A 115,343-nucleotide genomic window follows, 5' to 3' on the forward strand; every position below is an offset into this window, starting at 1 on the left:
CCCTTCACACCGGTGCTGGTAACGGTGCCACTGTTACCGCCGTTGCCGCCCGGCCCGCCCGCAGCGCCGGTGCCGCCCATGCCGCCGTCGCCGCCGGCGCCACCAGGCATTCCGGCCGCCCCTGCCCCGCCGTTACCGCCGTTGCCGCCTTGGCTGGCCGCTACGGCTCCGCCCGTGCTGGTCGCGGCGCTGGCGTTGCCGCCGTTACCGCCCGCGGCTCCGGTCCCGCCGTTACCGCCGTCGCCGGCTCGGCTTGCGGCCAAGGCAGCGGCCGTCACGGCGCCGGCGTTGCCGCCGTTGCCGCCCGCGGCCCCCGGCGTACCGTTGCCGCCTCTGCCGCCGTCGGATGCCGCCACACCGCCGGTGCTCGTCGCGGAGCCGGCATTGCCGCCTCTGCCACCGGGGTTGCCGTCACCGCCAGCGCCGCCACCGCTCGCCGTCGGGCCGGCGCCGGTGTGGTCGCCGTCGTCACTTCCCGCGGTGCCGGGGCCTCCGGTGGGCGTCGGGTTGACCCCGTCCGCGCCGCGGGCACCGGCGCCGCCCGCGGTGCCGGTCGCGCCGGTCGCGCCTGCGATGCCGGACGTGCCCGTCGCGCCCGCGGCGCCGTCGCCGCCGCGGCCACCCGCGCCGCCGTTACCGAAGAGCAGTCCGGCGTTGCCCCCGTTGCCGCCGGCCTGGCCGGCGTAAACGGCGTTGCCGCCGGCACCTCCGCTGCCGATGAGGTACGCGCTTCCCCCGTTACCACCGTTAGCTCCATTGCCGCCGTTGCCGAACAACAAGCCACCGTTGCCGCCGTTGCACGCCGCACCCACGCAGTCGGCGGCGGCGTCGACGCCGTTGCCGAACAACCCGAACAGCGGGCCCACCGACGCACCGACCCGGACGACTTGGGTAGACGAAGTCACGGTGTGCTCGCCCGAGGTGGGGCACAGCGGTGCAGCCAGCGTGCACGACGGGGTCCCCCCGGCGAGCGGGGTGGCGTGTGCGGACCCGGCTCCGCCGAGCACCGCCGCACCCAGTCCCACTGTGAGCGCCCCGGCGTACAACCAACTCGACACCGGCATCACCCGGCGAGCGGTCCGATCGGTGACGTGGGTAGCGGCGGCGCGGTGTCGTCCCGTCATCGGGGCTCCTTCGATTTGGTGCGAACCCCAACTAGCACGACGAGCCGTACTGCCGATGAATCGCAGAGGAATACGCGGCCACGCACCCGGTGACCGATGCACTCACGACAGGAGGTCAGAGCTTGTCGCAGGCGAGGCGTGAACGCAGGTGGCGCCCCGTTGCTGGAACGACTGCCCGCAAAGTAGCGCACCGCTGTCCCCGCACCCCCGCGAAATCGCCTCCACGCCCGCATTTGCAGTAGCCGCGCGCCCACATTGCAGTAGTGCCCGCCGCCGCCCGATCATCGCGGCAGCAGTACTCGCCACCCCAGTGCGCTCCAGCTCCGGCGAAGGGATCAGGGCGGGGTGTCAGATGTCGTCGATCAGCCCGCCCAAACCGGCGCGTCCGGTGACACCGGCCTTGATGCTGGCGCGGTAGATGTGGCTTTCCACGGTGCGGACCGACAGCGATTCGATCTCGGCGATCTGGCGGTTGGTCAGTCCTCGGGCCACCAAGACGACGATCTCGCGCTCGCGATTGCTCAACGGCGCGGCGAATTCGGTGGTCGCGATGGCGGGGCTGGTCGCCCCACCGCAGGCTGCGGCCAGCTGCCTCGCGCGGGCTGCGGCAGTGGCGGCGCTGCCCCGACGGCCGGCCCGGCGATGCGACGTCGCCGCCTGGGCCGCAGCATCGGCGGCGGTCAGCCGATCGCCCATCGACTCCCATAGCGCCGACGCAGCGTCAAGACCGTGCGCGTCGTCGCCTCTGAACGCCGCGCCATGGCGCGCGGCCACTGCGGCGCGTGCGGTCCCCACCTGTTCGGCGAGTACGGCCAAGCGGTCGGCGGCGTTCGCGTCGTCGAGCTGCACCGCCGTCTGCAGGCACCACACTTCCCGCGCCTTCTGGTGATGATCGCGGGCGAAGTCGGCCGCAGCTTGCGCCAGGGCCCGGGCCTCGCCGAATCGTGATCGTGCTGCCGCGATCCAGGCTTCGGCGATCAGGTCCGCCGAATCGTAGTAGTGGTAGGCCGGTGGTCGACACTCGCGCGCCACCTCCAGTGCCCACATGGCAGCATCCGCCTCGCCGACCCGCGCCAGCGTTTGAGCGCGGAGCACCGCAAAACGGGGAAAACTGTTGGCGGCGTGGAACCCTCGTCCGATCCAGCAGCTCGGATCCGGGGCGGCCGGCAGATGTTCCAGGGCCGCGCGCAGGTCCCCGGCGGCCAGCTCAGTCATTCCCACGATCTGCTGAGCCACCTGCCGCATCGCGGCCGCGCGACCGTGCCTGCTGCGGGCGAACCGTCGGGCTACCTCCACAGCCTCGGCGATGCGCCCCGAGATCGCCAGCGCACTGGCATGAACCTCGGCGAGGGGACCGGAGAGGTGCGCGCCCTCAACGGTGGACTCCAACGCTTGTGCGGACACCGCGACGGCGGAGGCCACCTGATCCAGGTGGCCCAGCTCGCCATGGGCCATGCACGCTGCGATGCAAGCCATCGCCGTGCCGTACGGCTCGAGCTCATGGTCGTCGACCTGTTCCAAGGTGCGCAGCACCTCCAGGGTTCGCCCGGCCAGGGCCAGCTGATTGGCCCGGAACACCAGGATCTGCGCGCGCCGTTCACCGGTCTCGGCCCTGAGGGCTTCTTCCACGATCTGCCACGCCCGCTGGGGATCGCGCTGAGCCCACAGCGCCGTGGACGCAGCCAACACCACCTCGTTGCGGAAACCCGGACCGACCTCGCCGTGGTGCGGCGCCGCGGCAAGGACGTCACCGGCGGAGTCACCATCACCCATCATGAACAGCGTCCACGCCCGCGACACGTGCGCGCGCGGGCCCACCCCGGCCTCCGCCGCCGCGGCGAAAAGTCTTTCGGCCAGGTCGAAGTCGAGCAGGGAATTCGCCGCGCTACCCGCGGCCACCAGCACCTCGGGCCGCACGGTCAGGTCGGACTCCAGCCACAGCAGCCCTCGCTTGACCACGACCGCAGCGCCACCGCCGTCACCCATCGCCGTCGCGACCTGCCCCCGTAGCCGTGCCAGACGCGCCGACCCGCACCGCGCGCGCCGGATCTCGGCGAAGAGGGGATGGCCAACGCAGACCTCGTCACCGGTGATCCGGATCAGCCCACGATCTTCGGCCTCTTCGATGGCGTCCGGCCCGGCCAACAGCGCCAACGAGCGCCGGTCAAGCGGCTCGGCGACCGCAATCGTGTCGACCACCTCCAGCACCGGCCCCCGCAGCGCACCGACCTGAACTTCGACGACCTCGGCCAACGACGCCGACACCGCGACGTCTCCGCTCCACCGAAGCGCGTCGCCGTGCACGGCCAACCGTCCGGCGCGGGCCTCCTGCTCGGCGAGCTGCCGCACGTACAGCACGTTCCCGCCGGTCATCCTCCAGAATCGGTCGTGGCAGTTGGGATCCGGCGGCGCGCCGAACGCCGCTGCAAGTACTGCGCCCGTTTGCTCGCGTGACAGCGCCATCACCTCGCGCCACACGACCTCGCCGTCCCTGACCCACGCGCTCAGCGCCGCCGGCATGGGTTCCCCCATCCGGATCGTCATCACCACCGTTGCGGCCCCGGACCCCACCAGGTGCTGCACCACCAGAACGGACAGATCGTCAAGCAGATGGGCATCGTCGACAACGAGCAGCAGCCGGCCCGCGTTGGTACCCGCGATCATCGCTTCGCCCACCCGGCGGACCAACGCCGCCTCGCCGCCCCCGATATCGTCGGTCCACTGGGCGCACGCGCCCAGCGGGATGTGCTGACTGTTGGTCGTCGCCGTGATGGTTCGAACGGACCACCGTGTGGCGGTGGCGCGGGCGGCCGCCTCCCACGCCACCCGGGACTTGCCGACCCCCGCCTGTCCGGCGAGGACGAACCCTCGCCCGCCGCGCCCCTCGATCACCGCCATCACCTCGCCGATGAGGTCGTCACGACCGGCCATCGGCCACATCCGGGTCACAGCCGAACATTAACTGGACGCGCCTACCAATGAGACACATCCACATCGTTGTTGCGTCTGAACACCTCGCGGCCTGGGCTAGGACACTGCACCGCAATGCAAGAAACCGCCCCGACCGGGTGGTCAGGGCGGTTCAATGTCAAGTGGAGCTAAGGGGATTCGAACCCCTGACCCCCACACTGCCAGTGTGGTGCGCTACCAACTGCGCCATAGCCCCTGATTGTTGTGCTCATCGAAGCTACACCACGACCAGGTGTCGCTCAAAATCGCAGGTCACGGGCATTCCCCGCCGGCCTCCGGGCCCAGTGGGCGCACCTCCGTCCGCTCGCTGGGCACCTGGGGCCGGGTTTCCGGGGCGAACACCCAGCCGATGCATGCCACCCCGAGGATGACGCCGCTGACCAGGAACGCCAGCCCATATGACGTGTACTGCGCGATCAGCCCCACCAGCAGCGAACCGCCGATCGATCCGAAGTCGGCCATCATCTGGAACGTCGCGATCGCCGTCCCGCCCCGCGACTTGCTCCCGACCACGTCGGCGACGGCGGCCTGCTGCGGCGAGACGAATATCCCGGTGGCCGCCCCGGCGACGTAGGCCGCCACGAGGAACACCGGTAGCGATGTGGTGAACCCAACCACCGCCGTCGAGACCGCCGCCAGGCTCAGCCCGAAGATCAGCAGCTTGCGCCGCCCCAGCCGATCCGACAGATACCCGCTCGGGATGACCACCGAGATGTTGCCCACCGCGAACGCCGTCAACGCCACCCCGGCTGCACCCGGTCCGCGACCGAGCACCTCCACGACGAACAGCGGCACCAGCGCGATCCGCAGGCCGAACGATGCCCAGCCCGTCGCGAAATTCGACAACAGCGCCGCCCGGTAGGCGCGGTGCCGGAACACCGTCCGGAACGGCACGGGCTCCTCCACGTCCTCGTCGGATCGGGTGATCACCGTGGAGTTGCGCAGGCTGACGAACACCACCGTCGCCGCCACCAGCAGCGCCGCCCCGTAGATCAGGAACGGCGCCGACAACCCCAGTCCCGCAGTCAAACTGCCCAGGATCGGCCCGCCCACCGAGCCCACCATGAAGCCCGACGAGAACAGTCCGGCAACCCGACCGCGCGCGTCCGGCGGCGAGATGCGGATCATCAACCCCAGCGAGGACACCGTGAACATCGCCGATCCCACGCCACCGAGAGCCCGGAAAACCAAGAGCTGCCAATAGGTTCCGGCGAATGCACAGGCTGCCGTGGACACCGCGACGATCAGCAGTCCGCTGATGTAGACACGCCGCTCCCCCAGCCGTTGCACCAACATCCCGGCCGGCGGCGCGCCCACCAGCCGCATCACCGCGAACGCGGTGATGACGAACGTCGCAGCGCTGATGCTCACGCCGAAGTGCCGGGCGTACTGCGGCAGCACCGGAGCGACGACGCCGTACCCCAGCGCCACCACCACGTTGGCGACGACGAGCACCCAGACTTCGCGCGGCAGCCGCGCCTTGGTCGCGTCCCGACAGTCGCCGTCGGCGACGGAACTCACGAAATGACCGCCGACACCACTTCTCGCGCCGCCTCCTGCACCTCGGCGAGATGCTCGGGGCCGCGGAACGATTCGGCGTAGATCTTGTACACGTCCTCGGTTCCCGACGGCCGCGCCGCGAACCATGCGTTCTCCGTCGTCACCTTCAGCCCGCCCAGCGGTGCCCCGTTGCCGGGCGCACTCGTCAGCTTCGCTGTGATCGGCTCACCCGCCAATTCGGTGGCACTCACCTGCTCGGGCGACAGCTTGCCCAACCTCGCCTTCTGCTCCCGGTTGGCCGGGGCGTCGATGCGCGCATACGTTGGGGCGCCGTACTTCTCGGCGAGGTCAGCGTAACGCTGCGACGGCGTCGACCCGGTGACCGCGAGCATCTCCGAGGCCAGCAGCGCCAGGATGATGCCGTCCTTGTCGGTGGTCCACACCGAACCGTCCTTGCGCAGGAACGACGCTCCCGCGCTCTCCTCGCCGCCGAAGCCGATCGTCCCGCCGACGAGCCCGTCGACGAACCACTTGAACCCGACCGGCACCTCGACCAGCGTGCGGCCCAACCCGGCGACCACGCGGTCGATGATCGACGAACTCACCGCGGTCTTGCCGATCGCCGTGCCTGCCGCCCACTCCGACCGGTGCGTGAACAGGTAGTCGATCGCCACTGCGAGGTAGTGGTTCGGGTTGAGCAGCCCGCCGTCGGGGGTGACGATGCCGTGCCGGTCGGAGTCGGCGTCGTTGCCGGTGGCGATCTGATACGCATCGCGATTGGCGATGAGCGACGCCATGGCATTCGGCGAGCTGCAATCCATCCGGATCTTGCCGTCGGTATCGAGCGTCATGAACCGCCACGTCGCGTCGACCAGCGGGTTGACCACGGTGAGAGCAAGGTTGTGCCGCTCGGCGATCGCACCCCAGTAGTCGACGCTGGCCCCGCCGAGCGGGTCGGCGCCGATGCGGATGCCCTCGGCGGAGATGGCGTGCAGGTCGACGACGTTGGGCAGGTCGGCCACGTAGGCCTCGAGATAGTCGTGGCGCTGCACGGTGGTCAGCGCCCGTGCCAACGGTATGCGCTTGACCCCCTTCAACCCGTCGCGCAGCAGCTCGTTGGCGCGCGCGGCGATCACCTTCGTCGCGTCGGTGTCGGCCGGCCCGCCGTTGGGCGGGTTGTACTTGAAACCACCGTCGCGCGGCGGATTGTGCGACGGCGTCACCACGATGCCGTCGGCCAGCGCGGTGTCGCGGCCCCGGTTGTAGGACAGGATCGCATGGCTCACCGCCGGTGTCGGGGTGTAGCGATCGGCCGAATCGATCATCGTCACAACGTCATTGGCAGCCAGCACTTCCAGCGCAGACACCCAGGCGGGCTCCGACAGCGCATGGGTGTCACGCCCGATGAACAACGGGCCGGTGGTGCCCTGGGCCGCGCGGTACTCGACGATCGCCTGAGTCGTCGCCAGGATGTGCGCTTCGTTGAAAGCCGCGTCCAGACTCGAGCCGCGGTGCCCCGACGTGCCGAAGGCGACCTGCTGGTCGACGTCGTCGGGATCGGGCACGACCGAGTAGTAGGCCGTCACCACCGCAGCGATGTCGATGAGGTCCTCAGATTGCGCCGGCTGGCCGGCACGTGGGTTCGCAGCCATGGAACCGATTCTGCTACGCCGCGCGCCCCCGCAACACCGGGGACTGCATACTGTGCGCCATGGCCACAGACCGGCGTGAGTTGGCGGCGGTGTTCGCCGGCGGCGCCGTCGGCACGCTGGCCCGCGCCGGCCTCGAAGAGCTCGCGGCCGGTGATCCGGCGAGCTGGCCGTGGCCGACCTTCACCGTCAACATCGTGGGCGCGTTTCTGCTCGGACTGTTCGTCACCCGTCTGCTGGAACGTCTGCCCGTGTCGAGCTACCGCCGCCCGTTCCTGGGCACCGGCGTGTGCGGAGGTCTCACGACCTTCTCCACGATGCAGGTGGAGACGATCAAGATGCTCGAGCACGGCCATTACGGTCTGGCCCTCTCCTACACCGCGGCCAGCGTGGCCGCGGGCCTGGTGGCGGTCTACCTCGCGACGGCGCTGGTGCGACGGGTTCGGACCCGGCGATGACGGTGCTGGTGTGGTTCGGCGTCGTGGTCCTCGGCGGTCTGGGCGCGGTCACCCGCCTCACCGTCGACAAGGCCGTGTCGCGACGTATCGGCCGGCCGTTTCCGTTCGGCACGCTCGTCGTCAACATCAGTGGGGCCTTCCTGCTCGGTGCGCTCGCCGGAGCGGCACTGCGCCCGCACCTGGCGCTGCTGATCGGGACGGGCTTCGTCGGCTCGTATACGACCTTCTCGACGTGGATGCTGGAGACACAGCGGCTGGCCGAGGAACGCCAACTGATCTCGGCGCTGGCCAACATCGGCGTCAGTGTGGTCTGCGGCCTGTTCGCCGCCTGGCTCGGGCAGCGCCTGGGAGCCGCACTGTGACCGAAATACACACGCTCACAGCCTATTTCGCTGAACGCCAACGCAGTGGGGGCCAGTTCCTGGCCGACGTACTGTTGGAACACTGCGCGCGCGAACAGGTGGCCGCGAGCATCTGCCTGCGGGGCATCGCCGGCTTCGGTACCACGCACGTGCTGCGTACCGATCGCTCGCTGACGCTGTCGGAGGACCCGCCGGTCACCGTGACGGCCGCCGACCGGCCCGAACGGATCCGCGCACTCGCCGACGCGGTGATCGACTCCACCGAGCGCGGACTGATCACTCTCGAACGGTCGTGGGTGGCACCTGACGCACCGACCGGCGACGGACCTGTGCGACTCTCACTGCTGCTGGGGCGAAAGCAGCCGGTCGACGGCACGCCGGGATTCGTCGCGGTCTGCGAGGTGCTGCACCGGCGCGGATTCGTCACCGCCGACGTGTTTCTCGGCGTCGACGGCACCGTGGCCGGGCAGCGGCGCCGGGCGCGCTTCCTCAGCCGCAACACCGACGTGCCGGTGCTCGTCACCGGTGTGGGTCCGCGTGCGGAGGCGGTGGCCGCGCTCGACGAGCTCACCGCCCTGCTGGACACCGCGCTGATCAGCATTGCCCCGGTCGTGGTGTGCAAGGTCGAAGGCCGGGCCATCGCCGAGCCGCCCGGCAGCTGGCGCTCACACAAGCTCACGGTGCACACGAACGAGGACTCCAGACACGGGGGCCGACCCGTGCACCGCGACCTCATGGCGCGCCTGCGTGCGAGCGATCACGCCGGCGGCGCCACCACGCTGCGCGGGCTCTGGGGTTTCCGCGGCGGTCAGCGCCCGCACGGCGACCGCATCCTGCAGATCGGCCGTCATGTTCCGGTGACGACCACCGTGCTCAGCACCGACGCCACGGCGGCGGCCGACTACGCCGTCATCGACGAGGTGACCGCGGAGCACGGCGTGGTCACCTGCGAGCCGGTGGCCGCGTTGATCGCGGTGCACGACGGCCGTCGGCGCGGGACGCCGGCACTCGACTGATCAGCCGGCCAACACCAGCACGCCACCCACCGCCAGCGCGATCACCTTGACCACTTCCAAACCGACATAGGCCAGGTGAGCCCGCGACCGCGGCCCGTCCTCGCCGGCTTGGACGCGATCGGAGCGACTCGTCAGCGCCGGGCGCACCAGCAGCACCTGCACGGCAAGCACGACGACGGCCAGCACGACGACGCACATCGCCGCGCCCGACGCACCGCCACTCTTCTGCGCGGTGAACCCACCCGCGAGCACCGCAACGGCGAGGACTGCTTCGCAGACATTGAGCGCCCGGAACACCAGACGTCCGATACCGAGCCCGATCGGCAGGGTGACCCCTGGCGCCCGGAATTTCAGCGGCGCTTCCAGGAACGAGATCGCGAGCACCATGCCGAGCCAGATGAACGTCGCGGCCACCGCGACCGCCGAACCAGCGTGCACATGGGCGAGCTTATGAGGTGGCACGCTGAGGTGATGGACCGTGTCGCCGAACTCCAGCGCTGGGCCGATGCGGGCGCCGTCTGGCAGGTGATCACGCGGTCGGCGGGCACCGTCACCGTGGCGCTGCTGCGCTGTGACGGCGGTGAGGAAGCGGCCCGCTTCACGAGTTCCGATCCGGAACTGCTGGCCTTCGTCGCCGACCGGGACAGCAGCGAGGACTGACTTCGCCGATCAGGCGTGGGATTTCTTCTTCTTGCCGAACGGCAGGACAGACACGATTCCGACGACCAGAGCGCCGACGACGAGACCGATCACCGCCGATGCGGCAGTGTTAACCAGCCAGGCGAGCACGGCGCCGACACCGCCGACGTGGTGGACGTATTCCTCGGCGTGGTGCACGAGGGAGTAGGGGCCGTGCCAGCCGAGTGTGTCGGTGCCGACGAGCAGGATGTGCCCGCCCACCCACAGCATCGCCGCCGTTCCGACGACGGACAGGAAGCTCAGAAGCTTCGGCATACCGGCCACCAGCCCACGTCCGATGCGCTGCACGAAGGAGCTGGATCGCTGGGTGAAGTGGAGCCCGACGTCGTCCATCTTGACGATGCCGGCGACCACGCCGTAGACCGCCGCGGTGATCACCACGGCGACGACGAGCAGGATCAGCAACCGCGGCCAGAACGATTCTGCGGCAACCTCGTTCAGCGCGATCACCATGATCTCGGCGGAGAGGATGAAGTCCGTGCGGATCGCGCCCGCAACCATCTGCTTCTCGGCGTCCGGGCCTCGGGCGGCGGCGGTCTCGTGATGCGCGCCGTGGCCGAGGAACTTGCCGAACACCTTCTCGGCGCCCTCGTAGCACAGGTACGTCGCGCCGAGCATCAGGATCGGCGTGAGCAGCCATGGCGCGAACTGACTGAGCAGCAGCGCCGCAGGCAGGATGAAGACGATCTTGTTGCGCAGCGAGCCGATGGCGATCCGTTTGATGATCGGCAGCTCACGCTCGGCAGTGACCCCGTGCACGTACTGCGGGGTGACCGCCGTGTCGTCGATGACGACCCCGGCAGCCTTGGCAGTCGCCCGCCCCGCGGCCGCGCCCACATCGTCGACGGATGCGGCCGCCATCCTGGCCAGCGCCGCCACATCGTCGAGGAGGGCGAACAGTCCGCCGCTCACCCGACACCTCTGATCGCACATGCGGTCATGGCGGGAAGGGTACCCGCAGCGGCCTGCCAGGACTCTGCCAGCTCCGAACTGCCGGATAAGCGCTCAGCGGTTGTCGGGACACCGTGTTACTTTGCGCTGGGATCGCTCGGGGGCAGCGTGACGGGGTCCCCGACAGAGGGGGTGGAGCATGCCGAAGGTCGTCCGCCCGTGGCTGACGGTGGGGGTCGCCGCCCTCGGCATCGGCGCCATCGTCGCCGCACCCTCATCTGCCCCCAAAGGCGAAGTGCGCATCGAGAACTCGGCCATCGTCCAGAACGAGACGCAGGGTCCGCTGCAGTACTACCCCGACGTGCTGTCGCGGTCGCTGGCCAATGCGCGGCGTCTCGTCGCCGAATACCTCGAGGACCCGCTTCCCGTCGTCCGAGCGGTCGCCGACAACCAGCACCGCGCCGTCACCGAGGTGCTGCGGGCCGCCGCCGAACTGGACCCCGAGGCGTTCGCGCAGGCCGTCCTCTCCGCGGCGAACCAACCGGTCGTAAGTCTCGGCCGCGTGGTCGCCCGCGGCGAACCGGTCCGGACCGCGAACAGCCTGCTGGTCAGGTTGGCGTTGCCCGCAGCCAGTGGCGTGCTGGCCGGCGGAGCCGGGGTGGCCGACGTCGTCGATGCGGCGACCGACCTCGATCCCGTTCGTGTCGCCGGTGGGCTGGTCAATCTCCCGGCCCGGACCATGGACGGACTGCTCAACGGTCGCGTGGACGGTGAGCGCGACGAGTACTTCGGTCTTCTCGGGGCCGTCGTGGAAGCCCCTGTGAGCGACCAGATCTCGGGCCCTGTCGACTATCTCATCGATTCCCTGCAGGACATCGGCGACACGATCGCGGCATCTTCCTCCGACGCCGACGCCGACGCCCTGGCCCACGCGGCTGCGCCCCCCGGGGTGGCGTCTGCGGCGCCGGCCGCTGACGAGGAAGCTCCCGCACCACGGCCGCGGAGCACACGGACACAGCGCCGCGACACTGGTGTCGTAGCGGAGGACGGGGACACGCCGGCGCGCGACCGCTCCGCGGAGAACGGCGCCTCGCTGAGCTCCGATGACCCAGACCACGCAGATGCCTCCGACCCGTCGGGCACCGAGTCCACCTCGCGCCATCCACACCGAAAACATTCGCCGGCCGACACCGACGGCCCGTCGGCGTAGCTCGAGGGAGTTTCGAGCCGCGGCGGCTCGGGTATCTGCGGGGCACCCTGCGACAGATTGGTGGCCCATGAAATCCCATCCGAGGACCCGACTGGCCGTGTTCGGCGGCGCGACGCTTCTCGTGTTCGCCGTCGGCTGCGGCGGTGGCGACGGCGGCGACTCGAGCAGCACGTCGTCGACCACGGAGAGCAGCACCACCAGCACCACCAGCACATCGGTACCGGCCAGCACCGCACCGTCGATGAGCACGAGTCCCGCCCCCGGTGGCGCGACAGGCGGCGGCGACGCCAACGGTGGCGGCGGGTCGATCCCGGGTGGTCCCACGGGTGGCGGTGACGCCAACGGTGGCGGTGGCTCCATCCCCGGCGGTCCCACGGGTGGCGGTGACGCCAACGGTGGCGGCGGCGCAATCCCCGGCGGTCCCACCGGTAGCGGCGGGCCCGGCGGAGGCGGCGGCTCCATCCCCGGCGGCCCGACCGGTAGCGGCGGACCCGGCGGAGGCAGCGGCTGCGTGCCCGGCGTCGGCTGCATCTCGGTGCCCTGAGCCAGCCGATGACACAGCCGGCTGTCCTGTTCGACGTTGACGGCACCCTGGTGGATTCGAACTATCTGCACGTCTACGCCTGGGTCCGCGCGTTCGAAGCCGAAGGCGTGCCCGTCGCGGCGTGGCGCATCCATCGGTGCATCGGGATGGACGGCACGACGTTGGTGAAGACCCTGGCCGGCGAGGATGCCGGCCAGGGTCAGCTCGATCAGCTCAAGGATCGGCACAGCGAGTTCTACCAGGAGAGCACGCACCTGCTGACTCCGCTGCCGGGTGCGCGCGACCTGCTGCGCCGGGTCGCCGGCCTCGGCCTGCAGGTGGTGCTGGCCACCTCGGCCCCCGACGACGAGTTGCGCACGCTGCGTGAGGTTCTCGACTGCGACGACGTGGTGTCCGAGGTCACGTCGTCCGCGGATGTCGACACGGCCAAGCCGCAACCCGACATCGTCGAGGTGGCGTTGGCACGGGCCGGCGTCACGGCAGCTCAGGCGGTGTTCGTCGGTGACGCGGTGTGGGACTGCGAGGCCGCCCGGCGGGCGAAGGTGACCTCTGTCGGCGTGCTGTCCGGCGGAGTGTCACGCGCGGAGCTGTCCGAGGCCGGTGCGGCCGCCGTGTTCGAAGACGCCGCCGAGCTGTTGGCTCATCTCGACACCTCGCCGATCGGCGAGCTCGCCGCTAACTCCTGAGCGCGGCCAGTCTGCGCTGAGACGCAGGACTGGGCACGTGTTGGGGCCACCAGAACCAGCGGCCCAGTATGGTGGCCATCGCCGGCGTCATGAACGACCGCACGATCAGTGTGTCGAACAGAAGGCCCAGCGCGATGGTGGTCCCGACCTGGGCCATCACCGCCAAGTCGCTGAACGCGAACGACGCCATCGTGAACGCGAACACCAGCCCCGCCGAGGTCACCACCGATCCGGTGCCCGCCATCGAGCGGATGATGCCGGTCTTCAAGCCGCCGACCTTCTCTTCCTTCAACCGCGACACGAGCAGAAGGTTGTAGTCGGACCCGACGGCGAGCAGCAGGATCACCGACATCGGCAACACCATCCAGTGCAGCTCGAGCCCGATCAGGTGCTGCCACAGCAGAATGGACAACCCGAACGACGCACCGAGGGACAACAGCACGGTGCCGACGATCACCGCGGCGGCGATCGCAGCCCGCGTGATGATCAACATGATGACGAAAACCAGGGTGACAGCGGCGATCACGGCGATCAACAGGTCGTAGTGCGAACCGTCCTTCATGTCTTTGTAGGTGGGTGCGGTGCCGGCGAGGAAGACCGTGGAACCCTCCAACGGCGTGCCTTTGATCGCCTCCTTGGCCGCAGTCTTGATCGGGTCCACCGTGTCGAGGCCCTCGAGGGTCGCCGGATCGCCCTCGTGACTGATGATGAACCGCACCGACTTTCCGTCAGGTGAGATGAACTGCTGGATACCGCGCTGAAAAGCTTTGTTGGTGAACACTTCTGGAGGCAGATAGAACGTATCGTCGTTGCGCGAGTCGTCGAATGCATCACCCATGGCCGACGCATTGTCCTGTTGCGCCGCGATCTGGTCCTGCATGCCCTTCTGCGTCTGGTACATCGTCAACATCATCGATTTCATCGACCGCATGGTGTCGATCTGACTGGGCAGCATTGCTACCAGCTGGGGCATCAGCGTGTCGAGGCGTTCCAGGTCGGGAACGATGTTGCCGATGTCCTCGCTCATCGTGTTGATGCCGTCGAGGGTGTCGAACACCGAGCGGATCGCCCAGCACACCGGGATGTTGTAGCAGTGCGGTTCCCAGTAGAAGTAGCTGCGCAGCGGACGGATGAAATCGTCGAAGGTGGCGATGTTGTCGCGCAGCGTGGCGACGTCGACGGCGGTGTCCTTGGTCTTGAGGACCAGCTGATGCGTGGTGTCGCGCATCTGCTGCGTGACGCTGTACATCTTCTGCATCGTCTCGATGCTCTTCTGCATCTCGTCGGCCTGGCGGAGCATGTCGGCCATCCGGTCCTGCTGGTACTTCTGGTTCAACTGCGAGAGCGTGCCCTGCACACTCATCCGGAATGGAATCGTGCTGTGCTTGATCGGCTTCCCGTCAGGCCGCGTGATCGTCTGCACGCGCGCGACACCCGGCACGCGGAACAGGGCCTTGGCGATCTTGTCGATGACCAGGAAGTCCGCGGGATTGCGCAGGTCGTGGTCGCTCTGCACCATCAGCAGGGTGGGGTTCATCCGCGCCGTGCCGAAGTGACGCTCAGCAGCGGCGTAACCGACGTTGGCCGGGATGTCCGACGGTAGGTAGTTGCGGGCGTCGTAGTTGGTCTTGTAGCCGGGCAACGTCACGAGTCCGACGAGCGCCAGAGCCAACGTTCCGGCCAGCACCGGAACGGGCCAGCGCACGACCAGCGTGCCGATGCGCCGCCAACCCCTGGAGCTGATCGCGCGTTTGGGAGCGAACGCGCCGAAGCGGCCCGCCACCACGACGACTGCCGGCCCGAGCGTCAGGGCGGCCAGCACCGCCACCAGGGTGCCCACCGCGCATGGCACGCCGAGCGAACTGAAGTACGGAAGCCGGGTGAAGCTGAGGCAGGACATGGCGCCCGCGATCGTCAGCCCCGACCCGAGGATGACGTGCGCGGTGCCGTTGAACATCGTGTAGAAGGCCGTCACCCGGTCCTGCCCGGCGCCGAGTGCCTCCTGATACCGCCCGATGGCGAAGATCGCGTAGTCCGTTCCCGCCGCGATGACCATCAGCACCAGCAGGTTCACCGCGAACGTGGACAGGCCGATGACGTCGTTGATCGCCAGGAACGACACGATGCCGCGGGCCGCGCCGAGTTCGATGAACACCATGAACAGGATCAGCAGCATCGTGACGACGGACCGGTAGACCAGCAGCAGCATGAGCGCGATGACGCCGATGGTGATCAGTGTGACCTTGAAGATGCTTCGGTCACCGGCGTGCGCCTGGTCGGCGATCAGCGGCGCCGGTCCCGTCACGTAGGCCGTCATGCCCGGCGGCGCGGGTGTGGAGTCGACGATCTCGCGGACCGCTTCGACTGACTGGTTCGCCAGCGGCTCACCCTGATTGCCGTGCAGATTGAGCTGGACGTATGCGGCTTTGCCGTCCGCGCTCTGCGCGCCGGCGGCCGTCAGTGGGTCCCCCCAGAAGTCGGCGACGTGCTGGACGTGGGTGGTGTCGGCCTCGAGCTTGTCGACGAGTGAGTCGTAGTAGCGGTGCGCGTCGTCGCCGAGCGGGTGATCGCCCTCGATGACGATCATCGCGGTGCTGTCGGAGTCGAACTCCTCGAAGTTCTCCCCGATCTGCTTCATCGAGATCCAGGCGGGGCCGTCCTTGGCGGCCAGGCCCACGGTCCGGTCCGCACCGACCTCCTCGAGCGATGGAAGCAGGACGTTGGTCGCGACGGTCAGCAGGATCCAGCCCAGCAGAATGGGCACGGCGAGAGCGCGGACGACCCGCGCCACTCCCGAGTGCTCACTCGCCATCGTGCCCCGTCCCCATCAAGCCTGACCTCGCCCTTTTCCAGGCCCTTTGCAGACCCACATTCTGGAGCCGCTCGCGCTTCACCCGGCGCGTCGAAGATACATACAACTAGCTCATCAAATCTTTCGCTGTTGATCCGGGCAGACGTTACCGGTTCGCCACCGTGCGCTCGCCGCGCCCGGCGAAACGGACTCGGGAACGTCACTGTTGCGTCCGTAAGCTGAGACTCGTGCCTGGGCAGCAGCGTCACGGGGTCGATCTCAGCAATCTCGACCAGCCCCTCGGGGCGGACGCCGAAGCGACCAAGGGCGATCTCGTCGACTATCTCGACGCTGTCGCAGACCGAATACTGCCCGTGCTCGCGCACCGTCCGCTGACCGTCCTGCGAGTGCTCCGCGGCCGTGCCCCGTTCATGCAGAAGAACCTGCCGGCGTACACACCCGAGTGGGTGCCGACGGTGCACCTGTGGGCCGAGGCCTCGCATCGCGACGTCCGCTACGCACTGTGCAACGACAGGCGCACGCTGATGTGGCTGGCCAATCAGCGTGCCGTCGAATACCACCCGGCACTGGGCCTGGCCGACGACATCTACCGGCCCACCCACCTGATCCTCGATCTCGACCCGCCGGACGGCGCGGAGTTCGCGACGGTCGTCGCGGTCGCGGAGCTGGTCCGCAGGGCGCTGGCGGACGTCGGGCTGACGGGTGCGGTGAAGACCAGCGGCTCACGAGGGGTGCACGTCTTCGTTCCCGTCGACCTCGACGGGCTGGCGACACCGGGTGAGGACGTGGCCGCGGCGACACGCGCGCTCGCCGCTCGTGCCGAGGCGCTCGATCCCACGATCGCGACCACGGCGTTCATCGTCTCCGATCGCGCCGGCAAAGTGTTCATCGACGCCACCCGATCGGGCGGGGCCACTGTGGCGGCGGCGTACAGCCCGCGCCTGCGGCCCGGAACCCCGGTGTCGTTCCCGGTCGCGTGGTCGGATCTGGCCAGCGTGCGTCCGGCGGACTTCACCATCACCACGGCGCTGACGCATCTGGGCGGACGGGACCCGTGGGCGGAGGCGATGCCGGCGCCGCAGCGGCTGCCCGGGGAGCTGATCACGCACGGCAGGACCATCCCGGTTGCGCGTGTCGCGGCGATGCACGAAGGGAAGCGACGGGCCCGCGCCCGCAGACAGGCGGGCGGGTGACTCACGGCTTCTGTTACTGCGGGGGCGGCGCCGCCACCGTGGTCACCTTGTCGAGGCCGCTCACCGTCAGGACCGACATCAGGATGGGGTTGACGAGCACGTTGATGGCATCGGCATGCTCGAACAGGACGCTGATGGCGCCGCTGTCCAGGTACTCGATCCGGGTCAGGTCGACACGCACCGGGGTGGCATCCGTGACGTCACGGCCGGTGCGCACCGCCGCCCCGAGGGCTTCGGAGAACTCGGCGACGTTGCTCAGGTCGAGTTCGCCGGCAGCCATCACCACGGTGGTGCCGTCATCGCGGCGGTCGGTGTGCACCTGCAGCGGCGTCGCCATCATCCGATCCTCGTCTGCATGTGCACCGTGGTGCCGGTGGTCTGGGGGTCGATGGAGACATCCTGCATCAGAGCCTGCATCAGCCCAAGTCCGCGTCCCCGGTGGATGGCCGGCGTCGCTGCCGGTGGCTTCCAGCGGCCGGTGTCGCGGACGGTGACGCGGAGATGATCGGCGAACGCGCTCGCGGACAGGCTGACCGTTCCGCCGGGATCGTCACGGTGGCCGTGTTCGACCGCGTTCGCCATCGCCTCACCGACCGCGATGAGCACGTCGAGCGTCTGCTCTTTGCTGACGCCGGCGCTGCCCAGCCATGTCCGCAGCGCGGCTCTGCTCGGCGCCAGTTCGCCGACGTCCGCGGTGATGTCGAGTTCCAGGGGTGCGGGCTGCCGGTAGAGCAGCAGGGCCACGTCGTCTTCGTATCCCCTGTCGGGCGCGAGCCCGGCCATGATCACGTCGGCGAGTTCGTCCAGTGCGGTGCCGCGATGGGAACCCACCACGTCGGTGGCCCTGGCGATACCGTCGTCGATCGATTCCCGGCGCCGCTCGACCAGGCCGTCGGTGTAGAGCAGCAAGGTGGCGCGCGGCGGCATCGTGACCACCGCTTCGGGCCGCGACTGTGAATACCGCACGCCCAGCGGTGTCGAGCGAGCACCGTCGATGAGCTCGGTCGCCTGGTCTGCCAGCACGAGGATGGGTGGCGGGTGCCCCGCACAGGAGTAGGTCAGCTCACCGGTGCCCGGGGTCAGCACCGCACAGAATGCAGTGGTGCAGCGGGCACCGGGCAGCCGAGCGGCGAACCGGTCGAGCGCCGAGAGCGTCGCCGCCGGGCTGGGATGCTCGAGCAGTAGCGCCCGGCACGCGCTGCGCAGCTGACCCATCACCGTCGCCGCGGCCAATCCGTGCCCGACACAGTCCCCGACGATCAGCCCGATCCGTCCGTCGTCGAGGTCGACGACGTCATACCAGTCCCCCCCGACCTGCAGCGGGCGCGTGGCGGGTTGATAGCGCACGGCGAACCCCGTCGACAGAGCGGGCCCGAGGATCGCGTGCTGCAACGCCAGGGCCGTCTCGCGCTGCTGGTCGATCTGGTGCACCCGCTGCAGGCCCTGACCGAGCCGGCCGGCCAACACGGTGAGCAGCGTGCGGTCTTCGGCGGTGAACCGGCGCTGCTCGAACAGCTCGATGTAGATCACCAGGATTCCACGGGGATGTTGCAGCGCCACACCGGCCGATCCCGGCTCCGGTGTCGCCGGATCGAGGAGGTCGCCATCGCGGAGGGCCGAGATCGCGTGTCGAGCGCGTTCCGACAACCCGTCCCAGCCTGCGACACTCTCGCCTGCACAGACGACATCCGTTGCGACCGTCGATGATTCGCCATCCCGAGGGGAAAGCGTGGCGGCGACGACCCGGCGGGCCTGCCAGACCGCGCGCAGCTGTTCGGCAGCGGCACTCACCGCATCATCGAGCGTATCCGCCTGTGCCAGAGCCTCGTTCAGCGACGCCAGGGCCGACTCCCGCTGCACGAGGTAATGCTCGGCGGTTACGTCACGCATCGTGCCGACCACCACCTTGCGGCCGGTGTCGGGGTCTTCGGCATGGCTGAACGTCGCGGTCACCCAGAGCCGATGCCCGTCGCGGTGGGTGACGGGCACCTCGTTGATCGTGCCGTGCGGCTCGTCCATCAGGTCGCCGAACGCCTCGGCGACTTCGCGATGGGCATCGGCGTCGGTGTCGGCCGATGGCCACCAGGGATAGATCGGCGCGTAGGGCAGTCCGGACGCGTCGAACCCGAGGATGTCGGTGAAGGCACCGTTGATCTCGATGACCGAGCCGTCTTCGTCGCACACGAAGAACGCGTCCTGCAACGAGTCGACCAGCGCTGTGCGCCACCGCGCGTGGTGATCACGCAGCCGGGCCAGTTCGACATTCGTGCGCACCCGTGCCAGCAGCTCGGCCGCGGCGAAGGGCTTGACCATGTAGTCGTCGGCACCGGCCTGCAGACCGCTGATCGACGCCTCCTGCCCCGCACGTGCGGACAGCAGCAGCACCGGTAACGCAGCAGTACGCCGATCGGCGCGCAACGCCCTCACCAGAGCGAGCCCGTCGAGCCCCGGCATCATCACGTCGCTGATCAGCATGTCCGGCGGGTCGGCGCGCACCGATTCGAGTGCGCGTAGACCGTCGGCGACCGCGTCGACGGTGTATCCGTCGGATCGCAGCAACCGGGTCAGGTACTCCCGCATGTCTGCGTTGTCATCGGCGACCAGCACGCGAACCGGGCCACCGGACAGCGGAGCAGGAACCGACCCGGGTGTCGAACGTGCTGCGGCGGAACCACTCTCGAGCCCCTCGTCACCCTGCCAGCGCATCGCTTCCTCGACGTATGCGTTCGCCGAAGCACCCAGCGGCCGGACCGACGCCGCGGCGATCGCGTCAGCGGGCAGGTGAGCGGCGCCGAAGGGCAGTCGGATGTCGAAGGTGGTGCCCACGCCGTGTGTGCTGTCCACATCGATGGTGCCGCCGTGCAGTTCGACGAGTTCCTTGACCAGTGCCAGCCCGATGCCGCTTCCCTCGTGCGAGCGCGCGGCGACGTTCTCGATGCGGTGGAACCGCTCGAACAGGCGCGGAACCTCGTCCGGCGGGACCCCGGTGCCGGTGTCGGACACGGTGATCGATGCCCGGTCGCCGTTGCGGCGGACGGTGACCGAGATCGTGCCCTGGAACGTGAATTTCAGTGCATTCGACAGCAGGTTGAAGACGATCTTCTCCCACATGTCCGTGTCGAGATACACCGGCTCGTCGAGCGTCGGGCAATCCACCGTGTAGGTCAGACCCGCGCGTTCCACGGCGGACCGGAACACACTCGCGAGTTCCGCGGTCGCCGCGCCGATGTCGACGGGCACATAGGTCGCCTGCGCGCGACCGGCCTCGATGCGCGAGAAGTCGAGCAGCGTGTTCACCAGCTTGGTCAGCCGTAACCCGTTGCGCCACACCACGTCGAGCTCTTCGCGGGCGGCGGCGTCGATGTCCTCGCGGCGGCGGAGCTCGGCGACGGGATCGAGGATCAGGGTCAGCGGGGTGCGGAACTCATGGCTGATGTTGGAGAAGAACGTGGTCTTCGCCCGGTCGAGTTCGGCGAGCTCTTCGGCTCTGCGTTGCTGCGCGCGGTAACTGCGGGCCAGGCTGACACCGGCAGCGAGGTGGCCGGCCACCAGCGTGACGAAGCCGCGGTAGCCCTCGTCGAGCGGTCGATAGCGGTTGAGTCCGGCCACCAGGAAACCCACCGGCGCACCGCCACCCTGCTGCAGCAGCGGCGTGACCAACGCCTGAACGGGCGGGTCTTTCCAGTCCCCGGTCGGCATGGGCGGGAAGTCCTCGAGATCGACGACGACCGTGTCGCCGGCCGCGGTCCGTGCGGCCGGCCAGATCCCGCCGCCCGGCTCGGCGACCGCAGGTGCCGCGGGATGATCGACCCCGATCCCGCTCATCCCCGCGAGATGCGCCGTTCCGTCGGCATCGAAGAGATACGTCAGCGTGAAGGGCAGATCCCGCAGGTTCTGGCTCAACTGCCGATCGGCGAACGCCAGGATCTCCGTCTCGGTGCGGGCGACGCTGGGATCGGAACCCAGATCGCGCAGCGTGGTCATCCGGCGTTCGCCGATGACCTGCACTGTGTCCTCACTGACCACGCACAGCATGCCGACCACGGCACCGACATCGTCGCGCAGCGGACTGTAGGAGAACGTGTGATACGACTCCTCCAGATAACCCGACCGTTCGAGGAACAGCAGTAGCGCGGTGTCCCAGGTCGCGTCTCCGCTGGACATGACGTGTTCGATGCGGGGATAGATGTCGTCCCAGATCTCCGCCCAGACTTCCCCGCAGGGCCGGCCGAGCGCCCAGGGATACTTGCGGCCCAACGTGTCCCGACGATAGGCCTCGTTGCAGAAAAAGGTCAGCTCGGGACCCCACGCCATCCACATCGAGAACCGCGAGGACAGCAGGATGCTGACCGCGGTCTGCAAGCTCTGCGCCCAGCCCTGCGGGTCTCCCAACGGAGTGGCGGCCCAGTCCACCCGCGCCATCTCCCGGCCGACTTCGCCGCCTTCGGTGAACAGGCCGGGGGTCGTCACAGTGGTCCGGCGTCCGCGGCCAGTGCCGCCGAGACGGACGGATGGGGGCGCAGCACGTTGTCCAGCTTGGTCACCTCGATCGGCCGGATCACCTCCGGGTTGTCGGCGACCACGCGCACCGCGACGCCGGCGTCGCGGCCGCGTTCGTAACAGCTCAGTACTGCGTTCAGCCCTGCGCTGCCGAAATACGACACCTGTGTCAGGTCGATGATCAGCGCCTTCGCCGGCGCAGCCGTGCCGGCTGACAATCCCTTGTCGAGCGCATCGGCGAGTGTGTCAACGGAGTTCGAATCGACTTCGCCGCGGACACGCACCACCACCGCGCCACCGTCAGCATCCTGTTCGACGTCCAGCTGCCCCACACACCTTCGTCTTCGCCGTCACCGGCTCCATCACCGACCACAAGGTCTCGATCATCGACGCTCGACCTACGATCCCACTCGCTCGTGCACCGTCAGCATCAGATGGTCGACCTGGCGACGCAACGCCGCGCCGTCGACCAGCGCCAGCTCTGAAACCAATTGTGCCGCCAGTGCCCGCAATTTGGTGTTGGTCTGCTGCGATCGCCACAGCAACAGCTTGAAGGCCTGGTCGGCGTCGACGCCGTAGGTCACCATCAGCGCGCCCTTGGCCTGCTCGATCGCGGCTCGGGCTTCGAAGAGATCGGGCAGCGATTCATCGAGCACCGCGCGGCGCTCCCTGTCCAGGGCTTCGGTCAGGTCGACGTAATACCCCTCGGTGCCGACCACTGCGCCCGCGTCGTCGTACATCCGATCGGCGATGACGATGACGTTGTGCTCCACGCCGCCGGCGTCGATGAAGCGGTGCTTGCTGTTGAACGAACCACCGAAGTGCAGGGCGTGATCGAGCAACTCCTGGACGTGTCGCCGGTCCTCGGGGTGCTTGTGGGAGAGCAACAGTTCGGTCGTGGGCTCGACGGTGCCGGGTTCGTAGCCGTGCATGCGCGCGACCTCGTCGGACCACTCCCAGCGCTGCCCGACGAACCAGAATCGGAATGCCCCTGCGGCGAGCTGACCCGCCGACGAACCCAGCCCAGATGAGGAGGCGGACGCGCGGGCGGATTCGGACATTTCGCCATTATCCATCACGCGCCCGCGGTGTTCGGCCGTCTATCCAGATCTCAAGACCCCGCAACGCATGTCGACGCGGTGTCGGCGCTCTGCGGCCCGAATTCGTGCGCGACCGTCACCACCACATCGGCCGGGAAACCGCCACGGCGGGCGTGCTCCCGGATGGTCTCCTCGTCATCGGCCTCGTGCAGGCAGTAGATCTTGTCCCCGGCGACATAGCTGGTCACCCAGCGGTACGGGACGCCGAGGGAATCGACGGCGGCATTGGAGGTGCAGGCAATGGCCGCCAACTGTTCCTCGGTCAGCTCCGAGGCTCCGGGGATGTTCCGTTCGATGAGAAATCTCTTCATGGCTCTCTCCTTCTCGAGGTCTGTCGTTCAGTGGAGCGCCCGACCCGCGCCGGACGTCCCCGACTCTTCTCGCCGGCGCCTCCGCCGTCATCGGGAGAACCTCCCTATTTCCCCACTCGACCGGCGGGGTGTTGTCGATACGATCAGCCGGTGACCCTCACCGGGCGCGAGCGGCAGTGTGACCAGCTCGCGGCCCTGCAGGCCAGCGCGCGTGCCGGACAGGGCGGCGCGGTGCTGGTGTGTGGGGAGTCCGGGGCGGGCAAGACGACGTTCGTCGAGCAGTTCATCTCCCGCGTCGACGACCACACGCGGGTTCTGTGGGGCGCGTGCGACCCTCTGACCACTCCGCGGCCGCTCGGGCCACTGCATGACGTCGCCCACGACCTCGGTCCGGCCACGCGGCGCCAACTCGCCGACGGTCAGCAGCCCTACGACATCTTCGCGTCGGTGTTCGACGACCTCCGGGGGACGCCGGCGATCCTCGTGATCGACGATCTCCAGTGGGCCGACCAGGCGACCCTCGACCTGTTCCGGTTCCTGCTCCGCCGGGCCGCGCACTCGTCGCTGCTGATCATCGGAATCCTTCGCGATGACGAGGTCGACATGGCCCACCCGCTGCGCGGACTCCTCGGAGACGTCGCCCGCTCCGCACACGGTCACGCACTGAGCGTTCCTCCGCTCGACGTGGACGCGATCGCCGCGCTCGTCGGCGATCGTGACGTCGACCCCGCCCGGCTGCACCGGATCACCGGCGGCAACGCGTTCTTCGTGTGCGAGATGCTGGATCAGGATTGCGCCGAGGGCGCCGAACTCCCCACCACGGTGCGCGACGCGATCCTGGCCCGCACCACCGCCCTCGACGCCGATGCGTGGGATCTCCTCGCGCTGTTGACCTGCGCCTCCGGCGCGATCGGTGATCGCCTGCTCGTCGGACTCGGTGTCACGTTGCCTGCGCTGCGGGCCGCAGACCGGGCGAAGCTCATCAGACGGGACGCCCGCGGCGTGACATTCCGGCACGACCTCTGTCGGCGCGCGGTCGCCGCCGTACTGCCGCCGGGCGCGGAACCCGGCCTGCACCGCAGATTCGTCGAGGCGTTGCGCACGGTCGCTGCGCCGGACCCCGCGGTTCTCACCCACCATGCGCTCGGCGCCGGTGACACGGCGCTGGCCGCCGCGACCGCGGTCGACGCCGGCCGAGCAGCGACCCGGGCCGGCGCGCACACCCAGGCGTGCCGGTTCTTCGAACTGGCTCTGCAGCACAGCAGCGTGCTGGACGGTGCCGTCGAGGCCGAGATACTCGAGTTGCTGGCAGCGGAGTGCTACCTGACCGACCGGCTCACCGACGCGATCGCGGCGAGCCGGCGGGCTCTGCTGGTGCGCCGCACGCTGGGCGACGCGGTGGCGGTGAGCGCCAACCACCACGCGCTGTCGGTTTACGAGTGGTACAGCGGCAATCGCGCCGCGGCCGTTGCGCACGCCGACGCGGCGGTTGCGGCGCTCGAAACCGTTGGAAACGTGCATAATTCGTCATATCTCTGCCAGCTGGGCCATGGTGTGGCGATGCAGGCCTATCTCTTGGTGCAGGCCAACCGGATCACCGAGGCCGAGGGCGTCCTGGACCGCGCCCGCGAGATCGCCGCCGCCGTCTCCGACACCGATCTGGCGGCGCGCGTGGAGTTGATCGGGCAGTACTGCGGCGTCCTGTCCGGGACGGCGGGGTCGCGGGACCGCGTGTTGGCGGTGCTGTCGGGGGCACCGCGGCACATCGACGAGATCTACTCGAGTGGATACACAAACCTGACCCACTTCGACGTGGAGCAGCGCCGCCTCGGTGCGGCCGCCGACCTGCTGGGCCGCAGCATCCCGCTCATGGTCGAACACGATCTGCCGATCTGCCGAATGGTGCAGATCGGTTCGCGCAGCAGACTTCTCCTGCTGTCCGGCGATTGGGACGCAGCGCTGCCCGATGCCGATTCGGTGCTGGGAAACCCGAGCGCCCCGCTGGCCCGGATGTGGCCGCTGCTGATCCGGGGGCTGATCGCGCTGCGCCGCAGCGGTAACGACGGCGAACTGATCGACCAGGCCGCCGAGCTCGCCGATCGCTTCGGCGAGCCGATCCGGCTGTTGCCCGTTGCATCGGCGTTTGCAGAGCGTCACTGGCTGACCGGACGCCCCGAACCTCATCTCGCGCAATGCCTGGAACTGTTGCGCGACAGCAGTTCTCACATCGGTTTGGAATGGGCCAGGGGCGAACTCGCGGTGTGGTTGCATCGGTTGCGGATGCCGGTCGCCGACACCGCCGACATCGCAGAGCCCTACACGATGCTTCTCGGTAACCGCTTCGACGAGGCTGCCGAGGCGTTCGACGCGCTGTCGTGTCCCTACGATGCGGCGCTTGCGCGCATCGAGGCCGCGGAGCCCGAGTCGTGCCGCCGCGCGCTGGACACCCTGGATCGCTTGGGCGCGGACGCGGTGGCGGCGAAGCTACGCGCGGATCTGCGCGCGAGGGGACTCTCCGCCGTGCCCGGGCCGCGGCGCACCAGCACATTGGCCAACCCGGCGGGGCTGACGAGCCGGCAGCTCGACGTGCTGCGCCTGCTCGCCGACGGTCTCACCAACGCCGAACTGGCCGAGCGGTTGTTCCTGTCGGTGAAGACCGTCGATCACCATGTGTCGGCGATCCTCGGCAAGTTAGGGGCCACGAGTCGGCGTGACGCCGTCCGCCGGGCCCACGAGACAGGTCTGCTCACCCGCCCGGCCGCGCCACTCTAGGAGCTCCCCCGCCGCGTCACCCCGCGCGCGACGAGGTACAGGACGACGCCGACCGCCAGCAGGATTGCCGCGAACAGCCACACCTGCGCGCTCTGCTGCGTCAGAAGCAGGACACACGAGGCGACGCCGAGTACCGGCACGAACGTCCACACCCGGAAGTGCCGGTGGGCGACCTCGTCACGGCGCAGGACCAGCACCGCGATGTTGGTCGACAGGAACACGAAGAGCAGCAGCAACACCACGGTCTCGGCCAGTGTCGAAAGATCCCCGACCACGGTGAGCAGCATCGCCACCGCAGTGGTCGCGACGATCGCGACCCACGGGGTGCGGCGACGCGGCAACACCCGGGTCAGCACCGCGGGCAGCAGACCCTGCTCGGCCATGCCATAGGTGAGGCGGCTGGACATGATCATCGTCAACAGTGCGCCGTTGGCCACGGCGATCAACGCGATCAGGCTGAACACCCAGTCGGGCACCCCGACACCGGACGCGGCGACGACGGCCAGCAGCGGGCCGGAGGACTCGGACAGTTCGCTCGCCGGCAGCGCGATCGAACTGGCGATGCCGACCAGCGCGTACATCACTCCGGCGGTGATCAGGGCACCGAAGAGCGCCTTCGGGTACACGCGGCTCGGATCCTTGATCTCTTCAACGACATTGGCCGAGGTCTCGAATCCGACGAAGGAGTAGTAGGCGATGATCGCGCCGCCCAGGATCGCCAGCGCCGGTGTCGATCCGTCCGGGAAGTCGACGACGCGGCCGACGTCGCCCTGACCTCGGCCCAGCATCACCGCCACCACGGCGATGACGATCAGCAGACCGGACAGCTCGATGACCGTCATCACCACATTGGTCTTCAGCGATTCGCTGATACCCCGCGCGTTCAGACAGGCCACGAGCAGAAGGAACACCAGTGCAGCCGGCACCGCGGGCACGTCGACGAACGTCGCGAGGTAGTCGCCGGAGAACGCCAGCGCCAGGCCGGCGGCACTGGTCACGCCGGCGGCCAGCATCGAGAAGCCGACCAGAAACGACAGCAGGGGCTTGCCGAAGGCGCGCTCGGCGAAGACGGCAGCCCCACCGGCTCTGGGGTACTTGGTCACCAGCTCGGCGTACGAGCCTGCCGTCAGCAGTGCCAAGACCAGCGCGATCACCAACGGCGCCCACAGCACGCCACCCACCTCTTCGGACAGCACGCCCATCAACGCGTAGATCCCCGCGCCGAGGACGTCGCCGAGGATGAACAGGAACAGCAGCGGACCCGTGATCCGCCGGGCCAGCTTCGTCGGCGCCGCATCGGCCCCCTGCGCGGTATCGGCCTCCGATGACATGGGTGGTCCTTTCCGGGCCGGTTCCGGGCCGGCCGCCGGCGAATCAGTACCCGCTGCGTCGCCATCTAGGCCCGGCACATCCGCAGAAGTCGCAGAATGGGCGGATGCGCTTTGGAAACTTCATGGCACCGTTCCACCCCACCGGGCAGAATCCGACGCTCGCGATCGAACGCGACCTCGACCTGATCGTGGCGATGGACCGCCTGGGCTTCCACGAGGCGTGGATCGGGGAGCACCATTCGGCGGGGTTCGAGATCATCGCCTCACCGGAGGTCATGATCGGCGTCGCCGCCGAGCGGACGAAGCACATCAAGCTCGGGACCGGCGTCAGCTCGCTGCCCTACCACCATCCGCTGATGCTCGCCGACCGCATGGTGCTTCTCGACCACCTGACCCGTGGCCGGGTGATGCTCGGTTGCGGCCCCGGCCAGCTCACCTCCGATGCGCACATGCTCGGCATCCCGGCCGACGAGCAGCGCCCTCGGATGGAGCAGTGCCTCGAAGCGATCATGCGGTTGCTGCGCGGCGAAACCGTCACGATGCGCACCGACGGCTTCACCCTGCAGGACGCGCGCCTGCAGCTGGCGCCCTACAGCGATCCGTGTTTCGACGTCGCGGTCGCGGCCTCGTTCTCCCCCACCGGGCCGCGCGGAGCGGGCAAGCACGGCATCGGGATGCTGTCAATCGCGGCGACCGCCCGGCAGGGGATGGATCTGCTGGCCCAGCACTGGAAGACGTGGGAGGAGGTGGCGCTGGAGCACGGTCACGTCGCGGACCGATCCAAGTGGCGCCTCGTCGGCCCGATGCACCTGGCCGAGACACGCGAGCAGGCCGAGCGCGACGTCGCGTACGGAATCGCCGAATTCTCACGGTATTTCAGCCACATCCTGCCCGCCGGCCCGGTGCAGGGCGACACCGTCTCCGAGATCGTGGCCAACAACCGGGAGTCGGGCTTCGCGGTGATCGGCACACCCGACGACGCTGTCGCCAAGATCGAGGAACTCATCGAGGCCAGCGACGGCGGATTCGGGGCCTTCCTGCTGTTCGATCACGATTGGGCGCCCCCGGCCGCCAAGCTGCGCAGCTACGAATTGTTCGCCCAGTACGTGATCCCGCATTTCACCGGTCACCTCACGCCGCCGAGGGCATCACAGGGGTGGGTGACCGCAAGCGGACGCGAGTTCGTCGACCGCGCCGCGCATGCCATCGGTAAGGCGATCGAGGACCACGCCGCCGAGCAGCAGGCCAAACATTCCCCGGCCGCGCCGTAGTGCCCGATCGGGCTGCCCTGGCACAGCACCTGATCGAGCAGTGGCGGCTGCGCGCCGACGGAGTCGTCGGGGCTGGGCCCGAAGAGGATGCTGACGCGCTGACCCAACCGGTGCATACGTCCGACGGCGCACCGGCGCTGCTCAAGATCGGCTCGTCGGCGTTCACCGGTGAGCATCTGGTGCTGCGCCGGTGGGCCGGCGACGGCGCCGTTCGGCTTCTCCGCGCCGATCCGCACCGCCATGCCGTGCTGACCGAGCGCGCCGGTCCGACCACTCTGGCATCGCTCACCGACACCGACGCGTGCGCGGTGGTGGCCGGCCTGTACGCGCGGCTCCATGTGCCCGCGATGCCCCAACTACCCTCTGCCGCAGACGCATTGCGACGCTGGCTCGACGATGCCTCGCTCGACTCCCCCGCGGTGCCACGCCGGCTGGTCGAACAGGCGCGGACCCTCGCCAGTGACCTGCTCGCCGACGGCGCAGGCGCCGAGGTGGTGCTGCACGGCAATCTGCACTTTTCGTCGGTGTGCGCCGCCGAACGCGCACCGTGGTTGGCCGTCGACCCACGGCCCGTCAACGGTGACCGCAACGACGACGTGGCACCGATGCTTACCCACCACTGGGACGGGATCGCCGGGCGGGTGCGCGACGCGATCCGGCAGCGCTTCTGGACGCTGGTGGACGTCGCAGGCCTGGACGAGGATCGCGCCCGCGCCTGGGTGATCGTGCGCATGGTGGTCGCGTCGACGTCGGTGGCCATGCGGGCCGACCGCGCCGACGAGGTGACGCGCTTTCTGACGGTCGCCAAGGCGGTGCAGGACTGACCGGCTTCCGGTACCACTGCGCGGATGACGATTCGGTGAATACGCGCCGCCGGGCGCGCTGACCCGTCTGCGGACGGGTAAGCCGGACGGTATGGCTCTCGTCGACAGCACCGGGTTCGCGCATGTCCGCATCACCGTCAGTGACATCGCACGCTCCAAGAAGTTCTACGACACGGTGTTCGGCTGGCCGCTGGTGGTGGACACCTCCTCGATGGCCGACGACCCGGGTATCGCCCAGTCACCCGAGCGGTTCTTCGGCGGAGCGGTGTACCAGACACCGCAGGGCACGCTGTTCGGCCTGCGACCGGGCGGCAACGGCGCCTTCGATCCTCAACACATGGGCCTCGATCACGTCAGCTTCGCCGTCGCCGGGCGCGCCGAGTTGGCCGCTGCCCAGAGCGCGTTGGCCGATGCGGGGATTCCGCACGGCGCCATCTCGGTGCTCGAGGAGTCCGGTATCGCGATCCTGTCCTTCCAGGATCCCGACGACATCAACATCGAACTGACCGCTCCCCTCGACTGAGGGCCGTCAGGTCACCTGCGTCGGCGCCTCGGAGAGCTTCACCAGTTCGACTTCTGGCCGTGTGGGCACCCGGTCGGCGTGGAGCCACCGGAAAGCCAGGTTCCCCCTGGGGTAGTCGACCGTCGAGATCGCGTTCGGATGCGCGCCATGCTGTTCTGCAGGGTTCTTGGAGACGACCACCGTCACCGAGCCGTCGCTATTCGGTATCGCCGTCGCACCGTTGATCGAGACCCGGGCGTCGGTGACGATGTGGCCGCCCATGAACTGGTTCCACACCACGAGGTTCCAGAAGCGGCAGGACGGCGGGCGATGGGTGATGACGAGCGCCTCGTCGTCCTCGAGGACGAAGCTCGCATAGGCGTAACAGGCGTCGCGGGCCGACCAGCCGAAATTCGAATCCGGGACCTGGTACGGCTCGCCGAAAACGTTGGCGCGCTGGCCGGTCTCGTGGCCGAGCGCGTGCGAATCGTCGACCCGGACGCCGACCGTCAGCGGAACGATGGCGAACATCGTGCGCAGCCAGGCCGCGCAGGCACGCAGCGAGGCCGCGGTCTCGGCATCGGAATGCCGGATCGGGTCCGGCTCGTCGAGCGCCTCGATGCGCCAGCTGACCGGGCGCCCGGTCATCGGATCGGCCTGATAGTCGCGGGTCACCAACACCGCCACCCCGGGCAGCGGTCCGATCTCGAAGGAAAACTCACCGTCGGAGTCCATCCGTCCGCTGGCCTCCAGGTCGGAGTCGTTGACGATGCCGACCACCCGGTCCGACCAACTACCCGGCGCAGGCTCGTTGTAGGCGGTCACCGAAAAATACACGCTGTCACCGCGATTCCCGCTGATCCGGTATCGGCGGTGCTCGTCGATCGGGCACAGGTGATACCACGCATCGGTGTTGTCGCCTCCCCAGCGTCGATCGCGGCGGAACGGGGTGTTCAGTTCCACGAACTGCGGTCGACTGCGCTCGGGAAAGAGGTACGTGTCGAAGGCGACCCCGAGCGTGGTGGCCAGCATGCGGTACCCGTCGGCGAGGTGGCGGTCGTCGACGACGGCGCGCTCCCCCTCGGTGAAACCGCGGTCGAGCTCGCCCAGGGTCTGGATCAAATCCCGCCAGGCAGTGGTGGATTCGGCGCTCACGTGGCAATTCCTCTCGTGATCAGGGTGGCGGTGCGGTCGAGCCAGCCGTCATCGGGCGCATCCGGCCGGGTCACCAGCGAGAGCAGCGTGATGCCGGCGACGGCTTCGGCGAGTTCGGTGGCGTCGATGCCCGCGCGGACGTCGCCGCGCTGGACGGCATCGCGCAGGAAGTCGCCGAGCCCGCGGGTGATCACGTCGCCGAACCGCCTCAGCAGCGCGGTATGCAGGGTGGGGTCGGCGGCCATCTCGGCGATCAGTCCGGGGATCGCGGCGCGGGCAGCCGGGGCCGTCAGCAGGGCCGCGACGCGCCGCACCATCTCGCGGATGTCGTGGGCCAGTGACCCGGTCGACGGGATCTGAGTCGCCTCACCGATCGGGAAGACGGCCTCGTGCACGAGATGCGCCTTGCTGGGCCAGCGCCGATAGATCGCGGGCTTGCTGGTTCCCGCGCGCCGCGCGATCGCGCCGACTGACAGCTCGGCGTACGGCACCTTGCCGATCATCTCGGCGGTGGCCGCCAGCACGGCGTCATCGATGCGCCGGTCGCGGGGCCGGCCGAGCTCTGTCGTCATTACGTGACTCAGAGTAACATAACTGCCTGTGACGCACGACACACCGACCACCATCGACCTGACCGACCTGGAGCAGCCGCGTTACAGCGTTGCAGCACAACAGGTTCGGGACATGATCGCCTCGATGACGGGCAGCTGCGCACTGACGTCGGAGGCGTTGCACACGGCCGCCCGGGACGCCACCGGCCTCGACGACTTCGGCTCCGACGACTATCGGGAACGCCTCGACGTCTACCTCGCCGCGCTGGCCGGCCTCGACGACCTGCACGACTGCGGCCGGGTCAACTTCTTCAGCCAGCTCTCGCAGTGGTTGAAGAACCGGTTGCTGCTCACCGACCTCCTCCGCCGGCATCCCGAGATCCACGACCTCGAGCTGGTCCCGCCGGTCGTCATCGCGGGGCTTCCCCGCACCGGAACGACGCATCTGCACAACATGCTGGCCGCAGGCCCGACGTTCCGCACCATGCCCTATTGGGAGAGTGCCGAGCCGTTTCCCCTGCCGGCCGAGACGGGCGTCGCACCCGATCCCCGGGTGGCCCGCATGGAGACGGCGGTGTCGATGCTCGACCTGCTGCTCCCCCACTTCCGGGCCATGCACGAGATGACGAGCGAGCATGTGCACGAAGAGATCCAGCTGCTGGCCAACGACTTCTCCACGATGCTGATGGAGACACTGGCGCACGTACCGGCGTGGCGTGACTACTACCTCGCCCACGATCAGACGCCGCACTACGAGTACCTGCGCACACAGCTGAAGGCCATGCAGTTCCTCCGCGGTGGCCGCCGCTGGCTGCTCAAGTCTCCGCAGCACCTCGAGCAGCTCCCCGTGCTGCAGCGCGTCTTCCCCGGCGCCGTCGTCGTGTGCACGCACCGCGATCCGGTGCCCGTGGCGATATCGATGATCGCGATGGTGGTGTACACGGCCCGGATGTACAGCGCAGCACCGCCGGTGCGCGACATCGCGGCCGCCTGGGCGGCCCGTCTGGAGCTGATGCTCACGGCGCTGGTGCGCGATCGCGATGTGATCGGCCCCGACCAGTCGCTCGACGTCCACTTCGACGCCTTCATGGCCGACGAACGCTACGTCGCCGAACGGATCTACGCACTGGCCGACGAACCGATGACCGACGAAGCGCGTGCCGCGATCGACGGCTATCTGGCCGGGCACCAACGGAATCGGTTCGGCCGGGTGTCGTCCACCGCCGCGATGTTCGGGCTCGACGAACAGGAGCTGTCGGCCCGGTTCCGCTCCTACACCGACCGCTTCCTCAGCTGATCACTCCGGTTCGGGAGCCTCCACCAGCAGCGACATCCCGTGCAGCGGCGGCATCTCGGTCGCGAAGCTGTGCAGATCGTCCACGGTCGCGATCTCGTTGCCGCTGAACATGTCCGACACGACCGCCCCCGGTGGCAGGTGCTCCGAGCGAACAGTGCCTGCGATCTGCTCCTGGGCGAAGTTGAGCACCGTCAGCTGGAATCGTCCCTCACCCTCGAGCTCGTGCACCAGCACCAGCATGCCGCGGTGCGACACCTCGGGAATGTCGAGCTGGCGGCTGGTCGCGATCCCGTAGTGCGAGCGCACCTTCAAGATGGCCTGCAACTGGCGGATGAAGCTGGTCTCGTCGGCGAGCTGCTGCGGAATGGGGCCGTAGAGGTTGCGCCCCACCGGCATTCCCGCGATGGACTGGCGGGCATGGGGGTTGATCCCCATCAGATCGTGCGCACCGCGGTTGATCCACCGGGTGTCCCCCTCGGCCACCAATTCGGCCACCTGGGACACCGGCAGCGTCAACTCGCCGACCAGATCCCACCCCGAGAGCGCGAACACTCCGGGCTGCAGGGCATTGAACATGGCGAGTAGCAGATGCGCGCGGCGAATCGGGTCGACATCGCTGATGTCGTCGAAATCTTCCACACCGAGCGCCGCACACACGACGGAGGCTGTGGTGCAGGCGATTCCGTTGGTGGTGAAGGTCCGGTTGTACGGCGCGCCCGGCCCGGTGAGCTGCGCGATCAGGTCGCTGCGCACGCTGGCCGCGATCTGCTCCCCGGTGACCTCCCCGCCGCGGAAGGTGTAGACGTCGTCGCGGTGGCCGTTCTCCCAGTGCAGGAGTTCGTAGGTCAGCTCGTCGTGGTTCTGCAGCGCGTGCACCAGCGACGCGGGGTCCACCCCCAGCTCCAGCGTGGTGCGCAGCGTCAGCCGCAGGAACTCGGTGTCGCCCGTGGCCAGGGCGTGGTGATAGGCCGGGCGATTGACGAAGTCGTAGGACAGATCGGCGCCCGCCTCGCCGATCTGGCGGATGTCGTCGATGGTCAGGTTCAGCTCCTGGAACGTGAACCCGCCGACCTTGCGCACCATGCTGGCGATCAGGTGGTTGGCCGCCTCGGACAGCGGGTGCCCCTCCGACCACGCCGACGACCCCTCTGCTGCCGCCTTCTCGACACCGAGAAAACCGTTGGCGTCCAAGCGCAGTGCGCCGGTACCGAGGTCGGCGAGGGAGTGCAGGGCGTCGCCGATGACCAGCCGCATGCCCGCGAACGACGGGTCCAGCCAGTTGATCGACGGCTGACCGTCTTTGAAGTAGTGCAGGTAGACCCAGCGCCGCTCGACGCCGTCGACGCCGGTGACGGGCCGCGTGACGCTCCAGTTGGTCTCTTTGATGCCCTCGGCGTAGAAGATGACCCGTTGCAGCCGGCCGATGATGTAGCCGGCCTTGTCGAGCCACTCCTCCGTCGCTGCGTCGATGTTGACCGAGTCGGCGCCGGACGGGACGTCGGGCAGCTCGTGCCAGTCGCGCGGGTCGATCTCGACCATGTGATAGATGCCCGGGTAGTCCGCGTACTTCATCTCGGCCAACCGGAAATCGGCGCCCTTGCCGGTGTGGCCGGGCACGATGTCGTCGATGATCGTGCCGCCGTACCAGGCGGCCGTGGCACACATCTGCCGGAACTCGTCCTCGGTACCGAACGCCGGATCGATCTGCGTACCGATCCGGTCGAAGTGCCCGTCGACGCTCGGCGTGTACTGCCACCCGGAGATACCGCCCGCGCGCTTGACCGGGCCGGTGTGGACGGCCTCGATGCCGATCTCGGCGAACGCCTTCCACATGTCCTCGCTGGCCATCGCTTTGAGGAACGACTCGTCGGGGCGGGTGATCAGCGACAACGGGTAGGCGGTGAACCACACGGAGGCGGTGTCGACGGCGCCACGGGGATTCGGTGTGGCGAAGGGGTTCTGCCACATCGAACCCTGGCCCGAGAACTGGGCGCTGATCTCGTTGGCGTCGGCGAGCATCGATTGAGCGCGCAACCACTCCACGTAGGCGGGGTTGGTGCCGTTGGCCGGGCCGTCCTGGGCCACCGAGCGACGGACGAACGACGACTTGACGCGCGGCCGGAACCGCAGCGTGCGAGGGCGCGCCGGATGAAGGTGCTCGGCGTAGGTGGGCTCGACCGACTCGTGCCCCTCGTCGGTGACCTCCAACTCCGACATGCATCTCCTCCTCGTTGGCGCCCGTTGACGACGCTCGTGGTTGATATTCCTGGCCCCGTGTTGCCAGGCTGTATTGCCAGGGCACCGTGACCGGAAACCGCCAGACGCATACTGTGGCGCGATCGCCAGTGACGACGATACTGGCGGCCGGGGATAGCTTCGACGCCTGAGGGAGGGAGTGCGGCCTGAGCAGGAAAACGGCAGGTCAGATCGGAGCGACGCTCATCGCGTCCGCCGCGCTGCTGCTGCCCGGCTGTGCACCGGCAGCCGAGCCGCCCGCGACCGGGCCCTCACCCGCACCGCCGCCGGTCGCCGCGCCGGCACCCCGGGTCTTGGCGACGGAGCCCGTCGGGCTCGCCGATGGGATCGTCGCCGACGAACGGGCGCTGCGCGATGCCTCGTCGTCCGACGGGACCGTCGTGGCCGCCGCCCGGCGCCAGCAGGCGGCCTATCGTCTCCTCGCCCGCCACCCCGAGTGGGACGGGCTCGCGCGGCCGCGGGTGCCGGATGAGCTGCGCGGGGCCTACGACCTCAACATCGACGCGCGCCGTCAGCTCGGAGCCATGGCGCGGCCCCGGGCGACCCTGCCGGCGTGGCGCATCGTCGCGCCGCGGCCCGTCGCGGAATTGATGGGCTATTACCGCGAGGCGGAGTCGGCCTTCGGTGTCGACTGGCATGTGCTGGCGGCGGTGAACTTCGTCGAGACCGCGTTCGGGCGGGTGGCCGGGGTCAGTACGGCCGGCGCGCAGGGCCCGATGCAGTTCATGCCGTCGACGTTCGCGGCGTACGGCGCCGGCGGCGACATCCATGCCCCGCGCGACGCGATCATGGCCGCGGGCCGCTACCTCGCCGCCAATGGCTTCACCCGCGACCGCGACTATGCGCTGTACCGGTACAACAATTCGCGTCAGTACGTGCGGGCCGTCAACGACTACGCAACGGTGATCGCCGCCGACCCCGCCGGTCTGCGCGGCTACTTCCACTGGGGCGTTTACGTCAACACCACCGCCGGCGACGTGGTGCTGCCCGATGACTACGCGGCCGCCCGGCCGATCCCGGTACAGGATTATCTGGCATCGAAACCCGTTGCGGGGAGATGACTTTCCAGACCTCTCAGATGCCGCGTTCCACGGGCATCCTGCCCCGCTCGACGGCCGCCACCAGCGCGGCGTGATCGGCCTCGGTCTGGTCGGCGTAGCGGCGGGCGAAAGTGCACAGCGCCTTGTCCACCTTCTCGGAGCGGCCCAGATAGCCGGCGATCATCGAGGCGCCGCTGGTGCGCGCGTGCCCCTTGGCGAGCAGCTGACCGACCACCGCGGTGTAGTCGACGAGAGCATTGGAGTCCATCGCATCCAATGGGATGGTGCCCTTCATGTTGCGGAACTGACGCACGTAGTACTGAAGGCCGTCGACCGTGGTCCATCCCAGCAGCGGGTCACTGACCGTCTGCAGCGCCTTCTGGTACTCGACCACCCGCTGTCCCTGGTGGGCATGCCAGGCCGACTCACCGTGCACATAGCGCGCCAGGACCGACCGGCGCGCCTGTTTGAGCTGCAGGAAGACGACGTCCTCGGGTGAGGAGCCCTCGAGGAGCGCCACGTAGGCGCGCAGGCCGACGCTGCCCACGCCGACCACCTTGTGCGCGACGTCGATCAAGGTGTATCCCCCGAGCACCCGGCGCCAATGCGTGGACAGCGTCGGAAGGTAGTCGTCGAGCGCCTCGGCGAGGGCGTCGGCTTCCCACTCGGGTAGCCGCGTGATCAACGGAGGCTCTTCGACGATCTGGCGGACGCCGTCGACTTCCTCGGTGAACCGAGGCAGGGCACGGTCACTGGTGCGATGACGAGCCCGCTTGGCCGAGCGCCGCACCTCGTCTGCCAGCGGCCCGTGGGCCTCGCCGGCCAGCCTGTCGACGTCGAGGCGGGTGAAGGACCGCGAGAACAGCGGCTCGTCGGCCAGTCGGCACACCTCACTCCGGTAGGCGGCGACGCACGAGCGGACCGCGCACCCGCAGTCGTCCTCGGAGGCGCCGTTGTGGCGGCCCGCGACCCAGATGCTGGCCACCAGGCGCCGCAGGTCCCACTCCCACCCGCCGGGATGGGCCTCGTCGAAGTCGTTGAGGTCGATGACCAGATCGCGTTCGGGTGAGGCGTAGAAACCGAAGTTGCCGAGATGGGAGTCCCCGCAGACCACCGGTGTGATGCCCGTGGCCGGCAGATGCGCGACGTCCTCGGCCATCACGACGGCGCTGCCGCGCAGGAATCCGTACGGCGAGGCGACCATGCGTCCCACCCGGATGGGAACGAGACGGTCGACCCGCCCCCGATGGTTCTCCTCGATGAGCTGCACCGGATCCCTCCGGTCGGCGGGCGGAGTCCACTCGGCGAGTGATCGTCGCGGTACGCGTTGACGCAGGCTCTTGCCCAGCGCGTACCGCTCGGCACGCGTCACCGGTTGTTGCCGCAATGAGTGATATGCCGCGCTGTCGGTATCCGCGAGAACGGTGTGTCGTGTCGGCTCGGCAGTCGTCATCGGGTCCATAGTGCGCGCTAACCGACATCTTTCGTGAAATAGACCCGGTCGTATCCGTCGTCGACGCGCCGGTCGACCTCGACGTACCCGAGGCGGGGGTAGAACACGAGGTTCTCCGTCATCGCGGCGTTGGTGTAGAGCCTCACCTCGCCGCAGCCACGCTCACGTGCCCGCTGCTCGGCGAATGCGAGGAGCGTGCGCCCATGACCACGACCCCGCCGCTCGGTTGCCACCGCCACGCTGTCGACGAAGACATGGTCCGGTTCGTCGACGAGCACCACGACGCCCACGATCTGCCCTTCGGCCTCCTCGTCGGTGAGGACGTACACCTGGTCGGTGGTGCTGACCAGGTCGTGGTGGTCGGTGGCCATGGGTGCGGGGGCCCGGCCGATGCGGTCGATGTACGGGCTGTACGCCGCAGCGACGAGGCGCTCGATGGCAGGCACGTCCCCGAGGTGCGCGGCTCTGATGGCGCCGCTCATGGCGTGTCGTCCACGGAGCCCTCCCGCTTCCCGGTGTTCGGAACCAGAGTGACACAGGCCGGTTTGTAGGCTCTGTGCATGCCGCTGACCAAGGGCGAGCAATTCGCCGGCTACGTGATCGAGCGGCCGCTCGGTACCGGCGGGATGGGTGAGGTGTATCTCGCACAGCACCCCCGCCTCCCTCGTCACGACGCGCTCAAGATCCTCGCGCCCACCTCGACAGCGGACACGGAGTTCCGCGCCCGGTTCATCCGGGAGGCCGAGATGGCGGCGGCGCTGCGACACCCCAACATCGTCGGCGTGCTCGACCGGGGCGAGTTCGACGGCAGGCTGTGGATCTCGATGGACTACGTCGAGGGCACGGACGCCGGGCGGTTGATCGCCCAGGACTACCCGCATGGCCTGGGCGAGAACGAGGTCGTCGAGATCGTTACGGCGGTGGCCGATGCGCTCGACTTCGCCCACGAACGGCGACTGCTCCACCGCGACGTCAAGCCGGAGAACATCCTCGTCACCGCGTCGGACGGACGCCGGCGCCGCGTGCTGCTCACCGACTTCGGTATCGCCCGGCGCATCGACGACGTCAACAACCTCACCGACGACAACGTCGCGATCGGAACCGTCAGCTACATGGCCCCCGAGCAACTGCGCGGCCAGCCCCTCGACGGGCGCGCCGATCAATACGCGTTGGCGGCCACCGCCTTTCATCTCCTGACCGGCGCGCCACCGTTCGACGACGCCAACCGTGCCGTAGTGATCGGTCATCATCTGGGCACCCCGCCCCCACGCATCTCCGCGCGCCGGCCCGAACTCGCGCACCTCGACAGTGTCCTCGTCAAAGCCCTGTCCAAAGACCCCGATCAGCGCTACCCCAGCTGCCTGGATTTCGCCGAAGCCCTCTCGCGCCGGCCTCGGCACGCCGAGGCGACGCAACCCCACGCGACGGCACCGGCAGCAGATCCGGCCGTCAGTCCCGGCACGCAACGCCTCGAGCATCTGGCGCTGCGCGGGACCGCAGACCGGGTGCAGCACCGCACTGTCGACGCCGGTGGCGCGATGCAGGCGGTGTCGTTCCAGTTGAGGCCATCCGATCCACCCGCTCATCTGCCCACTCCCGTTCCCGTCGCGATCAACGTCCACCTCGCGACCGGTCAGCTGCGGGACGGCGCCGCGGTCGACGTGCACGGTGTCTGGGACGGCCGGACACTCGAGGCCGACGAGATCACCGTCTACCCGGCCCCGGTGTCCCCCGCGCCCCGGTCGTCCCGGTCGACGGCGGCGTTCGACACGCCACCTGACACGTCACGGACCCGCCGCCCCCACCGCCGGTTCGTCGTCCTCGCTGCGCTCGCCGCGGTGATCCTGGCGGCGGTGGGTGCCGTCGCGTGGTTCACCGACGGGTTCGGCCTCCGGACGCGGCCGGAGACGACCGTCACGCCGGCCGGTGTCACCGTGTTCGCGCCGGCGGGCGCCGCCGACAATCCGGACAAGGCAGACCTGGTACTCGACGGCAATCCCGAGACGTCGTGGTCCACGGTCACCTATACGGACCCCGTCCCGTTCCCGAACTTCGTCGAGGGAGAGGGACTGATGCTGCACCTGTCGCAACCGACGGCGTTGAGCGCGCTCACCATCGACCTGTCCAGCACTGGAACCGCGGTCCAGGTTCGATCGTCGCCCACCGAAGATCCCGCCACGCTGTCCGACACCACGCCGCTGACTCCGACCACGACACTGCAGCCAGGTCACAACCGCATCGACATCCCGGATCAGACGGCGACGTCCAACGTTCTGGTGTGGATCGCCACATTGGGCACCACCGACGGCAAGAGTCGCACCGCGATCTCCGAGATCACCCTGCACGCGGCCGGATAGTCAGGCGGACAGTCCCTCCACAACGGCCATCGCGGTGAGGTAGCGGACTTCCTCGGTGGCGGCGCGGTCGCTGAGGAACTGTCCGGAGGCGCCGGCCTGGGCGGCCATCAGCGCGCGGGTGAAAGCTTCCGGGGTGACGGTCAACGTCCGGCCGGTCTTGGCGATCAGGTCGACGAAGATCTCCTGCAGGCCTTCTCGAAGGCGCTCGACGCGCTCGTCCAGAGCCCTGGCGATGTCGGGCTGATGCGCGGCGCGTGCCACCAGGGCCGCGTGCAGCGCGATGCGGGGTTGATCGGTGACGCCGGCCTCGAGCAGGTGGCGCACCACGCGGTCGGTCGGGAGAACGCCCGTGGTGTCCAGCAGGGGTTCGGCGGTGCGCCGTAGCCGCTCGACGAGCGCGTCGTTCTGGTGCTCGTACACCTCGAAGAGCAGGTCTTCCATCGTGTCGTAGCTGGAGTAGAAGGCCCCGCGGGTGAAGCCGGCCGCGCGGCACACCTCTTCCACGCCGAACCACGTCCGCCCGCTGTCGCTTATCAGCGCATCGGTGGCCTGGATCAACCGTGCACGCGTGTTGCTGCGCCGGCGGGTTCTCGGCGTCTCTGTGACCTTCACGACAAAGGGCCCTTCTAACTCGATACATTCCGTATTGGATGCATATCGTATTGAAGCACCCCACTGTTCTCGACGGCAACCCAGGAGGCGAGCATGAGCAGCCAAGCTGCGCCACACGCGCCGCAGACTCGTCCCGACGCCGAGGGTGACGCGCTCATCGTGGCGCGGGGCTTGACGTTCGACGGCGAGCACGGCCCGCTGTTCAGCGACGTGGACCTCGACCTCGACCGGGGCCTGCACGCAGTGCAGATGCCCGGCGGTCACAGCCAGAAAGCGTTGCTGCTCACGCTGGCCGGCCGCCTCAAGCCGAGTGCCGGCACCGTGATGGTCTTCGGCGACGACTCACCGCGGGCAATCCGCCGGCATTGCGCGATCGCCGCGTTCGCCGACATCGATGATCTGGACGAGGCCGTCACCGTCGGAACGGTCCTGGCCGAGCAGCGCCGCTGGCTCGCTCCCCTGTTCCGCCGTCCGCGTGACGGGCATCGGGACGTCCTGGCGGAGGTGTTCGGGGATATCGACCGTCCCGCGCCGACCGATTACATCGGCGACCTGGGTGACCTGGAGACATTCCTCCTCCAGGTCGCGCTGGCGCAGTACTCGGACCGACCGGTTCTGGTGGTCGGAGATCTCGAGCAGGTGCGCGACAACGAGCAGCGAGCACGGGCCGTACAACGCCTCGGCGAGCTCGCGGCCGACCGCCTGGTCGTGGTGGGCGTGACGAATGCGCTCGGCGATCAGGCTCCCGAGCACATCGTGCACATCCCGAACATCGCAGAGAAGGACTGAGTAGATGCTGGGCGGACTTGCCTTCGGGTCGGAGATCAAACGCTTCGCCCGTAACCGGATGACGCGGATTGCCGTCGTCGTCCTGATGTTGATGCCGTTGACCTACGGCGCGCTGTACCTGTGGGCCTACTGGGATCCCTTCGGCCACGTGAACAAACTGCCTGTGGCGCTGGTCAATTCCGATCGCGGCACCGAGGTGTCCGGTCAGCACCTGAACGTCGGCGCAGAGATCGCCGACGGGCTCACCAGCGACAAGAGCCTGGACTGGCATCTGGTCGACGACGCCGAGGCGCGCGACGGAGTGGCGCACGGCAAGTACTACTTCATGCTGGAGTTACCGGCCGACTTCAGCGCGGCCATCGCCTCGCCCACCACCGGCAATCCCCGCAAGGCGCAACTGATCGCCGAGTACAACGACGCCAACAACTACATCTCGTCGAGCATCGGACGCACCGCTGTCGAGCAAGTGCTGAACGCCGTGTCGACCAGGATCTCGGGACAGGCCGTCAACCAGGTGCTGTCCGTGATCACCACGTCGGGGTCGGGGATCAAGCAGGCCGCCGACGGGGCGAATCGGCTTGCCGACGGCGCAGCCCAACTGGACAGCGGCGCACAGCAATTGACGACAGGTCTGGATACCGCCCGCTCCGGATCAGCGGAACTGGCGGCCGGGTCCCGAAAGCTGTCGGACGGCATCGACACCGCCACCGATCCGCTGCTGAAGATCACCGATCTGGTGGCTCGGGTCGGCACCCAGAGCGATCAGGTCAACGGCCAAGTCCAGGACAGCTCAACGGCACTGACGGACGCTTCCGACGAACTCGGCACCATCGTCGGAGCCCAGGACACCGCCGCCCAGTCGCTGACGTCGGTCATCGACAGCCTGTCGGCCAATCAGGATCCGGTGTCGGTGATAGCGACTCAGAAGTTGCGCGACACCCGCGATCAACTGCTGGCGCATCAGCGCACCGCCGACATCCAGGCCAAGCTCGCCAAGGCCCGCGCCACCGCCGCCGGGGGCGGGCCCGTGGGTTCCGCGCTCTCTGACATCTCCGCCTCGAGCAAGGAACTCAGCAGCAAGCTCACCCAGTTGCGCGAGGGTGCTCAGCAGGTGGCGTCCGGCAACGCGCAGCTCAGCGCCGGCATCACGAAACTCGACGACGGCGCCCGGCAATTGAGCTCCGGCACAGCGCAGGTGAGTTCCGGATCGAGAGAGCTGGCGACCAAGCTGACCGAAGGCGCCCAGCGCGTTCCGGACTGGACGCCCCAGCAGAAGGACGCCATCGCCGCGACGGTCGGCGGACCTGTTCAGCTGACGAGTTCACATGAGAATTCGGCGCCCAACTTCGGCACCGGCATGGCGCCGTTCTTCCTGACACTCGCGCTGTTCTTCGGCGCCATGCTGCTGTGGATGGCGTTCCGTCCGCTGCAGAACCGGGCGATCGCCGCAGAGATCAATCCGATCCGCGTGACCCTGGCGAGTTACCTACCCGCAGTCCTGATCGGAATACCACAGGCCATCATCTTGTACTGCGTCGTGCGGTTCGCTCTGCACGTCCACGCGGAACATCCGGTAGCCATGCTGGGCTTCATGATCCTGGCCTCCTGCGCGTTCATCGCGGTGGCGCAGGCGATCAGCGCCCTGCTCGGCCCCGTGCTGGGCAAGGTACTCCTGATGATGCTGCTCATGGTGCAGTTGGTCAGCGCCGGCGGGCTCTACCCCGTGGAAACCACCACCACGCCGTTCCAGGCTCTGCATCGACTCGACCCGATGACCTACGGCGTCAACGGGCTTCGACAGTTGATCCTCGGTGGCATCGACCATCGGCTGTGGCAGGCGCTGATCTTCATGGTCGCGCTGTGGCTGGGTTCGATCCTGGTGACATCGCTGGCGGCACGGCGCAACCAGCTGTGGAACCTCACCCGGCTGGTGCCGGTGGTCAAGATGTAGGGATACGAAACAGGCCGGGCCATGTGGCCCGGCCTGTGTCCGGTGGAGCTGCCGGGAATCGAACCCGGGTCCTACGGCATTCCCTCAAGGCTTCTCCGTGCGCAGTCCGCTACGTCTCTACTTGGATCTCCTGATCACGCGAACAAGTCAGGATGACGATCCCAGTCGCTGTTGGTGTCCCGATGAGTCCCGCGACCGAACTCATCGGTTGATCCCTCTAGATGACGCCAGGGTCCGGGTCGAGGGCTGTCCCGGTCTGACGGACTTGCTGTCGCTTAGGCAGCGAGAGCGAAGTCGCGCTGATTGGAATCGGCGCTTAATTGGTTGCAACGACGCTTACGGTGGTCTCTTGCCTGCACCGGCACGCTTCCCTTGATTCGATGCGCGAAGTCGAAACCGTTCAGCCCCTCGCACCCCCGCTGACTTCCAGCAGGAACGTTCATACTACCGGCCTGTCCAACACAATCCAGCCGATATTTAGTCCACAGGGCGCACAACGTCGTCACGGTGCGTCGCGCAGCGCGCCGTACTCGGCGACGATGTCGGCCAGCGGCGCCGGCCGACCGAACAGATAGCCCTGTGCAAGCCGGCAACCCGCCGCCAACACTGTCGCTGCCTGGTCGGCCGTCTCGATGCCTTCGGCGATGACGTCGAGTCCGAGGTCGGCGCACATCCCCACCACCGAGCGGTACAGCGTCAACTCCCGCACCGCCTGCGAGCCGACGGTCAGGCTGCGGTCCAGCTTGACGACGCCGACCGGCAGCGCGTGCAGGTACGCCAGCGAGTTGTAGCCGGCACCGAAGTCGTCCAGGGCGACACGCGCGCCCATCCCGTTGAGGCGGTCGATCTGTGCGGCCGCATCTGCCAGATCCACGATGGGCAGCGTCTCGGTGATCTCCAAGACGAGACTCCCCGGGTCGATCTCGCACTCCGACAGCGTCCGACGTACCTCGTCCTCGAACCCGGGGTGACCCAACCGCGAGGCACCGATGTTGACGTGGATGTCGACCTCGAGGCCGCAGCGGGCCACGTCCGTGCAGGCCAGCTGCAACACCATTCGGTCCAGCGCAGTCCCGAGACCGGCTGATTCGGCTGCCGCGACAAAGGTTTCCGGCGGGATCTGTAGACCGTTGGGCGCCGTCCACCGGGCCAGCGCCTCCACCGCGACCAGCGTCTCCTCCGGCAACGCGACGATGGGCTGGTACAGCAGCGTGAAGCCGGCCGGGACGTTGCCGGCGCCGGCACGCAGTGCGGACGGGAAGTCGGCGGGTAGCCCGGTCGCGGGCTGGTAGACCACCACGGTGTCCTTGCCGAGCCGTTTCCCCGCGTACATCGAGATGTCGGCCTGCCGCAGCAGGTCGTCGGAGCTCAGCGTGCTGGGGCCGGCACCGGAATGCACGAGCCCCATGCTCGCCCGCACCCGCAGCGACCAGCCGTGCAGCAGGAACGGATCCCGCAGCGCCACGCGCAGCCGATCGGCAACCAGGTCGGGATTCTGCGCATCGTCTGACTGGCCGGCGTCGATCAGGATCGCGAACTCGTCACCGCCGATCCGCGCGAGGATGTCGGCGTCGGAGAGGCACTTCTGCAGCCGCTCTCCGACCGCACGCAACAGCTCGTCACCTGCGGCGTGCCCGTACCGGTCGTTGACGTCCTTGAAGTCGTCGAGGTCGACGAAAATCAGGCTGAACTCGCCGTCGCGCATGGCGGATTCGAGTCGCTGAGCGAACATCAGCCGGTTCGGCAGCCCGGTCAGCGCGTCGTGCATGACCTGATGGGCGAGGCGCCGCTGCACCTCGTAGAGACGGCGGGTCAGAAGGCGCTGCTGCCCCATCGCCACCACCTGACGCGACGCGACGAGAACCACCATGATCACCGTGATGGCGACCACCACCGGTCCCAGCTCATTGCCTGTGAGGACGTGGAACGCCAACAGCACCGTGATACCGATGAACCCCGAGTACGGCAGGACCAGCTGCGCCCAGTCGATCAGGCGCGCGCGGCCAGACCCCGGCGAGGGCGCCGGGTCCCGCGGGCGCATCGACAGCGCGATGAACAGCGGCCCCAGCGCCAAGCCCATCTCGCCCCACGGCGCCGCACCGTGCAGGCCCATGGTCTCGAAGTAGGCGATCATGCGATCTGACGCCGCGATCAGCACGACGCCGCTGCCCAGCTGGAGATAGTTGACGCGGTAGGGGTGTTGTGGCCGATACACCATCCCGGCCACCGCCCCGACCACCACGACGACGAGCTCGACCAGCGCGAACGGAACGACGACTGCCGGATCGACCGACCGCGGAAACGCTGCCGTGGACATGGCGGCGAGCCCGAAGATCACCAGGATGGCGAATGAGGTGGCGGCCACCAGCCCGTCCAGCAGTGTCAAGATCGCAGCGTGGCGCAGCGATCCGTCCTCCGGCACCGCGACCTGACCTCCACGCAGCGCCAACACCAGCACCGAGGCCAACCCGAGTACGGGGAACAACCAGTACAGGCCCACCCAGACGGGCGCCGAACCGTCGCCGAGCAGCCACCAGGACGCCTGACCCGCCAGCAGAGCGCTGACCGCGCCGACGGCGAGTAATCGCCACCACCGCGATGCTCCCCGCATGCGCCGCGCGGTGACGAGCCCGTAGCCGACAGCGCAGAGGCTGCTCGCGCACATCGCCGCGGCGGCGATCCGGTGGGATACCTGATCGCCCCAGAGCGCGAACGCATTGACCGCCAACAGCACGGTGACGGCAACGACAAGCGAGACACGCACCCCGAACCCCGTGCGGCCACCTCCCTCGCCTGACGACACGCGCGTCGGCTACCCGCGCTGGAAGTAGCTAACCAGCGGCGATCAGCGCGACGGAGGCGAACGCGAGAATCATTCCGACCACCTGCGAGCGAGTGACGGACTCCCGCAGCACCGCCACCGCGAGCGCCACCGTCGCCGCCGGGTACAGCGCGACCAACACGCCCGTCAACGACAGCAGCGAGGAGTGCAACGCGAGCAGGGTCGCCACGTTGGCCACGGTGTCGAGGACCCCGGCGAGCACCGCCAACCGCAGCGGAACGCCGCGCACCAGCACGAAGTTGGCCGTGAGCAGCGCCGCGATGATGACGATCGCCGTCGCGGCCATCCGCCCGAACACCAGCGGCCAGAGCCCCGCCGACGGCGGCACCTGGTCCAGGATCACGAAATTCATGCCGAACGCGATCCCCGACCCGACGGTCAACCAGGCCACTTTCACGGTGAACCGGTGCGGGCTCGGATCGCCGTCGAGATCTTCCGCCTGCCGACTCACCATGACGACCGCGATCAGCGCGACCGCCACGCCGACGAGAGCGAGCGCACTCGGCCGCTCCCCCAGCGCGACCCCGAAGCCGACCGGCACGGCCGCGACGAGCACCGAGGTCAGGGGCGACACCACGGAGATGGGCCCGGAGCCGAGGGCGGCGTAGAACCACCACACCCCGAAGGCCTGGCCCACGCCCGCGAGCAGTCCCCACAGCACGGCAGCTCGGCTCAGCTCCCCGCCGTACGGCACGGCGAGGATGGTCAACAGGACCAGGGCCAGCGGGTAGGACAGGATCACCACCCGCAGGGCGGCGACGCGGCGCGAGGCGTAGCCGCCGACGAAGTCGCTGACGCCGTAGCCCAGCGCCGCGATCAGTGCGCTGAGGATCCCGGTCAGGAGGTCATGCCCTTGACGCGGCGCCCCAGCTCACGGGTGACTTCGCGCTCTGCGTCTCGGCGCGCCAGATCTTGGCGCTTGTCGTGGGCCTGCTTACCGCGGGCCAACGCCAGTTCCACCTTCACCTTGCCGCCGGTGAAGTACAGCGACAGCGGCACCAGGGTCAGGTTGCCGTCGCGGGTCTTGCCGACGAGCGTGTCGATCTCGTTGCGGTGCAGAAGCAACTTTCGATTGCGCCGCGGGGCGTGGTTGGTCCAGGTGCCGTGGTGATACTCCGGGATGTGCAGGTTGCGCAGCCAGATCTCGCCGTCGTCCACGGTGGCGAACGCGTCGGCCAGCGACGCCTGCCCCTCCCGCAGGCTCTTGACCTCGGTTCCCATCAGCGCCACTCCGGCCTCGAAGGTCTCGAGGATGGAGAAGTTGTGGCGGGCTTTGCGGTTCGTGGCCACCACCTGGTTGTTGGTGTCCTTGACGCCCTTGGCTTTCTTGGCCACTGCTACCTCCGCACGTAGAGGCGCAAGGTGACGTAGGAGGTGATCCCCGACATCGCCAGGCCGAGAAGCAACATCCAGGGCGCGCTGTAGTAGAGGACGTCGGCGTAGTCCACCCTGGCGATCAGGTTGGCTTGGTAGAACTGGTCGAGCGCGTTCTCGAGGAACAGCGCCCGCACCGCGATCAACCCCGCGATCGCGATCACCACGCCGACGAAGGCCGCCAGCATCGCCTCCAACAGGAATGGCAGCTGGGTGTACCAGCGCGTGGCGCCGACGAGTCGCATGATGCCGATCTCGGTGCGACGGGTGTAGGCCGCGACTTGGACCATGTTGGCGATCAACAGCACCGCGCCGATGGCCTGCACCAGCGCCACCGCGAACGCCACGTTGCTGATGCCGTCGAGAACCGCGAACAGCCGGTCGATCAGGTCCTTCTGGTTCAACACGTTGAGCACGCCGGGCTGGCCGATCATCGAGTCGTCGAAGTCCTTGTGCTGCTCGGGATCGTCGAGCTTGACGACGAAGGACGCCGGGAACGCGTCCTTGCCCGCGACGTCCTTGTACTGCGGGAACTTCCGGATCGCGTCGTCGTAGGCCTCGTCCCGGTTCAAGAAGCGCACCGAGCGCACGTCGTCGCGGTCCTCGATCGTCTTGCGCAGCGCCTTGCACGGGTCCGCATCGCAGGTCGGGTCGTTCGCCGACACGTCGTTGGTGAGGAAGACCTGACTCTCGACCCGGTCGAGGTAGATGGCGCGCGACTGATCCGCGAGCCGGACGACGAGGAGCCCGCCGCCGAACAGACCGATGGAGATCGCGGTGGTGAGCACCATCGCGATCGTCATGGTGACGTTGCGGCGAAGTCCGGTCAGGACTTCGTTGACGAGGAAGCCGAAGCGCACTAGCGATCCATTCCGTAGACGCCGCGCTGTTCGTCGCGAACCAGCCGGCCGAGTTCGAGTTCGACGACCCGCTGACGCATGGAATCGACGATGTGGTGGTCGTGGGTGGCCATCAGCACCGTCGTGCCGGTGCGGTTGATCCGCTCGAGCAGATCCATGATGTCCTTGCTGGTGTCCGGGTCGAGGTTGCCGGTGGGCTCGTCGGCCAGCAGCACCAGCGGCCGGTTGACGAACGCGCGGGCGATCGCGACCCGCTGCTGCTCACCGCCGGACAGCTCGGCCGGCAGCCGGTTGGCCTTACCCGACAGCCCGACCATCTCGAGCACGTCGGGCACCACGCGGTTGATGGTGTCGGACCGCTTGCCGATCACCTCGAGCGCGAACGCGACGTTCTCGAAAACGGTCTTCTGCTGCAGCAGACGAAAGTCCTGGAAGACACAGCCGATGACCTGGCGCAGCCCGGGGATGTGCCGCCCGGACAGCTTGTTGACGTGGAACTTCGACACCCGGATGTCGCCGGAGGACGGGTGCTCTTCGCCCAGCAGCAGACGCATGAACGTGGACTTGCCCGACCCGGACGGGCCGATGAGGAAGACGAACTCACCCTTGTCGATCTTCAGCGACACATTGTCGAGGGCGGGTCGCGCCGACGACTTGTACTGCTTGGAGACATGGTCGAGGGTGATCATCACGGCACGCCAGTGTAGCGGGGAGCCATGCGGTCACCACATCGCCGGACGGGTGGCCGCGGCCTCACTGCGGCGGCAACGCCGTCGTGGTCGCGGGCGCACCCGGCGGCGGGACCGAGGTCGGCGCCAGAAACGGCGGCGCCGTGAACGTGATCGGGCCCAGCGGGCCGGGCCCGTCGGGATCGATGACCGTGGTCGAGGCACCGCCGGGTGCCGTGCCGGTGGTGGTCGACGGCGTCGTGGCGTCGGACTCAGACGGCGACGGAGTCGGCGACGGGGTCGTCGTCGTCGTGGTCGTGGTCGTCGTCGTCCTGGCGGTCGAGGTCTCGCTCGGCGCGACGTTGGTGCGCGGTACCCAGGTGTAGTTGGGGTCGGGCACGAAGCCCGGGGGCACCACCTGGTTGGCATCGGGCGCCGTGGTGCTCGGCGCCGGCTGGAAAGTCTGATTCACCCAGAACAGCGCGACGAACGCGAGGATCAGCGTTGCCGTCGACGTGCGCATCCGGCCGCCGAAGATGTAGTTCGGCCACTTCTTTTCGGCCTTCGTGCCTCCGGCGCGTTTGGGCGCCAACCAGTCCAGCCACTTCATCGCTGCGTCTCCGGCTGTGCGCCCGTGGCGGCGGGATCGGCCTTCGGCGTGGGCGTGTCGACGCGTGCCGGGTGCGGGATCGCGGCCACGACCGGGGACGCTTCTCCCGGCGCCACGATTCCGGCCCGCCGCAACGCCCGGATCACCAGCACCCTCAGCCGTCGGCCGACCTCGAACTGCTTACCGGGCAACGTACGGGCGACCATGCGCAGGTTCACCGTCTCCAGTTCGATGCTCTCCACGCCCATCAACTGGGGCGCGTCCAGCAGCAGGTCCTTCAGTTGGTTGTCGTGCAGGGCCTTGTCGGCGACGTCGTGCAGGACGTCGTTGACCGCGTTGAGGTCCGCCGACACCGGCACCGGGATGTCGATCACCGCCCGGGCCCAGTCCTTGGACAGGTTGACGGTCTTGACGATCTGGCCGTTCGGGATCGTGAACATCTCCCCTTCCGACGAGCGCAGTTTGGTGACACGCAGCGTGACGTCCTCGACCGTGCCCTCGGCGGGTGCGGCGATCCCGGCGACGGTCAGCGCGACCAGGTCACCGAACCCGTACTGCTTCTCGGTGATGATGAAGAAGCCCGACAGCAGATCCTGCACCAGCCGCTGGGCGCCGAAGCCCAGAGCGGCGCCGATGACCGCGGCGGGGGCTACCAGCGACCCGATGGGGATCGCGAGTATGTCGGTGATCTGGACCGCCACCATCACGAACAGCAGACCCACCGAGACGTAGGAGATCACCGACGCGACGGCTTGCCGGTGCTTGGCGCTCTCCGAGCGCACCAGCTGGTCGCTCTCCTGGTACTCGGCGTCGATGCGGCGGGTGACGCGCTGCGCGGTCCAGTTGATGAATCGGGTGGCCAGCAGCGCGCCGATCAGCAGCAGCGCGATCCGCACACCGCGGTCGAGGATCCACACGCCGATGTCGCCGCGCCAGAAGCCGTGCCACCGCGAGGCGAGGTCGAAAGCTACAAGCGTGGTGTTCACGGGCTACTCGTCGTCGTCTTTCCTGTTGCGCCACCGGATACCGGCCTCGAGGAACCCGTCGATGTCACCGTCGAGGACGGCGCCCGGGTTGCCGACCTCGTATTCGGTGCGGAGATCTTTGACCATCTGATAGGGGTGCAGAACGTAGGACCGCATCTGGTTACCCCAGGAGCTGCCGCTGTCACTTTTGAGCGCGTCGAGTTCGGCGCGCTCCTCCTGGCGCTTGCGTTCGAGCAGTTTGGCCTGCAGCACGCGCATCGCCGACACCTTGTTCTGCAGCTGCGACTTCTCGTTCTGGCAGGTGACGACGATGCCGGTGGGGATGTGGGTCAGCCGGACCGCCGAGTCGGTGGTGTTCACCGACTGACCGCCGGGACCGCTGGAGCGGTAGACGTCGACGCGCACGTCCTGCTCGGGGATGTCGATGTGGTCGGTGGTCTCGGTGACGGGAAGCACCTCGACCTCGGCGAACGACGTCTGCCGGCGGCCCTGGTTGTCGAAGGGGCTGATCCGCACCAGCCGATGCGTGCCCTGCTCGACCGAGAGCGTGCCGTAGGCGAAGGGCGCGTGCACCGCGAACGTGGCGCTCTTGATACCGGCCTCCTCGGCATAGGAGGTGTCGTAGACCTCGACCGGGTACTTGTGCTGCTCGGCCCAGCGGATGTACATCCGCATCAGCATCTCGGCCCAGTCGGCCGCGTCCACGCCGCCGGCGCCCGAACGGATGTTGACCAGCGCCTCACGCTCGTCGTACTCCCCCGACAGCAGCGTGCGAACCTCGAGCGCCTCGATGTCCTCGCGCAGCTGATGCAGCTCGGCGTCGGCGTCCGAAACAGCTTCGGCGACCGCGTCGGAGCCGTCCTCCTCGGCCGCCAGTTCGTAGAGCACCGGCAGATCCTCGACGCGCTGACGCAACTCCTCGACCCGGCGCAGCTCGTTCTGGGCGTGCGACAGGTCGCTGGTCACCTTCTGCGCCCGCGTCTGGTCGTCCCACAGCTTCGGGTCGGACGCCTCCTCCTCGAGCTGCGTGATGCGCCCACGAAGGGCCTCGACGTCGAGAACACGCTCCACAGTGGTGAGCGTGGAGTCGAGGGCAGCGATATCGGCTTGGCGGTCAGGATCCACGGGAGTTCAGGGTACCGGTCCGCGCGTTCTCCTCGACCGACGCCGACTGCGCTTTAGCATCGGGAGGCAACCTCGCCCGGCCACGACGCGACAGCCCCCTGCGCGTGGTCGGGCCGCGACAGAAGGCAGCCCACATGCCCCCTTTGCGCCCGTACCACGTGGCGATCGTCGGCTCCGGACCCTCCGGATTCTTCGCCGCCGCCGCGCTGCTGAAGGCCGCCGACAGCGACGACCTCACCCGCAGTGTCTGCGTCGACATGCTCGAGATGCTGCCCACCCCGTGGGGGCTGGTGCGCTCCGGCGTCGCGCCGGACCATCCGAAGATCAAGTCGATCTCGGCGCAGTTCGACAAAGTCTCGGCCGATCCGCGGTTCCGCTTCTTCGGCAACGTCGTCGTCGGCGAGCACGTCCAGCCGGCCGAACTCGCAGAGCGCTACGACGCGGTCATCTACGCCAACGGCGCCCAGTCCGACCGGCCGTTGGGCATTCCGGGTGAAGACCTGCCCGGCAGTGTGGCGGCGGTCGACTTCGTCGGCTGGTACAACGCCCACCCACACTACGGCGAGATGGCCCCCGACGTCTCATCGGGACGCGCGGTCGTGGTGGGCAACGGAAACGTGGCCATCGACGTGGCACGCATCCTGGTCAGCGATCCGGATCTGCTGGCCGAGACCGACATCGCCGACCACGCACTCGACTCCCTGCACGCGCGCGGCGTGGAGGAGGTGCTGGTGATCGGGCGGCGCGGTCCGCTACAGGCTCCGTTCACGACGCTCGAGTTGCGCGAGCTCGGCGATCTGGAGGCTCTCGGCGATGTCCACGTGGTCATCGACCCGGCCGATTTCGCCGACATCACCGACGAGGACCTCGAGGCCGCGGGCAAGACGGTGCGCAACAACATCAAGGTGCTGCGCGGCTACGGCGAGCGGGAACTCAAGGGCGCCAAGCGGCGCATCGTGTTTCGGTTCCGCACCTCACCGATCGAGATCAAGGGCGACGGCAAGGTCGAGTCGATCGTGCTGGGCCGCAACGAGTTGGTGCGCGGCGAGGACGGCCGGGTGTCGGCCCGCGACACCGGCGAGCGGGAGGACGTTCCGGCGCAGCTCGTCGTGCGCGCTGTCGGCTACCGCGGCGTACCGATGCCTGGCCTGCCGTTCGACGATCGGTCGGGCACGATCCCGCACACCGACGGGCGGGTCGAGGGCAGCACCAACGAGTACGTGGTGGGGTGGATCAAGCGCGGCCCGACCGGCGTGATCGGCAGCAACAAGAGCGATTCCGCGGACACCGTCGCGACGCTGCTGACCGACCTGCAGGCGGCCGAGCCGACCGATCGGGGTGAGGACCACGCCGCGAACGTCGAGCAGTGGCTGCGGGGACGCCAACCCAAGGTGGTGACCAACGATCACTGGCGGCTGATCGACCAGCACGAGCGCACCACCGGGCAGGGGTCAGGACGGCCGCGGATCAAGCTGACCAGTCTCGAGGAGCTACTCCGGATTGGGCACGGGTGAGGAGATCGCCCACTTCTCCGGATTGCGCGGCGAATACCTCACGTCGATGAGCTGGCCCATCGTCGGCCAAGCATTCACGTCGACGACCATCCGGGTGTAGACGGTGTATTCGTTGACCGTCGGGCCGTTGATGACTCCGGTGATGGTCACGTATTGCTCACCGGTCATGTCGGCGGGGCGCGGGCTCACCCCGGTGACCAGGAGCGTGCCCGGAGCCCAGTCGTTGCCCACACCGCGCTTGCGCATGATCCGGGGCGCCAGGACGAGCACGATGGCACCGATGATGAGCAGCATGATCGCGAGTTCGGCCACACCGCCATGGTAGGACTCCACGTATGAGCACCCACTCGCCTGACATCGCCGCCGACCTCGCCCTAGCCCTCACGCTGGCGGAGGAGGCCGACGCGCTGACGATGCAGCGGTTCGGAGCGGTGGATCTGCGCGTCGAGACGAAGCCGGACATGACCCCGGCCACCGACGCCGATCTGGACACCGAGACATTGCTGCGAGAACGACTGGCCGAGCAGCGCCCCGCCGACTCGGTGTTCGGCGAGGAGTTCGGCGGCACCTCGGAGTTCGCAGGCCGGCAGTGGGTGGTCGATCCGATCGACGGCACCAAGAACTTCGTGCGCGGGGTGCCGATCTGGGCGACGCTGATCGCGCTGCTCGTCGACGGCGTGCCGGAGGTCGGCGTGGTGAGCGCGCCCGCACTGGCCCGACGCTGGTGGGCCGGCACCGGTCAGGGCGCGTTCACGTCTTTTCGCGGGACGACGCGCCCCATCTCGGTGTCCGGCGTCGCCGACCTCGGCTCGGCGAGCCTGTCCTACTCGGACCTGACGACGGGCTGGGAGAGCGCGCGCTCGACCTTCATCGACCTCACCGACGCGGTGTGGCGTACCCGCGGCTACGGCGACTTCTGGTCGTACTGCCTGGTGGCCGAGGGCGCCGTCGACGTCGCGGTGGAACCGGAGGTCAAGCTGTGGGATCTCGCCCCACTGGACATCCTGGTCCGGGAGGCCGGCGGGCGGTTCACCGACCTCTCGGCACGGCCCGGGCCGCACGGCGGCAGTGCGGTGGCCACCAACGGCCTGGTGCACGACGCCGTGCTCGCCGCGCTTGTGAAATAGGCAACAATCCACCGACCTTACTCAATAGTCAGTTCCGATACCTTACTCTTGAGTCAGTTGCGCATCTGCGCTCATCCGATCCCCACTGGAGGCAGCTGACCAATGACGAACACCCTGCCGTCCAAGCGAACCGGCCAGGAAAGTGCCGTGGGCTTGCACAAGCACAAGCGGTCCGCGACCGACATCGGTATCGCGCTGCTAACGCCCCTGATCGGGCAGGAGTTCCTGGACAAGTACAACCTGCGGGACCCGCTGAACCGGGGCCTCAAGTACGGCGTGAAGCAGGCGTTCTCCGCGGCCGGCGCGACCACCCGTCAGTTCAAGCGCGTACAGGGTCTCGGCAAGCCCGCGACGCGGCTGAAGCCCAGCGGGGCCGACTACTTCGACCTCACCCCCGACGACGACCAGAAGATGATCGTCCAGACCGTCGAGGAGTTCGCCGAAGAGATCCTACGCCCGGCCGCACACGATGCCGACGCCGCGGCCACCTATCCCCCGGACCTGATCGCCAAGGCCGCCGAACTCGGCATCACCGCGATCAACATCCCCGAGGACTTCGACGGGATCGCCGAGAACCGCAGCACCATCACCAATGCGCTGGTGGCGGAGGCGCTCGCGTACGGCGACATGGGTCTGGCGCTGCCGATCCTGGCGCCGGGCGGTGTCGCGTCGGCCCTGACCCACTGGGGAAGTGCCGACCAGCAGGCGACCTACCTGCCGGAGTTCGCCGGCGAGAACGTCCCGCAGGCGTGCGTCGCGATCGCGGAACCGCACCCGCTGTTCGACCCGACCTCCCTCAAGACGACCGCCGTGCGGACCCCGAGCGGTTATCGGCTCGACGGCGTCAAGTCGCTGGTCCCGGCTGCCGCCGACGCCGAGCTGTTCGTCATCGCCGCGCAGCTGAACGGCAAGCCGACGCTGTTCCTGGTCGAATCGGCGGCCAGCGGCGTGACGGTCACTGCCGATCCCAGCATGGGCATCCGGGCGGCTGCGCTGGGTCGCGTCGAGCTCGACAAGGTCACCGTGCCGCTGAGCGCGCGCCTGGGTGAGGACGTCAGCGAAGCCGAGCACGACAGCAACTACTCCGAGGCCATCGCGTTGTCGCGGCTGGGCTGGGCGGCGCTGGCCGTCGGCACGTCCCACGCCGTCCTCGACTACGTGGTCCCCTACGTCAAGGAACGCGAAGCGTTCGGCGAACCGATCGCGCACCGGCAGTCGGTGGCGTTCATGTGCGCCAACATCGCGATCGAACTCGACGGCCTGCGACTGATCACCTGGCGGGGCGCCTCGCGCGCCGAGCAGGGCCTCTCCTTCGCCCGCGAAGCGGCGTTGGCCAAGCGACTGGGCACCGACAAGGGCATGCAGATCGGCCTCGACGGCGTGCAACTGCTCGGCGGCCACGGCTACACGAAGGAACACCCGGTCGAACGCTGGTACCGCGATCTGCGGGCACTCGGCGTCGCCGAGGGTGTCGTCGTTCTCTGACCAACAGCGTTCTCTAGAAAGGCGATACCACCATGGCGATCAATCTGGAAATGCCGAAGAAGCTGCAGGCGGTCATCGAGAAGGGCCACCAGGGTGCAGCAGAGATGCTGCGACCGATCTCGCGCAAATACGACCTGCGTGAGCACGACTATCCGGTCGAACTCGACACGCTGGCCACCCTCTTCGAGGGCATCTCGGAGGCGAACACAATCTCGTTCGCCGGCGCACAGGGGCTCAGCAAGGACGGTGACGGCCCTAAGGGAAACGTCAACGGCGCCAACATGTCTGCGCTCCTCAACGCGCTGGAGGTGAGCTGGGGCGACGTCGCGCTGCTGCTGTCGGTGCCCTACCAGGGCCTCGGCAACGCCGCCATCTCGAGTGTGGCCTCCCGTGAGCAGCTGGAGCGCTTGGGCAAGGTGTGGGCGGCGATGGCCATCACCGAGCCGGGGTTCGGCTCGGACTCCGCGGCGGTGTCGACGACGGCCGTCCTCGACGGGGACGAGTACGTCATCAACGGCGAGAAGATCTACGTCACCGCTGGGTCGCGCGCGACCCACATCGTGGTGTGGGCGACGCTCGACAAGTCCATGGGGCGCGCGGCGATCAAGTCGTTCATCGTGCCCCGTGAGCACCCGGGCGTGACTGTCGAGCGACTCGAGAACAAGCTCGGGATCAAGGCTTCCGACACTGCGGCGATCCGGTTCGAGAACGCCCGCGTTCCGAAGGAGAATCTGCTCGGCAGCCCGGAGATCCAGGTGGACAAGGGTTTTGCCGGGGTCATGGAGACCTTCGACAACACGCGGCCCATCGTGGCGGCGATGGCCGTCGGCGTGGCCCGCGCCGCGCTCGAGGAATTGCGCAAGATCCTCACCGATGCCGGCATCGAGATCTCCTACGACAAGCCCGCACACGCGCAGAGCGCCGCGGCCGCGGAGTTCCTGCGGATGGAGGCCGATTGGGAGGCGGGCTACCTGCTGACCGTGCGCTCCGCGTGGCAGGCCGACAACAAGATCCCGAACTCCAAAGAAGCCTCGATGGGTAAGGCCAAGGCCGCCAGGGTCGGCACCGACATCACCCTCAAGTCCGTCGAGATGGCCGGCACCACAGGCTATTCCGAGCAGACCCTGCTGGAGAAGTGGGCTCGCGACTCCAAGATTCTCGACATCTTCGAAGGCACCCAGCAGATTCAGCAGCTCGTCGTCGCCCGTCGCCTACTCGGGTTGTCGTCGGCTCAACTGAAGTAGCCCGGTACCGGTCAGAACCCGTCGTGCACGACCACGCGGGTTCGACCGGTGACGCCGCCACCGATGATGGTCTTGAGCACCTCGTCGACGCGGCGTACCGGCACGTCGGTGGTGACACGCGCCAGATGGCGTGGAGCGAGATCGCTTTCGATCTGCGCCCAGACTTCTCTGCGCCGGGCGATCGGTAGCAGCACCGAGTCGATCCCGGCCAACGTCACTCCGCGCAGGATAAAGGGCATCACGGTTGCGGGCAGGTCTGTCGACCCCGCCAAGCCCGAGATCGCCGCTACGCCGCCGTATTTCAGCGTGCTGAGGGCGTAGGCCAGCGTCGTGCCGCCGACACAGTCCACCACCGCGGCCCAGTGCGCCTTACCCAATGCCCGGACCTTCTCATCGGGACCGGGCACGCGGTCGATGACCTCCGCGGCACCCAGGTCACGCAGCAGCTCGCGCGCCTGCGCCTTGCCTGTCGATGCCACGACCTCGTAGCCCAGGCCGGCCAGCAGGTCGACGCTGACGCTGCCGACTCCGCCGGTGGCGCCGGTAACCAGGACAGGTCCGTCGCCCGGTTGCACCCCGTGTGCGCGCAGCGCGTCGACGCTCAGCGCCGCAGTGAAGCCGGCCGTGCCGATCGCGGCGGCGTCGCTTGTGCTCAAAGACGTCAGCTTGACCAGGTAGTCGGCTGGATACCTGGCGACCTGCGCGTAACCGCCGTGCCGTCCGGTGCCGATGTCCTGGCCGTGGGCGATCACCGCGTCGCCGACGGCGAAGTCGGGCGACGTGCTCGCGGTGACCGTTCCGGCGACGTCGACGCCGGGGATCAACGGATAGGCCCGTGCCACACCACCTTTCGGCGTGACGGCGAGCGCGTCCTTGTAGTTGACGCTGGAGTACTCGACGTGGATCTCGACATCACCGTCGGGCAGGAACGTCTCGTCGACCACCTCGTGCCGCAGGACGATGCCGCCCTCGCCGTCCTCGTGCGCCACCATCGCGTTGATCTCGGTCATGCCGCCACGATAGTCACCGCCCGGAAACGAGGAAGCCCCCGGCCGTAGTCGGCCGGGGGCTTCGTCGTTGGGTGTCGAACCCCTTACGTCGGGGGCTATCCGACGAGGTGCGAGATCAGGTCGGGCTTCATGGCCTGCAGCTCACGACCCCAGTACGCCCAGTTGTGCGTGCCGTTGTCGGGGAAGTTGAACACGCCGTTCTTCCCGCCGGCAGCGACGTAGTTGTCCTGGAACGTCCGGTTGGTGCGGATGGTCAGTCCTTCGAGGAAGGTGGCGGGCAGATCGCCGCCGCCGAGCTCGTTGGGCTGGCCGTTGCCGCAGTACACCCAGATGCGGGTGTTGTTGGCGACCAGATTCGGGATCTGCACCATCGGGTCGTTGTACTTCCACGCGGGATCGGTCTCGGCGGGACCCCACATGTCGTTGGCCTTGTAGCCACCGGCGTCACCCATCGAGATGTTGATCAGGCCGGGCCACCAGCCCTCGGACGGGTTCAGGAAGCCAGACATCGAGCCGGCGTAGGTGAACTGGCCGGGGTGATGCGCGGCCAGCACCAGCGAGGCGCTGCCGGCCATCGACAGACCCACGGCTGCGCTGCCGGTCGACTTCACCTGACGCTCCGACGCGAGGAAGCCGGGCAGCTCCTGAGTCAGGAAGGTCTCCCAGTTGTAGGTCAGGCAGCCGGCCTTGCCGCACGCGGGCTTGTACCAGTTCGAGTAGAAGCTGGACTGCCCGCCGACCGGCATGACCACCGAGATGCCGGAGTCGAGGTACCACTCGAACGCCTGGGTGTTGATGTCCCAGCCGTTGAAGTCGTCCTGGGCGCGCAGGCCGTCGAGGAGGTAGAGCGCCGGCGAGTTCGGGCCGCCGCTCTGGAACTGCACCTTGATGTCACGGCCCATCGACGGCGACGGCACCATCAGGTACTCGACCGGCAGACCGGGCCGCGAGAACGCCCCTGCGGTCGCGGAGCCCCCGGCGAAGCCGATGATGCCCGGCAGCAAAACCGCGGCGAATGCGGCGATGCCGAAGCGGCGCGCCCACGGGCCACGAATCCTGTCAAGAAGTCTCATTCGGTCATTCCATCCATCTTCGGTGTACCGCCCGTGGCGGTTCGTCCTGCGGTTTCCCGTGCGGTCGCCGACACCACAGCGATGTCTTCACCGCGTTGTGGCGCCATCCCCAAGATGCCCGTGACGGCGCGGGATGGGCCGAGAAGAGTTCAGTTGTCGCGGTTGCAGTAAAGCATGCGACCACGAACCGAGAAAGCCCAGCCACGGGGAACACGCCGGTTTTCGTCTGCGTAAATACCATGGATCGTCAGGCCGGCGCGTCGCCGAGGGACGTCAACGCAGTGACCAGGCTCACAATCACGTCATAAGCTCACCACATGACGAGTGGGGTGCCACGCACCGTCCGAGAGGCAGTCACCGTCTTCTTCCAGAGGAACATCGCCAACCCCGTGATGCGGCACCTGCCGTTCCAGACACTGCTGGAGACGACGGGACGCCGGTCCGGCCGGCCCAGACAGACTCCCGTGGGCGGGCGTCGGATCGGCGGCCACTTCTGGTTCGTCTCCGAGTTCGGTGAGAAGTCCCAGTACGTCCGCAACATCGCAGCCGATCCGCGCGTCCGCATCCGGTTGAACGGACGCTGGCACCGGGGTACGGCCGTCCCGCTGCCCGACGACGACCCTCGCGCCCGCATGCAAGAGCTGCCCCGGTTCAACAACGTCGGAGTCGAGACCTTCGGCACCGATCTGCTCACGATCCGGGTCGACCTGGACGACTGACGCTCGAGCGGATCAAGCGCCCCTTGACCCGACCTCAGAAATAAAAGTAACGTCAGTTTCACTTCGATCGAGGAGACGTCATGGAATCGTTCGTCCATCTGTCCAAAGGCACCGTTCCGAAGCGGCTTCACGCAGATCTGGATGGCCTCAAGGACGACGAGCTCGGCCGTGGAGGGTTCACCGGCCGCTTCGCCCACCTCTACCGGCGCAACGATCCGACGGCGTACCGGTCGAGCGGCCCGCTACGTCCCATCGATGTCCTCGCCGGCGAGCTGAAGCCCTCCGATGCCGGCGACGCCCTCGGCGCACCCCTGCTGATGTTCTCCAACGCCGACGCGCAGATCTTCCTGTCCCGGCGCAGCGCCGAGATGCCGTTCTGGGTTCGCCACGTCGACGGCGACCTCTTGTGTTTCGTGCACGAGGGCGCCGGCTCGCTGGAAACCGAGTTCGGGCCGCTCCGGTACCGAGCAGGCGACTGGGTCTACCTGCCGAAGGCGTGCACGTGGCGACAGCTGCCGGAGGAACCGGGTACGTGGTTGATGATCCAGGCCACCGACGAGTTCCGCGTGCCGCCACCCGGAACGCTCGGCCGGCATTTCCCGTTCGACCCCTCCCAGGTGACGATCCCCGATCCTGCGCCCTGCGACGACGACGGCCGGGAGAGCTACGAGGTGCGGCTCGTGCACTCCCCCATCGACGGGTGCGACACCACGACGCTGTACTACGAGCACCATCCGCTCGACGTCCAGGGATGGCGGGGCGACAACTTCCCCTTCACCTTCAACATCAGCGACTACCACGTCGTGACCTCCGACAGCGTGCACCTGCCCCCGACGGTGCACCTGTTCATGCAGGCCACCGGCGTGTACGTGATGAACTTCCTGCCCAAGCCCGCCGAGGGGGTACCGGGCACCGAGCGCACACCGTGGTATCACCGCAACGTCGACTTCGACGAGATCGCGTTCTTCCACGGCGGTTCCCTCTACGGCATCCCGATGCCGCCCGGGTTGATCTCGCACGCCCCGCAGGGTGTGCACCACGGGGCGCCGGAGAAAGCGCGCGAGCGAGCACGACGCAAGTTCGACGACTATCGCTCGGTGGACTGGCAGGTCATCTCGATCGACACGCGCAGGCGACTGACCCCCTCGCCCGAGGTGCTCGCCCACGATCTGGGACAGCACTGATGAGCGCCCGCCACGATTACGAGCGCATCCCGTATCTGGTTGCCTATCAGAACAATTCGGCCGTTCGCGACGTCTACGGCGGGGTGGCCGAACTGGTGGTGCTGGAGAGCTACCTGCTCAAGCCGGCCACGCCATCAGAGACCGTGCTGGTGTTCATGCACCCGATCGGGGGCGGCGCCTATCTGCCGATGATCACCGCGCTGGCCCGCGCCGGCCACCACGTCATCTACTGCAACAGCCGGTTCCGCGGCACCGACTCGGCCCTGCTGATGGAGAAGGTCGTCGAGGACCTCGGCGAATGCATCAAGGACGCCAAGAATCGTCTCGGCTATCAGAAGGTGGTCCTCGCCGGCTGGAGCGGTGGCGGTTCGCTGTCGGTGTTCTACCAGCAGCAGGCACAGCACCCGACGGTGACCGCCAGCCCGTCGGGCGACGGACCCGACCTCACCTCGCTGGGCCTGATCCCCGCCGACGCCATCATGCTGCTCGCCGCACACATCAGCCGGCACGGCACGATGACCGAGTGGATGGACGCGTCGATACTCGACGAGTCCGACCCGAGCCAGCGCGATCCCGAGCCCGACCTCTACAACCCGGACAACCCCAATCAGCCGCCCTACACGCCGGAGTTCCTGGAGCGCTATCACCAGGCGCAGATCGACCGCAACCGCCGGATCACCGCGTGGGTCAAGACCACGCTCGCCGAACTGAAGGCCGCCGGCAGACCGGACGACGAGTTCGCGTTCGTCGTCCACGGCACGATGGCCGACCCCCGCTGGCTCGATCCGACGGTGGATCCGAACGAACGCACCCCAGGCACCTGCTATCTGGGCGATCCTCGGGTGGTGAACATGAGCCCCGTCGGCCTGGCGCGATTCTGCACACTGCGCAGCTGGCTCTCCCAGTGGAGCTACGACGACGCCCGCGCCGACGCCGTCAAAGCCGGCCCGGACATCGCCGTGCCGACGCTGGTGATCGGCAACCTCGCCGACGACGCGTGCACACCCAGCCATACCCGCAGGATCTTCGACGCGATCGGTCACCCGGACAAGGAGATGCACGAGATCCCCGGCGCCAACCACTACTACGCCGGCGCAGACCAGCGGGACAAACTGCGCGCGGCGGTGGACATCTGCACGGAATGGCTGCAGCGGCGGGGGCTTTCGGCGTGACTGTCACCGGCGGGCAGGAGCGAAGCGACCGGGGGAAAAATTCAGGCGGGCAGGAGCGAAGCGACCGGGGAGAATGCACGGGCCCGCTCGACGGTATCCGGGTGATCGAGGTCGGGACGTTGATCTCCGGTCCGTTCGCTGGGCGGTTGCTGGGCGACATGGGCGCCGACGTGGTCAAGATCGAGGCGCCGGGCGCTCCGGATCCGCTACGAACGTGGGGGCAGGCCGAACTCGACGGGCACCACTTCTTCTGGACGGTCCACGCCCGCAACAAGAAGGCGGTCACGCTGAACCTGCGGGTGCCCGCCGGTCGTGAGCTGTTCCTCGAGCTGATCGAGCGCAGCGACATCCTGGTGGAGAACTTCCGGCCCGGCACGCTGGAAAAGTGGGGCCTGGGCTACGACGTTCTGCGCGAACGCAATCGAGGGATCATCGTGGTGCGGGTGTCGGGATACGGGCAGACGGGCCCGGAGGCACACAAGGCCGGCTACGCCTCGGTCGCCGAGGCGGCCAGCGGGTTGCGGCACATGAACGGCTTCCCCGGCGGGCCTCCCCCGCGGCTCGCCCTCTCCCTCGGCGACAGCCTCGCCGGAATGTTCGCCGCACAAGGTGCGCTGGCCGCGCTCTACCGCCGCAGCGTGACCGGCGAGGGCCAGGTCGTCGACGCGGCACTGACCGAATCGTGCCTGGCAGTGCAGGAATCGACGATTCCCGACTACGACGTGGGTGGCGTGGTGCGGGGCCCGTCGGGGACGCGACTGGAGGGCATCGCCCCGTCGAACATCTATCCGGCCGCCGACGGCAGCTGGGTGGTGATCGCGGCCAACCAGGACACCGTGTTCCGGCGCCTGTGCCAGGCGATGGGGCAGCCCGAGTTGGCCACCGACGAGCGGTTCGCCACTCACGTCGCCCGGGGGCGCAATCAGGACGAGCTCGACGCGATCATCGGCGCATGGGCCGCCGCCCGGGAACCCGCGGACATCATCGCGACCCTGTCCGCGGCCGGCGTGATCAGCGGTCCGATCAACACCGTGGCCGAGGTCGTCACGGACCCGCAGTTGCAGGCGCGCGGCATGATCGCCGACCACTTCGACGAGCGAATCGGCCGCAACGTCAAGGGACCCGGTGTGGTGCCGGTGCTGTCGGAAACCCCGGGGACGATCCGCAGTGCCGGGCCTGCACGCCCGGGTCAGCACAACGAGGAGATCTACCGCGACCTGCTCGGCCACACCGACGCCGACCTGGCGGACCTGCGCGCCGAGGGGGTGCTGTGACGGATCTTCCTTCGCACGTGACCATCAGGGATGTCTCTCTTCGCGACGGACTGCAGATCGAAACGCCGATCCCGTTGTCGGCCAAGCGGGATTTGCTGGCTGCCATCGCCGCGACCGGCGTGCGGGAAATGGAAGCCACCGCGTTCGTCTCCCCGTCGAAGGTGCCTGCGCTGGCCGACGCCGCCGAGCTGGCCGAGCACCTCGGCGACTTCCCCGGCATCGACTTCTCCGCGCTGGTGGCCAGTCCCACCGGCGCCCATCGGGCGATCGCGGCGGGTCTGCAGTCCATCGAGTACGTGGTGTCGGCCGCCGACGGCCACAGCCGCGCCAACGTCGGCCGCACGTCGGCGGAGGCGGCTGCGGTGATCCCGGACATCGTGAGGATCGCCCACGACGCCGGCGCCAGGGTGGAGGTCATCGTCGCGACTGCCTGGGACTGTCCGTTCGACGGGCCGACGCCCGCGAATCGGGTGATCGACGTGGTGACCGCCGCCGTGGATGCCGGTGCGGACCGGTTGGCCATCGCCGACACGATCGGTACCGCGACCCCGCGCCGGGTCGCAGAACTCATCGCGCTCCTCCGCCCCCTGATCGGCGATCTGCCGTTGGGCGCGCACTTCCACAACACCCGCGGCGCCGGACTGGCCAGTGCCTACGCCGCGATCCAGGCCGGGGTGACGCGACTGGACGCCTCGGTCGGCGGATTGGGTGGCTGCCCGTTCGCGCCCGGCGCCAGCGGCAACATCGCCACCGAAGACCTGGTGTACTTGCTGCGGGACTGCGGCATCGGCGTCGACGTCGACCTCGACAGGGCGATCGACGCCGCCCGGGTCGCCCAGGACGCAGTCGGTCATGAACTTCCCAGTGCGCTGCTGCGCGCAGGCGACCGGATCCTGGGCTGACCGCGTGCCGCCCAGCCCGTCGGACTTGAGCGCCAAGGGACGTCAGACTCGCCTGGCGATCGAGCAGGCAGCACGAAAGCTGTTCGCTGAACGTGGTTTCCACGGCACCACGCTGGGCGACATCACCTCTGCAGCCGGCCGGTCCCCCGCGGCGTTCTACCGGTACTTCGCCGACAAAGAAGACCTGCTGGCCGATCTCGCCGAGTCCTTCCTCCACGAGGTGGTGACGCCGTCGGGTCTGAGTGTCCCGCTTCCCGAGTCCCCCGACGACGAGGCGTTCTTCACCGCCGTCGTCACCGGTTACTGGACGATGTTCGCCCAGAACATCGGCATCATGATCGCCGTCGCACAACTGGCGGCCACTCAGCCGCGATTCGCCGTGCTGCAGAACGGGTTCCGCCGCTTCGGCATCGACATCGTCGCAGCGTCGGTACGACGCGCCCAGGATCAGGGTTTCGCAGGCGATCTGGATCCCGAGCACACCGCGGCGGCGATCGCGCTGCTTTTCGAGAACTTCACCACGGTCTTCGCCGGCGACACCGGCGCGAGCATCGGGATCACGATGAGCGACGACGATGCCATCGGCACGCTGTCGCGCATCTGGAAGAAGACGCTGTACGGACACTGACAGTCGACCAGCAAGGAGATCACCGTGGATTTCAGCCTCCCCGAACACCTTCCGGGGCTGCTGGCCGAGATGGACGCGTTCATCGAGGCCGAGATCACACCGCTCGAGCGCGAGCACATCCAGTACTTCGACCACCGGCGCGAGTACGCGCGCACCGACTGGGACAACGGCGGGGTGCCGCGCCGCGACTGGGAGGACCTCCTCACCGAGATGCGCCGACGCGCCGACGCGGCAGGCTGGTTGCGTTACGGTCTGCCGTCGCGATTCGGTGGCCGCGACGGCAGCAACATCGACATGGCCGTCATCCGGGAACACCTGGCCCACAAGGGTCTCGGGCTGCACAACGACCTGCAGGACGAGTCGTCGATCGTCGGGAACTTCCCTCAGGTCATCATGATGGACCGGTTCGGCACCGACGAGCAGAAAGCCGCATGGACCGAGGCGCTGATCACCGGCGAACGGTCGATGGCCTTCGGGCTGACCGAGCCGAACCACGGCTCCGACGCCACGTGGCTGGAGACGACCGCGGTGCGCGACGGGAACGACTGGATCATCAACGGCGCCAAGCGCTGGAACACCGGTGTGCACCGGGCCACCCATGACCTGATCTTCGCGCGCACCTCCGGTGAGCCCGGGCAGGCGCGTGGTATCACCGCATTCCTGGTTCCTACCGACTCGCCCGGCTTCACCGTGCCCTACTACTGGTGGACATTCAACATGCCCACCGATCACGGCGAGGTCGTCCTCGACAACGTCCGGGTGCCCGCCGAAGCTGTGCTCGGCGAGGTGGGTCATGGCCTCGATGTCGGGCAGACTTTCTTGCACGAGAACAGGATTCGGCAGGCGGCCAGCAGCCTGGGCGCCGGCCAGTACTGTATCGACCGCGCGGTCGGCTACGCCAACCAGCGGTCGGTGTTCGGCAAGCCCCTGGCGGTCAACCAGGCGGTGCAGTGGCCGTTGGTGGAATTGCAGACCGAGGCCCAGATGGTGCGGCTGCTGGTGTACTACGCCGCCAGCCAGCTCGACGCCAACCACCACATGGAGGTCTCCGACAAGGTGTCGATGGCCAACTACCGCGCCAACCGCCTCGTTTGCGAGGCCGCCGACCGCGCGATGCAGGTTCACGGCGGCGTCGGGTACAGCAGGCACGAACCGTTCGAGCACATCTATCGCCACCACCGGCGGTACCGCATCACCGAGGGCGCGGAGGAGATCCAGATCCGTCGTGTCGCCCAGCGCCTGTTCGGGTTCGGTCGCAGATGAGTCTGCCCGATCAACTGCGGGCGGTGCTGACCCCGCTGCTCGGTGACGTCGCGATCGACAATCTGACGCGGCTCACCGGGGGCGCCAGCCGGACGACGTGGGCGTTCGACGCCGTCAGCGAGACCCGGCGAGCCCTGATCCTGCGTACCGGCCCTCCCGACGACATCCACGCCGGCATGGAACTGGAGGCACAGGTGCAGCAGCGTGCCGCGGCCGCCGGCGCTCCGGTGCCGCACATCCTCACCGCCAGCGATTCCGCGGCCGACGTGGGTAGCCCGTACCTGATCTGCGACGCGGTGCCCGGCGAGACGATCGTGCGGCGCATCTTCCGCGGACTCGACGACGCCGGACGGGCGCGGCTGCTGCGTCAGTGCGCCGAGGCGCTGGCTGCGATCCACCGGGCCGACACCGCCGGTGTCGAGGTCAGCGCGCCCGACGATCTGGCCGATTGGCGTGCCCGGCTCGACGACATCGGCGACACCACAGCTACTTTCGAGTGGACGTTCCGCCGGCTCGCCGAGCAGCGACCGGCTCCGTCCCCGATGCGGTTGGTGCACGGCGACTTCCGGATGGGGAACCTGATCGTCGACGACAGCGGCCTGGCGGCCGTCCTCGACTGGGAGCTCACGCATCTCGGCGAGGTGTACGAGGATCTGGCCTGGTTCTGCATCCGCGCATGGCGTTTCGGTGCCCCGGCCACGCTCGGCGCGGGCGGGCTGGGCAGTGTCGAGTCGTTCGTGCGATCCTACGAGGACGCCGCGGGCATCCACGTCGATCGCTCCGCCCTGCGCTGGTGGCTGACGGTGGCCACGCTGCGATGGGGAGTCATCTGCCGCCATCAGGCCGATCGCCACCTGTCCGGGGAGACCCCGTCGGTCGAGCTCGCTGCGATCGGTCGGCGGGTCAGCGAAACCGAATGGGACCTGCTCGATCTGCTCTCCGGCGGGGGGCCGGCATGACCACGCATCCCACTGCCGCCGAGCTGGTCGCCGCGGTCGCGATGTTCTTGGAAACCGACGTCCGGGCGGCGTGCGATGGCCAGGTCGGCTTCCATGCCCGGGTGGCGGCCAACGCTCTGCGCATCGTCGAACGCGAATTGCTCTGCGCTGCGCCGTCTTCGGTTCGCGATGCGCTCACCGCGCTGGGAGTCGCCGACGAGGCGGAGTTGACCGAGGCGATCCGCGCCGGCGACCTCGACGGGCGCGCCGACGACGTCATGGCCTGCCTGCGACTTCTGGTGGCGCACCGGTTGTCGATCGATCACCCGGGCTACGCGGACGGCTGAGGACCGCTCAGACGCGGCGCACCCGGAGAAGATGGGCGGGCTCGTCGACACGGGTGCCGATCGCCTCGCCGAGAGCCTCGGCGTGCACTTCGGTGACCACGCCGCGATACGTCGTCGCCATCAGGTCTTCGACCGACCAGTCCACGCCGAACGCGTCGAGAAGCTCTCGCGCGGTGACCTGCGGGCCGAAACCGCGCCCCGCGTCCGAGAGGGCCAGGACGTGCACGAGGGCACCGGGCCGGGTGGCGCGGCCGAGGCTGCGGACGTAGCGCTGCCGGTCGGCGTCGTCGAACACGTGGAACAGCGCGCTGTCGAGCACCGTATCGACGAGGGGGCCGTCGCCGAGGATCGCGCTGAGATCGAAAGCGTCGCCGACGGCGAACTGCGCCGCGACACCGCGTTCGGCGGCGTGGCGCCGGGCGATGTCGATCGCTGTCGGGGCACCGTCCACGCCGAGCACGTCGTGACCGAGCCGTGCCAGGTAGATCGTGTGCTCCCCGGTTCCACAGCCGACGTCGAGTACCCGACCCCGGATGTGGCCGGCGTCGGCGAGCGCGACCACCGCGGGTTGGGGTTCGTCGATGACCCACGGCGGGGTCTGACTGCTGTAGAAGTTCTCGAACTGGCTGAGTGGGGGCGTCTGGTCCATCTGGCCAGTGTGGAAACTGAACAATGCTTGAGGTCAAGACACCGGAGCCGAACAGCATCGCCGAGGCGGGCGCCGCGGCTACCATCGCGGCCATGGTGCTGCCCTCGTCACAGCCCGACCCGGTCACCTTGCGTGTGCTCGTGTACAGCGACAACCCGCGGACGCGGGAGCAGGTGCGGCTCGCACTGGGCAAGCGAGTGCACCCCGAGCTGCCCGAACTCAGCTACCTCGAGGTGGCCACCGGGCCGATGGTGATCAGGCAGATGGACGCCGGTGGATTCGATCTGGCGATCCTCGACGGAGAAGCCAGCCCGGTCGGCGGCATGGGCATCGCCAAGCAACTCAAGGACGAAGTCACGGACTGCCCGCCGGTGCTGGTACTGACCGGCCGGCCGGACGACGCCTGGCTCGCCACCTGGTCGCGCGCCGAGGCCGCGGTCCCCCACCCGATCGATCCGATCCGGCTGAGCGACGCCGTCGTGTCGCTCTTACGGCCCCGTCAGTGACGTCAGCAGCACGTTAACGCGCTGTCACGCTTGCATTTTCGGGACGTTGCCACAGCGGGCTGACACTCCTTTAGCGATACTCATCAAAATGTGTGGCGCAGGTCGCTATCGGGGTTAGGGTGTGGGAAAGCTCACATCGACAGCCCGCGAGGAGCTCTTACGCAGCATGAGCCTGTATACGCCGATCCTGGTGCTTGGTGCGATAGCTGCCGTGTTCGCCATCGGTTCGGTGGGCATCGCGGTCCTCATCGGGCCGCGTCGCTACAACCGCGCCAAGCTCGAGGCCTACGAGTGCGGCATCGAGCCGATGGACGCCGACGATCCCGCGGCGGCGGCCACCGGTCAGCGGTTCCCCATTCGCTACTACCTGACCGCGATGCTGTTCATCGTCTTCGACATCGAGATCGTGTTCCTGTACCCGTGGGCCGTCGCATTCGACAGTCTCGGGGTGTTCGCGCTGGTCGAGATGCTGCTGTTCATGGTGATCGTCTTCGTCGCCTACGCCTACGTGTGGCGCAGAGGAGGCCTGCAATGGGACTAGAGGAACGGTTGCCCGGCGGCATCCTGCTCTCCACGGTGGAGGCGGTCGCGGGGTACGTGCGCAAGGGCTCCCTGTGGCCGGCCACGTTCGGCCTGGCCTGCTGCGCCATCGAGATGATGGCGACGGCGGGACCGCGGTTCGACATCTCCCGCTTCGGCATGGAACGGTTCTCCGCGACGCCGCGGCAGGCCGATCTGATGATCGTCGCGGGCCGGGTCAGCCAGAAGATGGCCCCGGTGCTGCGCCAGATCTACGACCAGATGGCCGAGCCGAAATGGGTGCTGGCCATGGGTGTGTGTGCGTCCTCGGGTGGGATGTTCAACAACTACGCGGTGGTGCAGGGCGTCGACCACGTCGTGCCGGTCGACATCTACCTGCCCGGCTGCCCGCCCCGGCCGGAGATGCTGTTGCACGCGATCCTCAAGCTGCACGACAAGATTCAGCAGATGCCCCTCGGCGTCAATCGCGAGGAGGCCATCAGGGCGGCCGAAGAGGCCGCGCTCGCGGTGCCGCCGACGATCGAGCTGAAGGGCTTGTTGAGGTGACGGGCACCGAGGGCACCGGCCCCGAGGTGATCGGCGTGCGGCGCGGCATGTTCGGCGCCACGGGCAGCGGCGACACCTCCGGCTACGGCCGGTTGATCCGGCCGGTGGCGCTGCCCGGGAGCACGCCGCGGCCCTACGGCGGCTACTTCGACGACATCGTCGACGCACTGAGCGCCGCGCTCGGCGACGACACGACAGCCGAGGCGATCGAGAGGGTCGTCGTGTATCGCGATGAACTCACTCTCGAGGTGCACCGCGAGAGACTGGTCGCGGTCGCGCAGGCGCTGCGTGACGACGCCGCACTGCGCTTCGAACTGTGTCTCGGGGTCAGCGGAGTGCACTATCCCGACGACACGGGGCGGGAGCTGCATGCGGTCTACCCGCTGATGTCGATCACCCACAATCGCCGCGTTCGCGTGGAAGTGGCTGCGCCCGACGATGATCCACACATCCCGTCGCTGTTCTCGGTCTATCCGACCACCGACTGGCACGAACGCGAGACCTACGACTTCTTCGGCATCATCTTCGACGGGCACCCCGCGCTGACCAGGATCGAGATGCCCGACGACTGGGTCGGGCATCCGCAGCGCAAGGACTATCCGCTGGGCGGCGTGCCGGTGGAGTACCACGGCGCCCAGATCCCCCCGCCCGATCAGCGGAGGTCCTACAACTGATGACCACCTCAGCGCACCGCCCAGAGAGGGTGGTCGTCGTCGGCGGCCAGGACTGGGACCAGGTCGTCACCGCCGCCCGCGAGAACGCCGCCGAGCACGCCGGTGAGCGGATCGTCGTCAACATGGGCCCCCAGCACCCGTCGACGCACGGCGTGCTCCGACTGATCCTCGAAATCGAAGGCGAGACGATCGTCGAGGCCCGGTGCGGCATCGGCTATCTGCACACCGGCATCGAGAAGAACCTCGAATTCCGCACGTGGACACAGGGAGTCACGTTCGTCACCCGGATGGACTATCTCTCGCCGTTCTTCAACGAGACGGTGTACTGCCTGGGCGTGGAGAAGCTGCTCGACGTCACCGACGCGATCCCCGAGAGGGCGTCGGTCATCCGGGTGATGATGATGGAGCTCAACCGGATCTCCAGCCACCTGGTCGCCCTGGCCACCGGCGGCATGGAACTGGGCGCGATGACGGCGATGTTCCTCGGCTTCCGCGAGCGAGAACTGATCCTGTCGGTGTTCGAGACGATCACCGGCCTGCGGATGAACAACGCCTACATCCGCCCCGGCGGTGTGGCGGTCGATCTGCCCGACGAGGCCATGCCGCAGCTGCACGAGCTGTTGACGCTGCTGCCTGAACGTCTGCGCGACCTGGAGAATCTCCTCAACGAGAACTACATCTGGAAGGCGCGCACCGTCGGGGTCGGCTATCTGGACCTGACCGGATGCATGGCGCTGGGCATCACCGGCCCGGTGCTGCGCTCGACGGGCCTCCCGCACGATCTGCGCAAGACGCAACCGTACTGCGGGTACGAGACGTACGACTTCGACGTCATCACCGACGATCGCTGTGACTCCTACGGGCGCTACCTGATTCGGGTCAAGGAGATGCGCGAGTCGATCAAGATCGTCGAGCAGTGCGTCGAGCGTCTCGAGGGGCTCGCGGGGGCGCCGGTGATGATCGAGGACAAGAAGTTGGCGTGGCCGGCCGACCTGAAGGTGGGTCCGGATGGTCTGGGCAATTCCCCCGAGCACATCGCCAAGATCATGGGGCGGTCGATGGAAGGCCTGATCCACCACTTCAAGATCGTCACCGAAGGGTTCCGCGTGCCCGCCGGGCAGGTGTACGCCGCCGTCGAATCCCCGCGCGGGGAACTCGGCGTGCACATGGTCTCCGACGGCGGGACGCGGCCGTACCGCGTGCACTACCGCGATCCGTCGTTCACGAATCTGCAAGCTGTGGCGGCGATGTGCGAGGGCGGCATGGTCGCCGACGCGATCGCGGCAGTGGCGTCGATCGATCCGGTGATGGGCGGGGTGGACAGGTGATGAGCGCTTGCGCGAAGAACAGACGGTCATGAGCGTTTTTCTCGAGCTCGGCCAGCGGCCCGACGAACCGGGTCCGCCGATCCACGGGCCGGCCACGTATCCGGCCGACGTGACGGAGCGGTTGACGCGCGACGCCACCGGGATCGTCGGCCGTTACCCCGACGCGCGGTCGGCTCTGCTGCCGCTGCTGCATCTTGTACAGGCCGAGGACGGCTGTCTGACTCCCGCCGGAATCGCTTTCTGCGCAGAGCACTTGAGCTTGACACCGGCCGAGGTGACGGCTGTCGCGACGTTCTACTCGATGTACCGCCGCACGCCCACCGGAGACTATCTGGTGGGCGTGTGCACGAACACGCTGTGCGCGGTGATGGGCGGGGACGCGATCCTCGACACACTGCAGGAGCGCCTGGGAATCCTCACCGGGCAGAGCACGCCGGACGGCCGGATCACGTTGGAGCACGTCGAGTGCAACGCGGCCTGCGACTACGCGCCGGTCGTGATGGTGAACTGGGAGTTCTTCGACAACCAGACCCCGTCGTCGGCGCGCGATCTGGTGGACGCCTTGCAGGCCGGTCAGGCGCCGACACCGTCGCGCAGCGGGTCGCTGTGCACGTTCCGCGAGACCGCGAGAATGCTTGCCGGAGTTGGTGATTCCATCGGCACTGACACTGCGGGCCCGGGGCCCGCGACATTGGCCGGCCTGCGGATCGCCCGCGAACGCGGGATGAGCGCGCCGGATGCCGACGCGCCCGCCAGCGACAGCACCTCCGACGCACCCGGCCACGACCAGGCCGAAGCCACCGAGTCCGTGAAAGAGCAGCCGGCGCCCGCCCCGTCGGCCGAGGTACCCGCACGCGGGCAGACCGCCGACACCGATCCCACCGCGACGGACGCCTCATGACCCCACTGACGCCCGTGTTCAGCAGCTTCTGGGACGAACCGCAGCCCTGGACCATGGACACCTACCGCCGCCACGGCGGTTACGAAGCGCTCGGCAAGGCGCTGGCGATGGGACCCGACGACGTCATCACCCTGGTCAAGGATTCTGGGCTGCGCGGACGCGGCGGCGCGGGCTTCCCGACGGGCACGAAGTGGTCGTTCATCCCGCAAGGAGGCGAGGGTGCGGCCGCCAAGCCGCACTACCTGGTGATCAACGCCGACGAGTCGGAACCCGGCACCTGCAAAGACATGCCGCTGATGCTGACCACGCCGCACTTCCTGGTGGAGGGCGCCATCATCGCGGCGTATGCGATCCGTGCCCACCACGCGTTCATCTATCTGCGCGGCGAGGTGGTCCCGGTGTTGCGGCGGCTGCAGGCCGCGGTCGCGGAGGCGTACGAGGCCGGGTATCTGGGCACCGACATCGGCGGGTCCGGCTTCGATCTGGAGCTCGTGGTGCACGCCGGCGCGGGCGCCTACATCTGCGGCGAGGAGACCGCGCTGCTGGACTCGCTGGAGGGGCGGCGGGGTCAGCCGCGGCTGCGGCCGCCGTTCCCCGCCGTGGCCGGTCTGTACGCCTGCCCGACGGTGGTGAACAACGTCGAGTCGATCGCCAGCGTGCCGCCGATCCTGCGCAACGGGGTGGACTGGTTCCGGTCGATGGGCTCGGAGAAGTCGCCCGGTTTCACGCTGTACTCGCTGTCGGGCCATGTCACGACGCCGGGCCAGTACGAGGCGCCGCTGGGCATCACGCTGCGCGAGCTGCTCGATTACGCCGGCGGGGTGCGCGCCGGTCACGAGCTGAAGTTCTGGACTCCGGGCGGATCGTCGACGCCGCTGTTGACCGCCGAACACCTCGACGTGCCTCTCGATTACGAGGGGATGGCAGGTGTCGGGTCGATGCTCGGCACCAAGGCGCTGCAGATCTTCGACGAGACCACGTGTGTGGTGCGCGCGGTGCGGCGCTGGACGCAGTTCTACGCACACGAGTCGTGCGGCAAGTGCACACCGTGCCGGGAGGGCACCTACTGGCTGGCGCAGATCTACGAGCGGCTGGAGACGGGGCGCGGCACCGAAGAGGATCTCGACAAGCTGCTCGACATCTCCGACAACATCTTCGGCAAGTCGTTCTGCGCCCTCGGCGACGGCGCGGCCAGCCCGATCCTGTCCTCGCTCAAGTACTTCCGCGGCGAGTACGAGGCTCATCTGGGCGGAGCCGGGTGCCCGTTCGACCCGTACGCGTCGATGCTGGCGGCCCCGGAAGGAGTAGGCGCGTGAGGCTGCGTTTTTCCCGCGAGCAGACACAGACTCGAGTGGACACGCCGCGAAACTGCTCGAGTTCGCGTCTGCTCGCCGGAAGAAAGGGGCACGCATGACGCTGGCTGAGCACAGTCACGACGCCCCAGCGGTCGAGATGGTCACGCTGACCATCGACGGTACCGAGGTCAGCGTCCCCAAGGGCACGTTGGTGATCCGCGCCGCCGAGCTGATGGGCGTCCAGATCCCCCGCTTCTGCGACCATCCGCTACTCGATCCCGTCGGCGCATGCCGGCAGTGCCTGGTGGAGGTCGAGGGCCAACGGAAGCCGTTGGCGTCGTGCACCACGACCGTCTCGCCCGACATGGTGGTGCGCACCCAGCTCACCTCCGAAGCCGCTGACAAAGCGCAGCACGGGGTGATGGAGCTGCTGCTGATCAATCACCCGCTGGACTGCCCGATCTGCGACAAGGGCGGTGAGTGCCCGCTGCAGAACCAGGCGATGGCGCACGGCCGCAGCGAAACCCGCTTCGAAGACACCAAGCGCACGTTCCCCAAGCCGATCGCGATCTCGTCGGAGGTGCTCCTCGATCGCGAACGGTGCGTGCTCTGCGCGCGCTGCACCCGGTTCTCCGACCAGATCGCCGGTGACCGGTTCATCGACCTGCTCGAACGCGGGGCGAGCCAGCAGGTCGGCATCGCGACCGGTGAGCCGTTCCAGTCGTATTTCTCGGGGAACACCGTGCAGATCTGCCCGGTCGGCGCACTGACGGGCACGGCCTACCGGTTCCGCGCACGGCCGTTCGACCTGGTGTCCAGCCCGAGCGTGTGCGAGCACTGCGCCTCGGGCTGCGCGCAACGCACCGACCATCGCCGCGGAAAGGTCCTGCGTCGTCTGGCCGGTGACGACCCTGAGGTCAACGAAGAGTGGAACTGCGACAAGGGCCGCTGGGCGTTCACCTACGCCACGGCGGGCGATCGCATCACCACACCGTTGCTGCGCGAGGACGGTGTGCTGCGTCCCGCGTCGTGGTCCGAGGCATTGAGCGTCGCGGCCGGGCGCCTCGCCGCGGCGGAGGGTCGCGCCGGGGTGCTCGTCGGCGGCCGCTGCACCGCCGAGGATGCCTACGCCTACTCGAAGTTCACTCGGATCGTGTTGGGCAGCAACGACATCGATTTCCGCGTCCGTCCGCACAGCGCCGAGGAGACGGCGTTCCTCGGCGCGCATGTGGCGGGCCTGCCGATGGACGTCACGTACTCGGATCTGGAGAACGCGCCGGCCGTGCTACTCGCCGGCTTCGAACCAGAGGACGAGTCGCCGATCATGTTCCTGCGGCTGCGCAAAGCGGTGCGCAAGCGCGGACTCCAGGTGCTGTCGGTGGCGCCGTTCGCCTCGCGCGGACTGCGCAAGCTGTCCGGTGAGCTGGTGTCCGCCGTTCCCGGCGCAGAAGCCGCGGCGATCGACGAGCTGGCCGACAACGCCCTGCTCGCGATGCCCGGAGCGCTGATCCTCGTCGGGGAACGGCTCGCCACCGCACCCGGAGCGTTGTCCGCGGCCGCGCGACTGGCGGCGAGCACCGGGGCGCGGCTGGCATGGGTGCCGCGCCGGGCCGGAGACCGGGGCGCTGTGGACGCCGGAGTCCTGCCCACCCTGTTGCCCGGCGGCCGCCCGGTGCGTGACGACGCCGCCCGCACGGCGATGGCTCAGGAGTGGCACGTCGACGCGCTACCCGCGACCCCGGGACGCGACACCGCCGGCATCCTCGCGGCCGCCGCCACCGGTGAGCTGCAGGCGCTGCTCGTCGGCGGTGTCGACCTCGACGACCTACCTGATCCCGCGGCTGCGCGCGCCGCACTCGACGCGGCGCCGTTCGTCGTGAGCCTGGAGCTGCGGCGAAGCGCCGTGACCGATCGCGCCGACGTGGTGTTCCCCGTCGCTCCGGTGGTGGAGAAGGCCGGCTCGTTCGTCAACTGGGAGGGCCGGATTCGACCGTTCGAACCGTCCCTGCAGACCAACGCGCTGTCCGACTTCCGGGTCCTCGGCTTTCTCGCCGACGAGCTCGGCATCGACCTCGGCACCTCCTCCGCGACAGCTCTTGCCGAAGATCGGGCCCGCGTGGGTCTGTGGTCGGGAACACGGGACGGCATCGATCTCCCCGGTTCCCAGGCATCCGAGCCGGCTGCCGGCCAGGCGGTACTGGCGACGTGGCGGCTCCTTCTCGACCAGGGCCGGTTGCAGGACGGCGAACCGCACCTCGCCGGCACCGCTCACACACCGGTGGCACGGATGTCCGCGGCGACCGCCGCCGAGATCAACGCCGAACCCGGCGATCCGGTGACGGTGTCCACCGACCGGGGAGCCGTCACACTGCCGCTGGTGGTGACCGCGATGGCCGATCGGGTGGTCTGGGTGCCGACGAACTCGCCGGGGTGCGCGGTGCACGCGAGCTTGGGCGCGACGTCGGGGGCCTTGGTGTCGATCGGGCGGGCTTCGATCGGACGGGGGCAGCCGTGACATACCCCGATCCCACACTCTTCGGCCACGATCCGTGGTGGCTGGTCCTCGCCAAGGCCCTGGGCATCTTCGTGTTCCTGCTGCTGACGGTGCTCGTGGCGATCCTGCTGGAACGAAAGATCCTGGGCCGCATGCAGATGCGGCTGGGACCGAATCGGGTCGGTCCGCGGGGATTGCTGCAGTCGCTGGCCGACGGGGTCAAGCTCGCGCTCAAGGAGGGCCTCATCCCGGCAGGGGTGGACAAGTGGATCTACCTTGCCGCCCCGGTCATCTCGGTGATCCCCGCATTCATGGCGTTCGCCGTGATCCCCATGGGCGGAGAGATCTCGGTGTTCGGGCACCGCACCGCCCTGCAGTTGACCGATCTGCCGGTGGCCGTGCTCTACATCCTGGCCGTCACCTCGATCGGGGTGTACGGGATCGTGCTCGCGGGCTGGGCATCCGGCTCGGTGTATCCGCTGCTGGGCGGCCTGAGGTCGTCTGCACAGGTGGTCTCCTACGAGATCGCGATGGCGCTCTCGTTCGCGGCGGTGTTCATCTACTCGGGCACCATGTCGACCTCGGGCATCGTTGCCGCCCAGGAGAACACCTGGTTCGTGTTCCTGCTGCTGCCGTCGTTCCTGGTGTACCTGACCTCGATGGTGGGTGAAACCAACCGCGCGCCTTTCGATCTGCCCGAAGCCGAGGGCGAACTCGTCGGCGGCTTCCACACCGAGTACTCGTCGCTGAAGTTCGCGATGTTCATGCTCGCCGAGTACGTCAACATGACCACCGTGTCGGCGTTGGCCACCACCCTGTTCCTCGGCGGGTGGCACGCGCCATGGCCGGTGAGCCTGTGGGACGGCGCCAACCACGGCTGGTGGCCGCTGCTGTGGTTCACCGCCAAGGTCTGGATGTTCCTGTTCGTGTTCATGTGGCTGCGCGCGACCCTGCCCCGGCTTCGCTACGACCAGTTCATGGCGTTGGGCTGGAAGCTCCTGATCCCGGTGTCCCTGGCGTGGATCATGGTCGTCGCCGTCACCCGGTCGCTCGGCGACGAAGGTCTGCCGACGTGGGTGACCGCGCTGATCGGTCTGGCCGCGGTCGTGCTCGCGGCGCTGGGGACATTCGCGTGGCGTTCGCGGCGTGCACGCCGGGAAGCGGCCTCCCCCACCACAGTCCCCCCGGCGGTGTCCGGCGCCTTCCCGGTGCCCCCGATACCGCAGAAGGAGCGTGCCGATGCCTAAGTTCCTCGACGCGGTCGCAGGATTCGCCGTCACCTTCGGGTCGATGTTCAAAAAGCCTGTCACCGAGGAGTATCCGGAGAAGCCCGGACCGGTCGCGAAGCGGTATCACGGCCGGCACCAACTCAACCGATATCCCGACGGTCTCGAGAAGTGCATCGGGTGTGAGTTGTGCGCCTGGGCCTGCCCGGCCGACGCCATCTTCGTCGAAGGCGCCGACAACACCGAGGCGGAACGATTCTCTCCCGGCGAGCGGTACGGCCGGGTCTATCAGATCAACTACCTGCGGTGCATCGGCTGCGGGTTGTGCATCGAGGCGTGCCCGACCCGCGCGCTCACGATGACCAACGACTACGAGCTGGCCGACGACAACCGGTCCGATCTGATCTACGGCAAAGACAAGCTTCTCGCACCACTGAGTCCCGGCATGGAGGCGCCGCCGCATGCCATGGCCCCGGGCAGCACCGACGACGACTACTACCTGGGCCGTATCGAGGGCACCGTGGATCCGCTGGATGCGCGGTGACCCATGGGTGAGGCGGTGCTGTTCTGGGTTCTCGGCGCGGTCGCGGTGATCGGTGCGTTGGGCGTCGTATCGGCGCCGAAGGCGGTGTATTCGGCGATCTCGCTGGCGGTGACGATGATCGCGCTGGCGGTGCTCTACATCGCGCAGGACGCGCCGTTCCTCGGCGTCGTGCAGGTGGTGGTGTACACGGGCGCGGTGATGATGCTGTTCCTGTTCGTCCTGATGCTGATCGGCGTGGACTCCTCGGAATCACTGGTGGAAACGCTGCGCGGCCAACGTGTCTCGGCGATCGTGGTCGGTATCGGTTTCGGCGTGCTGCTGATCGCCGGGATCGGCACCGTGTCGACGAACGGGTTCACCGGTCTGGCACAGGCCAATGAGAACGGCAACGTCGAAGGCCTGGCGGTCCTGCTGTTCACGAAGTACCTGTGGGCGTTCGAGCTGACCGGTGCCCTGCTGATCACGGCTGCGCTGGGTGCGATGGTGCTCGCCCACCGCGAGCGGTTCGAGCGCCGGAAGACCCAGCGGGAGCTCGCGATCGAGCGGTTCGCGCCGGGTGGTGGTCACCCCACCACGCTGCCCAATCCTGGCGTGTACGCCCGCCACAACGCCGTCGACGTCCCCGCGCGACTGCCGGACGGACGCGGCTCGGAACTGTCGGTGAGTGCGATCCTGCAGGTGCGCCCCGTGCCCGGCGGTGACCGTCCGTCCGAGTCCACAAACGGACACCGGGAGCTGCGATGAACCCCGAGTACTACCTCTATCTGTCGGCACTGCTGTTCACCATCGGTGCCGCTGGAGTTCTGTTGCGCCGCAACGCCATCGTGATGTTCATGTGCGTGGAGTTGATGCTCAACGCCGGCAACCTGGCTTTCGTGGCGTTCTCGCGGATGCACGGCACCCTCGACGGTCAGGTGGTGGCGTTCTTCACGATGGTCGTCGCGGCCTGCGAGGTCGTGATCGGGTTGGCGATCATCATGACGATCTTCCGGACGCGGCGGTCGGCAAATGTGGACGACGCCAGCCTGCTGAGGAACTGATGAGCGCTTGCGCGAAGAAGAGACAGAGCTGATGAGCGCTTGCGCGAAGAAGAGACGAGCCTGATGGTGACACTTCCCGTGTGGCTGCTCATCGCCCTGCCGCTGGGCGGCGCGGCCGTGCTGTTGCTGGGCGGCCGCCGTACCGACCGGTGGGGCCATCTGCTGGGCACGGTCGCCGCGCTGGCGTCGTTCGCCTGCGCGGCGGCGCTGTTCGTCGCGATGATGGGTCGCAACCCGGAGCAACGGGCCGTGCACGAGACGCTCTTCAGCTGGGTCCCGGTGGGCGCCTTGCAGGTGGACTTCGGCCTGCAACTCGACCAGCTGTCGATATGCTTCGCGCTGTTGATCACCGGCGTGGGGTCGCTGATCCACATCTATTCGATCGGGTACATGTCCCACGACCCGGACCGCCGCCGCTTTTTCGCCTACCTCAACCTGTTCCTGTCGGCGATGCTGCTGTTGGTGCTGGCCGACAACTATCTCGGCCTCTACATGGGCTGGGAGGGCGTGGGTCTGGCGTCCTATCTGCTGATCGGCTTCTGGTCGCACAAGCCCTCGGCCGCCACGGCGGCCAAGAAGGCGTTCGTCGTCAACCGGGTCGGAGACATCGGCCTGGCCGTGGCGCTGATGGTCATGTTCTCGGCGCTGGGCGCCGTGTCGTTCGAGGCCGTGTTCAGCGCCGCACCGCAACTGGGCGAGGGGACGTTGACGACGATCGGCCTGATGCTGCTGCTCGCCGCGTGCGGCAAGTCGGCGCAGGTACCGCTGCAGTCGTGGCTCGGCGATGCGATGGAGGGACCCACCCCGGTGTCGGCGCTGATCCACGCCGCCACCATGGTCACCGCCGGTGTGTACCTGATCGTGCGGTCCGCGCCGGTCTACGACCTCGCGCCGCACGCGCAGACCGCGGTGGTGGTCGTGGGCGCGGTCACCCTGTTGTTCGGCGCGATCATCGGGTGCGCCAAGGACGACATCAAGAAGGCCTTGGCCGCATCGACGATGAGCCAGATCGGCTACATGGTGCTGGCCGCCGGCCTCGGCCCGGCCGGCTATGCGTTCGCGATCATGCACCTGCTCACCCACGGCTTCTTCAAGGCCGGCCTGTTCCTCGGCGCCGGTTCGGTGATGCACGCGATGGACGACGAGGTGAACATGCGCCGCTACGGCGGTCTGCGCAAGGCCCTGCCGGTCACGTTCGTGACGTTCGGGCTGGGCTACCTCGCGATCATCGGCATTCCGCCACTGGCCGGGTTCTTCTCCAAGGACGGCATCATCGAGGCCGCGCTCGGCGCCGGTGGCGCAAAAGGCGTGATCCTCGGCGCGGCAACAATTCTGGGCGCGGGCATCACCGCGTTCTACATGACGCGGGTGATGCTGATGACGTTCTTCGGGGAGAAGCGCTGGGCCGCAGACCGCCACCCCCACGAGGCGCCCGCGGTGATGACGTGGCCGATGATCCTGCTCGCCGTCGGCTCGGTGGCCGCCGGTGGCGCGCTGGCGATCGGCGGCACGTTGCAGCACTGGCTGGAACCTGTCGTCGGCGCGCACGAGGCGCACCATGTGCTGCCGGTGTGGGTGGTGACCGTGATCGTGCTGGCCGTCGTCGCGGTGGGCATCGCGATCGCCTACCGGATGTACGGCAACCGCGCGGTGCCCGACGAGGCGCCGCAGGGTTCGGCGTTGACGGTCGCGGCGCGGCGCGACCTCTACGGCGACGCCTTCAACGAACGGGTGCTGATGGCGCCGGGCGCGCAACTGACCAGGGGGCTCACCGAATTGGACGACGAGGTGGTCGACGGTGCCGCCGGCGGGCTGGCCGCGGCGATCAGCCGGGTCTCTGACGGCCTGCGCGGAATGCAGACGGGCTTCGCCCGCTCCTATGCGCTGTCGATGCTCGCCGGCGCGACGTTCGTCGTCGCCCTGATCCTGGCGGTGAACCTGTGGTGACGGCACCGTGGTTGACGGTCCTGTGGGCGGTCCCGATGGTGGGCGCCGTGGTGGTCATGCTGCTGCCCGCGGCGGCACGCTCGCTGGCGAAGCGGGTCGCCCTCGCGGTGAGCGTGGTGGTTCTCGCGGTCACCGCGGTCGTCGCGCTCGGCTTCGATCCCGGCGGCGAGCAGTATCAGTTCGTCGAGAACTACCGCTGGATACCGTCTTTCGGCACCGGATACATCCTCGGTGTCGACGGCATCGCGCTGGCTCTGGTCGTGCTGACCGCGGTGCTGGTGCCGCTGCTGATCGTCGCCGGCTGGAATGACGCCGGGGACCGGATCAGCTGGGGCGGCCGCTCGGTGCACGTCTACTTCGCGCTGACGCTGGCCGTCGAGAGCATGGTGTTGATCTCGCTGGTCTCGCTCGACATCCTGCTGTTCTACGTGTTCTTCGAGGCCATGCTGATCCCGATGTACTTCCTCATCGGCGGGTTCGGCGGCCGTGAACGTAGCCGGGCCGCGGTGAAGTTCCTGTTGTACAACCTCTTCGGCGGTCTGATCATGCTGGCCGCCGTCGTCGGCCTGTACGTGGTGACCGCCTCGAGTGACGCGTTCGACGCCGGCACCTTCGACCTGCGGGCCATCGTCGCCGCGGTCGCGAGCGGCGACTTCGTGATGAACCCGATGATCATGCACCTGCTCTTCGGCGGGTTCATGTTCGCGTTCGCGATCAAGGCCCCGCTGTGGCCCCTGCACCGCTGGCTGCCCGACGCAGCCGTCGAGGCGACTCCCGCGAGCGCGGTGCTGATGATGGCGATCATGGACAAGGTCGGCACGTTCGGCATGATCAGGTACTGCCTCACCCTGTTCCCGGACTCGGCCACGTATTTCAGTCCGCTCATCATCACGCTGGCGGTCATCGGGATCATCTACGGCGCCGTCGTCGCGATCGGTCAGACCGATGTGATGAGGCTGATCGCCTACACGTCCATCTCGCACTTCGGCTTCATCATCCTGGGCATCTTCGTGATGACCAGCCAGGGTCAGGCGGGATCGACGCTCTACATGGTCAACCACGGCATCTCGACGGCGGCGCTGTTCCTGATCGCCGGATTCCTGGTGTCGCGCCGGGGGTCCCGCCTCATCAGCGCCTACGGCGGTGTCCAGAAGGTCGCGCCGGTACTGGCCGGCACCTTCCTGGTCGCCGGTCTGGCCACGCTGTCGCTGCCGGGCCTGGCACCTTTCATCAGTGAATTCCTGGTGCTGATCGGGACTTTCACCCGCTATCCCGTGTTCGGCGTGCTGGCCGCCAGCGCGCTCGTGCTCTCCGCGATCTATATCCTGTGGACGTATCAGCGGATGATGACCGGTCCGACGCCGGAGTCTCTGACCCACGGCGACTCTCGCCTCACCGACCTGCGACCCCGCGAACTCGCCGTCATCGCACCGCTGATCGCACTGCTGCTGGTCCTCGGGGTGTACCCCAAGCCTGCGCTGGACGTCATCGACCCCGCGGTGACACACACACTGACGACGATCGACCGACCCGACCCGACACCTCGAACGGCGGAAGGACCGGTGCGATGACCCTTCCCACGCCGTCAGTCGAATACAGCCTGATCGCCCCGATGCTGATCGTGTTCGGCGCGGCGGTCCTCGGCGTGCTCCTGGAAGCGCTTCTGCCGCGCCAGCACCGGTATCGGGCCCAGATCACGCTCAGCCTGGTGGCGCTGCTCGGCGCGTTCGTCGCGGTCGTGCTGGTGGCCCGAGACATCGCAGGCGGCAACGGCTCACCCGCCGTGATGGGCGCGGTGTCGGTCGATAAGCCGGCATTGTTCCTGCAGGCCACCATCCTGCTGGTGGCCGTTCTCGGCGTGCTGCTCATCGGTGAGCGCCGTATCGCCCTACCGGATCGGGCCGAAGGCCGCGCGGGATTGGATGCCTTCACCCCGCAGGCTTCCGCGGTCGCCGGCAGTGTCGCCGAGAAGCAGGCCACCGCAGCGGGTGTCATCCAGACCGAGGTCTTCCCGTTGACGATGTTCGCCGTCGGCGGGATGCTGCTCTTCCCCGCGGCCAACGACCTGCTGACCATGTTCATCGCGCTGGAGGTGCTGTCACTGCCCCTGTACCTGCTGTGCGGGTTGGCGCGCCGCCAGCGGCTGCTGTCCCAGGAATCGTCGCTGAAGTACTTCCTGCTGGGCGCGTTCTCGTCGGCGTTCTTCCTGTACGGCGCCGCGATGCTGTACGGCTATGCCGGCACGTTGTCGCTTCCGGGGATCGCCTACGCGGTGGCAGCCGATCAGGGCACACCGTCGCTCGCGCTGGTCGGGATCGCGCTGCTGTTGGTGGGGGTGCTGTTCAAAGTCGGTGCGGTGCCGTTCCATTCCTGGATTCCCGACGTGTATCAGGGAGCGCCGACACCGATCACGGCGTTCATGGCCGCCGCCACCAAGGTGGCCGCGTTCGGCGCGATGCTGCGGGTCTTCTCGGTGGCTCTGCCCGGCCTGCACGATGATTGGCGTCCGGTGCTGTGGGCTGTCGCGATCGCCACGATGGCGGTGGGCACCATCACCGCCGTCACGCAGAACGACGTGAAGCGCATCCTGGCGTACTCCGCGGTCGCACACAGCGGATTCATCCTGACCGGTGTCGTCGCGGGCACCGAGTCGGGTCTGTCCGCGACGCTGTTCTATCTGTTCGCCTACGGGTTTTCCACGGTCGGCGCGTTCGCGGTGGTGAGCCTGGTGCGCGACGGCGACGGCGAGGAGGAGACCGCGCTGGCGCGGTGGGCCGGACTGGGTAAGCGGTATCCATTGGTGGGCATCGTGTTCTCGCTGTTCCTGTTGGCGTTCGCCGGCATCCCGCTGACCAGTGGATTCGTCAGCAAATTCGCGGTGTTCAAGGCGGCCGGCGAGGGCGGGGCGATCCCGTTGGTGGTCGTCGGTGTGATCGCCAGCGCGATCGCCGCGTACTTCTACGTGCGGGTGATCGTGTTGATGTTCTTCACCGACCGTCCCGACGACGCGCCGACGGTGGTGGTCCCCAGTGTGCTGACGACGGGCGTCGTCGCGGTCACCGCGATCGTGACGTTCCTGCTCGGCGCGCTACCGCAACCGCTGCTCGACATCGTGGACGCGGCGGGCCGATTCCTGCCCTGACAGGCCCCGAGCGCCGGAGCTACGTGGCCACTCCGTGCAGCAGGATCGAGGTGGTGCTGTCGACCCACGCCGGGCTCGCCAGGTAGTCGGGAGACTGCAGCATCGCCAACATCGTTGCGCCGCCGATCAGATGGACCAACCCGTCGGGGTCGACGTCCTCGCGGACCTCGCCGCGCTCCACGGCGTCGCGAAGTCGTGAGCGCACCGCGTCGAACAGATCCGTGAACCGGGCACTGACGCGGGCCAGCAGTGCCGGGTCTGCCGAGACGTCGGAGATCAGCCCGGGCAGCGCGGCCGCGACGACGGGGCTGGTGAAGACGTCACGTGCGGCCGCCACCATGGCCCGCAGGTCGGCGGCGATGTCCCCGGGCGGGGTGTCGATCGCGGTCGGCGTCACGGGGAACACGGCCTCGTGGATGAGCTCTGCCTTGCTCGACCACCGTCGGTACAGCGCGGTCTTGGTGGTCCCCGCTCGCTCGGCCACGGCCGCCATCGTCACGTTCGGATAACCGATTTCGACCAGCAGGTCTGCGGTGGCCCGAAGAATGGCGGCGTCGATGCGGGGGTCGCGGGGACGTCCGGCGCTCGGGGGCTTGTCAGCCGAGGGCACGTCTGCTTTCATAACGCTACCCACCGTAACGTATTCGGGGTGCCGCGGCCTCGAATCCGCGGCGGGAAGGACATTCTCGTGCCCAACCACGCTGGCAACAACCCCGCAGTCGAAGATGTCGATCGACTCCAGCGGTCGAGCCGCGACATGGCCGACGTCCCGGCCACGCTGTCGCGGTGGTTGTCGTCGCTGATGCCGGACACCACGCCCGAGATCACCGTCGACAGCGGCATCGACGCCAACGGCATGTCCTCGGAAACCATCCTGCTGTCGGGTCGCTGGATGCAGGGCGGCACCCCCGTCGACCAGCGCTGGGTCGCGCGCGTCGCACCGTCGGACGCCGACGTTCCGGTATTCGAGCACTACCGGCTCGACCACCAGCACGAGGTCATCCGTCTGGTCGGCGAACTGACCGACGTGCCGGTGCCCCAGGTGCGTTGGCTCGAACCGACCGGCGACGTGCTCGGCCGGCCGTTCTTCCTGATGGACCGCGTCGACGGGATCGTGCCGCCCGACGTCATGCCTTACACCTTCGGTGGCAACTGGCTCTTCGACGCCGATCCCGCGCAACAGCGCCGCCTGCAGGACGAGACCATCGCGGTACTGGCCAAGCTGCACGCGATCCCGAACGCGCAGCAGACGTTCGGCTTTCTGCAGGACGTCGATCCCCCCGGCGAAACAGCACTGCACCGGCACTTCGGCTGGCTGAAGAACTGGTATGAGTTCAGCGTGCCCGACATCGGCCGCGCACCGCTGGTCGAGCGCGCGTTGGCCTGGCTCGAGCAGAATTTCCCCGAGGACGTCGCAGCCACCGAACCCGTTCTGGTGTGGGGAGATTCGCGCATCGGCAACGTGATGTACCGCGACTTCTCCCCCGTCGCGGTTCTGGACTGGGAGATGGCCACCGTCGGGCCGCGGGAATTCGACGTGGCGTGGCTCGCCTTCGCGCACATGGTGTTCCAGGAACTCACCAAGCTGGCCGGCCTGCCCGGGATGCCCGATTTCCTGTCCGATGAGGACATCAGGGCCACCTACCAGGAGCTGACCGGCGTCGAGATCGGCGATCTGCGCTGGTTCCACGTGTACTCCGCGGTGGTGTGGTGTTGCGTGTTCATGCGCACCGGCGCGCGGCGCGTCCACTTCGGCGAGATCGAGAAACCCACCGACGTCGAATCGCTGTTCTATCACGCGTCACTACTGAGGAAACTGTTGGGAGAGAACGCCTGATGCTCGGACCCATGGACGAATACCCGGTACACCAGGTGCCGCAGCCGATCGCGTGGCCGGGCTCCTCGGACCGCAACTTCTACGACCGGTCCTATTTCAACGCCCACGACCGCACCGGTGACATCTTCCTGATCAGCGGTATCGGCTACTACCCCAACCTCGGCGTGAAGGACGCGTTCCTCCTCGTCTCCCGCCGCGGAGGCGGCAAGTATGGCGGACGCGGGGACACCCAGACAGCGATCCACCTCTCCGATGCGATCGACCAGGACCGGCTCAACCAGAACGTCGGCGCCTACCGCGTCGAGGTGATCGAACCGCTGCGCAAGCTACGCATCGTCTGCGACGAGACCGAGGGCATCGCCGCAGATCTCACGTGGGAAGGGCTGTTCGACGTCGTCCAGGAGCAACCGCACATCATGCGGCGCGGCACCCGGGTCACCTTGGACGCGCAGCGCTTCGCCCAGCTGGGCACGTGGAGCGGGCAGCTCTCGATCGACGGCGAGGACATCACCGTCGATCCCGCACGCTGGATCGGCACCCGGGACCGCTCCTGGGGTATCCGCCCCGTCGGCGAGGCGGAGCCCGCGGGACGGCCCGACGACCCGCCGTTCGAGGGCATGTGGTGGCTCTACGTGCCGATGGCCTTCGACGACTTCGGGATCGTGATCATCATCCAGGAGGACCCGCAGGGGTTCCGCTCGGTCAACGACTGCACACGAATCTGGAAGGACGGGCGTGTCGAACAGCTCGGCTGGCCGCGGGTGAAGATCCACTACCGCTCGGGCACCCGCATCCCGACCGGCGCCACCATCGAAGCGACCGGACGTGACGGCAGCGCACTGCATTTCGACGTCGAGTCGAAGCTGCCTGTGCCGATCCACGTCGGCGGCGGCTACGGCGGAGACTCCGACTGGCTGCACGGAATGTGGAAGGGCGAGCGCTACACCGAGCGGCTGACCTACGACATGACCGACCCGGCGGTCATCGGGCGGGCCGGGTTCGGCGTGATCGACCATGTCGGCCGCGCTGTGTGCCGCGACGCCGACGGCACCGAGCGCGAGGGCTGGGGCCTGTTCGAGCACGGCGCGCTGGGCCGCCACGACCCGTCCGGCTTCACCGACTGGCTCTCCGTCGCGCCCTGACAAGACTCAGGCGGGGTGCGGTTCGCGCACGGCCGCGCGGCCGAACACCATCGACTCCTCGATGCGGTCGAAGCGGTGGTCGATGACGTCGAGCACGTAGTTGTGCCGCACGTTCCACGGCCGGTGCGTGCCGGAGCGGGGCAGCGCGTGCGGCGCCCGCTTCACATAGCCGGACTCCAGATTGAACGTCGGCTTCTCGGTGATCGGGGTGTCGCCGCGGTGCGGATGGGCGTGCGTGTAGCCGTGAGTTCTCATGTGCGCGATCAGCTTTGCCACGGCCTTCGCGGTCATGTCGGCCCGCAGTGTCCACGAGGCGTTCGTGTAGCCGATACACCACGCCATGTTCGGCAGATCCTCGAGCAGGTACTCCTTGTAGACGAAGCGGTCCGTGGGGTCGATCTCGTCGCCGTCGACGAGCACCCGGATCCCGCCGAGCGCCTGCAGCTGTAGTCCGGTCGCGGTGACGATGATGTCGGCGTCGAGGTGCCTGCCGGAGCGCAGCACGATGCCGGTCTCGTCGACGTGGTCGATGGTGTCGGTGACGACCTCGGCCTGTCCCCGGCTGATGTGCTCGAACAGGTCGTGGTCGAGCACCAGACACATCCGTTGGTCCCAGGGCTTGTATCGGGGCTTGAAGTGCACGTCGACGTCGTATCCGGGCGGAAGGGCCGCCACGGTGCGGTTACGGATGAGCCAACGTCCGAACCGGGGGGCCTTGCGGAACATGAAGTAGGACAGCACATGGAAGGCCGAGTTCAAGAAGCGCACCACCGCGTGGGAGAGCCGACGCGGGAGAACCTTACGGATGGCGTTCACCATCGGGTCGACCCGAGCCATCGACATCATGTAGGTCGGTGAGCGCTGCAGCATCGTGACGTGAGCGGCCTGCTCGCTGAGCGCGGGAATCAAACTGATCGCGGTGGCGCCGCTGCCGATCACCACCATGCGCTTCCCGGTCGGGTCGAGGTCCTCGGGCCAGAACTGCGGGTGCACCACCTGCCCGCCGAAGGAGTCCAGACCGGCGATGTCGGGCCGGTAAGGGTCGTCGTAGCTGTAGTAACCGGTGCCGCAGAACAGGAAGCGGCCGCGGAACACCCGCTCCTGCCCGTTCTGCTGGGCCCGCACCGTCCAGGTGTCGTTGCCGGAATCCCACTCGGCAGACGTGACGTGGGTGTCGAACTGGATGTGCCGGTCGATGCCGTGCTTGCGCGCCGCGTCGGTCAGGTACTCCCGGATGTGTTCACCGTCGGCGACGTTCTCCCGCCGGGTCCAGGGCTCCCACGGGAAGGAGAGCGTGAAGATGTCGCTGTCGGACCGGATTCCGGGATAGCGAAACAGGTCCCATGTGCCGCCGATGCGGGAGCGCCGCTCCAGGATCGTGTACCGCACCCCGGGGTTGCGTTCGGCGATCCGGTAGGCCGCGCCGATGCCCGAGATGCCGGCACCGATGATCACGACGTCCGAGAATTCCTCCACCCGTACCTCCTGTGGTCCGCAGGCGTACCACCCACTCTAGAGACCCAGGCCACACCGCGGCGATGATCCCCACAATCGTGTCGCGCCACTCTGTACACATGAGGCATCCGCGGTGTACACCCCGGACATGTACCGCGGCGGCGCAGGTGTCTACCGTGGGAGCCCTGAGAACGGACAGCTCGAGAACGGACGGAGTTCGTCATGACCACCACCGCACCCGCTGCGAAGAAGAACACCTACGCGCCGCTGGAGCTGTTCGACATCGCGCGCCTGCTCGACGACGAAGAACGCGAGATCGCGGCGACCGTCCGCAAATTCGTCGACACCACGCTGCGGCCCGAGGTCGAGAACTGGTTCGAGTCCGCGACCCTGCCGAAGGAACTGGCCAAGGAGTTCGGCTCGCTGGGCCTGCTGGGCATGCATCTCGACGGGTACGGCTGCGCCGGCACGAACGCCGTCAGTTACGGGCTGGCGTGCATGGAACTCGAGGCGGGCGACAGCGGCTTCCGCAGCTTCGTCTCGGTCCAGGGCTCGCTCTCGATGTTCTCGATCCACCGCTACGGCTCCGAGGAACAGAAGGACGAGTGGCTGCCCAGGCTCGCCACCGGGGAGGCCGTCGGCTGCTTCGGCCTGACCGAACCGGACTTCGGCTCCAATCCGGCCGGCATGCGCACGCGGGCAAGGCGCGACGGGTCGGACTGGGTGCTGACCGGCACCAAGATGTGGATCACCAACGGCAACCTCGCCGACGTCGCGACCGTGTGGGCACAGACCGATGACGGAATTCGCGGTTTCCTCGTGCCCACCGACACCCCGGGCTTCACCGCAAACGCCATCCACCGCAAGCTGTCGCTGCGTGCGTCGGTGACCTCGGAGCTGGTGCTCGACGAGGTGCGGCTGCCCGCCTCGGCGCAGCTCCCCCACGCCGACGGCCTGGGCGCGCCGCTGTCCTGCCTCAACGAAGCGCGCTTCGGCATCGTGTTCGGCTCCCTCGGGGCCGCGCGCGACTGCCTGGAAACCGCCATCGCCTACACCCAGGCCCGCGACGTGTTCGACAAGCCACTGTCGAGCTATCAGCTGACTCAGGAGAAGCTCGCCAACATGACGGTGGAGCTCGGCAAGGGCATGCTGCTGGCCCTGCACCTGGGTCGCATCAAGGACAGCGACGGGGTCCGGCCGGAACAGATCAGCCTGGGCAAGCTCAACAACGTGCGCGAAGCGCTGGCGATCGCGCGAGAATGCCGAACGCTGCTCGGCGGCAGCGGGATCACGCTGGAGTACTCCCCGCTGCGACACGCCAACAACCTCGAATCCGTCCTCACCTACGAGGGCACGTCGGAGATGCATCTGCTCTCGATCGGCAAGGCGCTGACCGGACACGCCGCGTTCAGGTCATGACCGCTGCGATCACGCACCTGATCGCCGGGCAGTGGGTGTCCGGCAACGGCGAGGCCGTCGTCAGCCGCAACCCGGCCCGGCCGGACATCGTGGTGGCCGAAGGGGGCGGCGCGCTCGTCGCCGACGTCGACGCCGCGGTGACCGCTGCGAACGAGGCCGCGACAGCGTGGGCAGCGACGCCGATGCACCAGCGTGGGGCCGTCCTGCTGGCCGCCGCCGACATCGTCGACAGCCGCGCTGCGGCGTGGGGCCTCGAATTGGCTGCCGAAGAAGGCAAGACGAAAGCCGAGGGAATCGGCGAGGTGCGCCGGGCAGCGCAGATCCTGCGGTACTACGGCAACGAGGGCGACCGACAGGCCGGAGACATCTATGCCTCCCCGCGCGCCGGCGAACAGATCCTGGTGACGCGCAAGCCGCTTGGCGTGGTCGCGGTGATCACCCCGTTCAACTTCCCCATCGCGATCCCGGCATGGAAGATCGCACCCGCTCTGGTGTTCGGCAACACGGTGGTGTGGAAGCCCGCCAGCACCGTGCCGCTGCTGGCGCTGCGCCTCGCCGAGGCGCTGACCACTGCGGGGTTGCCGGCCGGCGTGCTGAACCTGCTCGTCGGTGAAGCGGAGGTCGGTGACGCGCTGGTCCAGCACAACGGGATCGATGCGATCACGTTCACCGGATCGACGGCGGTGGGGCGCCGGATCGCCGCGGCTGCGGCCGCTCGGGGCATACCGGCGCAGGCCGAGATGGGCGGCAAGAACGCCGCGGTGGTGCTCGACGACGCCGACGTCGATCTCGCGCTGGAGCAGGTGCTGCTCGGCGCGTTCCGCTCGACCGGCCAGAAGTGCACCGCCACATCGCGCCTGATCGTCACCGCGGGCATCGCCGACCGATTCGTCGACGCCATGTGCGAGCGAGCCGCGGCGCTGCGCGTCGGTGATCCCACCGACGATGCCACCGAGATGGGGCCCGTCATAAGTTCGACTGCCCAGCAGAACATTGCGGCAGGAATCGCCACAGCCGCCGACCAGGGCGCCACGGTGCTGACCGGAGGCGCGCCGTACTCGGATGCCCGCGCCGACGGCTACTTCGTCGCCCCCACCGTTCTGGAGCTGGGCGCCGGCGCCGCCGACGTGTGGACCGAGGAACTCTTCGGACCCGTGGTCGCCGTCAAGCGCGCCGCCGACGCCGATGAGGCGTTCGCACTGGCCAACGACAGCGAGTTCGGGCTCTCTGCGGCGGTGTTCACCCAGGATCTCACTCGCGCGCTGCAGGCCGTTGCGACCATCGATGTCGGCGTGCTGCATGTGAATTCGGAGTCGGCGGGCGCCGACCCGCACGTACCGTTCGGCGGCGCGAAGAAGAGCGGGCTCGGCCCCAAGGAGCAGGGCGCGGCCGCTCGGGACTTCTTCACCCACACCACCACCGTGTACCTGCGCGGCGGCAGGCCGGTCGCGTGACGCCGGGCGCACTCGGTGCACTCGATGGCATCGTCGTCGTCGATTTCAGCCGCGTGCTGGCCGGGCCGTACGCGACGATGATGCTCGGCGATTTCGGTGCCGAGGTGATCAAGATCGAACGTCCGCAGATCGGGGACGACACCCGCCACTGGGGACCGCCGTACGACTCTGCCGGCGTCGCAACGTATTACAACGCGGTCAATCGCAACAAGCGATCGGTCACGCTGGATCTGACCGATCCCGCCGACCTGCAACGGGCCCGCGACCTGGTCAGCGGCGCCGACATCGTGGTCGAGAACTTCCGCGCAGGCACCATGGAGAAACTCGGGCTGGGCTACGACGACATCCGCGCGGTGCGACCCGACGTCATCTACTGCTCGATCACCGGTTTCGGCCGCACGGGCGGAGCAGACCTGCCCGGTTACGACCTGCTGCTGCAGGCCGTCGGAGGACTGATGAGTGTCACCGGCACCGAGCCCGGCGACCCCACCAAGGTCGGAGTGGCGCTGGTCGATGTCCTCGCCGGCCTGCACGCGCTCAGCGGCATCCTGGCGGCACTGGCGTACCGGGCGCGCACCGGAGAGGGCCAGCGGGTGGACACCAATCTCCTGTCGGTGCTGTTGTCGTCTCTGGTGAACCAGGCCTCGGGATACCTCGGCGCGGGGGTGGTGCCACAGATGATGGGCAATCGCCACCCCAGCGTCGCGCCGTATCAGACATTCGAGACCGCCGACCGGCCGATCGCAGTCGCCGTCGGCAACGACAAACAGTTCCGCGCCTTGAGCGCAACGCTCGGCAGGGCGGAATGGGGCGAGGATCCGCGGTTCGCCACCAACCCGGCCCGCGTGCAGCACCGAGAGATGTTGTGCGCGTTGATCGAAGCCGAGGTGCGTCGCTGCGGTGCCGACCACTGGTACGCCGAACTGACCTCCGCGGGCGTGCCGGCCGGGCCCATCAACGACGTCGCCGAGGCGTTCGCCTACGCCCGCTCCCTCGGAATCGAGGCCGAGGTCACCGTGCCGGGCGGGGGCGCCCCGCAGGTCGCCAACCCGATCACGCTGTCGGCCACCCCCGTCACCTACCGCTCGGGGCCGCCCCCGCTGGGCGGCTGAGGCCGGTCGGACAGGAGCTGGCTGGCCCTGATCGCCAGCCACAGCCGGGTGCGCGTGTCGGCGTCGTCGAGGTCGTCGTCGAGGACGTCGCTGACACGGCGCAGCCGGTGGCGCAGCGTGTGGCGATGCACGCCGGTGGCGGACGCAGCGTTCTCGAGGCGGCCGTTGTGCCGCAGGTACGCCTCCAGCGTCGCCACCAGGTCTGCGCTCAACGGCGCCAAAGGTGCTGCGAGCATGGCCAATTCAGCGGCGGAGCGGCCGGCCAGGAGCACGTCGAGAGGTCCGAGCTCGGCATATTCGGCGAAGCGCACCCCACCGGCATGGCACGCGATCCGCGCCTGCTCGAGTCCCACGGCGATGTCGCACAGGGCGACCGGACCACTCGCCCCGCCCACCAGGTCCCGCGCCGGCCCGGACCGGATCTCGGCGATACGTCCCCGATCCGCGGCGGGCAGCACGATCGCGAGTTCCTGGCCTGTCGTCGTCATCGGGTGGGCCATCAGGTAGGGGCCGGCAGCGAGTCGCCGGCCCCAATCCCGCTGCGCGGTCAGTATCGGCCCGACGTCGGTGAGCAGCACCACGACCACCTCGTCGTGTCGCTCGAATCCGAAGTACCGCAGCACGCCGTCGTCGACCAGGCCCGAGCCGCGCAGCAGCTCGCGTGTCACGGCGCTGCGCAGGCGCTGCTCGGCCTCGACCACACCCGCCGGCTTCTCCAGTGCGATCGAGATCAACGACACGGCATGGGCCACCAGCAACCGCTCGGCGTTGGACAGCGGGGCGGCCGAGCGCACCGCCAATCGTGCCCGATGGGGTTGTGCCGCAGCGAGATTCTGCACGGTGATCAAGGCGTCGGAATCGCCGGTGACGTAGGCGCCACGCCGGACGGACGGCACGTTGTCCGTGAGCGCGGCAAGCAACCGGGTCCGCTGCGGCCCCGCGGCCGCCAGCACGCTGCGATCGGCGCCGAGCACGAGCACCGTCGCGGCCAGCCGCTCGGCCAGCGCATCGACCACCCCGGGGATGCCGGCGGTGACCGTCGCCCGCGCGAGCACCTCCTGACCGTCGACCACCTGCTGCACCGCGCGCAGTTCGTCGTCGGCCAGCGCATCGGTGACCGTCTTGGTGATCGCGATGAAGGGCGTCGACGGCGGCACCTCGAGCACCGGCAACCCCGCCCGGTCTCCGGCGGCCAGGATGCCGGCGGGGACCTCACTCAACGTCGTCCCCGTGTCGACGGCGAGCGCGGCGCTGCCGGCCGAGACGAGCCGCGCTACATAGGCGGCCTGCGCCGCGGTGTCGGTGCCGATGTTGATCCCGGTGGTCATCACGAGCTCGCCGCCGGACAGGTAGGGCGTCGGGTCGGCCAGCTCGATCGCGTGCGCCCAGGCGATCGGGCGATCCGCCGCGGACCCGCCCGCGACCAGACGCAGGCCCAGCCGGGGGACGCCGGCCAGTTCCCGCACGGTGATCGCCACTGCCGCAGTCCTTCCCGGCTCGAGACTACGTTCGCGCGTCTGCGGAGAGCGCGTCGACGATCTGGCTCAGAGTCTCCACCGGGATCGGGGCGGGCTGGTACAGACAGACCCGATCGGCGACGCCCGCGGTGCGGTCGCGGATGTGGGCGGCGATGTCCGCGGGCGTACCGCACGCGGCGATGGTGTGCAGCACGTCGTCGTCGATGAGCCCGCCCATCTCGGCCCACCGCCCCTGCTTGGACAGGGCGTTGAGCTCGGGCTGCAGATCGCCCCAGCCGTGCACCTCGAGCACGGGCCGATACGCCGGGGTGGAGCCGTAGAACGCCAGCAGCCGCCGCGCCGAGGCATGCCCGGGATCGGATTCGGCGTCGGAGACGATGACCTCCGGCACGACCGCCAGATCCTCCCGGCGCCGCCCGGCCGCGGCCAGCCCCGCGTCGACGTTGGGCAGAGTGACCTCGGTCAGGAAGCGTCGCGATCCGAATGGCATGACCAGCAGCCCGTCGGCGGTCTCGGCGACCATCCGCGTCAACCGCGGCCCCAGCGCACCCACGTAGATGGGGATCGGCGCGAAGTCGGCCGGTGGGCTGAACGTCGGCGTCATCAGCGTGTGCCGGTAGAACTCGCCGCGATGGTTCAGCCGCTCGCCGGTGCGCCACGTGTCGAAGATGGCCCGCAGCGCGCCGATCAGATCGCGCATCCGCTCGACGGGTGTGTCGAATTCGGCGCCGAACCGCTTCTCGATCTGCGTGCGGATCTGCGTACCCAGCCCCAGCGTGAACCGGCCGCCGCTGAGCAACTGATGGTCGACCGCCTGGTGGGCGAGGTGAATGGGATTGCGCGGGAACGCGATTGCGACGTTGGTCATCAGGTCCAGGCCGCCGACCGACGCGGCCAGCGTCAGCGGGCTGAACACATCGTGCGGGCCTTCGAACGTGAACACCCCGCTCGCACCCGCCTCGCGCAGGGCCGCGGCCCGCTGCGCCGCACCGATCGGACTCATGAGCGCCGTCATCACCTGCACAACCGGGGACCTTAGCGCGATCTCGGCGTGCAAATCGTCGCCAGGCGACGGGAAGCACGCCAGAATCGCTTCATGGCGGACGTGGTGATCGTGGGAGCGGGCTTCGCGGGGTTGTCGGCGGCGCGGGAGCTGACCCGCCTCGGCCGCGACGTCGTGGTGGTCGAGGGCCGCGACCGGGTGGGTGGTCGCTCGTACACCGGCGAGGTCGGCGGAGTGGCCGTGGACCTGGGCGCGACGTTCGTCGGACCGACTCAGGACGCCGTGCTGGCGCTGGCCCGGGAGCTGGGCTGCGAGACCATGCCCACCTACAGCCACGGCAGGAACCTGATCCGGTGGCGGGGCCGGGTGCGCACCTACCGCAGCACCATCCCCCGCCTCTCGATGCTCGAACTCCTCGACGTGTCCCGCATCCAGTGGCGGTTCGCGCGCATCAGCAAGCAGGTGTCGGTCGCCGATCCGTGGTCGTCCCCGGTCGCCGAGCAGCTCGATGCGCTGACCCTCGACAGGTGGTTGCGGTCCATGCACGCGGGCGCCTCGACGCGCGATCTGATGGCGATCATGGCTCGGGTCACGTGGGGGTGCGAGCCGGATGCGGTGTCGATGCTGCACGCCGTGCGGTATGTGAAAGCCGCCGGCGGTCTCGACCGCATGCTCGACGTCAAGGGCGGGGCACAGCAGGATCGCTTCCTGGCCGGCACGCAGCAGATCGCTGTTCGGATGGCGGCCGAGCTCGGCGAGCGGGTCGTGCTGGGCGCCCCGGTGCGCCGCATCGAGCGCCGTGACGGCGTGCTTCACGTGGTGTCCGACCGCGGCGAGTTCAGCGGCGCCGCGGTGATCGTCGCTCTACCACCCGAGCATCGCGACGCCATCGCGTTCGATCCGGCCTTGCCCGACGGGTATGACGCGCTCGCCCGGCAGTGGCCCCAGGGCCACCTCAGCAAGGCCTACGCCGCCTACGAGCGACCGTTCTGGCGCGAGAACGGCTATTCGGGCGAAGCACTGTCCGACGAGGGCCCGGTCTTCATCACGTTCGACGTGAGCCCCGGCGATTCCGGGCCCGGGGTGCTGCTGGGCTTCACCGACGCCCGCCTGTTCGATCCGCTGCCTCCCGAACAGCGCCGCGAGGCTGCGCTGTCGAATTTCGCGACACTGTTCGGCGACGCCGCATTGCATCCCGTCGATTACCTCGACCACTGCTGGGGCGCAGAGCCTTTCGCCCCGGGCGGACCGACCGCGGCGGTGCCGCCGGGATCGTGGACGGCGCACGGCCGGTTGCTAAGGACCCCGGTCGACGGGATCTTCTGGGCCGGCACGGAAACCGCCGACACATGGCCAGGGTTCCTCGACGGTGCGGTGCGCTCGGGGCAGCGGGCGGCCACCGAGGCACATCAGGAGCTGATGCGGCGCCCCTGAGTCTCGCCGATCAGCCAACGGAGTTGCTCGTTGACGTGCGCGGGCTGCTCGAGGATCGCGCAGTGGCCGCCGGGCACCTCGACGAAGCGGGCCAGATTCGGCGCTGTCGACGCGATCCGCCGCGCGGAGACCATCGGCAGCAGGCGGTCTTTCGTGCTACCGATCACCATCGTCGGCACGGTGAGGCTCTCGAGGCTGATGTGCTGCGGCCCCATGTGGTCCACCAGGACGCGTGCCCAGCCACCACGGCCGGCGGCCGGCGTGGTGTGGAACAACTCGAACACGAAGTCGCTGACCGCCGCCTCGGCGTCGCGGCCCACCGCGATCATCTTGACGAATCGGCGGCTGGGTCCGTCGGTCAGGCGCATCAGCGGCGCTCCCCCGAAGGTCCGCAGCAGCGTGCCGCCTGCCCGCACCCGCGCTTGGGCCAGCGACGGCGGTACCGGCAACAGGTTCACGTGCCGCAGCAGGTCACCAGTCGTGGTGTTGATCAACGCTGCCGCGGCCGCACACTCGGCGACGCGGTGCGGAAAACGCTCCGCCCAGGAGCTGATCGCGATGCCGCCCATGGAGTGCCCGGCGATCACGGCGCGCTCACCGGGGGCCAGCGTTGCGGCGAGCACCGCGTCGAGATCACCCGCGAGATGGTCCATGCTGTAACCGCCGCGCCGCGGTGGCACCCCGCTGCGGCCGTGTCCGCGGTGGTCGTAGGCGATCACGCGGTGGTCGCGGGCCAGATCGGCGATCTGATACGCCCACACCCGCAGGGAACAGGTGATGCCGTGGGCCAACACCACGGGGGGACCGTCCTGCGGCCCGAACACCTCGGTGTGCAGGCGCACACCATCGCGGGAGCGCACGTCGACGATGCGTCCGGGCGCCAGATCTCGGGCGGGCGCGAAACACGTGCCCCGCGTGCGGCCACCACTGCGTGCTGCCATACCTGTCCCCCGGTTGCTTCGTTGCATCCGCGCAATACTGCCCTCGAAGACTGTACCGCCGGAACACCGACCCGCCGGTGCTGTTCAATGGTCGGCATGCGCGCAATCCACATCCGCAGTCTGGACGGGCCCAGCGCCGCCGAGCTGGTCGAGATCGACGAACCGGCCGCCGCCGAGGATTCCGTGGTCGTCGACGTACATGCCGCCGGCGTCGCGTTTCCCGATGCGCTGCAATCACGCGGGCTCTATCAGTACAAGCCCGAACTCCCCTATGTCCCGGGCGCCGAGATCGCCGGCGTGGTGCGCAGCGCGCCCGAGGGTGCACACGTACGTCCCGGCGACCGGGTGGCCGGATTGACCATGCTGTCCGGCGCGATGGCCGAAGTCGTTGCGCTGCAGCCTGAGCGGGTGTTCGCACTGCCGGATGCGGTGTCGTTCGAAGCCGGTGCGGGATTGTTGTTCAACGATTTGACCGTGCATTTCGCGCTGCGCACCCGCGGACGGCTGCGGGAAGGTGAGACCGTGCTGGTGCACGGCGCCGCCGGGGGCATCGGCACCTCGACGCTGCGGCTGGCGTCCGCCTTCGGCGCCGCGCGCACGATCGCCGTTGTCAGCACCGACGCCAAGGCTGAGGTGGCCCGCGCCGCCGGCGCGTCCGACGTGGTGCTCGCCGACGGCTTCAAAGACGCGGTGAAGGACCTCACCGGTGGGCGCGGGGTCGACATCGTGCTGGATCCGGTGGGCGGGGACCGTTTCACCGATTCGCTGCGGTCCCTGGCTCCGGGCGGGCGCCTGTTGGTCGTCGGTTTCACCGGCGGCGAGATCCCGACGGTGAAAGTCAATCGCCTGCTGCTCAACAACGTCGACGCCGTGGGCGTGGGGTGGGGCGCGTGGACGATGACGCATCCGGGGTACCTGGCCGAGCAGTGGGCGGAGCTGGCGCCGTTGCTGGCCTCAGGCGCGGTGCGTCCGCCGGAACCCGACGTCTACCCCGTGGAGCGGGCCGGCGAGGCCATCGCAGCGCTGGAGGACCGGACCGCGCGTGGCAAGGTCGTGGTCACGCTGCGCTGAGCTGTGGGCCATCGATTGGGCGCGGGTCCGGCGGCGCGAACCCGCGGGTCTTTGCACACTTCTTTGCCCGCTGCGATAGTGGAGACCATGCCGCCCGCTCCCCGAGGATCGATCGTCGATCCACAGGTTGCTGGATTTCTCGATGCGGCAGCTCAGCGACCCACCGGCCTCGTCATCGAGGGGGAAGCCGGGATCGGGAAGACCACCGTGTGGCTGGCCCTGGTCGAGCAGGCCGCCGCTGACGGCTTCCGGGTGTTGAGCGCGCGGGTGGGCCAGGCGGAATCGGTGATGGCGTTCGCCGCGCTGGCCGATCTGCTGGCCGATGTCGATCCCGGGGTGATCGCCGGCCTACCGCCTCTGCAGCGGCTCGCTCTCGATCGGGTGCTGCTTCGGGCCGGCGACGACGGCCCGGTCACCGACCACCGCGTGGTGGCCGCCGCGTTCCTCGCCGTGGTGCACGTCCTGGCCCAGGCCGGCCCGGTCGTGGTTGCGATCGACGACATCCAGTGGATGGACGCGTCGAGCCGCGCAGCGGTGACGTTCGCCGCACGCCGGCTGCAGGGCCGGTTCGGGTTGCTGGTCACGGAGAGATGCCACCCGGGCGACGGCACGACGACGACGTGGCTGACGCTGAGCAGACCCGACGGCATTCACCGCAGCGTGGTGCGGCCACTCGACAGTGCCGCGCTGCACGCGTTGATCTCCGAGCGGGTGGGCCGCACCTTTTCCCGCCCGACAGTCCTGCGCATTGCCGAGATATCCGGCGGGAACCCGTTTTTCGCGCTGGAGCTGGCGCGCGCGATCGGCGAAGGCCAGCACGTCGCGGCGGTCACCGATCATGCCCTGCCGCCCACTCTGACGGAGGTGGTGCGCGCACACATCGGCTCGCTGGACGATCGGATGCGGGAGTTCCTGCTCAGCGTGGCGTGTCTGGCCGACGCGCGCGTGGATGTGCTCGTCGACGCCAACGGTACGAGCCGTGACGAGGTGACCGATCTGATCGAACGCGCCGAGGCAGCAGGCGTTCTCACCCTGCACGGCAACAAGGTGTGGTTCACCCATCCCCTGCTGGCCAGCGGGGTCTACGCCGACGCGGGTTCACCGGCTCGCCGGGCGATGCACCGCAGGCTGGCGTCGGCGGTGACGCTCCCGGAGGTCCGCGCCCGCCACCTGGCGCTGGCCTCGGCGACCGGCACCGAGGAGATCTTCACCGCACTGGACGCCGCGGCGGACTCGGCCCGGTCCCGCGGCGCGCCCGCCGCGGCCGCGGAGTTGGTCGATCTGGCGATCGGGCTGGGTGGCGACACCGCGCTGCGCCGGCTGAAATCCGCCGAGAACCACTTTTTGGCAGGCAACGTCGCCCGCGCGGGCGAATTGCTCGCGAACATGCCACCCGGTGAGCCGGAGATCGTTCGCGCGTTGGGGGCAAGCCTGCTCGCCACGGTGCTGATGTACCAGAACGAGCACAGCGACGCCGTGGAGTTGCTGCGCGGCGCGGTGGACGACGCCGCCGGCAACGTCGCCGCTCTGATCCAGGTTCTGCTGCGATTGTCGTTCGCGCTCAACAGCATCGGCGAGCCCGATGACGCGCGGCGGCACGGTCGCGACGCGGTGAAGCTCGCCGAGGAGCTCGGCGTGCCCGCGATCATCAGCCCGGCGCTAGCCTGGTCGGTGTACATCGACTTCCAGAACGGCCGAGGTCTCGATCAGCGGGCGCTGCGCCGCGCGCTCGAGTGCTATGACAGCGCCTTCGACGTCCCGATCATCTTCCGGGCACCTCTGGTGCAGGCGCTCACGCTGTCCTGGACGGGCAGACTGCAGCAGGCCCACGAGCAGTTCACCGCGCTGCGGGTGGTGTGCGCGGAGCGAGGCGCGGAAAGCGACATGATGGCGATCGCGGGTTTCCTTGCGATGAACCACATCTGGCGTGGTCGGTTCGCCGAGGCCGCGGTCGAGGCCACCGATGCGGTGGAGCGGGCCGAACAACTCGGCGGTGACGATGTCCTCATCATCCCGTTGACCGTGCGGGCGGTCGTGTCGTCGTTCCTGGGCCATGAGGACGACGCCCGCACCGATGCCAGCCGGGTCGTCGCCGCCACCCGGGGTCGCAGCGCCTCGCACATCGCCGACTGGCCGGGTATGGCGCTGTGCTTCCTCGAGGGGTCGCTCGGCCGACACCGGGAAGCGTTGGCAGCACTCGACATGTCGTTCCTGGACGAACCCGGCCTGACGACCGAGATCGCCTACGGATGGCATCTTCCCGATGCCATCGAGGCGATGGTGGCGGTGGGCCGTCTCGACGAGGCCGAAAGACTCACGGCCGCACTGGAACGCGACGGCGCCGAGCACGACCGCGGGTGGATGAAGGCGGTCGGCACGCGGTGTCGCGCTGTCGTACTCGCCGCCGCGGGACAGGTGGCCGCGGCGGAGGAGGCAGCGCACCGAGCGTTGGCCGAGCACGACCGACTACCGATGCCCTTCGAGCGGGCGCGCACCCAGCTGGTGCTCGGCCAGCTCCAGCGCAGGCTGCGGCAGAAGCAACTCGCCGCAACGATATTGACCGAGGCGCTGCAGACGTTCGAGCAACTCGGAACCCCGCTGTGGGCCCGGCGGGCGCGTGCCGAGCTGGCCCGCGCGGTGGTGGCGCCCTCGGACGATCTGACGGCGTTGACGCCGTCGGAGCGCCGGGTGGCGGAGATGGCCGCCTCCGGAGCGACGAACAAGAACATCGCGGCAGAGATGTTCATCAGCACCAAGACCGTCGAGCACAATCTCACCCGCGTCTATCGCAAACTGGGCATCACGTCGCGCGCCGAGCTGGGTCGGCGGATGGACCGCCAGTCTGCGGACTAGGTGATCCAGTCGGGCTGGGCGTCGGCATCGACAGCGGAGAAGTCTTTGTGCGCGAGACCGGCGATGGTGCCACCGTCGACGACGAACTCCGCACCGGTCGAGTAGCTCGACTCGTCGCTGGCCAGATAGACCACCAGATTGCTGACCTCGACGGGCTGGGCGATGCGCCCCAGCGCGGTGGTGAAGATGTCCTCGGGCACCCAGTCCGCCATCGGCGTCTTGACCAATCCGGGATGCACCGAGTTCACCCGGATGCCGAACGGCCCCAGTTCCAGCGCAGTGGATTTGGTCAGGCCGCGCACCGCGAATTTGGTGGCGGTGTATCCGTGGCAGGCGATCGTGCCGGCCATTCCCTCGATCGAGGAGATGTTGATGATCGATCCGCGGCCCGCCGCCTTCATGGGTCCTGCGGCGGCGCGGATGCCCAGGAATACGCCGGTGAGATTGATATCGAGGATGCGCTGCCACTCGGCCATGTCGTAATCCTCGATCGTGCCGATGTTCAAGATCCCGGCGTTGTTGACCAGGACGTCGAGCGAGCCGAATGCGTCCTGCGCGGTGGCCACCGCCGCGCGCCAGTCGTTCGGATCGGTGACGTCGAGGTGCACGTAGCGCGCATCGTCGCCGAGCTCTGCCGCGACCCGTTCGCCCTCGGCGTCGAGGATGTCGCCGCACACCACCTTGGCGCCGTGGGCAACCATCTGCCGCGCGTGTGAGGCGCCCATCCCGCGGGCGGCTCCGCTGATGAGGGCGACCTTGCCGGCCAATCGCGCTGTCATGGTGTCTCCTGCTGAGGCGGTCGGTGGCGCTGAGCATTGTCACCATACAGATCGCGGCAGGTGGATGGTCGCGTTTCGCCGCACTGCCGATTCCCCGGCCCGCTCGGCGCCACGTCGGCCATACTGTGCCGGTGAACGGGCTTGCGGGGAAAGGGATTCTGGTCACAGGTGCCGCGTCGGGCATCGGTGAGGCCACCGTGCGGCGGTTGACGGCCGAAGGCGCGATCGTCGTGGGGCTGGACCTGGCTGCCTGCGAGTCATCGGAGTTCGTGCGGGGCGACGTGCTCGATTCCGCGGCGCTCGACGCCGCGGTGCAGCGCGTCATCGAGGTGGCGGGCCGCCTCGACGGCGTCGTGCACTCCGCGGGGGTGGGCGGTGGCGGACCGATCCATTTGGTGCCCGACGAGGAGTGGGACCGCGTCGTCGACGTCAACCTCAAGGGCACCTTCGTGGTGCTGCGCGCGGTGCTGGCCCAGATGATGACGCAGGATCGGGTGGACGGTGAACGTGGTGCGGTGGTGACGCTGTCCAGTGTCGAGGGCCTCGAGGGCACCGCGGGCGGCAGCGCCTACAACGCATCGAAGGGCGGTGTCGTCCTGCTGACGAAGAACGCGGCGATCGACTACGGGCCGAGCGGAATTCGCGCCAACGTGATCTGTCCCGGCTTCATCGAGACGCCGCTGTTCGAGTCGGTGATGGGCCTCGAGGGGATGGCAGGCCCGCGCGAGGGTGTGCGTCACGAGCACAAGCTGCGCAGGTTCGGTCGCCCCGACGAGATCGCCGCCGTCGCCGCGTTTCTGCTGTCGGCCGACGCGAGTTTCGTCAGCGGCCAGGCGATCGCGGTGGACGGCGGCTACACGGCCGGGCGGGACCACCAGGTGACCGAGCTGATGGGCCTCGGCGAGCAGTGAGGGCAGCCGATCACCACACCACGGCGACAGCGGCCGCGGTGAGCGCCAGTAGGCCGACAGACAGGAACAGCCGGCGCGGCACGGGGTTTCCCGTCCGCCGTTGCCGAGCGTTGCCCATGCCGAGCACGCCGCCGAGGACGACGAGGATGACGAGCTTCACGCCGATCTTCGGATAGTTCAGCTCGACCCCGGCCGGCCATGGCGCCGCCAGCGCGAGGCCGGTGAGCAGTGACACCAGCAGGCCGTAGTCCATCAACCGGGTGGTGACGAACCGGCGGGCCGCCGCCTCGGCGACCCACGCACCGAAAGTGACTGCGAAACCGACCAGGTGCAGCAAGACCACTACGGACCGTAGTACTTCCATGCGGTGAGGCTACAACAGCCGGCGCCGACATCTCCTGCGATCAGGTGGGCGGTGGGCCGACGGGCACCTGATAGCAGTTGGTGCCGCCGATACCCAGCACGTACACGGTGTCGCAGCGCTGGAAGGTACCGTCCGGCCCGGGCAGGGAATCGCAACGGCCACCGCCATTTCCGAACACCACCGCATTGCTGCACGGTTGTGCTGCCGCCGGTCCCGCCGATACCACCGTCGCAAGACCCGCTCCGGCCAGCACTGCCGCCGCTCCCGCGATCATCCACTTGTTCGTCATGTCATGTCCCCTTCTTCGACTCCGCGCACTGACGCGGACCTGCCGGAGGACTGGCCCCTGCACCCGACCGCCGGCACATGACCCCTCGATTGTGCGCCCGCAACCGCCCGCTGCGCAGGCGATTTACGTCACGCTTTTCGTCAGGAGACGCTGGTGGCGGATTCATTGCGCCGACCGAGCTCCACCAGTTACGCTACGCATCGTTGCGATATGGTGATCAGGAGGTCCCGTGACACGGACGGTGCACGCAGCCCGGCGATTCGACACGTCGACAGACGAGATCGCCGCCGCCCTTGCCGATGTCAGCATTCCCGCGCTGCTTCTGTCGATGGTGCATCTGACCGGTGACCCGCGCTTCATCCGCGACTTCGCTCAGGCGGGCCTGTTCCTCAACGAGATCCAGGGTTTCATGAGCGAGGAGGACAAGGCCCGCGCCCGGGCGGCTGCACTACCCGCGATCGTCGACTACCGCGACCGGGGCTGCCCACCCCTGCCGCCGCTGCCGGCCGACCTGGTGCGGGAGATGCTCGACTGGGCGGCCTGCGAACCCGTCGACGATGCCAACATCGGACTGGTTCTCGAGGAACTCGATCTCGAGGGCACCGACCCGCGCCGCCCCTCCTCCGTGGATCCCGATCGCGCGGCCGGCCGGCGTGTGCTGGTGATCGGCTGCGGCGAGTCGGGCATCCTGGCCGGAATCCGGCTGCAGCAAGCGGGAATTGCGTTCGAGATCATCGAGAAGAACGCCGGCCCGGGTGGGACGTGGTGGGAGAACCGCTATCCCGGTGCGCGGGTCGATGTCGCCAACCACCTCTACTGCTACAGCTTCGAACCCAGCAACCATTGGGACCACTTCTTCGCCGAGCAACCGGAGCTGGCTGCCTATTTCGCCGACGTGATGGATCGGCACGGCCTGCGCGAGCACGTGCGATGGAACAGCGAAGTGACATCGGCACGGTGGGACGACGAGACCTCCACGTGGCGGGTCGAGGTGCGCACCGGCCAGGAGGTGTACACGCTGACCGCAGACGCCGTGATCACCGCGGTCGGTCAACTCAACCGGCCCGCACTGCCGGATCTCCCCGGTCGAGAGTCGTTCGCAGGACCGTCTTTTCACTCGGCGCGCTGGGACCACGACGTCGACCTCACGGGGCGGCGCGTCGCGCTGGTCGGCGCCGGCGCCAGCGGTTTCCAGATCGCGCCCGCGATCGCCGACACGGTGGCCCAGGTGACCGTCTTCCAGCGCACCGCACAGTGGATGTTCCCGAATCCGACGTACCACGATCCGGTCCCCGACGGCGCGCGCTGGGCGCTGGAGAACCTCCCCGGTTACGCCCGCTGGTACCGCTTCCTGTTGTTCTGGCCCGGCGCGGACAAGGGCCTCGACGCCGCCCGCGTCGACCCCGGCTATCCCGATCAGCAGCATGCGGTCAGCGAGATCAACGCGTTGGCGCGCATGATGTTCACCGAGTGGATCACGTCGCAGGTCGGTGACGACCAGGAATTGCTGGCCCGGGTGCTGCCCGACTATCCGGCGACCGCCAAACGGACCCTGCAGGACAACGGCAGCTGGCTCGGCACCCTGAAACGGCCGAATGTCTCACTGGTCCGCACACCACTGCAGGAGGTGACCCCCCACGGTGTCGTGACCACCGACGGCACCGCCTACGACGCTGATGTGATCGTGTACGCCACAGGGTTTCACGCCACCGAGGTGCTGATGCCGATGACGGTCACCGGCCGCGACGGGGCGGACCTGCACGAGGTGTGGGGACAGCGACCACACGCCTACCTCGGCATCACGGTGCCGGGCTTCCCGAACTTCTTCATGACCTACGGTCCCGGAACGCATCTGGCGCACGGCGGCAGCCTGATCATGCACTCGGAACTGCAGATGCGCTACATCAACGCCTGCCTCGCCCATCTGATCGACCGCGGAGCGCGTGCCATGGAGCCTTTGCCCGAGCCGACCCAGGACTGGCACCGACGCACACAGGAGCGCATCACCGCGACGGTGTGGGCGCACCCGGCTGTCGAGCACTCCTACTTCAAGACCAGCAGCGGGGAGATCCACACCGTGAGCCCATGGCGCCTCTGCGAATATCACGACGCCGTGGCCGAACCCGAGTTCAGCCACTTCCGCATCGACGCCGACGGCGACGACGCATCCCACGACCACGATGGGGCGGCCTGAGATGCGCGCGGTCGTCGTCGACCCGGGCGGCACGGTGCGTGTCGAAGACCGTCGGGACCCGGTGCTGCCCGGACCCGACGGCGCCGTCATCGAGGTCACCGCGACCGCGATCTGCGGGTCCGATCTGCACTTCCTCGAAGGGCACTACCCGATGGCCGAGCCGGTGTCGGTCGGCCACGAGGCCGTCGGCGTCGTGCGCGAGATCGGTTCGGACGTCACGAGTGTCGCGATCGGAGACCGGGTGCTGGTGTCCTCGGTCGCCGGTTGCGGGCGCTGCGCAGGATGTGCGACCTCCGACCCGGTTCGCTGCGTGGCAGGACCGCAGATCTTCGGCGCGGGCGTCCTCGGCGGCGCGCAGGCCGATCTGATGGCCGTCCCTGCCGCCGACTTCCAGCTGCTGCGCATCCCCGAAGGTATCGACACCGAGGCGGCACTGCTTCTGACCGACAATCTCGCAACCGGGTGGGCGGCGGCCCGCCGCGCGGACATCCCGGTCGGCGGCACCGTCGCAGTCATCGGCGCAGGCGCTGTCGGCCAGTGCGCCATCCGCAGCGCGTTGTTCCTCGGCGCAGCACGGGTTTTCGCGATCGACCCGGTGGAGTATCGACGTGACCGGGCCGCGCTGGCCGGCGCCACCCCGGCACCGCCGCCTGCGGCAGCCACCGTCATGGAGGCGACGAACGGCCTGGGCGCGGACGCGGTGATCGACGCGGTCGGCACCGACACCACACTCGACGACGCGATCACCGCCGTGCGGGTCGGCGGCACGGTGTCGGTCGTCGGGGTGCACGATCTGCAGCCGTACCCGTTCCCGGCGCTCCTGGGGCTGCTGCGCAGTCTGACGATCCGGTTGACGACGGCGCCGGTGCAGCAGACGTGGCCGGAGTTGATCCCGCTGCTGCGCAGCGGCCGTCTCGACGTGCGTGGGATCTTCACCGCCACGATGCCGCTGACCGAGGCGGCGCAGGCCTACGCGGCCGCGATGTCGAAATCCGCGGGCCACGTCAAGATCCACCTGGCGCCGTGATCGTTGCGCTTACTAGTGAAGGGGCGCAGCCCATCTCAGCCGGGTGCCCCCGCCGTCGGCGGGCCCGATCGTCAACGATCCTCCTGCGTCCGCGGCACGCCGGCCGAGGTTGGTCAACCCCGATCCGGTGATCGAGTCCGTGATGCCGCGGCCGTTGTCGACGACCTCGATGACCAACTCGTCGTTGGCGGCCACGGTGATCGCCAGCGAGGTGGCATCGGCATGGCGGACCGCATTGCTGACAGCTTCCCGGACCACCGCTTCGGCGTGGTCGGCTAACGCCGCGTCGATCACCGACAGCGGTCCCGAAAACTGCACGGTGGTCCGGATCTTGGGTGTCGCGAACTGCGCGATCGCCTCATCGAGGCGCTGCCGCAGGCGGGTGATGCCCGACTGCCCGCCATGCAGATCGAAGATCGCGGTACGGATCTCCTGGATCACCTGTTGTAGGTCGTCGACGGACTCGCTGAGCCGCTGCTGCACCTCGGCGCTTCTGGCCCGCGGGATGGTGCCCTGCAGCGCCAACCCGACGGCGAACAGCCGCTGGATCACGTGGTCGTGCAGATCGCGGGCGATGCGGTCGCGGTCGGAGATGACGTCGAGTTCGCGCAGTCGGCGCTGCGTGGTCGCCAGCTGCCACGCCAGCGCCGCCTGATCCACGAACGCGGCCATCATGTCCAGCTCGCCGGCGTTGAACGCGAGAACGCCGGCCGGCCGCAGCGCGATCAGCACACCGGCCACGGTGTCGGTGGCGCGCAGCGGCAGCACCAACGCGGGGCCGTCGGCGACGCATCCGGGTGCCAACTGCAGCACGTCGAACCGGTTCGGGCGCTGTTCGACGAACACCGCGCCGACGTCGGTGCCGGCAATGGGTATCGAATGCAGCTCCGTACCGGGTCCCATTCCGTCGGTCGCGGTGACGATCAGCTCGTCGACCTCGCCGACCGGCTCGTCGAGGTCGGCCCGCACCGCGACGATCGATGCCTGGGCACCGCTGAGCGTGCGCGATTCCTCGGCCATGAGCCGGAACACCGCCGCGGGATCGGTGCCGGCCAGCAACTCGGTGCCGATGTCGCGGGTGGCCTCGATCCAGGACTGGCGGAGCTTCGACTGCTGGTAGAGACGGGCGTTGTCGATCGCGATGCCCGCCGCCGCCGCGAGTGCTTGGACCAGCACCTCGTCGTCCTCGCTGAACGGTTGCCCGTCGGCCTTTTCGGTGAGGTAGAGGTTGCCGAACACCTCGTCGCGGATGCGTACCGGGACACCGAGAAACGTGCGCATGGGCGGATGGTTCGCCGGAAAGCCGACCGACGCCGCGTGATGGGAGATGTTGTCCAACCGGATCGGCTTGGGATCGTCGAGAAGCACGCCGAGCACTCCCCGTCCCTCGGGAAGATGGCCGATCAGTTCGCGGGCTTCCTCGTCGATGCCCTCGTAGATGAACTCCAGCAGTTCGTGATCGTCGCCACGCACCCCGAGCGCCCCGAAGCTGGCATCGACGAGATCGATTGCCGTGTGCACGATCGTCCGGAGCGTTTCGTCGAGTTCCAGTCCCGAGGTGACCACGAGCATCGCCTCGACCAGGCCGTCCAGCCGGTCGCGCCCCTCCACGATCTGCTCGACGCGTTCCTGCACCTCGATCAGCAGTTCGCGCAGGCGCAGCTGAGAAAGGGTATCGCGGAGCGGCCGCGCACCCGGGTCGCTGTTCGCGCTGCCCGCAGGACTCACGTCATCATTTTGTCACTGATTGTCATAAAGACCAGCGATCTTCTCCACCGAAAACAAAATGCCTGCCCGTGACGTTCAGGGGCCTGATACGCACATAGTGGGACTTCTCCGTGATCGTCCACGGACGGAGGTTTGCTGTGTCGGCTTCCGCGAGCTCCTCGTCCGTTCGCAGGGACCGCGCGCTCCCCGTGACGATCACGCTCCACCCGTCGGTGACGGTGTGATCGTCGGCCTCGAACAGCACCGTGTTGTTGATCGCAGCGCTGACCAACTTCGTGCCCTCCGCAGTGCGGAACAGGATCGTGCGGTTCTGCACGGCGAAGTTCACCGGAAAGATCGACGGCTCGCCGTCGACGCTGGTGACGAGTCGACCGAGGGAGACACTTGCCAGACGGTCCCAGCATTCCGACGCGGCGAGCACCGACACGGGCGCGGTCTTGTGAGCCATAGCGTGACGTTAGCCCCGCGGTGCCGCGACGATATGCGGTCCAAAGTCCTTTATTTCAGGGAATTCTGCGTATCCGACGGGTACCACGAATGCAGCTGCGGCAGCAGAGCGTTCTTCTTGCAGTGGTGCTCGGCCATCCTGCTGAGAATGTCGTCGAGTACCACCACGGCGTCTTCGACATGGGCACCCTTGTTCAGCATGACGCACTCGGCACGCTCGCCCAGCGCGGCATCGCTGATCTCGGCGCGCGACGGCAACCCACTCTTGGCGAGCTGCTCGAGGACCTGGGTCGCCCAGATCACCGGCAGGTGCGCCGCCTCGCACAGCCACAGGATCTCCTCCTGTAGTTCGGCCAACCGCTCGTAACCTGCCTCCACTGCGAGGTCACCACGCGCGATCATCACCCCCAGCAACGGTCGGCGCATCGCCACCGCGAGCAGCTCGGGCAACTGCTCGAATGCGCGCCGGGTCTCGATTTTGAGCACCACGCCGACGCCGTGCCCGTCGAGGCGATCGAGCGCGTCGTGGAGCGCTCGCACGTCGGCGGGCTCCTGGACGAACGACATTTCGACCACGTCGGCGATGTCCACCACGGTGATCAGATCGCGGACGTCCTTGGCGGTCAACGCAGACACCGGCAGCCGCGTATCGGGCAGGTTGATTCCCTTGCCCGATCTCAGTTTCGACCCGGTCCGCGCTGCGCGGTCGATGCGCACCTGCAGCGCGTCGGACGTCGCCGCGACGATGGTGGCACCGATACGGCCGTCGTCGAAGAACACGCGTTGTCCGACACGCGCGTGAATGAAGACGTCGGGCAGCGTGCAGCCGATCCGCCCGGCGTCGGGCGGCACGGGCGCGCAGTCTTCGACCACCGACACGGTGTCGCCGGGCCGCAGCATCAGATACTGCTCCCGTGGGGGCAGCGCGCCGATCTCGGTCGGGTCGTCGACCCCGTCCACCCGCACCACCGTCCCGGTCGCGAGGTACGCCGTTCGGTCCGAGCAGACCACCGCCCCGTGGCGGTAGACGACATCGGCCACCGTCAGACTCCGTGTCGCACCGCGGGTGTCCCGAACGGTGAGTACCTCGCCGGCCTGGCGTCGCGTCAGCCACTCGCCCGACACGGTGACGACCGTCATGCCGGGTTCGGGCGCGGGCGCCGCGCCGTCTGCCGCGGTGAACCAGGCGCGGGCCGGCGCCACGACGTGCCCGAACGCGTCCCGATGAGGTCGCAGCTTCACCACTGCCGGACCCGGCGTGAGCGGTCCGGTACGCAGCTTGGGACCGGCCAGGTCCATGGCGATCCGACAGCTGCGGCCGGTCGCAGCACTGGCGGCACGCACGTGTTCGGCCATCGCGCGCCAGGCGGCGGGATCGTCGTGCGCACAGTTGATCCGGGCGACGTCCATGCCGCGGCGCACCAGCCGCTCGACCAGATCAGCATCGGTGGCCGCTTCCGACGGCAGCGTGACCATGATGCGGGTCTCCCGCATGGACGGGGTCGGCCCCAGTAACGCGGCGGTCCGGCTGGTCAGCAGCTCCCACCCCTGGTCGGCATCCACCGCCGACGGCGTTGGTGGACACCACGATTCATCGAGCATCGCCAGCAGGGCCGCACGGACGCGACGCAGGCTCGCTTCCACGTGGGACTCACTGCGGCCCAGTGACGACAGCCCGAAATTGGCCAGCCGGTGTTGAACGCCGCGCAGATCCACGCCTCGAATCGCCCAGTAGTGCGCGAGGTTGCGCACACTTGACTGATACGTCTCTGCCGCGGCATCGATCCGCTCCGACCACTGTGTCTCGGCGTCCGCGAGCCGCTCGAGCAGCTGATCGAGGTGCTCCACCAGGCGCGCCCATTCCGCCTCGGTGTCACCCCCGGCCGCCACCCTCGGATCCCGATGTTCCGACATGGCACAACGGTATCGGCGACCGGTTACCGACCGATGAACGAGGATAAGGACTTTCGGCCCCACATTCACAGGACCGAAGCCCTGATCATCGACGCTGCAGGGGGCGCACGATGACAGCATGGATGTGGCGGTGATCGACACCGCAGGTCTGGAGCAGCTGGTGTTCGTGCTGAAGGACCTCGGCTACCGCGTGGTGGGACCGACCGTGTCCGGCAGCGCCATCGTGCTCGACGAACTCGACAGCGCTGACGACCTGCCCATCGGGTGGGGCGTGGACGTGGCGCCGGGCCGGTACCGAATGCGCCGACGCGACGACGACGCGGCGTTCGGCCATTCCGCCGGCCCCGGGTCGTGGAAGCAATTTCTGCACCCCGCCCGCCAGAAGGTCTGGTCGAGCGAGACCCAGCCTGCCGAGCCTGCCGACGAGGCGCCGCGGTACGCGTTCCTCGGCGTCCGCGCATGCGATCTCGCATCGATGGCGATCCTCGACGGCGTGCTCGGCGCCGGTGCGCACCCCGACACGGCCTTCACCGGCCGTCGGCGGCAGGCCTTCGTCGTTGCGGTCAACTGCACTGAGCCCGGGGGCTTGTGCTTCTGCTCCTCGATGGGCACCGGTCCCGCTGCCACAGCCGGATTCGATCTGGCCCTGACCGAACGCACCGGCCCCGGCGGTCGGCAGTACGTTGTCGACGTCGGCAGCCCGGCCGGTGCCGACGTACTGGGCAGGCTGGACCACCGCAGTGCAGATGACGACGACATCACCTGCGCGCGAGCGGCTGTCGCCGATGCCGCGGCACACATGGGCCGTCAGATGCCCGGCGGCGACCTGCGGCAGCTGCTGATCGAGTCGCGGGAATCGCCACACTGGGAGGAGGTGGCGTCGCGCTGTCTCACCTGCGGCAACTGCACCATGGTGTGCCCGACGTGCTTCTGCACCTGCGTCGAGGACGTCACCGATCTCACCGGCACCCACGCCGAGCGGTGGATGACGTGGTCCTCGTGCTTCGAGCTGGAATTCTCCTTCGTCCACGAGGGCAGCGTCCGGCAGTCGGGTTCCTCCCGGTACCGGCATTGGCTGACGCACAAGCTCGGCACCTGGCACGACCAGTTCGGCAGCTCGGGCTGCGTCGGATGCGGACGGTGTATCGCCTGGTGCCCCACCGGAATCGACATCACCGAAGAGATGGCGACCCTGCGCGAGCACGCCGGCGATGCCTGACACGACCACCGCGACGGCCCCCTCCCTATCGGGCATGACGCCAGCGCCCTACCGCGTAATCGATCGCGTCGCCGAGAACCGCGACACGGCGACCCTGCGCCTGTCCCCCGTCGCCGACGCGCTGCCCGCTCCCGCCCCGGGCCAGTTCATGATGATGTCCGCGTTCGGCGTCGGCGAGGTGGCCATCTCGGTCAGCGGTCTGCCCGGTTCCGCCGAGCCCACCGTCACCCACACGATCCGCGCCGTCGGTGCCGTCAGCGGGAAACTCCACGACGCCGCGCCCGGAACGGTCATCGGGCTCCGCGGCCCGTTCGGGACCGGGTGGGGCGTGCAGGACGCAGCGCATCGTGATCTGGTGATCGTCGCGGGCGGCGTCGGATTGGCGCCACTGCGCCCGGTGATACTCGCCGCCCTCGACGACCGCGAGCGCTTCGGCCGCGTCACCGTGATCGTCGGCGCGCGCCGACGCGAGGATTTCCTGTTCGGCGCTGAGCTGGATGCCTGGAGTCAGCGTGGCGACATCGATGTCCACCTCACCGTCGACGTGCCGGTCCAGGGCTGGCCGGGGGAAGTCGGGTTCGTGACCCAGCCGCTGCGCCGACTACCGCTGCGACCCGCGATGACCACCGCATTCCTGTGCGGCCCCGAGGCGATGATGCGCAACGGTACGGCCGCGCTGATCCGGAAAGGCATGTGGGCCGGTGACATCGAAGTCTCGCTCGAACGCAACATGCAGTGTGGCATCGGCTGGTGCGGGCACTGCCAGCTCGGACCCCTGCTCCTTTGTCGCGATGGACCCGTCGTCGGCTACGACGTCGCGGAACCACTGCTGCGGATCAGGGAGCTGTAGGTGACCGCGCCGACCCTGGCGGTGTGGAAGTTCGCGTCGTGCGATGGCTGCCAGCTGACACTGCTCGACTGCGAAGACGAACTGCTCACCCTGACCGGTCAGGTGCAGATCGCCACCTTCTTGGAGGCATCGAGCACCGTCGCACCGGGCCCCTACGACGTATCGCTGGTCGAGGGTTCCATCACCACGGCGACTGACGAGCGACGCATCGCCGAAATCCGTGACCAGTCACGAATTCTGGTCGCGATCGGGGCGTGCGCCACCGCGGGCGGAATCCAAGCCTTGCGCAACGGGGCCGATATCGACGAGTTCACGTCCGTGGTCTACGCACGACCGGAGTACATCGACACGCTGGCCACCTCCACTCCGGCGTCGGCGCACGTGAAGGTCGACTATCAGCTGCAGGGCTGTCCGATCGATCGTGGGCAACTCCTGGAGACGCTGGCCGCACTGCTGGTCGGCCGCACGCCGAAATTGCCTGCCAAGACCGTGTGCACCGAGTGCAAGGCACGGGGGGTGACCTGTGTGGTCGTCGCTGACGGCACACCGTGTCTCGGACCCATCACCCACGCCGGCTGCGGGGCGCTGTGCCCGCGGTTCTCTCGCGGTTGCTACGGCTGCTTCGGGCCGGCGGCCACCCCCAACACCGCCGCGCTGATCCCGCTGTTGCGCCGCGACGGACTGTCCGAACGCGGAGTGGAGCAGATGCTGAGCACCTTCAACGCACCGCGTTTCGCCGAAGAACGGAACGACACATGACCGGGCGGGACGAGGTGCGAGAGACCCGCACACTGACCGTGGGCGCCCTGACGCGCGTGGAAGGCGAAGGGGCGCTGCATGTCACACTGACCGACGGTGTGGTCGAGCACGTCGAACTCAACATCTACGAGGCGCCGCGGTTCTTCGAGGCGCTGCTACGCGGCCGCTCCTACACCGAACCGCCCGACATCACCGCCCGGGTGTGTGGCATCTGCCCCGTCGCCTATCAGATCAGTGCATGCAATGCGATCGAGAACGCGTGCGGTGTGACGATCGATCCTGCGCTGGCGGCGCTGCGGCGGCTGTTGTACTGCGGGGAGTGGATTCACAGTCACGCGCTGCACATCTTCCTGCTGCACCTGCCCGACTTCCTGGGGTATCCCGACGTGATCACGATGGCCGCCGATCACCGGGAACTGGTGGAGCGCGGCCTGGCGCTGAAGAAGGCCGGCAACCAGCTGATGGAACAGATCGGCGGGCGTGCGATCCACCCGATCAACGTCAAGCTCGGGGGGTTTCACGCCACACCGACAGCAGCGCAGTTGCGGCCGCTGAAAGAGATGTTGCGTCGGGCCGCCGACGACGCGCTGCTCATCGTGGGCAGGCTCAGCCGGCTCGACTTTCCCGACATGGACGTCGACCACGAGTTCCTCGCGTTGACCCATCCGGATCACTACCCGATCGAGACTGGAACCATCGCGCGCAGCGCGGGAGAGACATTCGCGGTCCGCGACTTCACCGACCATGTCGTCGAGACTCAGGTGCCGCACTCCACCGCACTGCAGGCCAGACTCGACGGCGCCCGCTATCTGACCGGACCGCTGGCGCGGTACTCCCTGAACTCGTCGCGGCTGTCGCCGCTCGCCGCGCACGCAGCCGCTGAGGCCGGACTTGGCTCGGCGTGCCGTAACCCGTTCCGCAGCATCCTCGTTCGTGCGGTCGAGGTGGTGTACGCGATCGATGAAGCGCTGCGAATCATCGAGACCTACCAGCCCCCCGCACGACCGTCGGTCGAGGTTCCGGCCCGCGCCGGCGTCGGGCACGGTGTCAGTGAGGCGCCCCGCGGACTGCTCTACCACCGCTACGAGATCGACGACGACGGACTGGTGCGCACGGCGGCGATGGTGCCCCCCACCGCGCAGAACCAGGCTGCGATCGAACACGAGATGGCCCTGCTGGTGGGAGCAAACCTGACGCTCGACGACGCCGCGCTGACCGCGCTGTGTGAGCGGGCGATCCGCAACCACGATCCGTGCATTTCGTGCTCGGCGCATTTCCTGACCCTGCGCATCGAAAGACG

Annotated in this window: 102 protein-coding genes, 1 tRNA gene and 1 other RNA gene (1 of these 104 running past the window's edge); 60 read left to right on the forward strand and 44 right to left on the reverse strand. The window is 68.5% G+C overall.

All coding sequences use genetic code 11. From position 1 onward, the window contains the following. From DMB80_RS28810 to pgm, 5 genes are all read right to left on the reverse strand, one after another. Nucleotides 1–1,124: hypothetical protein (locus DMB80_RS28810; RefSeq protein ID WP_111509658.1), on the reverse strand; the 1,124-nt coding region annotated here is incomplete at its 3' end. Between the two features lie 348 nt (nucleotides 1,125–1,472). After that, a complete protein-coding gene (locus tag DMB80_RS09665) occupies nucleotides 1,473–4,064 on the reverse strand; it encodes a helix-turn-helix transcriptional regulator (protein WP_111509659.1) in 2,592 nt (863 codons plus the stop codon). 153 nt (nucleotides 4,065–4,217) lie between these two features. Beyond that, nucleotides 4,218–4,290: transfer RNA gene (locus DMB80_RS09670), tRNA-Ala, on the reverse strand. A gap of 56 nt (nucleotides 4,291–4,346) precedes the next feature. Next, nucleotides 4,347–5,615 (reverse strand): MFS transporter, encoded by a 1,269-nt coding sequence (locus tag DMB80_RS09675; RefSeq protein WP_111509660.1) that lies wholly within the window; start codon nucleotides 5,613–5,615, stop codon nucleotides 4,347–4,349. After that, nucleotides 5,612–7,246 (reverse strand): phosphoglucomutase (alpha-D-glucose-1,6-bisphosphate-dependent), encoded by a 1,635-nt coding sequence (pgm, locus tag DMB80_RS09680; protein WP_111509661.1) that lies wholly within the window; start codon nucleotides 7,244–7,246, stop codon nucleotides 5,612–5,614. The genes DMB80_RS09675 and pgm overlap by 4 nt, the downstream gene beginning before the upstream one ends. A 59-nt stretch (nucleotides 7,247–7,305) precedes the next feature. Here pgm and crcB (DMB80_RS09685) point away from each other — a divergent pair, with 59 nt between their 5' ends. The 3 genes from crcB (DMB80_RS09685) to DMB80_RS09695 are packed head-to-tail and all read left to right on the forward strand — an operon-like array spanning nucleotide 7,306 to nucleotide 9,079. After that, a complete protein-coding gene (gene crcB, locus DMB80_RS09685) occupies nucleotides 7,306–7,701 on the forward strand; it encodes a fluoride efflux transporter CrcB (RefSeq protein ID WP_111509753.1) in 396 nt (131 codons plus the stop codon). Further along, nucleotides 7,698–8,063 carry a fluoride efflux transporter CrcB gene (crcB, locus tag DMB80_RS09690; RefSeq protein ID WP_111509662.1) on the forward strand — a complete coding sequence of 122 codons (366 nt, stop codon included), beginning with the start codon at nucleotides 7,698–7,700 and terminating at the stop codon, nucleotides 8,061–8,063. Before crcB (DMB80_RS09685) ends, crcB (DMB80_RS09690) begins: the two co-directional genes overlap by 4 nt. Further along, the gene (locus DMB80_RS09695; protein ID WP_111509663.1) at nucleotides 8,060–9,079 is read left to right on the forward strand and encodes a DUF190 domain-containing protein; all 1,020 of its coding nucleotides are present in this window, start codon (nucleotides 8,060–8,062) and stop codon (nucleotides 9,077–9,079) included. The genes crcB (DMB80_RS09690) and DMB80_RS09695 overlap by 4 nt, the downstream gene beginning before the upstream one ends. Here the strand turns inward: DMB80_RS09695 and DMB80_RS09700 are convergent, their stop codons facing one another. After that, nucleotides 9,080–9,466 carry a hypothetical protein gene (locus tag DMB80_RS09700; protein ID WP_420812164.1) on the reverse strand — a complete coding sequence of 129 codons (387 nt, stop codon included), beginning with the start codon at nucleotides 9,464–9,466 and terminating at the stop codon, nucleotides 9,080–9,082. Between the two features lie 84 nt (nucleotides 9,467–9,550). Between DMB80_RS09700 and DMB80_RS09705 the strand changes: the two genes are divergently transcribed. Continuing rightward, nucleotides 9,551–9,739, forward strand: a complete 189-nt coding sequence (locus DMB80_RS09705; protein WP_111509665.1) for a hypothetical protein — start codon at nucleotides 9,551–9,553, stop codon at nucleotides 9,737–9,739. Nucleotides 9,740–9,748: 9 nt separating this feature from the next. Here DMB80_RS09705 and DMB80_RS09710 read toward each other — a convergent pair whose 3' ends face one another. Then, nucleotides 9,749–10,690, reverse strand: a complete 942-nt coding sequence (locus tag DMB80_RS09710) for a DUF808 domain-containing protein (protein ID WP_111509666.1) — start codon at nucleotides 10,688–10,690, stop codon at nucleotides 9,749–9,751. A gap of 178 nt (nucleotides 10,691–10,868) precedes the next feature. On the opposite strand from DMB80_RS09710, the gene DMB80_RS09715 reads away from it, so the two are divergent. The 3 genes from DMB80_RS09715 (at nucleotide 10,869) to DMB80_RS09725 (ending at nucleotide 13,109) form a co-directional block, all read left to right on the forward strand. Next, a complete protein-coding gene (locus tag DMB80_RS09715) occupies nucleotides 10,869–11,879 on the forward strand; it encodes a hypothetical protein (protein ID WP_111509667.1) in 1,011 nt (336 codons plus the stop codon). A 67-nt stretch (nucleotides 11,880–11,946) separates the two neighbouring features. Further along, nucleotides 11,947–12,423 carry a hypothetical protein gene (locus DMB80_RS09720; protein WP_111509668.1) on the forward strand — a complete coding sequence of 159 codons (477 nt, stop codon included), beginning with the start codon at nucleotides 11,947–11,949 and terminating at the stop codon, nucleotides 12,421–12,423. A gap of 8 nt (nucleotides 12,424–12,431) precedes the next feature. Beyond that, on the forward strand, nucleotides 12,432–13,109 hold the full coding sequence (locus DMB80_RS09725; RefSeq protein WP_111509669.1) for an HAD family hydrolase: 678 nt from the start codon (nucleotides 12,432–12,434) through the stop codon (nucleotides 13,107–13,109). On the opposite strand, the gene DMB80_RS09730 is transcribed toward DMB80_RS09725, so the two are convergent. Then, nucleotides 13,099–15,921 (reverse strand): MMPL/RND family transporter, encoded by a 2,823-nt coding sequence (locus DMB80_RS09730; RefSeq protein ID WP_111509670.1) that lies wholly within the window; start codon nucleotides 15,919–15,921, stop codon nucleotides 13,099–13,101. The two genes, DMB80_RS09725 and DMB80_RS09730, sit on opposite strands and share 11 nt — an antisense overlap. 227 nt (nucleotides 15,922–16,148) lie before the next feature. On the opposite strand from DMB80_RS09730, the gene DMB80_RS09735 reads away from it, so the two are divergent. Beyond that, nucleotides 16,149–17,114, forward strand: a complete 966-nt coding sequence (locus tag DMB80_RS09735) for a DNA polymerase domain-containing protein (protein WP_111509671.1) — start codon at nucleotides 16,149–16,151, stop codon at nucleotides 17,112–17,114. A gap of 13 nt (nucleotides 17,115–17,127) precedes the next feature. Here DMB80_RS09735 and DMB80_RS09740 read toward each other — a convergent pair whose 3' ends face one another. From DMB80_RS09740 to DMB80_RS09760, 5 genes are all read right to left on the reverse strand, one after another. Then, complete coding sequence (locus DMB80_RS09740; RefSeq protein ID WP_073683119.1) at nucleotides 17,128–17,451, reverse strand: STAS domain-containing protein; 324 nt, start codon at nucleotides 17,449–17,451, stop codon at nucleotides 17,128–17,130. Next, on the reverse strand, nucleotides 17,451–21,536 hold the full coding sequence (locus DMB80_RS09745) for a SpoIIE family protein phosphatase (RefSeq protein WP_111509754.1): 4,086 nt from the start codon (nucleotides 21,534–21,536) through the stop codon (nucleotides 17,451–17,453). Before DMB80_RS09745 ends, DMB80_RS09740 begins: the two co-directional genes overlap by 1 nt. Nucleotides 21,537–21,580: 44 nt before the next feature. Beyond that, nucleotides 21,581–21,946, reverse strand: coding sequence for an STAS domain-containing protein (locus DMB80_RS09750; RefSeq protein WP_111509672.1), 366 nt, complete (start codon nucleotides 21,944–21,946; stop codon nucleotides 21,581–21,583). Between the two features lie 66 nt (nucleotides 21,947–22,012). Then, complete coding sequence (locus DMB80_RS09755) at nucleotides 22,013–22,675, reverse strand: PAS and ANTAR domain-containing protein (RefSeq protein ID WP_111509673.1); 663 nt, start codon at nucleotides 22,673–22,675, stop codon at nucleotides 22,013–22,015. A gap of 50 nt (nucleotides 22,676–22,725) precedes the next feature. Continuing rightward, nucleotides 22,726–23,025 carry a DUF4242 domain-containing protein gene (locus DMB80_RS09760; protein WP_111509674.1) on the reverse strand — a complete coding sequence of 100 codons (300 nt, stop codon included), beginning with the start codon at nucleotides 23,023–23,025 and terminating at the stop codon, nucleotides 22,726–22,728. 150 nt (nucleotides 23,026–23,175) lie between these two features. On the opposite strand from DMB80_RS09760, the gene DMB80_RS09765 reads away from it, so the two are divergent. After that, complete coding sequence (locus DMB80_RS09765) at nucleotides 23,176–25,797, forward strand: ATP-binding protein (RefSeq protein WP_111509675.1); 2,622 nt, start codon at nucleotides 23,176–23,178, stop codon at nucleotides 25,795–25,797. Here the strand turns inward: DMB80_RS09765 and DMB80_RS09770 are convergent. After that, nucleotides 25,794–27,128 (reverse strand): APC family permease, encoded by a 1,335-nt coding sequence (locus DMB80_RS09770; protein ID WP_111509676.1) that lies wholly within the window; start codon nucleotides 27,126–27,128, stop codon nucleotides 25,794–25,796. The genes DMB80_RS09765 and DMB80_RS09770 overlap by 4 nt on opposite strands. A gap of 104 nt (nucleotides 27,129–27,232) precedes the next feature. Here DMB80_RS09770 and DMB80_RS09775 point away from each other — a divergent pair, with 104 nt between their 5' ends. The 3 genes from DMB80_RS09775 to DMB80_RS09785 all read left to right on the forward strand — a co-directional run bounded on the left by DMB80_RS09775 (nucleotide 27,233) and on the right by DMB80_RS09785 (nucleotide 29,746). Then, nucleotides 27,233–28,399: an LLM class flavin-dependent oxidoreductase gene (locus DMB80_RS09775; RefSeq protein ID WP_111509677.1), complete on the forward strand. Its 1,167-nt coding sequence runs from the start codon at nucleotides 27,233–27,235 to the stop codon at nucleotides 28,397–28,399. After that, complete coding sequence (locus DMB80_RS09780) at nucleotides 28,399–29,223, forward strand: aminoglycoside phosphotransferase family protein (RefSeq protein WP_111509678.1); 825 nt, start codon at nucleotides 28,399–28,401, stop codon at nucleotides 29,221–29,223. Before DMB80_RS09775 ends, DMB80_RS09780 begins: the two co-directional genes overlap by 1 nt. Before the next feature lie 91 nt (nucleotides 29,224–29,314). After that, a complete protein-coding gene (locus tag DMB80_RS09785) occupies nucleotides 29,315–29,746 on the forward strand; it encodes a VOC family protein (RefSeq protein WP_111509679.1) in 432 nt (143 codons plus the stop codon). Nucleotides 29,747–29,752: 6 nt separating this feature from the next. On the opposite strand, the gene DMB80_RS09790 is transcribed toward DMB80_RS09785, so the two are convergent. Both DMB80_RS09790 and DMB80_RS09795 read right to left on the reverse strand, forming a co-directional pair. Further along, nucleotides 29,753–30,880, reverse strand: coding sequence for a DUF1214 domain-containing protein (locus DMB80_RS09790; protein WP_111509680.1), 1,128 nt, complete (start codon nucleotides 30,878–30,880; stop codon nucleotides 29,753–29,755). Then, entirely contained in the window at nucleotides 30,877–31,452 is a 576-nt protein-coding gene (locus DMB80_RS09795) for a TetR/AcrR family transcriptional regulator (protein ID WP_111509681.1), read from the reverse strand. Before DMB80_RS09795 ends, DMB80_RS09790 begins: the two co-directional genes overlap by 4 nt. A 28-nt stretch (nucleotides 31,453–31,480) precedes the next feature. On the opposite strand from DMB80_RS09795, the gene DMB80_RS09800 reads away from it, so the two are divergent. After that, nucleotides 31,481–32,728, forward strand: coding sequence for a sulfotransferase family protein (locus tag DMB80_RS09800; RefSeq protein WP_240431100.1), 1,248 nt, complete (start codon nucleotides 31,481–31,483; stop codon nucleotides 32,726–32,728). On the opposite strand, the gene treS is transcribed toward DMB80_RS09800, so the two are convergent. Further along, nucleotides 32,729–34,945, reverse strand: coding sequence for a maltose alpha-D-glucosyltransferase (gene treS / locus DMB80_RS09805; protein ID WP_111509682.1), 2,217 nt, complete (start codon nucleotides 34,943–34,945; stop codon nucleotides 32,729–32,731). A gap of 209 nt (nucleotides 34,946–35,154) precedes the next feature. Here treS and DMB80_RS09810 point away from each other — a divergent pair, with 209 nt between their 5' ends. Beyond that, nucleotides 35,155–36,045 (forward strand): lytic transglycosylase domain-containing protein, encoded by an 891-nt coding sequence (locus DMB80_RS09810; RefSeq protein ID WP_111509683.1) that lies wholly within the window; start codon nucleotides 35,155–35,157, stop codon nucleotides 36,043–36,045. 13 nt (nucleotides 36,046–36,058) lie between these two features. Here DMB80_RS09810 and DMB80_RS09815 read toward each other — a convergent pair whose 3' ends face one another. After that, a complete protein-coding gene (locus DMB80_RS09815) occupies nucleotides 36,059–37,477 on the reverse strand; it encodes a DUF2252 domain-containing protein (protein ID WP_240431101.1) in 1,419 nt (472 codons plus the stop codon). A gap of 17 nt (nucleotides 37,478–37,494) precedes the next feature. Next, entirely contained in the window at nucleotides 37,495–37,959 is a 465-nt protein-coding gene (locus DMB80_RS09820; RefSeq protein WP_111509685.1) for a GNAT family N-acetyltransferase, read from the reverse strand. A 78-nt stretch (nucleotides 37,960–38,037) separates the two neighbouring features. On the opposite strand from DMB80_RS09820, the gene DMB80_RS09825 reads away from it, so the two are divergent. After that, nucleotides 38,038–39,834, forward strand: coding sequence for a serine/threonine-protein kinase (locus DMB80_RS09825; protein WP_111509686.1), 1,797 nt, complete (start codon nucleotides 38,038–38,040; stop codon nucleotides 39,832–39,834). Here DMB80_RS09825 and DMB80_RS09830 read toward each other — a convergent pair whose 3' ends face one another. Next, nucleotides 39,835–40,446 (reverse strand): TetR/AcrR family transcriptional regulator, encoded by a 612-nt coding sequence (locus DMB80_RS09830; RefSeq protein ID WP_162938478.1) that lies wholly within the window; start codon nucleotides 40,444–40,446, stop codon nucleotides 39,835–39,837. Between the two features lie 93 nt (nucleotides 40,447–40,539). Between DMB80_RS09830 and DMB80_RS09835 the strand changes: the two genes are divergently transcribed. Beyond that, entirely contained in the window at nucleotides 40,540–41,235 is a 696-nt protein-coding gene (locus DMB80_RS09835; RefSeq protein WP_111509687.1) for a hypothetical protein, read from the forward strand. A 4-nt stretch (nucleotides 41,236–41,239) separates the two neighbouring features. After that, nucleotides 41,240–43,186 carry a YhgE/Pip domain-containing protein gene (locus DMB80_RS09840; protein WP_111509688.1) on the forward strand — a complete coding sequence of 649 codons (1,947 nt, stop codon included), beginning with the start codon at nucleotides 41,240–41,242 and terminating at the stop codon, nucleotides 43,184–43,186. Between the two features lie 40 nt (nucleotides 43,187–43,226). On the opposite strand, the gene ssrA is transcribed toward DMB80_RS09840, so the two are convergent. The 9 genes from ssrA to prfB all read right to left on the reverse strand — a co-directional run bounded on the left by ssrA (nucleotide 43,227) and on the right by prfB (nucleotide 51,651). Further along, nucleotides 43,227–43,594: a transfer-messenger RNA gene (gene ssrA, locus DMB80_RS09845) on the reverse strand. A 94-nt stretch (nucleotides 43,595–43,688) separates the two neighbouring features. Then, nucleotides 43,689–45,950 (reverse strand): putative bifunctional diguanylate cyclase/phosphodiesterase, encoded by a 2,262-nt coding sequence (locus DMB80_RS09850; RefSeq protein ID WP_240431102.1) that lies wholly within the window; start codon nucleotides 45,948–45,950, stop codon nucleotides 43,689–43,691. 67 nt (nucleotides 45,951–46,017) lie between these two features. Continuing rightward, a complete protein-coding gene (locus tag DMB80_RS09855) occupies nucleotides 46,018–46,869 on the reverse strand; it encodes a DMT family transporter (protein ID WP_111509690.1) in 852 nt (283 codons plus the stop codon). Beyond that, nucleotides 46,866–47,363: an SsrA-binding protein SmpB gene (gene smpB / locus DMB80_RS09860; RefSeq protein WP_046362764.1), complete on the reverse strand. Its 498-nt coding sequence runs from the start codon at nucleotides 47,361–47,363 to the stop codon at nucleotides 46,866–46,868. The genes DMB80_RS09855 and smpB overlap by 4 nt, the downstream gene beginning before the upstream one ends. A 2-nt stretch (nucleotides 47,364–47,365) precedes the next feature. Then, nucleotides 47,366–48,262, reverse strand: coding sequence for a permease-like cell division protein FtsX (gene ftsX / locus DMB80_RS09865; RefSeq protein ID WP_111509691.1), 897 nt, complete (start codon nucleotides 48,260–48,262; stop codon nucleotides 47,366–47,368). Next, nucleotides 48,262–48,951 carry a cell division ATP-binding protein FtsE gene (gene ftsE, locus DMB80_RS09870; RefSeq protein ID WP_048425187.1) on the reverse strand — a complete coding sequence of 230 codons (690 nt, stop codon included), beginning with the start codon at nucleotides 48,949–48,951 and terminating at the stop codon, nucleotides 48,262–48,264. The genes ftsX and ftsE overlap by 1 nt, the downstream gene beginning before the upstream one ends. 64 nt (nucleotides 48,952–49,015) lie before the next feature. Continuing rightward, entirely contained in the window at nucleotides 49,016–49,540 is a 525-nt protein-coding gene (locus DMB80_RS09875) for an Rv3103c family proline-rich protein (RefSeq protein WP_420812161.1), read from the reverse strand. Beyond that, a complete protein-coding gene (locus tag DMB80_RS09880) occupies nucleotides 49,537–50,526 on the reverse strand; it encodes a mechanosensitive ion channel family protein (RefSeq protein WP_240431103.1) in 990 nt (329 codons plus the stop codon). The genes DMB80_RS09875 and DMB80_RS09880 overlap by 4 nt, the downstream gene beginning before the upstream one ends. A gap of 3 nt (nucleotides 50,527–50,529) precedes the next feature. Continuing rightward, a complete protein-coding gene (prfB, locus tag DMB80_RS09885; protein ID WP_111509692.1) occupies nucleotides 50,530–51,651 on the reverse strand; it encodes a peptide chain release factor 2 in 1,122 nt (373 codons plus the stop codon). A gap of 134 nt (nucleotides 51,652–51,785) precedes the next feature. On the opposite strand from prfB, the gene DMB80_RS09890 reads away from it, so the two are divergent. After that, nucleotides 51,786–53,165: an FAD-dependent oxidoreductase gene (locus DMB80_RS09890; protein WP_111509758.1), complete on the forward strand. Its 1,380-nt coding sequence runs from the start codon at nucleotides 51,786–51,788 to the stop codon at nucleotides 53,163–53,165. Here DMB80_RS09890 and DMB80_RS09895 read toward each other — a convergent pair. Beyond that, complete coding sequence (locus tag DMB80_RS09895) at nucleotides 53,142–53,477, reverse strand: hypothetical protein (RefSeq protein ID WP_046362791.1); 336 nt, start codon at nucleotides 53,475–53,477, stop codon at nucleotides 53,142–53,144. The genes DMB80_RS09890 and DMB80_RS09895 overlap by 24 nt on opposite strands. Nucleotides 53,478–53,500: 23 nt before the next feature. Here DMB80_RS09895 and hisN point away from each other — a divergent pair, with 23 nt between their 5' ends. From hisN to DMB80_RS09910, 3 genes are all read left to right on the forward strand, one after another. After that, nucleotides 53,501–54,292: a histidinol-phosphatase gene (hisN, locus tag DMB80_RS09900; RefSeq protein ID WP_046362759.1), complete on the forward strand. Its 792-nt coding sequence runs from the start codon at nucleotides 53,501–53,503 to the stop codon at nucleotides 54,290–54,292. A 102-nt stretch (nucleotides 54,293–54,394) separates the two neighbouring features. After that, nucleotides 54,395–55,777 carry an acyl-CoA dehydrogenase family protein gene (locus tag DMB80_RS09905; RefSeq protein ID WP_111509693.1) on the forward strand — a complete coding sequence of 461 codons (1,383 nt, stop codon included), beginning with the start codon at nucleotides 54,395–54,397 and terminating at the stop codon, nucleotides 55,775–55,777. A 32-nt stretch (nucleotides 55,778–55,809) separates the two neighbouring features. Next, nucleotides 55,810–57,021: an acyl-CoA dehydrogenase family protein gene (locus tag DMB80_RS09910; protein ID WP_073683090.1), complete on the forward strand. Its 1,212-nt coding sequence runs from the start codon at nucleotides 55,810–55,812 to the stop codon at nucleotides 57,019–57,021. Nucleotides 57,022–57,032: 11 nt separating this feature from the next. On the opposite strand, the gene DMB80_RS09915 is transcribed toward DMB80_RS09910, so the two are convergent. Both DMB80_RS09915 and DMB80_RS09920 read right to left on the reverse strand, forming a co-directional pair. Further along, nucleotides 57,033–58,031 (reverse strand): MDR family oxidoreductase, encoded by a 999-nt coding sequence (locus tag DMB80_RS09915; RefSeq protein ID WP_111509694.1) that lies wholly within the window; start codon nucleotides 58,029–58,031, stop codon nucleotides 57,033–57,035. Nucleotides 58,032–58,126: 95 nt separating this feature from the next. Further along, on the reverse strand, nucleotides 58,127–59,104 hold the full coding sequence (locus DMB80_RS09920; RefSeq protein WP_111509695.1) for an esterase family protein: 978 nt from the start codon (nucleotides 59,102–59,104) through the stop codon (nucleotides 58,127–58,129). Nucleotides 59,105–59,421: 317 nt separating this feature from the next. Here DMB80_RS09920 and DMB80_RS09925 point away from each other — a divergent pair, with 317 nt between their 5' ends. From DMB80_RS09925 to DMB80_RS09965, 9 genes are all read left to right on the forward strand, one after another. Then, nucleotides 59,422–59,823 carry a nitroreductase/quinone reductase family protein gene (locus DMB80_RS09925; protein WP_420812162.1) on the forward strand — a complete coding sequence of 134 codons (402 nt, stop codon included), beginning with the start codon at nucleotides 59,422–59,424 and terminating at the stop codon, nucleotides 59,821–59,823. A gap of 80 nt (nucleotides 59,824–59,903) precedes the next feature. Continuing rightward, nucleotides 59,904–61,007, forward strand: coding sequence for a homogentisate 1,2-dioxygenase (locus DMB80_RS09930; RefSeq protein ID WP_111509697.1), 1,104 nt, complete (start codon nucleotides 59,904–59,906; stop codon nucleotides 61,005–61,007). Next, nucleotides 61,007–62,179: an alpha/beta fold hydrolase gene (locus DMB80_RS09935; protein ID WP_111509698.1), complete on the forward strand. Its 1,173-nt coding sequence runs from the start codon at nucleotides 61,007–61,009 to the stop codon at nucleotides 62,177–62,179. The genes DMB80_RS09930 and DMB80_RS09935 overlap by 1 nt, the downstream gene beginning before the upstream one ends. Continuing rightward, nucleotides 62,149–63,453 carry a CaiB/BaiF CoA transferase family protein gene (locus DMB80_RS09940; protein WP_420812163.1) on the forward strand — a complete coding sequence of 435 codons (1,305 nt, stop codon included), beginning with the start codon at nucleotides 62,149–62,151 and terminating at the stop codon, nucleotides 63,451–63,453. The genes DMB80_RS09935 and DMB80_RS09940 overlap by 31 nt, the downstream gene beginning before the upstream one ends. Further along, nucleotides 63,450–64,355: a hydroxymethylglutaryl-CoA lyase gene (locus DMB80_RS09945; protein WP_111509699.1), complete on the forward strand. Its 906-nt coding sequence runs from the start codon at nucleotides 63,450–63,452 to the stop codon at nucleotides 64,353–64,355. Before DMB80_RS09940 ends, DMB80_RS09945 begins: the two co-directional genes overlap by 4 nt. Before the next feature lie 4 nt (nucleotides 64,356–64,359). Beyond that, nucleotides 64,360–64,983 carry a TetR/AcrR family transcriptional regulator gene (locus tag DMB80_RS09950; protein WP_111509760.1) on the forward strand — a complete coding sequence of 208 codons (624 nt, stop codon included), beginning with the start codon at nucleotides 64,360–64,362 and terminating at the stop codon, nucleotides 64,981–64,983. A 24-nt stretch (nucleotides 64,984–65,007) separates the two neighbouring features. Next, on the forward strand, nucleotides 65,008–66,246 hold the full coding sequence (locus tag DMB80_RS09955) for an acyl-CoA dehydrogenase family protein (protein WP_111509700.1): 1,239 nt from the start codon (nucleotides 65,008–65,010) through the stop codon (nucleotides 66,244–66,246). Further along, nucleotides 66,243–67,205 (forward strand): phosphotransferase family protein, encoded by a 963-nt coding sequence (locus DMB80_RS09960; RefSeq protein ID WP_111509701.1) that lies wholly within the window; start codon nucleotides 66,243–66,245, stop codon nucleotides 67,203–67,205. Before DMB80_RS09955 ends, DMB80_RS09960 begins: the two co-directional genes overlap by 4 nt. After that, nucleotides 67,202–67,531 carry a DUF6285 domain-containing protein gene (locus DMB80_RS09965; protein WP_111509702.1) on the forward strand — a complete coding sequence of 110 codons (330 nt, stop codon included), beginning with the start codon at nucleotides 67,202–67,204 and terminating at the stop codon, nucleotides 67,529–67,531. The genes DMB80_RS09960 and DMB80_RS09965 overlap by 4 nt, the downstream gene beginning before the upstream one ends. Before the next feature lie 7 nt (nucleotides 67,532–67,538). On the opposite strand, the gene DMB80_RS09970 is transcribed toward DMB80_RS09965, so the two are convergent. Then, nucleotides 67,539–68,180, reverse strand: coding sequence for a class I SAM-dependent methyltransferase (locus DMB80_RS09970; protein ID WP_111509703.1), 642 nt, complete (start codon nucleotides 68,178–68,180; stop codon nucleotides 67,539–67,541). A gap of 92 nt (nucleotides 68,181–68,272) precedes the next feature. Between DMB80_RS09970 and DMB80_RS09975 the strand changes: the two genes are divergently transcribed. The 15 genes from DMB80_RS09975 to nuoN all read left to right on the forward strand — a co-directional run bounded on the left by DMB80_RS09975 (nucleotide 68,273) and on the right by nuoN (nucleotide 84,363). After that, nucleotides 68,273–68,686, forward strand: a complete 414-nt coding sequence (locus DMB80_RS09975) for an Rv3143 family two-component system response regulator (protein WP_111509761.1) — start codon at nucleotides 68,273–68,275, stop codon at nucleotides 68,684–68,686. 166 nt (nucleotides 68,687–68,852) lie between these two features. Further along, nucleotides 68,853–69,227 carry an NADH-quinone oxidoreductase subunit A gene (locus DMB80_RS09980; RefSeq protein ID WP_111509704.1) on the forward strand — a complete coding sequence of 125 codons (375 nt, stop codon included), beginning with the start codon at nucleotides 68,853–68,855 and terminating at the stop codon, nucleotides 69,225–69,227. Next, entirely contained in the window at nucleotides 69,218–69,772 is a 555-nt protein-coding gene (locus tag DMB80_RS09985; RefSeq protein ID WP_111509705.1) for a NuoB/complex I 20 kDa subunit family protein, read from the forward strand. Before DMB80_RS09980 ends, DMB80_RS09985 begins: the two co-directional genes overlap by 10 nt. 47 nt (nucleotides 69,773–69,819) lie before the next feature. Further along, the gene (locus tag DMB80_RS09990) at nucleotides 69,820–70,446 is read left to right on the forward strand and encodes an NADH-quinone oxidoreductase subunit C (RefSeq protein ID WP_240431110.1); all 627 of its coding nucleotides are present in this window, start codon (nucleotides 69,820–69,822) and stop codon (nucleotides 70,444–70,446) included. Further along, complete coding sequence (gene nuoD / locus DMB80_RS09995; RefSeq protein ID WP_111509707.1) at nucleotides 70,446–71,774, forward strand: NADH dehydrogenase (quinone) subunit D; 1,329 nt, start codon at nucleotides 70,446–70,448, stop codon at nucleotides 71,772–71,774. The genes DMB80_RS09990 and nuoD overlap by 1 nt, the downstream gene beginning before the upstream one ends. A 28-nt stretch (nucleotides 71,775–71,802) precedes the next feature. Then, nucleotides 71,803–72,675, forward strand: a complete 873-nt coding sequence (nuoE, locus tag DMB80_RS10000) for an NADH-quinone oxidoreductase subunit NuoE (protein ID WP_111509762.1) — start codon at nucleotides 71,803–71,805, stop codon at nucleotides 72,673–72,675. Then, on the forward strand, nucleotides 72,672–73,991 hold the full coding sequence (gene nuoF, locus DMB80_RS10005; RefSeq protein ID WP_046362740.1) for an NADH-quinone oxidoreductase subunit NuoF: 1,320 nt from the start codon (nucleotides 72,672–72,674) through the stop codon (nucleotides 73,989–73,991). The genes nuoE and nuoF overlap by 4 nt, the downstream gene beginning before the upstream one ends. 94 nt (nucleotides 73,992–74,085) lie before the next feature. Then, complete coding sequence (locus DMB80_RS10010; protein WP_111509708.1) at nucleotides 74,086–76,485, forward strand: NADH-quinone oxidoreductase subunit G; 2,400 nt, start codon at nucleotides 74,086–74,088, stop codon at nucleotides 76,483–76,485. After that, the gene (nuoH, locus tag DMB80_RS10015) at nucleotides 76,482–77,711 is read left to right on the forward strand and encodes an NADH-quinone oxidoreductase subunit NuoH (protein WP_111509764.1); all 1,230 of its coding nucleotides are present in this window, start codon (nucleotides 76,482–76,484) and stop codon (nucleotides 77,709–77,711) included. Before DMB80_RS10010 ends, nuoH begins: the two co-directional genes overlap by 4 nt. Then, nucleotides 77,704–78,234 carry an NADH-quinone oxidoreductase subunit NuoI gene (gene nuoI, locus DMB80_RS10020; RefSeq protein WP_111509763.1) on the forward strand — a complete coding sequence of 177 codons (531 nt, stop codon included), beginning with the start codon at nucleotides 77,704–77,706 and terminating at the stop codon, nucleotides 78,232–78,234. The genes nuoH and nuoI overlap by 8 nt, the downstream gene beginning before the upstream one ends. 3 nt (nucleotides 78,235–78,237) lie before the next feature. Beyond that, the gene (locus DMB80_RS10025) at nucleotides 78,238–78,978 is read left to right on the forward strand and encodes an NADH-quinone oxidoreductase subunit J (RefSeq protein WP_111509709.1); all 741 of its coding nucleotides are present in this window, start codon (nucleotides 78,238–78,240) and stop codon (nucleotides 78,976–78,978) included. Further along, nucleotides 78,975–79,274: an NADH-quinone oxidoreductase subunit NuoK gene (gene nuoK, locus DMB80_RS10030; protein ID WP_073683229.1), complete on the forward strand. Its 300-nt coding sequence runs from the start codon at nucleotides 78,975–78,977 to the stop codon at nucleotides 79,272–79,274. Before DMB80_RS10025 ends, nuoK begins: the two co-directional genes overlap by 4 nt. A 66-nt stretch (nucleotides 79,275–79,340) precedes the next feature. Further along, nucleotides 79,341–81,221, forward strand: a complete 1,881-nt coding sequence (gene nuoL, locus DMB80_RS10035; protein WP_162938482.1) for an NADH-quinone oxidoreductase subunit L — start codon at nucleotides 79,341–79,343, stop codon at nucleotides 81,219–81,221. Further along, nucleotides 81,215–82,792 (forward strand): NADH-quinone oxidoreductase subunit M, encoded by a 1,578-nt coding sequence (locus DMB80_RS10040; RefSeq protein ID WP_111509711.1) that lies wholly within the window; start codon nucleotides 81,215–81,217, stop codon nucleotides 82,790–82,792. Before nuoL ends, DMB80_RS10040 begins: the two co-directional genes overlap by 7 nt. Next, on the forward strand, nucleotides 82,789–84,363 hold the full coding sequence (gene nuoN, locus DMB80_RS10045; protein ID WP_111509712.1) for an NADH-quinone oxidoreductase subunit NuoN: 1,575 nt from the start codon (nucleotides 82,789–82,791) through the stop codon (nucleotides 84,361–84,363). Before DMB80_RS10040 ends, nuoN begins: the two co-directional genes overlap by 4 nt. Nucleotides 84,364–84,382: 19 nt before the next feature. Here the strand turns inward: nuoN and DMB80_RS10050 are convergent, their stop codons facing one another. Continuing rightward, nucleotides 84,383–84,985, reverse strand: a complete 603-nt coding sequence (locus DMB80_RS10050; RefSeq protein ID WP_111509713.1) for a TetR/AcrR family transcriptional regulator — start codon at nucleotides 84,983–84,985, stop codon at nucleotides 84,383–84,385. 135 nt (nucleotides 84,986–85,120) lie between these two features. Here DMB80_RS10050 and DMB80_RS10055 point away from each other — a divergent pair, with 135 nt between their 5' ends. Together DMB80_RS10055 and DMB80_RS10060 are read left to right on the forward strand one after the other, a co-directional pair. Continuing rightward, a complete protein-coding gene (locus DMB80_RS10055; RefSeq protein ID WP_111509765.1) occupies nucleotides 85,121–86,200 on the forward strand; it encodes a phosphotransferase family protein in 1,080 nt (359 codons plus the stop codon). Further along, on the forward strand, nucleotides 86,200–87,342 hold the full coding sequence (locus tag DMB80_RS10060; protein WP_111509714.1) for an Rv3169 family protein: 1,143 nt from the start codon (nucleotides 86,200–86,202) through the stop codon (nucleotides 87,340–87,342). Before DMB80_RS10055 ends, DMB80_RS10060 begins: the two co-directional genes overlap by 1 nt. A 6-nt stretch (nucleotides 87,343–87,348) precedes the next feature. Here DMB80_RS10060 and DMB80_RS10065 read toward each other — a convergent pair whose 3' ends face one another. Next, a complete protein-coding gene (locus DMB80_RS10065; RefSeq protein WP_111509715.1) occupies nucleotides 87,349–88,818 on the reverse strand; it encodes a flavin-containing monooxygenase in 1,470 nt (489 codons plus the stop codon). 201 nt (nucleotides 88,819–89,019) lie between these two features. Between DMB80_RS10065 and DMB80_RS10070 the strand changes: the two genes are divergently transcribed. Genes DMB80_RS10070 through DMB80_RS10080 form a run of 3 tightly spaced genes read left to right on the forward strand, consistent with a single transcriptional unit; the run spans nucleotide 89,020 to nucleotide 92,782 of the window. Next, on the forward strand, nucleotides 89,020–90,216 hold the full coding sequence (locus DMB80_RS10070; RefSeq protein WP_046364404.1) for an acyl-CoA dehydrogenase family protein: 1,197 nt from the start codon (nucleotides 89,020–89,022) through the stop codon (nucleotides 90,214–90,216). Next, the gene (locus DMB80_RS10075; RefSeq protein ID WP_111509716.1) at nucleotides 90,213–91,670 is read left to right on the forward strand and encodes an aldehyde dehydrogenase family protein; all 1,458 of its coding nucleotides are present in this window, start codon (nucleotides 90,213–90,215) and stop codon (nucleotides 91,668–91,670) included. The genes DMB80_RS10070 and DMB80_RS10075 overlap by 4 nt, the downstream gene beginning before the upstream one ends. Further along, a complete protein-coding gene (locus DMB80_RS10080; protein WP_111509717.1) occupies nucleotides 91,667–92,782 on the forward strand; it encodes a CaiB/BaiF CoA transferase family protein in 1,116 nt (371 codons plus the stop codon). The genes DMB80_RS10075 and DMB80_RS10080 overlap by 4 nt, the downstream gene beginning before the upstream one ends. Here the strand turns inward: DMB80_RS10080 and DMB80_RS10085 are convergent. Further along, nucleotides 92,749–94,260, reverse strand: coding sequence for a PucR family transcriptional regulator (locus DMB80_RS10085; protein WP_111509718.1), 1,512 nt, complete (start codon nucleotides 94,258–94,260; stop codon nucleotides 92,749–92,751). The genes DMB80_RS10080 and DMB80_RS10085 overlap by 34 nt on opposite strands. Nucleotides 94,261–94,285: 25 nt before the next feature. After that, nucleotides 94,286–95,275, reverse strand: coding sequence for a TIGR03617 family F420-dependent LLM class oxidoreductase (locus tag DMB80_RS10090; RefSeq protein WP_162938479.1), 990 nt, complete (start codon nucleotides 95,273–95,275; stop codon nucleotides 94,286–94,288). 81 nt (nucleotides 95,276–95,356) lie between these two features. Here DMB80_RS10090 and DMB80_RS10095 point away from each other — a divergent pair, with 81 nt between their 5' ends. Further along, nucleotides 95,357–96,697 (forward strand): flavin monoamine oxidase family protein, encoded by a 1,341-nt coding sequence (locus DMB80_RS10095; protein ID WP_111509720.1) that lies wholly within the window; start codon nucleotides 95,357–95,359, stop codon nucleotides 96,695–96,697. Here DMB80_RS10095 and DMB80_RS10100 read toward each other — a convergent pair. Beyond that, complete coding sequence (locus DMB80_RS10100) at nucleotides 96,673–97,638, reverse strand: alpha/beta fold hydrolase (protein WP_111509721.1); 966 nt, start codon at nucleotides 97,636–97,638, stop codon at nucleotides 96,673–96,675. The two genes, DMB80_RS10095 and DMB80_RS10100, sit on opposite strands and share 25 nt — an antisense overlap. 96 nt (nucleotides 97,639–97,734) lie before the next feature. Between DMB80_RS10100 and DMB80_RS10105 the strand changes: the two genes are divergently transcribed. Together DMB80_RS10105 and DMB80_RS10110 are read left to right on the forward strand one after the other, a co-directional pair. After that, nucleotides 97,735–98,709, forward strand: a complete 975-nt coding sequence (locus tag DMB80_RS10105; RefSeq protein ID WP_111509766.1) for an NADPH:quinone oxidoreductase family protein — start codon at nucleotides 97,735–97,737, stop codon at nucleotides 98,707–98,709. Between the two features lie 87 nt (nucleotides 98,710–98,796). Beyond that, nucleotides 98,797–101,562, forward strand: coding sequence for a helix-turn-helix transcriptional regulator (locus tag DMB80_RS10110; protein ID WP_205538611.1), 2,766 nt, complete (start codon nucleotides 98,797–98,799; stop codon nucleotides 101,560–101,562). On the opposite strand, the gene DMB80_RS10115 is transcribed toward DMB80_RS10110, so the two are convergent. Next, the gene (locus tag DMB80_RS10115; protein WP_111509723.1) at nucleotides 101,559–102,341 is read right to left on the reverse strand and encodes a glucose 1-dehydrogenase; all 783 of its coding nucleotides are present in this window, start codon (nucleotides 102,339–102,341) and stop codon (nucleotides 101,559–101,561) included. The two genes, DMB80_RS10110 and DMB80_RS10115, sit on opposite strands and share 4 nt — an antisense overlap. Before the next feature lie 131 nt (nucleotides 102,342–102,472). Here DMB80_RS10115 and DMB80_RS10120 point away from each other — a divergent pair, with 131 nt between their 5' ends. Next, entirely contained in the window at nucleotides 102,473–103,252 is a 780-nt protein-coding gene (locus DMB80_RS10120; protein ID WP_111509724.1) for an SDR family NAD(P)-dependent oxidoreductase, read from the forward strand. Nucleotides 103,253–103,262: 10 nt separating this feature from the next. On the opposite strand, the gene DMB80_RS10125 is transcribed toward DMB80_RS10120, so the two are convergent. Both DMB80_RS10125 and DMB80_RS10130 read right to left on the reverse strand, forming a co-directional pair. Further along, the gene (locus tag DMB80_RS10125; protein ID WP_111509725.1) at nucleotides 103,263–103,616 is read right to left on the reverse strand and encodes a Fe-S protein; all 354 of its coding nucleotides are present in this window, start codon (nucleotides 103,614–103,616) and stop codon (nucleotides 103,263–103,265) included. 40 nt (nucleotides 103,617–103,656) lie between these two features. Next, nucleotides 103,657–103,905 carry a CDGP domain-containing protein gene (locus DMB80_RS10130; RefSeq protein ID WP_046364411.1) on the reverse strand — a complete coding sequence of 83 codons (249 nt, stop codon included), beginning with the start codon at nucleotides 103,903–103,905 and terminating at the stop codon, nucleotides 103,657–103,659. A gap of 229 nt (nucleotides 103,906–104,134) precedes the next feature. Between DMB80_RS10130 and DMB80_RS10135 the strand changes: the two genes are divergently transcribed. Together DMB80_RS10135 and DMB80_RS10140 are read left to right on the forward strand one after the other, a co-directional pair. Continuing rightward, entirely contained in the window at nucleotides 104,135–106,099 is a 1,965-nt protein-coding gene (locus tag DMB80_RS10135) for a flavin-containing monooxygenase (protein ID WP_111509726.1), read from the forward strand. Nucleotide 106,100: 1 nt separating this feature from the next. After that, the gene (locus DMB80_RS10140) at nucleotides 106,101–107,126 is read left to right on the forward strand and encodes an alcohol dehydrogenase catalytic domain-containing protein (protein WP_111509767.1); all 1,026 of its coding nucleotides are present in this window, start codon (nucleotides 106,101–106,103) and stop codon (nucleotides 107,124–107,126) included. A gap of 12 nt (nucleotides 107,127–107,138) precedes the next feature. Here DMB80_RS10140 and DMB80_RS10145 read toward each other — a convergent pair whose 3' ends face one another. From DMB80_RS10145 to DMB80_RS10155, 3 genes are read right to left on the reverse strand one after another with little or no spacing between them, the layout of a single operon-like run. Then, a complete protein-coding gene (locus DMB80_RS10145) occupies nucleotides 107,139–108,854 on the reverse strand; it encodes a sensor histidine kinase (RefSeq protein WP_111509727.1) in 1,716 nt (571 codons plus the stop codon). A 22-nt stretch (nucleotides 108,855–108,876) separates the two neighbouring features. After that, a complete protein-coding gene (locus DMB80_RS10150) occupies nucleotides 108,877–109,302 on the reverse strand; it encodes a pyridoxamine 5'-phosphate oxidase family protein (RefSeq protein ID WP_111509728.1) in 426 nt (141 codons plus the stop codon). 50 nt (nucleotides 109,303–109,352) lie between these two features. Next, on the reverse strand, nucleotides 109,353–111,215 hold the full coding sequence (locus tag DMB80_RS10155; protein ID WP_111509729.1) for a pyruvate kinase: 1,863 nt from the start codon (nucleotides 111,213–111,215) through the stop codon (nucleotides 109,353–109,355). 118 nt (nucleotides 111,216–111,333) lie between these two features. Between DMB80_RS10155 and DMB80_RS10160 the strand changes: the two genes are divergently transcribed. The 4 genes in view from DMB80_RS10160 to DMB80_RS10175 are tightly spaced (at most 34 nt apart) and all read left to right on the forward strand, a layout consistent with a single transcriptional unit that may run on beyond the window. Beyond that, nucleotides 111,334–112,434 (forward strand): 4Fe-4S dicluster domain-containing protein, encoded by a 1,101-nt coding sequence (locus DMB80_RS10160; protein WP_111509730.1) that lies wholly within the window; start codon nucleotides 111,334–111,336, stop codon nucleotides 112,432–112,434. Between the two features lie 34 nt (nucleotides 112,435–112,468). Next, complete coding sequence (locus tag DMB80_RS10165; RefSeq protein WP_240431104.1) at nucleotides 112,469–113,284, forward strand: FAD/NAD(P)-binding protein; 816 nt, start codon at nucleotides 112,469–112,471, stop codon at nucleotides 113,282–113,284. Then, entirely contained in the window at nucleotides 113,285–114,043 is a 759-nt protein-coding gene (locus DMB80_RS10170) for an NADH-quinone oxidoreductase subunit B family protein (protein WP_111509732.1), read from the forward strand. It begins immediately after the preceding gene. Next, nucleotides 114,040–115,343 carry the 5' portion of a Ni/Fe hydrogenase subunit alpha gene (locus tag DMB80_RS10175; protein WP_111509733.1) on the forward strand. The gene runs 4 nt beyond the window's last position, so the window shows 1,304 of its 1,308 coding nt (coding positions 1–1,304); its start codon is at nucleotides 114,040–114,042; its stop codon lies beyond the right edge, outside the window. Before DMB80_RS10170 ends, DMB80_RS10175 begins: the two co-directional genes overlap by 4 nt.

Source organism: Mycobacterium kyogaense (assembly GCF_003254575.1).
Taxonomy (GTDB): Bacteria; Actinomycetota; Actinomycetes; order Mycobacteriales; family Mycobacteriaceae; genus Mycobacterium; species Mycobacterium kyogaense.

Coding starts and splice junctions, on each gene's coding strand:
- DMB80_RS09665 (WP_111509659.1), bottom strand. CDS start 4,064: ATGTGGCCGATGGCCGGTCGTGACGACCTCATCGGCGAGGTGATGGCG.
- pgm (WP_111509661.1), bottom strand. CDS start 7,246: ATGGCTGCGAACCCACGTGCCGGCCAGCCGGCGCAATCTGAGGACCTC.
- crcB (WP_111509753.1), top strand. CDS start 7,306: ATGGCCACAGACCGGCGTGAGTTGGCGGCGGTGTTCGCCGGCGGCGCC.
- crcB (WP_111509662.1), top strand. CDS start 7,698: ATGACGGTGCTGGTGTGGTTCGGCGTCGTGGTCCTCGGCGGTCTGGGC.
- DMB80_RS09700 (WP_420812164.1), bottom strand. CDS start 9,466: ATGGTGCTCGCGATCTCGTTCCTGGAAGCGCCGCTGAAATTCCGGGCG.
- DMB80_RS09705 (WP_111509665.1), top strand. CDS start 9,551: ATGGACCGTGTCGCCGAACTCCAGCGCTGGGCCGATGCGGGCGCCGTC.
- DMB80_RS09715 (WP_111509667.1), top strand. CDS start 10,869: ATGCCGAAGGTCGTCCGCCCGTGGCTGACGGTGGGGGTCGCCGCCCTC.
- DMB80_RS09720 (WP_111509668.1), top strand. CDS start 11,947: ATGAAATCCCATCCGAGGACCCGACTGGCCGTGTTCGGCGGCGCGACG.
- DMB80_RS09725 (WP_111509669.1), top strand. CDS start 12,432: ATGACACAGCCGGCTGTCCTGTTCGACGTTGACGGCACCCTGGTGGAT.
- DMB80_RS09730 (WP_111509670.1), bottom strand. CDS start 15,921: ATGGCGAGTGAGCACTCGGGAGTGGCGCGGGTCGTCCGCGCTCTCGCC.
- DMB80_RS09740 (WP_073683119.1), bottom strand. CDS start 17,451: ATGGCGACGCCGCTGCAGGTGCACACCGACCGCCGCGATGACGGCACC.
- DMB80_RS09745 (WP_111509754.1), bottom strand. CDS start 21,536: ATGGCGCGGGTGGACTGGGCCGCCACTCCGTTGGGAGACCCGCAGGGC.
- DMB80_RS09755 (WP_111509673.1), bottom strand. CDS start 22,675: ATGTCCGAATCCGCCCGCGCGTCCGCCTCCTCATCTGGGCTGGGTTCG.
- DMB80_RS09760 (WP_111509674.1), bottom strand. CDS start 23,025: ATGAAGAGATTTCTCATCGAACGGAACATCCCCGGAGCCTCGGAGCTG.
- DMB80_RS09770 (WP_111509676.1), bottom strand. CDS start 27,128: ATGTCATCGGAGGCCGATACCGCGCAGGGGGCCGATGCGGCGCCGACG.
- DMB80_RS09775 (WP_111509677.1), top strand. CDS start 27,233: ATGCGCTTTGGAAACTTCATGGCACCGTTCCACCCCACCGGGCAGAAT.
- DMB80_RS09785 (WP_111509679.1), top strand. CDS start 29,315: ATGGCTCTCGTCGACAGCACCGGGTTCGCGCATGTCCGCATCACCGTC.
- DMB80_RS09795 (WP_111509681.1), bottom strand. CDS start 31,452: ATGACGACAGAGCTCGGCCGGCCCCGCGACCGGCGCATCGATGACGCC.
- treS (WP_111509682.1), bottom strand. CDS start 34,945: ATGTCGGAGTTGGAGGTCACCGACGAGGGGCACGAGTCGGTCGAGCCC.
- DMB80_RS09815 (WP_240431101.1), bottom strand. CDS start 37,477: ATGACGACTGCCGAGCCGACACGACACACCGTTCTCGCGGATACCGAC.
- DMB80_RS09820 (WP_111509685.1), bottom strand. CDS start 37,959: ATGAGCGGCGCCATCAGAGCCGCGCACCTCGGGGACGTGCCTGCCATC.
- DMB80_RS09825 (WP_111509686.1), top strand. CDS start 38,038: ATGCCGCTGACCAAGGGCGAGCAATTCGCCGGCTACGTGATCGAGCGG.
- DMB80_RS09835 (WP_111509687.1), top strand. CDS start 40,540: ATGAGCAGCCAAGCTGCGCCACACGCGCCGCAGACTCGTCCCGACGCC.
- DMB80_RS09840 (WP_111509688.1), top strand. CDS start 41,240: ATGCTGGGCGGACTTGCCTTCGGGTCGGAGATCAAACGCTTCGCCCGT.
- ftsE (WP_048425187.1), bottom strand. CDS start 48,951: ATGATCACCCTCGACCATGTCTCCAAGCAGTACAAGTCGTCGGCGCGA.
- DMB80_RS09875 (WP_420812161.1), bottom strand. CDS start 49,540: ATGAAGTGGCTGGACTGGTTGGCGCCCAAACGCGCCGGAGGCACGAAG.
- DMB80_RS09890 (WP_111509758.1), top strand. CDS start 51,786: ATGCCCCCTTTGCGCCCGTACCACGTGGCGATCGTCGGCTCCGGACCC.
- hisN (WP_046362759.1), top strand. CDS start 53,501: ATGAGCACCCACTCGCCTGACATCGCCGCCGACCTCGCCCTAGCCCTC.
- DMB80_RS09905 (WP_111509693.1), top strand. CDS start 54,395: ATGACGAACACCCTGCCGTCCAAGCGAACCGGCCAGGAAAGTGCCGTG.
- DMB80_RS09910 (WP_073683090.1), top strand. CDS start 55,810: ATGGCGATCAATCTGGAAATGCCGAAGAAGCTGCAGGCGGTCATCGAG.
- DMB80_RS09915 (WP_111509694.1), bottom strand. CDS start 58,031: ATGACCGAGATCAACGCGATGGTGGCGCACGAGGACGGCGAGGGCGGC.
- DMB80_RS09920 (WP_111509695.1), bottom strand. CDS start 59,104: ATGAGACTTCTTGACAGGATTCGTGGCCCGTGGGCGCGCCGCTTCGGC.
- DMB80_RS09925 (WP_420812162.1), top strand. CDS start 59,422: ATGACGAGTGGGGTGCCACGCACCGTCCGAGAGGCAGTCACCGTCTTC.
- DMB80_RS09930 (WP_111509697.1), top strand. CDS start 59,904: ATGGAATCGTTCGTCCATCTGTCCAAAGGCACCGTTCCGAAGCGGCTT.
- DMB80_RS09935 (WP_111509698.1), top strand. CDS start 61,007: ATGAGCGCCCGCCACGATTACGAGCGCATCCCGTATCTGGTTGCCTAT.
- DMB80_RS09940 (WP_420812163.1), top strand. CDS start 62,149: ATGGCTGCAGCGGCGGGGGCTTTCGGCGTGACTGTCACCGGCGGGCAG.
- DMB80_RS09960 (WP_111509701.1), top strand. CDS start 66,243: ATGAGTCTGCCCGATCAACTGCGGGCGGTGCTGACCCCGCTGCTCGGT.
- DMB80_RS09965 (WP_111509702.1), top strand. CDS start 67,202: ATGACCACGCATCCCACTGCCGCCGAGCTGGTCGCCGCGGTCGCGATG.
- DMB80_RS09970 (WP_111509703.1), bottom strand. CDS start 68,180: ATGGACCAGACGCCCCCACTCAGCCAGTTCGAGAACTTCTACAGCAGT.
- DMB80_RS09975 (WP_111509761.1), top strand. CDS start 68,273: ATGGTGCTGCCCTCGTCACAGCCCGACCCGGTCACCTTGCGTGTGCTC.
- DMB80_RS09980 (WP_111509704.1), top strand. CDS start 68,853: ATGAGCCTGTATACGCCGATCCTGGTGCTTGGTGCGATAGCTGCCGTG.
- DMB80_RS09985 (WP_111509705.1), top strand. CDS start 69,218: ATGGGACTAGAGGAACGGTTGCCCGGCGGCATCCTGCTCTCCACGGTG.
- DMB80_RS09990 (WP_240431110.1), top strand. CDS start 69,820: ATGTTCGGCGCCACGGGCAGCGGCGACACCTCCGGCTACGGCCGGTTG.
- nuoD (WP_111509707.1), top strand. CDS start 70,446: ATGACCACCTCAGCGCACCGCCCAGAGAGGGTGGTCGTCGTCGGCGGC.
- nuoE (WP_111509762.1), top strand. CDS start 71,803: ATGAGCGTTTTTCTCGAGCTCGGCCAGCGGCCCGACGAACCGGGTCCG.
- nuoF (WP_046362740.1), top strand. CDS start 72,672: ATGACCCCACTGACGCCCGTGTTCAGCAGCTTCTGGGACGAACCGCAG.
- DMB80_RS10010 (WP_111509708.1), top strand. CDS start 74,086: ATGACGCTGGCTGAGCACAGTCACGACGCCCCAGCGGTCGAGATGGTC.
- nuoI (WP_111509763.1), top strand. CDS start 77,704: ATGCCTAAGTTCCTCGACGCGGTCGCAGGATTCGCCGTCACCTTCGGG.
- DMB80_RS10025 (WP_111509709.1), top strand. CDS start 78,238: ATGGGTGAGGCGGTGCTGTTCTGGGTTCTCGGCGCGGTCGCGGTGATC.
- nuoK (WP_073683229.1), top strand. CDS start 78,975: ATGAACCCCGAGTACTACCTCTATCTGTCGGCACTGCTGTTCACCATC.
- nuoN (WP_111509712.1), top strand. CDS start 82,789: ATGACCCTTCCCACGCCGTCAGTCGAATACAGCCTGATCGCCCCGATG.
- DMB80_RS10050 (WP_111509713.1), bottom strand. CDS start 84,985: ATGAAAGCAGACGTGCCCTCGGCTGACAAGCCCCCGAGCGCCGGACGT.
- DMB80_RS10055 (WP_111509765.1), top strand. CDS start 85,121: ATGGCCGACGTCCCGGCCACGCTGTCGCGGTGGTTGTCGTCGCTGATG.
- DMB80_RS10060 (WP_111509714.1), top strand. CDS start 86,200: ATGCTCGGACCCATGGACGAATACCCGGTACACCAGGTGCCGCAGCCG.
- DMB80_RS10070 (WP_046364404.1), top strand. CDS start 89,020: ATGACCACCACCGCACCCGCTGCGAAGAAGAACACCTACGCGCCGCTG.
- DMB80_RS10075 (WP_111509716.1), top strand. CDS start 90,213: ATGACCGCTGCGATCACGCACCTGATCGCCGGGCAGTGGGTGTCCGGC.
- DMB80_RS10090 (WP_162938479.1), bottom strand. CDS start 95,275: ATGACGGCGCTCATGAGTCCGATCGGTGCGGCGCAGCGGGCCGCGGCC.
- DMB80_RS10095 (WP_111509720.1), top strand. CDS start 95,357: ATGGCGGACGTGGTGATCGTGGGAGCGGGCTTCGCGGGGTTGTCGGCG.
- DMB80_RS10100 (WP_111509721.1), bottom strand. CDS start 97,638: ATGGCAGCACGCAGTGGTGGCCGCACGCGGGGCACGTGTTTCGCGCCC.
- DMB80_RS10105 (WP_111509766.1), top strand. CDS start 97,735: ATGCGCGCAATCCACATCCGCAGTCTGGACGGGCCCAGCGCCGCCGAG.
- DMB80_RS10110 (WP_205538611.1), top strand. CDS start 98,797: ATGCCGCCCGCTCCCCGAGGATCGATCGTCGATCCACAGGTTGCTGGA.
- DMB80_RS10115 (WP_111509723.1), bottom strand. CDS start 102,341: ATGACAGCGCGATTGGCCGGCAAGGTCGCCCTCATCAGCGGAGCCGCC.
- DMB80_RS10125 (WP_111509725.1), bottom strand. CDS start 103,616: ATGGAAGTACTACGGTCCGTAGTGGTCTTGCTGCACCTGGTCGGTTTC.
- DMB80_RS10130 (WP_046364411.1), bottom strand. CDS start 103,905: ATGACGAACAAGTGGATGATCGCGGGAGCGGCGGCAGTGCTGGCCGGA.
- DMB80_RS10140 (WP_111509767.1), top strand. CDS start 106,101: ATGCGCGCGGTCGTCGTCGACCCGGGCGGCACGGTGCGTGTCGAAGAC.
- DMB80_RS10150 (WP_111509728.1), bottom strand. CDS start 109,302: ATGGCTCACAAGACCGCGCCCGTGTCGGTGCTCGCCGCGTCGGAATGC.
- DMB80_RS10155 (WP_111509729.1), bottom strand. CDS start 111,215: ATGTCGGAACATCGGGATCCGAGGGTGGCGGCCGGGGGTGACACCGAG.
- DMB80_RS10160 (WP_111509730.1), top strand. CDS start 111,334: ATGGATGTGGCGGTGATCGACACCGCAGGTCTGGAGCAGCTGGTGTTC.
- DMB80_RS10165 (WP_240431104.1), top strand. CDS start 112,469: ATGACGCCAGCGCCCTACCGCGTAATCGATCGCGTCGCCGAGAACCGC.